At 71.3% G+C, this 113,767-nt stretch carries 104 protein-coding genes and 2 pseudogenes (1 of these 106 cut by a window edge); 54 read left to right on the top strand and 52 right to left on the bottom strand.

Features of this window, described 5'->3' with window-relative positions:
- Together OTB20_RS24405 and OTB20_RS24400 are read right to left on the bottom strand one after the other, a co-directional pair.
- A protein-coding gene (locus OTB20_RS24405) for an ECF subfamily RNA polymerase sigma factor, BldN family (RefSeq protein WP_267820614.1) crosses the window boundary here: on the bottom strand, window positions 1-588 show its 5' portion. The gene continues 231 nt to the left of window position 1, outside the view; only the first 588 of its 819 coding nucleotides appear in the window; its start codon is at window positions 586-588; the stop codon falls past the left edge of the window.
- A gap of 362 nt (window positions 589-950) precedes the next feature.
- The gene (locus OTB20_RS24400; protein WP_267820610.1) at window positions 951-1,997 is read right to left on the bottom strand and encodes an HAD family hydrolase; all 1,047 of its coding nucleotides are present in this window, start codon (window positions 1,995-1,997) and stop codon (window positions 951-953) included.
- A gap of 116 nt (window positions 1,998-2,113) precedes the next feature.
- On the opposite strand from OTB20_RS24400, the gene OTB20_RS24395 reads away from it, so the two are divergent.
- The 6 genes from OTB20_RS24395 (at window position 2,114) to hemB (ending at window position 9,184) form a co-directional block, all read left to right on the top strand.
- Window positions 2,114-2,392 (top strand): glutaredoxin family protein, encoded by a 279-nt coding sequence (locus OTB20_RS24395; RefSeq protein WP_267820608.1) that lies wholly within the window; start codon window positions 2,114-2,116, stop codon window positions 2,390-2,392.
- 273 nt (window positions 2,393-2,665) lie between these two features.
- A complete protein-coding gene (locus tag OTB20_RS24390) occupies window positions 2,666-3,484 on the top strand; it encodes a redox-sensing transcriptional repressor Rex (RefSeq protein WP_267820606.1) in 819 nt (272 codons plus the stop codon).
- The gene (locus tag OTB20_RS24385; protein ID WP_267820604.1) at window positions 3,481-5,211 is read left to right on the top strand and encodes a glutamyl-tRNA reductase; all 1,731 of its coding nucleotides are present in this window, start codon (window positions 3,481-3,483) and stop codon (window positions 5,209-5,211) included. The genes OTB20_RS24390 and OTB20_RS24385 overlap by 4 nt, the downstream gene beginning before the upstream one ends.
- Entirely contained in the window at window positions 5,208-6,176 is a 969-nt protein-coding gene (hemC, locus tag OTB20_RS24380; RefSeq protein WP_267820603.1) for a hydroxymethylbilane synthase, read from the top strand. Before OTB20_RS24385 ends, hemC begins: the two co-directional genes overlap by 4 nt.
- Window positions 6,173-7,840, top strand: coding sequence for a bifunctional uroporphyrinogen-III C-methyltransferase/uroporphyrinogen-III synthase (locus tag OTB20_RS24375; RefSeq protein WP_267820601.1), 1,668 nt, complete (start codon window positions 6,173-6,175; stop codon window positions 7,838-7,840). The genes hemC and OTB20_RS24375 overlap by 4 nt, the downstream gene beginning before the upstream one ends.
- A gap of 342 nt (window positions 7,841-8,182) precedes the next feature.
- Window positions 8,183-9,184, top strand: a complete 1,002-nt coding sequence (hemB, locus tag OTB20_RS24370) for a porphobilinogen synthase (RefSeq protein WP_267820599.1) — start codon at window positions 8,183-8,185, stop codon at window positions 9,182-9,184.
- A gap of 49 nt (window positions 9,185-9,233) precedes the next feature.
- On the opposite strand, the gene OTB20_RS24365 is transcribed toward hemB, so the two are convergent.
- From OTB20_RS24365 to OTB20_RS24330, 8 genes are read right to left on the bottom strand one after another with little or no spacing between them, the layout of a single operon-like run.
- Window positions 9,234-9,548: a hypothetical protein gene (locus OTB20_RS24365; RefSeq protein WP_267820597.1), complete on the bottom strand. Its 315-nt coding sequence runs from the start codon at window positions 9,546-9,548 to the stop codon at window positions 9,234-9,236.
- On the bottom strand, window positions 9,545-10,147 hold the full coding sequence (locus OTB20_RS24360; RefSeq protein WP_267820595.1) for a serine O-acetyltransferase: 603 nt from the start codon (window positions 10,145-10,147) through the stop codon (window positions 9,545-9,547). Before OTB20_RS24360 ends, OTB20_RS24365 begins: the two co-directional genes overlap by 4 nt.
- Window positions 10,148-10,161: 14 nt before the next feature.
- Complete coding sequence (locus OTB20_RS24355; protein WP_267820593.1) at window positions 10,162-11,106, bottom strand: isopenicillin N synthase family dioxygenase; 945 nt, start codon at window positions 11,104-11,106, stop codon at window positions 10,162-10,164.
- Between the two features lie 30 nt (window positions 11,107-11,136).
- Window positions 11,137-11,853: a class I SAM-dependent methyltransferase gene (locus tag OTB20_RS24350; RefSeq protein ID WP_267820591.1), complete on the bottom strand. Its 717-nt coding sequence runs from the start codon at window positions 11,851-11,853 to the stop codon at window positions 11,137-11,139.
- Entirely contained in the window at window positions 11,837-12,931 is a 1,095-nt protein-coding gene (locus tag OTB20_RS24345) for a pyridoxal-phosphate dependent enzyme (RefSeq protein WP_267820589.1), read from the bottom strand. Before OTB20_RS24345 ends, OTB20_RS24350 begins: the two co-directional genes overlap by 17 nt.
- Window positions 12,928-13,905, bottom strand: a complete 978-nt coding sequence (locus tag OTB20_RS24340; RefSeq protein WP_267820587.1) for a formylglycine-generating enzyme family protein — start codon at window positions 13,903-13,905, stop codon at window positions 12,928-12,930. Before OTB20_RS24340 ends, OTB20_RS24345 begins: the two co-directional genes overlap by 4 nt.
- Window positions 13,902-14,549: a GTP cyclohydrolase II gene (locus OTB20_RS24335; protein WP_267820585.1), complete on the bottom strand. Its 648-nt coding sequence runs from the start codon at window positions 14,547-14,549 to the stop codon at window positions 13,902-13,904. The genes OTB20_RS24340 and OTB20_RS24335 overlap by 4 nt, the downstream gene beginning before the upstream one ends.
- Window positions 14,546-16,414 carry a WD40 repeat domain-containing protein gene (locus OTB20_RS24330; RefSeq protein ID WP_267820583.1) on the bottom strand — a complete coding sequence of 623 codons (1,869 nt, stop codon included), beginning with the start codon at window positions 16,412-16,414 and terminating at the stop codon, window positions 14,546-14,548. The genes OTB20_RS24335 and OTB20_RS24330 overlap by 4 nt, the downstream gene beginning before the upstream one ends.
- Before the next feature lie 399 nt (window positions 16,415-16,813).
- On the opposite strand from OTB20_RS24330, the gene OTB20_RS24325 reads away from it, so the two are divergent.
- From OTB20_RS24325 to OTB20_RS24310, 4 genes are all read left to right on the top strand, one after another.
- Window positions 16,814-20,194, top strand: a complete 3,381-nt coding sequence (locus OTB20_RS24325; protein WP_267820581.1) for an ATP-grasp domain-containing protein — start codon at window positions 16,814-16,816, stop codon at window positions 20,192-20,194.
- Window positions 20,191-20,796, top strand: a complete 606-nt coding sequence (locus OTB20_RS24320) for an NADPH-dependent FMN reductase (RefSeq protein WP_267820579.1) — start codon at window positions 20,191-20,193, stop codon at window positions 20,794-20,796. The genes OTB20_RS24325 and OTB20_RS24320 overlap by 4 nt, the downstream gene beginning before the upstream one ends.
- Before the next feature lie 150 nt (window positions 20,797-20,946).
- Complete coding sequence (locus OTB20_RS24315) at window positions 20,947-22,284, top strand: ATP-grasp domain-containing protein (protein ID WP_267820577.1); 1,338 nt, start codon at window positions 20,947-20,949, stop codon at window positions 22,282-22,284.
- 46 nt (window positions 22,285-22,330) lie between these two features.
- Window positions 22,331-23,521, top strand: a complete 1,191-nt coding sequence (locus tag OTB20_RS24310) for an MFS transporter (protein WP_267820576.1) — start codon at window positions 22,331-22,333, stop codon at window positions 23,519-23,521.
- 78 nt (window positions 23,522-23,599) lie between these two features.
- On the opposite strand, the gene OTB20_RS24305 is transcribed toward OTB20_RS24310, so the two are convergent.
- Window positions 23,600-24,778, bottom strand: a complete 1,179-nt coding sequence (locus OTB20_RS24305) for an IS701 family transposase (RefSeq protein ID WP_420716479.1) — start codon at window positions 24,776-24,778, stop codon at window positions 23,600-23,602.
- 344 nt (window positions 24,779-25,122) lie between these two features.
- On the opposite strand from OTB20_RS24305, the gene OTB20_RS24300 reads away from it, so the two are divergent.
- On the top strand, window positions 25,123-28,236 hold the full coding sequence (locus tag OTB20_RS24300; protein WP_267820572.1) for an AfsR/SARP family transcriptional regulator: 3,114 nt from the start codon (window positions 25,123-25,125) through the stop codon (window positions 28,234-28,236).
- Between the two features lie 88 nt (window positions 28,237-28,324).
- Here OTB20_RS24300 and OTB20_RS24295 read toward each other — a convergent pair whose 3' ends face one another.
- The 8 genes from OTB20_RS24295 to OTB20_RS24260 form a co-directional block, all read right to left on the bottom strand.
- Window positions 28,325-28,480: a hypothetical protein gene (locus OTB20_RS24295; protein WP_267820570.1), complete on the bottom strand. Its 156-nt coding sequence runs from the start codon at window positions 28,478-28,480 to the stop codon at window positions 28,325-28,327.
- Between the two features lie 199 nt (window positions 28,481-28,679).
- A complete protein-coding gene (locus tag OTB20_RS24290) occupies window positions 28,680-30,293 on the bottom strand; it encodes an FAD-dependent oxidoreductase (protein ID WP_267820568.1) in 1,614 nt (537 codons plus the stop codon).
- 16 nt (window positions 30,294-30,309) lie between these two features.
- Window positions 30,310-31,134, bottom strand: coding sequence for an arylamine N-acetyltransferase family protein (locus tag OTB20_RS24285; protein ID WP_267820566.1), 825 nt, complete (start codon window positions 31,132-31,134; stop codon window positions 30,310-30,312).
- Between the two features lie 36 nt (window positions 31,135-31,170).
- Entirely contained in the window at window positions 31,171-32,208 is a 1,038-nt protein-coding gene (locus OTB20_RS24280; protein ID WP_267820564.1) for a 3-oxoacyl-ACP synthase III family protein, read from the bottom strand.
- A 128-nt stretch (window positions 32,209-32,336) separates the two neighbouring features.
- Window positions 32,337-34,241, bottom strand: a complete 1,905-nt coding sequence (locus OTB20_RS24275; RefSeq protein ID WP_267820562.1) for an anthranilate synthase family protein — start codon at window positions 34,239-34,241, stop codon at window positions 32,337-32,339.
- Window positions 34,238-34,861 carry an isochorismatase family protein gene (locus tag OTB20_RS24270; RefSeq protein WP_267757251.1) on the bottom strand — a complete coding sequence of 208 codons (624 nt, stop codon included), beginning with the start codon at window positions 34,859-34,861 and terminating at the stop codon, window positions 34,238-34,240. Before OTB20_RS24270 ends, OTB20_RS24275 begins: the two co-directional genes overlap by 4 nt.
- A 67-nt stretch (window positions 34,862-34,928) precedes the next feature.
- Window positions 34,929-35,699, bottom strand: coding sequence for a 2,3-dihydro-2,3-dihydroxybenzoate dehydrogenase (locus tag OTB20_RS24265; RefSeq protein WP_267757250.1), 771 nt, complete (start codon window positions 35,697-35,699; stop codon window positions 34,929-34,931).
- Between the two features lie 19 nt (window positions 35,700-35,718).
- On the bottom strand, window positions 35,719-36,891 hold the full coding sequence (locus OTB20_RS24260) for a 3-deoxy-7-phosphoheptulonate synthase (RefSeq protein ID WP_267820560.1): 1,173 nt from the start codon (window positions 36,889-36,891) through the stop codon (window positions 35,719-35,721).
- 209 nt (window positions 36,892-37,100) lie between these two features.
- On the opposite strand from OTB20_RS24260, the gene OTB20_RS24255 reads away from it, so the two are divergent.
- From OTB20_RS24255 to OTB20_RS24215, 9 genes are all read left to right on the top strand, one after another.
- Complete coding sequence (locus tag OTB20_RS24255) at window positions 37,101-38,093, top strand: NADPH:quinone reductase (protein WP_267820558.1); 993 nt, start codon at window positions 37,101-37,103, stop codon at window positions 38,091-38,093.
- 156 nt (window positions 38,094-38,249) lie between these two features.
- Window positions 38,250-38,792 (top strand): SRPBCC family protein, encoded by a 543-nt coding sequence (locus OTB20_RS24250; protein ID WP_267757247.1) that lies wholly within the window; start codon window positions 38,250-38,252, stop codon window positions 38,790-38,792.
- 109 nt (window positions 38,793-38,901) lie between these two features.
- On the top strand, window positions 38,902-40,467 hold the full coding sequence (locus OTB20_RS24245) for an AMP-binding protein (protein WP_267820556.1): 1,566 nt from the start codon (window positions 38,902-38,904) through the stop codon (window positions 40,465-40,467).
- Window positions 40,468-40,619: 152 nt separating this feature from the next.
- Window positions 40,620-42,608 carry an FAD/NAD(P)-binding protein gene (locus OTB20_RS24240; RefSeq protein ID WP_267820555.1) on the top strand — a complete coding sequence of 663 codons (1,989 nt, stop codon included), beginning with the start codon at window positions 40,620-40,622 and terminating at the stop codon, window positions 42,606-42,608.
- Window positions 42,605-44,059: a 3-carboxy-cis,cis-muconate cycloisomerase gene (gene pcaB / locus OTB20_RS24235; RefSeq protein WP_267820554.1), complete on the top strand. Its 1,455-nt coding sequence runs from the start codon at window positions 42,605-42,607 to the stop codon at window positions 44,057-44,059. Before OTB20_RS24240 ends, pcaB begins: the two co-directional genes overlap by 4 nt.
- Window positions 44,060-44,084: 25 nt before the next feature.
- Window positions 44,085-45,494, top strand: coding sequence for an MFS transporter (locus OTB20_RS24230; protein ID WP_267820553.1), 1,410 nt, complete (start codon window positions 44,085-44,087; stop codon window positions 45,492-45,494).
- Window positions 45,487-47,760, top strand: coding sequence for a molybdopterin oxidoreductase family protein (locus OTB20_RS24225; RefSeq protein ID WP_267820550.1), 2,274 nt, complete (start codon window positions 45,487-45,489; stop codon window positions 47,758-47,760). Before OTB20_RS24230 ends, OTB20_RS24225 begins: the two co-directional genes overlap by 8 nt.
- On the top strand, window positions 47,757-49,190 hold the full coding sequence (locus tag OTB20_RS24220; RefSeq protein WP_267820549.1) for an FAD-dependent oxidoreductase: 1,434 nt from the start codon (window positions 47,757-47,759) through the stop codon (window positions 49,188-49,190). Before OTB20_RS24225 ends, OTB20_RS24220 begins: the two co-directional genes overlap by 4 nt.
- 37 nt (window positions 49,191-49,227) lie before the next feature.
- Window positions 49,228-50,439: an NAD(P)/FAD-dependent oxidoreductase gene (locus tag OTB20_RS24215; protein ID WP_267820548.1), complete on the top strand. Its 1,212-nt coding sequence runs from the start codon at window positions 49,228-49,230 to the stop codon at window positions 50,437-50,439.
- Between the two features lie 297 nt (window positions 50,440-50,736).
- On the opposite strand, the gene OTB20_RS24210 is transcribed toward OTB20_RS24215, so the two are convergent.
- The 10 genes and pseudogenes from OTB20_RS24210 to aroC all read right to left on the bottom strand — a co-directional run bounded on the left by OTB20_RS24210 (window position 50,737) and on the right by aroC (window position 61,259).
- Window positions 50,737-52,191, bottom strand: a complete 1,455-nt coding sequence (locus OTB20_RS24210; protein ID WP_267757239.1) for an MFS transporter — start codon at window positions 52,189-52,191, stop codon at window positions 50,737-50,739.
- Window positions 52,192-52,306: 115 nt separating this feature from the next.
- Window positions 52,307-53,887: an AMP-binding protein gene (locus OTB20_RS24205; RefSeq protein ID WP_267820547.1), complete on the bottom strand. Its 1,581-nt coding sequence runs from the start codon at window positions 53,885-53,887 to the stop codon at window positions 52,307-52,309.
- Between the two features lie 166 nt (window positions 53,888-54,053).
- Window positions 54,054-54,701 carry an NAD(P)H-dependent oxidoreductase gene (locus OTB20_RS24200; protein WP_267757237.1) on the bottom strand — a complete coding sequence of 216 codons (648 nt, stop codon included), beginning with the start codon at window positions 54,699-54,701 and terminating at the stop codon, window positions 54,054-54,056.
- A gap of 27 nt (window positions 54,702-54,728) precedes the next feature.
- Window positions 54,729-55,124, bottom strand: a complete 396-nt coding sequence (locus OTB20_RS24195) for a YybH family protein (protein WP_267757236.1) — start codon at window positions 55,122-55,124, stop codon at window positions 54,729-54,731.
- Window positions 55,125-55,235: 111 nt separating this feature from the next.
- On the bottom strand, window positions 55,236-56,039 hold the full coding sequence (locus OTB20_RS24190; protein ID WP_267820545.1) for an arylamine N-acetyltransferase family protein: 804 nt from the start codon (window positions 56,037-56,039) through the stop codon (window positions 55,236-55,238).
- A complete protein-coding gene (locus tag OTB20_RS24185; RefSeq protein ID WP_267820543.1) occupies window positions 56,039-56,650 on the bottom strand; it encodes a flavodoxin family protein in 612 nt (203 codons plus the stop codon). Before OTB20_RS24185 ends, OTB20_RS24190 begins: the two co-directional genes overlap by 1 nt.
- Window positions 56,651-56,873: 223 nt before the next feature.
- Window positions 56,874-58,169, bottom strand: coding sequence for an MFS transporter (locus OTB20_RS24180; protein WP_267820541.1), 1,296 nt, complete (start codon window positions 58,167-58,169; stop codon window positions 56,874-56,876).
- Window positions 58,170-58,213: 44 nt separating this feature from the next.
- A complete protein-coding gene (locus tag OTB20_RS24175; RefSeq protein WP_267757232.1) occupies window positions 58,214-58,795 on the bottom strand; it encodes an NADPH-dependent FMN reductase in 582 nt (193 codons plus the stop codon).
- Between the two features lie 126 nt (window positions 58,796-58,921).
- Window positions 58,922-60,042: pseudogene (locus tag OTB20_RS42860) on the bottom strand (dihydrofolate reductase family protein).
- Between the two features lie 32 nt (window positions 60,043-60,074).
- Window positions 60,075-61,259 (bottom strand): chorismate synthase, encoded by a 1,185-nt coding sequence (gene aroC / locus OTB20_RS24165; RefSeq protein ID WP_267820540.1) that lies wholly within the window; start codon window positions 61,257-61,259, stop codon window positions 60,075-60,077.
- 253 nt (window positions 61,260-61,512) lie between these two features.
- Between aroC and OTB20_RS24160 the strand changes: the two genes are divergently transcribed.
- Complete coding sequence (locus tag OTB20_RS24160) at window positions 61,513-63,036, top strand: FAD-binding oxidoreductase (protein ID WP_267820539.1); 1,524 nt, start codon at window positions 61,513-61,515, stop codon at window positions 63,034-63,036.
- A 613-nt stretch (window positions 63,037-63,649) separates the two neighbouring features.
- On the opposite strand, the gene rph is transcribed toward OTB20_RS24160, so the two are convergent.
- Window positions 63,650-66,232, bottom strand: a complete 2,583-nt coding sequence (gene rph / locus OTB20_RS24155) for a rifamycin-inactivating phosphotransferase (protein ID WP_267820537.1) — start codon at window positions 66,230-66,232, stop codon at window positions 63,650-63,652.
- A gap of 571 nt (window positions 66,233-66,803) precedes the next feature.
- Here rph and OTB20_RS24150 point away from each other — a divergent pair.
- Complete coding sequence (locus OTB20_RS24150; protein ID WP_267757228.1) at window positions 66,804-67,073, top strand: DUF1876 domain-containing protein; 270 nt, start codon at window positions 66,804-66,806, stop codon at window positions 67,071-67,073.
- A 92-nt stretch (window positions 67,074-67,165) separates the two neighbouring features.
- On the opposite strand, the pseudogene OTB20_RS24145 reads toward OTB20_RS24150, so the two are convergent.
- Window positions 67,166-67,353, bottom strand: a pseudogene (locus OTB20_RS24145) (ABC transporter permease); the annotation flags it as partial.
- Window positions 67,354-67,364: 11 nt separating this feature from the next.
- Here OTB20_RS24145 and OTB20_RS24140 point away from each other — a divergent pair.
- Window positions 67,365-67,604, top strand: coding sequence for a hypothetical protein (locus tag OTB20_RS24140; RefSeq protein ID WP_267820629.1), 240 nt, complete (start codon window positions 67,365-67,367; stop codon window positions 67,602-67,604).
- Here OTB20_RS24140 and OTB20_RS24135 read toward each other — a convergent pair.
- Window positions 67,582-67,827, bottom strand: a complete 246-nt coding sequence (locus OTB20_RS24135; protein ID WP_267820535.1) for a DUF397 domain-containing protein — start codon at window positions 67,825-67,827, stop codon at window positions 67,582-67,584. The two genes, OTB20_RS24140 and OTB20_RS24135, sit on opposite strands and share 23 nt — an antisense overlap.
- Window positions 67,824-68,609, bottom strand: a complete 786-nt coding sequence (locus OTB20_RS24130) for a helix-turn-helix domain-containing protein (RefSeq protein WP_267820534.1) — start codon at window positions 68,607-68,609, stop codon at window positions 67,824-67,826. Before OTB20_RS24130 ends, OTB20_RS24135 begins: the two co-directional genes overlap by 4 nt.
- A gap of 152 nt (window positions 68,610-68,761) precedes the next feature.
- Here OTB20_RS24130 and OTB20_RS24125 point away from each other — a divergent pair, with 152 nt between their 5' ends.
- A complete protein-coding gene (locus OTB20_RS24125; RefSeq protein WP_267820532.1) occupies window positions 68,762-69,157 on the top strand; it encodes an ATP-binding protein in 396 nt (131 codons plus the stop codon).
- A gap of 35 nt (window positions 69,158-69,192) precedes the next feature.
- On the opposite strand, the gene OTB20_RS24120 is transcribed toward OTB20_RS24125, so the two are convergent.
- The 4 genes from OTB20_RS24120 to OTB20_RS24105 all read right to left on the bottom strand — a co-directional run bounded on the left by OTB20_RS24120 (window position 69,193) and on the right by OTB20_RS24105 (window position 71,339).
- Window positions 69,193-69,696, bottom strand: coding sequence for a hypothetical protein (locus tag OTB20_RS24120; RefSeq protein WP_267820531.1), 504 nt, complete (start codon window positions 69,694-69,696; stop codon window positions 69,193-69,195).
- A complete protein-coding gene (locus OTB20_RS42495) occupies window positions 69,693-69,854 on the bottom strand; it encodes a sigma factor-like helix-turn-helix DNA-binding protein (RefSeq protein ID WP_324290413.1) in 162 nt (53 codons plus the stop codon). Before OTB20_RS42495 ends, OTB20_RS24120 begins: the two co-directional genes overlap by 4 nt.
- A gap of 358 nt (window positions 69,855-70,212) precedes the next feature.
- Window positions 70,213-70,431, bottom strand: coding sequence for a hypothetical protein (locus tag OTB20_RS24110; protein WP_267820529.1), 219 nt, complete (start codon window positions 70,429-70,431; stop codon window positions 70,213-70,215).
- Window positions 70,432-70,541: 110 nt separating this feature from the next.
- Window positions 70,542-71,339, bottom strand: a complete 798-nt coding sequence (locus OTB20_RS24105; RefSeq protein ID WP_267820627.1) for a VOC family protein — start codon at window positions 71,337-71,339, stop codon at window positions 70,542-70,544.
- Window positions 71,340-71,555: 216 nt separating this feature from the next.
- Here OTB20_RS24105 and OTB20_RS24100 point away from each other — a divergent pair, with 216 nt between their 5' ends.
- Window positions 71,556-73,283, top strand: coding sequence for an FG-GAP-like repeat-containing protein (locus OTB20_RS24100; protein WP_267820527.1), 1,728 nt, complete (start codon window positions 71,556-71,558; stop codon window positions 73,281-73,283).
- 70 nt (window positions 73,284-73,353) lie between these two features.
- On the opposite strand, the gene argS is transcribed toward OTB20_RS24100, so the two are convergent.
- Complete coding sequence (argS, locus tag OTB20_RS24095; protein WP_267820525.1) at window positions 73,354-75,147, bottom strand: arginine--tRNA ligase; 1,794 nt, start codon at window positions 75,145-75,147, stop codon at window positions 73,354-73,356.
- Between the two features lie 180 nt (window positions 75,148-75,327).
- On the opposite strand from argS, the gene lysS reads away from it, so the two are divergent.
- Window positions 75,328-77,088 carry a lysine--tRNA ligase gene (gene lysS / locus OTB20_RS24090; RefSeq protein WP_267820523.1) on the top strand — a complete coding sequence of 587 codons (1,761 nt, stop codon included), beginning with the start codon at window positions 75,328-75,330 and terminating at the stop codon, window positions 77,086-77,088.
- An 87-nt stretch (window positions 77,089-77,175) separates the two neighbouring features.
- On the opposite strand, the gene OTB20_RS24085 is transcribed toward lysS, so the two are convergent.
- The 3 genes from OTB20_RS24085 to OTB20_RS24075 all read right to left on the bottom strand — a co-directional run bounded on the left by OTB20_RS24085 (window position 77,176) and on the right by OTB20_RS24075 (window position 80,502).
- On the bottom strand, window positions 77,176-78,603 hold the full coding sequence (locus OTB20_RS24085; protein WP_267820521.1) for a DUF2637 domain-containing protein: 1,428 nt from the start codon (window positions 78,601-78,603) through the stop codon (window positions 77,176-77,178).
- Between the two features lie 122 nt (window positions 78,604-78,725).
- Entirely contained in the window at window positions 78,726-79,511 is a 786-nt protein-coding gene (locus OTB20_RS24080) for a DUF3558 family protein (protein ID WP_267820519.1), read from the bottom strand.
- Window positions 79,512-79,659: 148 nt separating this feature from the next.
- Window positions 79,660-80,502: a DUF3558 domain-containing protein gene (locus OTB20_RS24075; RefSeq protein ID WP_267820517.1), complete on the bottom strand. Its 843-nt coding sequence runs from the start codon at window positions 80,500-80,502 to the stop codon at window positions 79,660-79,662.
- A 171-nt stretch (window positions 80,503-80,673) separates the two neighbouring features.
- Between OTB20_RS24075 and OTB20_RS24070 the strand changes: the two genes are divergently transcribed.
- From OTB20_RS24070 to OTB20_RS24060, 3 genes are all read left to right on the top strand, one after another.
- Window positions 80,674-81,867, top strand: coding sequence for an RtcB family protein (locus tag OTB20_RS24070; RefSeq protein ID WP_267820515.1), 1,194 nt, complete (start codon window positions 80,674-80,676; stop codon window positions 81,865-81,867).
- Between the two features lie 340 nt (window positions 81,868-82,207).
- Complete coding sequence (locus OTB20_RS24065) at window positions 82,208-83,164, top strand: hypothetical protein (protein WP_267820513.1); 957 nt, start codon at window positions 82,208-82,210, stop codon at window positions 83,162-83,164.
- 41 nt (window positions 83,165-83,205) lie between these two features.
- On the top strand, window positions 83,206-83,937 hold the full coding sequence (locus OTB20_RS24060; protein WP_267820511.1) for a polysaccharide deacetylase family protein: 732 nt from the start codon (window positions 83,206-83,208) through the stop codon (window positions 83,935-83,937).
- A gap of 11 nt (window positions 83,938-83,948) precedes the next feature.
- Here the strand turns inward: OTB20_RS24060 and OTB20_RS24055 are convergent, their stop codons facing one another.
- Complete coding sequence (locus OTB20_RS24055) at window positions 83,949-84,710, bottom strand: SDR family NAD(P)-dependent oxidoreductase (RefSeq protein ID WP_267820509.1); 762 nt, start codon at window positions 84,708-84,710, stop codon at window positions 83,949-83,951.
- Window positions 84,711-84,810: 100 nt separating this feature from the next.
- A complete protein-coding gene (locus tag OTB20_RS24050; RefSeq protein WP_267820507.1) occupies window positions 84,811-85,146 on the bottom strand; it encodes a YnfA family protein in 336 nt (111 codons plus the stop codon).
- A 105-nt stretch (window positions 85,147-85,251) separates the two neighbouring features.
- On the opposite strand from OTB20_RS24050, the gene OTB20_RS24045 reads away from it, so the two are divergent.
- Complete coding sequence (locus OTB20_RS24045) at window positions 85,252-85,758, top strand: hypothetical protein (RefSeq protein ID WP_267757210.1); 507 nt, start codon at window positions 85,252-85,254, stop codon at window positions 85,756-85,758.
- A gap of 116 nt (window positions 85,759-85,874) precedes the next feature.
- On the opposite strand, the gene OTB20_RS24040 is transcribed toward OTB20_RS24045, so the two are convergent.
- Window positions 85,875-86,615 carry a Mut7-C RNAse domain-containing protein gene (locus tag OTB20_RS24040; protein WP_267757209.1) on the bottom strand — a complete coding sequence of 247 codons (741 nt, stop codon included), beginning with the start codon at window positions 86,613-86,615 and terminating at the stop codon, window positions 85,875-85,877.
- 155 nt (window positions 86,616-86,770) lie between these two features.
- The gene (locus tag OTB20_RS24035) at window positions 86,771-87,208 is read right to left on the bottom strand and encodes a hypothetical protein (protein ID WP_008738524.1); all 438 of its coding nucleotides are present in this window, start codon (window positions 87,206-87,208) and stop codon (window positions 86,771-86,773) included.
- 292 nt (window positions 87,209-87,500) lie between these two features.
- Between OTB20_RS24035 and hemL the strand changes: the two genes are divergently transcribed.
- The 7 genes from hemL to ccsB all read left to right on the top strand — a co-directional run bounded on the left by hemL (window position 87,501) and on the right by ccsB (window position 95,584).
- Window positions 87,501-88,823, top strand: coding sequence for a glutamate-1-semialdehyde 2,1-aminomutase (hemL, locus tag OTB20_RS24030; RefSeq protein ID WP_267820505.1), 1,323 nt, complete (start codon window positions 87,501-87,503; stop codon window positions 88,821-88,823).
- Between the two features lie 65 nt (window positions 88,824-88,888).
- Window positions 88,889-89,587 (top strand): histidine phosphatase family protein, encoded by a 699-nt coding sequence (locus tag OTB20_RS24025; protein WP_267820625.1) that lies wholly within the window; start codon window positions 88,889-88,891, stop codon window positions 89,585-89,587.
- 339 nt (window positions 89,588-89,926) lie between these two features.
- Entirely contained in the window at window positions 89,927-91,165 is a 1,239-nt protein-coding gene (locus OTB20_RS24020) for a hypothetical protein (RefSeq protein WP_267820623.1), read from the top strand.
- 89 nt (window positions 91,166-91,254) lie between these two features.
- The gene (locus tag OTB20_RS24015; protein WP_267820503.1) at window positions 91,255-91,890 is read left to right on the top strand and encodes a TlpA family protein disulfide reductase; all 636 of its coding nucleotides are present in this window, start codon (window positions 91,255-91,257) and stop codon (window positions 91,888-91,890) included.
- 4 nt (window positions 91,891-91,894) lie between these two features.
- Window positions 91,895-92,689, top strand: a complete 795-nt coding sequence (locus OTB20_RS24010; protein ID WP_420716477.1) for a cytochrome c biogenesis CcdA family protein — start codon at window positions 91,895-91,897, stop codon at window positions 92,687-92,689.
- Between the two features lie 13 nt (window positions 92,690-92,702).
- Window positions 92,703-94,505: a cytochrome c biogenesis protein ResB gene (gene resB, locus OTB20_RS24005; RefSeq protein WP_267820502.1), complete on the top strand. Its 1,803-nt coding sequence runs from the start codon at window positions 92,703-92,705 to the stop codon at window positions 94,503-94,505.
- Window positions 94,505-95,584 carry a c-type cytochrome biogenesis protein CcsB gene (gene ccsB, locus OTB20_RS24000; RefSeq protein WP_267820500.1) on the top strand — a complete coding sequence of 360 codons (1,080 nt, stop codon included), beginning with the start codon at window positions 94,505-94,507 and terminating at the stop codon, window positions 95,582-95,584. The genes resB and ccsB overlap by 1 nt, the downstream gene beginning before the upstream one ends.
- 79 nt (window positions 95,585-95,663) lie before the next feature.
- Here the strand turns inward: ccsB and OTB20_RS23995 are convergent, their stop codons facing one another.
- Complete coding sequence (locus tag OTB20_RS23995; RefSeq protein WP_267820620.1) at window positions 95,664-96,071, bottom strand: MarR family winged helix-turn-helix transcriptional regulator; 408 nt, start codon at window positions 96,069-96,071, stop codon at window positions 95,664-95,666.
- 170 nt (window positions 96,072-96,241) lie between these two features.
- Between OTB20_RS23995 and OTB20_RS23990 the strand changes: the two genes are divergently transcribed.
- Window positions 96,242-96,613: a cupin domain-containing protein gene (locus tag OTB20_RS23990; RefSeq protein ID WP_267820499.1), complete on the top strand. Its 372-nt coding sequence runs from the start codon at window positions 96,242-96,244 to the stop codon at window positions 96,611-96,613.
- A 41-nt stretch (window positions 96,614-96,654) separates the two neighbouring features.
- Here the strand turns inward: OTB20_RS23990 and OTB20_RS23985 are convergent, their stop codons facing one another.
- Window positions 96,655-96,963 carry a PLD nuclease N-terminal domain-containing protein gene (locus OTB20_RS23985; RefSeq protein WP_267820497.1) on the bottom strand — a complete coding sequence of 103 codons (309 nt, stop codon included), beginning with the start codon at window positions 96,961-96,963 and terminating at the stop codon, window positions 96,655-96,657.
- Between the two features lie 117 nt (window positions 96,964-97,080).
- On the opposite strand from OTB20_RS23985, the gene OTB20_RS23980 reads away from it, so the two are divergent.
- The 4 genes from OTB20_RS23980 (at window position 97,081) to OTB20_RS23965 (ending at window position 101,476) form a co-directional block, all read left to right on the top strand.
- Window positions 97,081-98,538 carry a menaquinone biosynthesis decarboxylase gene (locus OTB20_RS23980; RefSeq protein ID WP_267820495.1) on the top strand — a complete coding sequence of 486 codons (1,458 nt, stop codon included), beginning with the start codon at window positions 97,081-97,083 and terminating at the stop codon, window positions 98,536-98,538.
- Window positions 98,535-99,002, top strand: a complete 468-nt coding sequence (locus OTB20_RS23975) for a hypothetical protein (protein ID WP_267820494.1) — start codon at window positions 98,535-98,537, stop codon at window positions 99,000-99,002. Before OTB20_RS23980 ends, OTB20_RS23975 begins: the two co-directional genes overlap by 4 nt.
- A complete protein-coding gene (gene mqnP, locus OTB20_RS23970; RefSeq protein WP_267820493.1) occupies window positions 98,999-99,922 on the top strand; it encodes a menaquinone biosynthesis prenyltransferase MqnP in 924 nt (307 codons plus the stop codon). Before OTB20_RS23975 ends, mqnP begins: the two co-directional genes overlap by 4 nt.
- 99 nt (window positions 99,923-100,021) lie before the next feature.
- Window positions 100,022-101,476 carry a hypothetical protein gene (locus OTB20_RS23965; protein WP_267820492.1) on the top strand — a complete coding sequence of 485 codons (1,455 nt, stop codon included), beginning with the start codon at window positions 100,022-100,024 and terminating at the stop codon, window positions 101,474-101,476.
- 54 nt (window positions 101,477-101,530) lie between these two features.
- Here OTB20_RS23965 and OTB20_RS23960 read toward each other — a convergent pair whose 3' ends face one another.
- Complete coding sequence (locus OTB20_RS23960; RefSeq protein WP_267820490.1) at window positions 101,531-102,166, bottom strand: rhomboid family intramembrane serine protease; 636 nt, start codon at window positions 102,164-102,166, stop codon at window positions 101,531-101,533.
- Window positions 102,167-102,258: 92 nt separating this feature from the next.
- On the opposite strand from OTB20_RS23960, the gene OTB20_RS23955 reads away from it, so the two are divergent.
- The gene (locus OTB20_RS23955) at window positions 102,259-102,963 is read left to right on the top strand and encodes a UbiX family flavin prenyltransferase (protein ID WP_267820489.1); all 705 of its coding nucleotides are present in this window, start codon (window positions 102,259-102,261) and stop codon (window positions 102,961-102,963) included.
- Here OTB20_RS23955 and OTB20_RS23950 read toward each other — a convergent pair.
- Window positions 102,960-103,094, bottom strand: a complete 135-nt coding sequence (locus OTB20_RS23950) for a hypothetical protein (RefSeq protein ID WP_267757972.1) — start codon at window positions 103,092-103,094, stop codon at window positions 102,960-102,962. The genes OTB20_RS23955 and OTB20_RS23950 overlap by 4 nt on opposite strands.
- 131 nt (window positions 103,095-103,225) lie before the next feature.
- Between OTB20_RS23950 and OTB20_RS23945 the strand changes: the two genes are divergently transcribed.
- From OTB20_RS23945 to OTB20_RS23925, 6 genes are all read left to right on the top strand, one after another.
- Complete coding sequence (locus OTB20_RS23945; protein WP_267757973.1) at window positions 103,226-103,681, top strand: Lrp/AsnC family transcriptional regulator; 456 nt, start codon at window positions 103,226-103,228, stop codon at window positions 103,679-103,681.
- Window positions 103,682-103,759: 78 nt separating this feature from the next.
- Window positions 103,760-104,923 (top strand): aminofutalosine synthase MqnE, encoded by a 1,164-nt coding sequence (mqnE, locus tag OTB20_RS23940; protein WP_267820486.1) that lies wholly within the window; start codon window positions 103,760-103,762, stop codon window positions 104,921-104,923.
- Between the two features lie 82 nt (window positions 104,924-105,005).
- A complete protein-coding gene (locus OTB20_RS23935; protein WP_267820485.1) occupies window positions 105,006-105,530 on the top strand; it encodes a GNAT family N-acetyltransferase in 525 nt (174 codons plus the stop codon).
- 161 nt (window positions 105,531-105,691) lie between these two features.
- Window positions 105,692-105,964: a DUF4229 domain-containing protein gene (locus OTB20_RS23930; protein ID WP_324289361.1), complete on the top strand. Its 273-nt coding sequence runs from the start codon at window positions 105,692-105,694 to the stop codon at window positions 105,962-105,964.
- A 247-nt stretch (window positions 105,965-106,211) separates the two neighbouring features.
- Window positions 106,212-106,295: a putative leader peptide gene (locus tag OTB20_RS42490; RefSeq protein ID WP_420716478.1), complete on the top strand. Its 84-nt coding sequence runs from the start codon at window positions 106,212-106,214 to the stop codon at window positions 106,293-106,295.
- Between the two features lie 104 nt (window positions 106,296-106,399).
- The gene (locus tag OTB20_RS23925) at window positions 106,400-107,767 is read left to right on the top strand and encodes a dicarboxylate/amino acid:cation symporter (RefSeq protein ID WP_267820483.1); all 1,368 of its coding nucleotides are present in this window, start codon (window positions 106,400-106,402) and stop codon (window positions 107,765-107,767) included.
- Window positions 107,768-107,863: 96 nt separating this feature from the next.
- On the opposite strand, the gene arsM is transcribed toward OTB20_RS23925, so the two are convergent.
- Window positions 107,864-108,682: an arsenite methyltransferase gene (gene arsM, locus OTB20_RS23920; RefSeq protein ID WP_267820481.1), complete on the bottom strand. Its 819-nt coding sequence runs from the start codon at window positions 108,680-108,682 to the stop codon at window positions 107,864-107,866.
- 104 nt (window positions 108,683-108,786) lie between these two features.
- Between arsM and OTB20_RS23915 the strand changes: the two genes are divergently transcribed.
- From OTB20_RS23915 to OTB20_RS23905, 3 genes are read left to right on the top strand one after another with little or no spacing between them, the layout of a single operon-like run.
- Window positions 108,787-109,188: an ArsR/SmtB family transcription factor gene (locus OTB20_RS23915; protein WP_267820480.1), complete on the top strand. Its 402-nt coding sequence runs from the start codon at window positions 108,787-108,789 to the stop codon at window positions 109,186-109,188.
- Window positions 109,185-110,312, top strand: coding sequence for an ACR3 family arsenite efflux transporter (gene arsB, locus OTB20_RS23910; RefSeq protein WP_324290410.1), 1,128 nt, complete (start codon window positions 109,185-109,187; stop codon window positions 110,310-110,312). The genes OTB20_RS23915 and arsB overlap by 4 nt, the downstream gene beginning before the upstream one ends.
- The gene (locus tag OTB20_RS23905; RefSeq protein WP_267820478.1) at window positions 110,305-110,727 is read left to right on the top strand and encodes an arsenate reductase ArsC; all 423 of its coding nucleotides are present in this window, start codon (window positions 110,305-110,307) and stop codon (window positions 110,725-110,727) included. Before arsB ends, OTB20_RS23905 begins: the two co-directional genes overlap by 8 nt.
- A 23-nt stretch (window positions 110,728-110,750) precedes the next feature.
- On the opposite strand, the gene OTB20_RS23900 is transcribed toward OTB20_RS23905, so the two are convergent.
- Together OTB20_RS23900 and OTB20_RS23895 are read right to left on the bottom strand one after the other, a co-directional pair.
- The gene (locus OTB20_RS23900) at window positions 110,751-110,945 is read right to left on the bottom strand and encodes a DUF397 domain-containing protein (protein ID WP_267820476.1); all 195 of its coding nucleotides are present in this window, start codon (window positions 110,943-110,945) and stop codon (window positions 110,751-110,753) included.
- Window positions 110,942-111,799: a helix-turn-helix domain-containing protein gene (locus tag OTB20_RS23895; protein WP_267820474.1), complete on the bottom strand. Its 858-nt coding sequence runs from the start codon at window positions 111,797-111,799 to the stop codon at window positions 110,942-110,944. Before OTB20_RS23895 ends, OTB20_RS23900 begins: the two co-directional genes overlap by 4 nt.
- Window positions 111,800-111,953: 154 nt before the next feature.
- Here OTB20_RS23895 and OTB20_RS23890 point away from each other — a divergent pair, with 154 nt between their 5' ends.
- On the top strand, window positions 111,954-112,400 hold the full coding sequence (locus tag OTB20_RS23890; protein ID WP_267820473.1) for an ATP-binding protein: 447 nt from the start codon (window positions 111,954-111,956) through the stop codon (window positions 112,398-112,400).
- A 326-nt stretch (window positions 112,401-112,726) separates the two neighbouring features.
- Window positions 112,727-113,629, top strand: coding sequence for a helix-turn-helix domain-containing protein (locus OTB20_RS23885; protein WP_267820472.1), 903 nt, complete (start codon window positions 112,727-112,729; stop codon window positions 113,627-113,629).
- The last annotated feature ends 138 nt before the right edge of the window (window positions 113,630-113,767 follow it).

The following is a 113,767-nucleotide window of genomic DNA, read 5'->3' as shown; positions in this document are numbered from 1 at the left end:
CACCTCGTTGGCGTCGAGCATTTCGCCTGTGGTGACTTCCAGGCGGAAGCGGCTCGACTTGAAGTGGTCGGCGACCAGGTTGCGGGCGATCGTCACGAGCCAGGCGCCGAAGTCGCGGCCCTGCCAGGTGAAGGTGGAGATACGGCGCAGCGCACGCAGGAAGGTCTCGCTGGTGAGATCCTCCGCGGTCGCCTTGCCGCCGACGCGGTAGTAGATGTAGCGGTAGACGGTGTCGCTGTACTGGTCGTACAGGCGACCGAAGGCGTCGGCCTCGCCGGCCTGGGCACGTTCGACCAGGTCCATCATGCGGGCCTGGTCGCTGTCCGCGGTGGGTCGGCGGGCGGCGGGCGCGGTGGTTCCGGCGGCGGCGCCGCCGGTGGACGCGCCGCCGGTACGTCCGCGTCTGCCCACCGTCGCCCCGCCGTCGGTCAGGGCATAGCAAGGGGCGGCCGGGCCGAGTCCGGCGGGGACCGCGGTGGCGAATGCGGGGACGGCGTACGCGGTGGGGACGAAGCCGCGCAGGCGGTCGACGACCGTTGCGCGCAGCGTAGCCAGGCCCGAGGCGTCAACCCCGACAGGTGGGTACACGGGACTCCCAGAGGCAGAGCTTCCATCACGTGCAGTGCGGGACCGTTCACCCGTCGTAGCGACAGATGGCGGTGGCATGCGTTTGAGGAGAATAACGCTTCGTACAGGCGGCGCTACACCCAGTTGCTCAAATCACCGGTTACGACACTTCTGTTGCGTGTCGAGGGCATATTCAGGCACGGATGGTGATCGATTCTTGATCACTTGGATGCGCGGAATGCCTGCTTCCACGGTGGCTGACGACCGAGTGGGGCAGCGCGGAGTGCCGCGCCGGGAGCGCGGGTAGAGGTGAGCGAATGCCCCGGGCCGGGGGAGGGCGGCGGGCCCGGTGGGGCGAGAGGCCGGTCAGGGCCCCGTGGCGGCTACTTGCGGCGGCGGTGCAGGGCGATCGCGGCGGCCGCGCCGCCCGCGATCGCGCCGACGCCGGCGGCGGCCGGGACGCCGACCTTCACGGCCTTGCGGCCGGTCCGATAGTCGCGCAGGCGCCAGTCATTGGTGCGGGCATGCTTGCGCAGTTTTGTGTCGGGATTGATCGCGTACGGATGTCCGACCAGCGACAGCATCGGAATGTCGTTGTGCGAATCGCTGTACGCGGCGCAGCGCGCGAGGTCCAGCCCCTCGGCGGCGGCCAGGGCGCGGACCGCCTCCGCCTTGGCGGGCCCGTGGAGCGGCTCGCCCACCAGCCGGCCGGTGTAGACGCCGTCCACGGACTCGGCGACGGTGCCGAGGGCTCCGGTGAGGCCGAGCCGGCGGGCGATGATCGTGGCGGTTTCGACGGGGGCGGCCGTGACGAGCCAGACCTTCTGGCCGGCGTCGAGGTGGGCCTGGGCCAGGGCGCGGGTACCCGGCCAGATCCGCACCGCCATGTACTCGTCGTAGATCTCCTCGCCGATGGACATCAGCTCGGAGACCTTGTGTCCCTTGACGATGGACAGCGCGCTGTCGCGGGCGTCCTGCATGTGGTCCGGATCCTCGACCCCGGCGAGCCGGAACCAGGCCTGCTGCCAGGCGAAGCGGGCGAGCTCGCGGCGGCGGAAGAACTCCCGCTTGTAGAGGCCGCGGCCGAAGTGGAAGATCGCGGCGCCCTGCATGACGGTGTTGTCGAGGTCGAAGAAGGCGGCGGCCAGGTCGTCGCCGGCGACGGGGAACTCGGGCTCGGCGGGCTCCTGCGGGGCCTCTGCCTCCGCCTCTGCCTCCGCCGCGCGTTCCGCTTCCGTCGTGTCCGGGAAGCCGGTCCCGTCGAGGGGTTCGTCGGCCACCGCGGTCTTGCGGGCGGCCTCGGCCGAGGCCTCGCCTGCCAGCACGCTCCGCGCGGTGGCGGAGCGCCTACGAGGGGTGAGCCATCCCAATACGGCACGCGTCCCGAAGGGACTCCTACCGGGGTGGTGGTCGGGCGACGGGCGGGGCATGACGCGAGCATAGCCACTGTGTTCGGGAGTTCCCGAACCGGTGGGAATCAGGGGTGTGAACTCTTCGGTGCGTCCGGCCAGGGCCGGTAGGCGTGCGCGCGCGGGAGAATGGGTGCATGAGTCCTTTGCTGCGCCGTGCCGAAAAGAAGCGTCCGGAGGAGCGGTTGGTCACGCTCATCGGGAAGCCGGGGTGCCATCTCTGTGATGACGCCCAGGAAGTGGTCGAGGCGGTCTGCGCCGAGACGGGTGCACAGTGGGAGAAGAAGGACATTTCGCAGGACGAGGAGTTGTACCGCCTGCACTGGGAGCAGATTCCGGTCGTACTGGTGGACGGAGAGCAGCACACCTTCTGGAGGGTGAACCCTGATCGGCTCCGACGGGCATTGCGGGCTTGAGCCGTCGGGCGGTTGCGATCGTGGGCGATTTATGGGATCTCGGGGGCGTATTGGTGAGGAGTGTGTGCAGTTTTGCCCCCTTCGGGAATTGAACGGGTTCGGCGTGTCGCCCGTTCCCGGCCCGTGCGCCCGAGGCGCGTGACCCCGGTCACTTTGCTCGGACAAAGCGGACACAATCTTTGTGCACGCGTTCACAAAGGCATAGCCTGCATTCGACGGGGTGGTCCTGGGACAAGTGGCCACCTGCAGCCCCGCTCATCCCGCAGGAGCATCGTGGCAACTGGCCGAACTCACCGACCGGCGACCCGCAGCCGAGGTATTCCCGAGGCCACTGTCGCCCGGCTTCCGCTGTACTTGCGCGCCCTCACCGCGCTCTCCGAGCGCTCGGTACCCACGGTGTCCTCCGAGGAGCTGGCCGCGGCCGCCGGAGTGAACTCCGCGAAGCTCCGCAAGGACTTCTCCTACCTCGGCTCCTACGGGACGCGCGGTGTCGGGTACGACGTGGAGTACCTCGTCTACCAGATCTCCCGCGAGCTCGGGCTGACCCAGGACTGGCCGGTCGTCATCGTCGGCATCGGTAACCTCGGCGCCGCGCTGGCCAACTACGGCGGCTTCGCGTCCCGCGGTTTCCGCGTGGCCGCGCTCATCGACGCCGACCCGGCCATGGCCGGCAAGCCCGTCGCCGGCATGCCCGTACAGCACACCGATGAACTCGAGAAGATCATCGCGGAGAACGGCGTCTCGATCGGGGTCATCGCGACCCCGGCGGGGGCGGCGCAGCAGGTGAGCGAGCGGCTGATCGCCGCCGGGGTCACCTCCATCCTGAACTTCGCGCCGACGGTGCTCTCCGTGCCCGAGGGCGTCGACGTGCGCAAGGTCGACCTGTCGATCGAGCTGCAGATCCTTGCCTTCCACGAGCAGCGCAAGGCCGGTGAGGAAGCGGCCGCCGCCGCTGCCGCCGGTGGCGCCGCCGCGGGCACCGGCACCGGGGCGGCCCCGGCCGCCGCCGTCGTGCCGCCCGCCGGGCGGGCCGCCGCCGTCGCACGCAAGGGCGGACCCGACGGGGACGTCCCGGCGGTGATGCCGGCATGAGTCTGCTCGTCGTAGGGCTGAGCCATCGCAGTGCGCCCGTGAGCGTGCTGGAGCGTGCCTCGCTGCCCGCCGATGCCAAGGCCAAACTGCTGCACGACACGCTGGCCGCGGAGCCGGCGGCGGAGGCGGCGGTGCTCGCCACCTGCAACCGGATCGAGCTGTACGCGGACGTGGACAAGTTCCACGCGGGCGTGGCCGAGCTGTCGACGCTGCTCGCCCAGCACAGCGGGGTGGCTCTGGAGGAGCTCACTCCCTATCTCTACGTGCACTACGAGGACCGGGCCGTCCACCACCTCTTCTCGGTGGCGTGCGGGCTGGACTCGATGGTCGTCGGCGAGGGGCAGATCCTCGGGCAGATCAAGGACGCGCTGGCGCTGGGGCAGGAGCTCCACACCGCCGGCCGTCTGATCAACGACCTCTTCCAGCAGGCGCTGCGCGTCGGCAAGCGGGCGCACTCCGAGACCGGCATCGACCGGGCCGGGCAGTCGCTGGTGACCTTCGGGCTGGAGCAGCTGGCCGTACACGTGCCGGTGGCCGAGTGGGCCGAGGGGAAGCGGGCGCTCGTCATCGGGGCCGGGTCGATGTCCTCGCTGGCGGCGGCGACGCTGGCGCGGGTCGGCATCGCCGAGGTCGTGGTGGCGAACCGGACCGCCGAGCGGGCGGAGCGGTTGGCCGAGATTCTGGTTGCCTCGGGCACCGGAGTGACGGCTTCGGCCGTTCCGATGTCCCGCGTCGCCGATGAGCTGACGCGTGTGGACGTCGTCGTGTCCTGCACCGGGGCGACCGGGCTCGTACTGACCGGGGACGAGGTGGCCGCGGCCATGGAGGCGGGCTCCGCGGGGGCCGTCCCCTACCTGCCCACCCCCTGGGACCCCGCGTCGGCCCCCGCGCCCCGAGCGCGGGCCGATTCGACACCCCCGGGGCTGAACGCCGAGCTGGTGGCGCGGTTGGCCGCTGCCTCCGCCGACGGGCGCAGGCTCACCGATGCCGGGGCCGTGCGGACCAAGGTGGTCGTCGAGGAGCGCGACGGGTGTCCCGTCGGGCTCGAGGCGCCGGCTTCCGATCCGGGGCGTACCGCCGGTGGGCGGGCCGCGCTGGCCGGGGTGGACGCCGGTTCGCTGGAGCTGCACGGGACCTGGGCCGACCAGGGCGAGGCCACCGCGCAGCGGCAGCAGCCGCGCAAGGGTGCCCCTAGCCGGGTGGACCAGCAGCCCGTACGGCTCGCACTGCTCGACCTGGCCATGCCGCGCGACATCGACGCCGCCGTGCACCGGATCCCCGGGGTACGGCTCGTGGACATCGAGTCGCTCGCCGAGGCGAGCGCCGACGCGCCCATGGCCGCCGACGTCGACGCCGTGCGCGCGATAGTCGCCGCGGAAGTGGCCGCCTTCGGCGCCGCCCAGCGTGCCGCGCACATCACGCCCACCGTGGTCGCCCTGCGCGCCATGGCCGCCGAGGTGGTCGCCATGGAAGTGGCGCGACTGGACGGACGGGTCCCCGATCTCGACGAGCGGCAGCGGGCCGAGGTCACCCAGACCGTGCGCCGCGTCGTCGACAAGCTCCTCCACGCGCCGACCGTGCGCGTCAAGCAGCTCGCGAGCGAGCCCGGCGGCGCCGGGTACGCCGAGGCGCTGCGCGAACTCTTCGATCTCGACCCGCAGACGGTGGCCTCCGTCAGCCGGGCCGACGAGGATGACAAGAACCACGACTCAGGACGGGCATCATGAATCCACGTCTCGACCAGCCGTTGCGGCTCGGCACGCGGCGCAGCAAGCTGGCCATGTCCCAGTCCGGGCATGTCGCCGAGGCGGTACGGGCGATCACCGGCCGGCCCGTCGAGCTCGTGGAGATCACGACCTACGGCGACGTCTCCCGCGAGAGCCTCTCGCAGATCGGCGGCACGGGAGTCTTCGTCACCGCCCTGCGCGACGCCCTCGTACGCGGTGAGGTCGACTTCGCCGTGCACTCGCTGAAGGACCTGCCCACCGCGCAGCCCGACGAGCTCGTCATCGCGGCCATGCCGCAGCGCGAGGACCCCCGTGACGCGCTCGTCGCCCGCGACGGCCTGACCTTCGAGCAGCTGCCCGACGGCGCCCGCATCGGTACCGGCTCGCCGCGGCGCAGGTCGCTGCTGCACGCGTACGCCAAGTCGCTGGGCAAGGTCATCGAGACCGTCGCCATCCGCGGCAACGTCGACACCCGGATCGGCTTCGTGCGGGACGGTGAGCTCGACGGCGTCGTACTCGCCGCGGCCGGGCTCAACCGGATCGGGCGGGGCGACGAGGCCACCGACCTGATCTCCGTCGACAACGTGCTGCCCGCACCCGGCCAGGGTGCCCTGGCCGTGGAGTGCCTCGCGTCCGACACGGACCTGATCTCCGCGCTCGCCGAGCTCGACGACCCGTACACCCGGGCCGCCGTGACCGCCGAACGCGCCCTGCTCGCCGCCCTGGAGGCCGGCTGCAGCGCTCCCGTGGGTGCGCTCGCCGACCTGTTGGCCGACGGCCAGACTGTCAATGAGATGCGCCTGCGGGGAGTCGTGGGAACCCTCGACGGTTCCACGCTGGTGCAGCTGTCCACCACCGGTCCCGTGCCCCAGTCGTACGACGAGGCCATGGCGCTCGGCCGCGAACTCGCGGACGAGATGCTGGCCAAGGGCGCGGCCGGTCTGATGGGGGAGCGGTCGCTTTGAACCCCACAAGCCCAACCACCTCCGCATTCGCGGCCGTCGCCGTCCAAGGGCACGTCACCTTCCTCGGTGCCGGCCCGGGCGACCCGGGACTGCTGACGCTTCGCGCCGTGGAGGCCCTGGGCGCCGCGGACGTACTGATCGCGGAGCCCGAGGTGCTCGAGGTCGTACGGGCGCATGCGCGCGCGGGGGTGGACACGCCGCAGCTGACGATTGCTGACGAGAAGTCAGCAGCCGCCGGGGTCCCGGTGATCCGAGATGCCGCCAATCTTGTCATGGAGGCCGCGCGCTCCGGCAGGCGGGTCGTCCGTGCCGTCACCGGGGACCCCGGACTCGACGGGAACGCGGCCGAGGAGATGCTCGCCTGCGCCACCGGAGGCATCCCCTTCGAGGTCGTCCCCGGTGTCGCCACCGCCGTCGGCGTACCCGCGTACGCCGGTGTTCCGCTGACCGGCAAGCAGGGTGCGGACGTCCGGTTCGTGGACGCGCGCAACGCCTCCGCGCGCTGCTGGAGCGAGGCGGGCGCCAGCGATGGCATCCTCGTCGTCTCCACGACGCTGGAGACCGTCTCGGCGGCCGCCAACGAGCTGATCAGTGCCGGGCGCAAGCCCGACACCCCGCTCACCGTGACCGTGGCCGGCACCACCACGCGCCAGCGCACCTGGAGCGCGACCCTCGGGACCATCGCGCAGGTGTTCAAGCAGGGCAAGATCCTTCCGTCGCCGGAGGGCGCGCGCCCCGTCATAGCCGTGGTCGGGGAGCACTGCGCCGCCGCGCGCCGTGAGGAACTGTCCTGGTTCGAGTCGAAGCCGCTGTTCGGCTGGCGCGTGCTCGTACCGCGGACCAAGGAGCAGGCCGCCTCGCTCTCCGACCAACTGCGCTCGTACGGCGCGGTGCCGCACGAGGTGCCGACCATCGCCGTCGAGCCGCCGCGGACCCCGCAGCAGATGGAGCGGGCGGTCAAGGGGCTCGTCACCGGCCGGTACGAGTGGATCGCCTTCACCTCGGTGAACGCGGTCAAGGCCGTGCGCGAGAAGTTCGAGGAGTACGGGCTCGATGCCCGCGCCTTCGCGGGCATCAAGGTCGCCGCCGTGGGCGAGCAGACCGCCGCCGCGCTCGTGGAGTTCGGTGTCAAGCCCGACCTGGTGCCCAGCGGTGAGCAGTCCGCCGCCGGGCTGCTCGAGGACTGGCCGCCGTACGACCCGGTCTTCGACCCGATCGACCGCGTCTTCCTGCCGCGCGCCGACATCGCCACCGAGACCCTGGTCGCCGGGCTGATCGAGCTCGGGTGGGAGGTCGACGACGTCACGGCCTACCGGACCGTGCGGGCGTCGCCGCCGCCGCAGGACACCCGCGAGGCGATCAAGGGCGGCGGCTTCGACGCCGTGCTCTTCACCTCGTCGAGCACCGTGCGCAACCTGGTGGGCATCGCCGGCAAGCCGCACAACGTCACCGTCATCGCGTGCATCGGCCCGGCCACGGCGAAGACGGCCGAGGAGCACGGGCTCCGGGTCGACGTGCTGTCGCCGGAGCCGAGCGTGGGCAAGCTGGCGGAGGCCCTGGCGGAGTTCGGGGCCGCGCGCCGCGAGGCCGCGAAGGAGGCCGGGGAGAACGTGTACCGGCCGAGCGAGCGGCGTCCGGGGGCGCGCAGGCGTCGTACGACCTGAGGGTCGGCGGGATGAGCAGGCAGGCCAGGGGCCCGGACGCATAGCGTCCGGGCCCCTGGCCGTGTCGGGCGGGCCGGCGTCCGGAATTCGGTTGTGCCCGCCGGACGGTCCGGTGACGATCGGCGCCGGAAACCGGGCGGGTGGGCCCGGTGGGGCCCGGGTTCGAGGACGACCACCGTGTTTGCGCCCATGGGAAGTGGTCCTGGCGCAAGCGTGGGGGCGACCGCCGGCGGTCGCACGGCCGGGCCATGGGGGGAGGGCGCCCCGGTGCGCCGGAACACTGGCGGTGGCGGCCTAGGCTGGGGCCCGACTGTTCTCGATGCTCGAAGAGGCGACTTGAAGATGAGCGCGTACGGATCCTTCCCCGGCTCGCGGCCCCGCCGGCTGCGCACCACCCCGGCGATGCGGCGGATGGTCGCGGAGAACCGGCTGCACCCCTCGGACCTGATCCTCCCGGCGTTCGTACGGGAGGGCATCAGCGAGCCGATCGCCATCTCGGCGATGCCGGGCGTGGTCCAGCACACCCGGGACACGCTGCGGAAGGCCGCCGTCGAGGCGGTCGAGGCGGGCGTCGCCGGGATCATGCTGTTCGGTGTCCCGGCCGACGAGAACAAGGACGCGCGGGGGACGGCGGGCACCGAGCCCGACGGGATCCTGCAGGTCGCGATCCGTGACGTGAAGGCGGAGGTCGGGGACGACCTGGTCATCATGTCCGACCTGTGCCTCGACGAGTACACGGACCACGGCCACTGCGGGGTCCTGGACGAGCACGGTCGCGTGGACAACGACGCGACGCTGGAGCGCTACGCGGAGATGGCGCAGGTCCAGGCCGACGCGGGTGTCCACGTGGTCGGGCCGAGCGGGATGATGGACGGCCAGGTCGGCGTGGTCCGCGACGCGCTGGACGAGACCGGGCACGAGGACGTGTCGATCCTGGCCTACACGGCGAAGTACACCTCCGCCTTCTACGGTCCCTTCCGCGAGGCCGTCGGTTCCTCGCTCCAGGGCGACCGCAAGACGTACCAGCAGGACCCGGCGAACGGCCGGGAGTCGCTGCGCGAGCTCGCCCTCGACCTCGAGGAGGGCGCGGACATGGTGATGGTCAAGCCGGCCGGCCCCTACCTCGACATCCTGTACCGGGTCGCGCAGGCCGTGGACGTCCCAGTGGCCGCCTACCAGATCAGCGGCGAGTTCGCGATGATCGAGGCGGCTGCGGAGAAGGGCTGGATCGAGCGCGAGCGGGCCATCCTGGAGACCCTCCTCGGCATCAAGAGGGCGGGCGCGGACACGATCCTGACGTACTGGGCGACCGAGGTCGCCGGCTGGCTGCGCGAGACCCGCTGACCGGCGCCGCCCCGCGGTCACGGGGCGGCCGCCGGCCGCGGGGCGGGCCTCAGGCGCGGCGGTTGACCGCCGAGAGCAGGGCCTGGGCCGAGGCCAGGCCGGCGGTGTCGCGCTCCGTCGCCGCCAGGCTGTAGGTGATCTCGGCGAGCAGGACCGAGAGGCGGCCGTCGTTGACCCGGGTCAGCGGCTCGGAACCCTCCCACGTGGCCTCGCGCACGGCGTTCTCGGTGAGACAGCCGAGGGGGGTGGAGGCGGTCAGCAGCCGGTCGGTGATGCTGCGTTCCAGGTCGGTGGGGACCCAGGCACCGCTGTCGAGGTCCTTGACGAGGTCGAGGGTGTGCCGGCGGAGGGCGGTCGGGGTCATGGGGAGCCGTACTTTCTTGTCGTGTTGCTCGTCGTGGAGAGTGCCCGGATCGTTGGGATCCGGCTCGTTCTGCCGGGGGCCGGGACGTCCTTGAGGATCAGGGAGTGGGCGCGTATCCGGCTGCCGTCGGCGATGGTGACCGGGCCGAGGACGGAGGCGCCGACGCCGATGAGGACGTCGTTGCCGACGACGGGGTGGCGGCGCGCGTCGGCCCTGCCCGTGTGGGACCAGCCGCGCGATCCGAGGGTGACCCCGTGGTACAGCGTCACGTCGTCGCCGACCCGGGCGGTTTCGCCGATGACGACGCCGAAGCCGTGGTCGATGAAGGCCCGGCGGCCGATCCGCGCGCCGGGGTGGATCTCCATCCCGGAGAGCAGCCGGCCGAGGAGCGTGAGCAGGCCGGCGGCCAGCCGGTGCCCGCGTACGTGGAGCCGGTGCGCCACCCGGTGGAGGGTCAGCCCGTGCCAGGGGGCGTGCAGCAGGGCGTCGCGCCGGCGCGGGCGGGAGGGGTCGCGGGCGACGACCGCGTCCAGGTCCTCGCGGATCTGCCGGAGGAGGGGGATCCGTGAGGGGTCGGTGGGGGCCGTGGACCCGCTCACGGTGCGGAAGCCGCTCACGGCCGGGCCGCCGGTGCCCGCTGGGAGTCCAGCCGGTTGATCCGGTACATCGTGCGCTGGAACAGGTCCTGGGCGGTCAGCGCCGGGTAGCGCTCCGGTTCCCGGTCCCCGGGGTGGCCGCGGAGCGCGGAGAGGACGGTCCACGGAGTGGGATGGCAGAACTGCACGATGGACAGCCGGCCGCCGCTCTGGCCCGGTGCGGCGACGACCCGGTGGACGGCGGCCCGGGCGAGGCCGCCGGTGAGCCGTTCCAGGACCATGCCGACGTTGAGCACCGCGTACCCCTCGGGCACCTCGACCGGGGTCCAGGCACCGTCGATGAGTACGTCGAGTCCGGCGGCGGTGGCCCGGGGCAGGGCGGTGATCAGGTCGAAGTCCTGGTGCTCCACCATCCAGACGTGGTCGTCGGAGGGTGCCTGTTCCATCGGCGGGTACCAGGTGGCCCGGTTGACGACGGGGCCGTCCTCTAGCATCTCCTCGAAGTAGCCGGGGGCCGCGCCGAGCGCCCCGGCTATCCGGCGCAGGACGTCGAGCTGGAACCGGGCCATCCGGGCGTGGAGTTCACCGAGGGTGGCGCCGATCCCCGGGACCAGGTGGTCGGGGAAGCAGGGCTGGGGGTACCGCGCGGGGTAGCGCTCCCGCAGCGGGTGGGCGTCGGGCAGCGGGGCACCCCAGTGGAACAGCTCCTTCCAGTCGGGGGTGCGGCCCTTCTCGCCCTGTTCGACGAGGGGCGGGAGGTACCCGGACTGGCCGTTGGAGCCGGGCACCCCGCAGGCGGCCTTGACGTCCGCGGGCAGCTCGAAGAACGTGCCGAGCAGGCCGTACGCCTCGTCGAGCAGGGTGTCCGGCACGGTGTTGCGGACCAGGAAGAATCCGTCGCGCAGGGCGGCGCGGACGTGCTGGTCGCCGCCGCTGGTGCCGAGTGCGATCTCCTTGAGCATCGCCGGGTCTCCTCTCTCCTCCCGCGCCGCTCAGACCGCGGCGAAGGACAGGGTCAGGTACTTGAGCCGGTGGCCCTCGTACTCGAAGTGACGGTCGATCTCCAGGCGGCCGGTGGCGCGGAACCCGCACGCTTCGTAGAGCTCGGTCACGAGGTCCTCGGTGAGCCACCAGTTCAGGCGCCCGTCCGCGAGCGGGTGCGGGGTGATCTCCCCGTCGGGGCTGAGGAAGACGCTCACCACCCACACGCCGCCCGGCCGCAGCATCTTGCGGCCGTGCTCCACCCAGCCGGCCCAGTCCTCGCGGCGCTGGTGGTGCAGGCAGCCGTTGTCGACGAGCAGGTCGAGGCCCTCGGCCTCGAAGCCGAGGAAGTCGCCCTGGTGGAAGCGGGTCGAGCCGTGCGCGACTTGCGGGGTGTCCCAGACGTCGAGCAGGTCGAGGCCGGTGACGTCGGCGTCCAGCCATTCGGCGAGGGAGGCCGTCTGCAGGCCGCGGCCGCAGCCGATGTCCAGGACCCGGGCCGGGCCGGCGCCCGGCTCCGTCTTGTCGGTGGGGGCGGCCGCGATCGTGAAGTGCGTGACGCGGTCGTTGGTGACCGCGCCCGACCAGGAGTCCCGGTTGTCCTTGTACCACTGCTTGAAGGAGTCGCGGACGATCTCGCGGTAGCCGCAGTAGTTGCGCTCCGCCGCCTCCGCGTCCGCGGCGCTGTGGCCGGTCACTCCTGCGCGCGTGTCAGTTTCCTGCGGCATGCTCCCACTCCTCGATTGTTCCGCGGCTTGCGACGACCGCGACTGCGTTGCGCCCTGACGGGCCTTGGTCGACTTCCGCGGAGGCCGTGAGCCAGGCGCCCGCGCCGCTGCCGGAGACGGAGATCCCGTGCTCGCGGCGCAGGTGGCGCATGGCGTCGAGGGCCTGCGGATAGGCGACGGTGGTGTAGCTGAAGTAGCCCTCCGGGAACGCGGAGAGCAGGGGCTGGCGGATACCGTGGCCCAGCCCTCCCGTACCGCTCATCCGGCGGGCGCCGTCGGGGGCGCGCTCGTCGCCGTACACGGCTTCCGAAGGGAAGACGGCGACGGGGCGGCAGTGCGGCCAGGCGCCGGCCATGGCCAGCGCGGTGCCGGCCAGGCTGCTGCCGGTGCCGACGCCCGCGGCCAGGACGACCGGTTCGATGCCGTAGCCGGAGAGCTGGCCGATGATTTCCGCGCCCGTGTGCTCGCGGTGCATGGCGGCGCTCTCGGCCGCGCAGTGCTGGAGCAGCAGGTGGCGGTCCTCGCGTTCGGCGACGCGGACGGCTTCGTCCATCGAGCCGAGGAAGCCGGTGCCCTCGCGGCCGACGGTGACCCGGGCGCCCTGTCGGCGCAGAGCGGTTTGCAGTCGCTCGGAGACGCCGTAGGGGACCACCAGGTGCAGGTCCAGGCCGAGGTGTCCGCACATCTCGGCCAGGGCGATGGCGAGGCTGCCGCCCGAGTACTCGGTCAGGCGCAGCTCGGGGGTGCCGGCCGAGGCCACGGCTCCGCACAACAGGGCGTATGCGGTACGGGACTTGACCGAGCCGGCGGCGTTGGAGGCCTCCGCCTTGAGCCAGACGCGGCCCCGTCCGGCCCGGCTGGGGACCGGGACGAGCGGGGTGTCGCCGATGCCGTGGCGCAGTGCGGCCAGTGCCGGCAGCAGCCGGTGTGCCTCGGCCTCCAGCGGTGCGAAGGGCTTGTCGAGGTCGGCCCGGGCGGGGGCCCGGTCGGCCAGGACGCGGCTGATGTCCTCGAAGCCCGGGGCGACGGCGGGCACCGCCCCTGGGCGGACGGTGGCCGTCATGACGGTGGTCGTCATACGGGGCGCTCGCTGGTGGCCAGGCGGAACCCGACGGGGTACAGCGGTCCGGGGAAGGCTCCGTGGCGGCGCCGGGTGCGGGTCAGGTCGCCGAAGCGGGAGAAGGATCCGCCGCGGGCGATCCGGTAGGTGCCCATCGTCTCCACCAGGTGGTCGGCGACGTAGGGGCCGTCCGGGTAGGGGGTGTAGTCGTCGGCGGTGAACTCCTCGACGTTGCCGCCCATGTCGTGGGCGCCGTACGGGGAGCGGCCGGCCGGGAAGGCGCCGACGGGGGTGGTCGTGTGCACGCCGGACTCGCGGGTGTTGGCCGCCTCCGGGTCGAAGCCGCCCGGCCAGGGGTAGGGCAGGCCGTCGGGGCCCTTGGCGGCGTGCTCCCACTCGGCTTCGGCCGGCAGGCGCCACGGGTGTCCGGTGCGGCCGCTGAGCCAGGCGGCGTAGGCGTCGGCGTGCTGCGGGTCGATGCCGGCGACGGGGTGGTTGGCGCGGTCCCAGGGGTAGGCGCCCAGGTACCAGGTGGTGGGGCGCTCCTCCAGGCCGGTGTCGGCGAGGAACTCGCGGTACTCGCCGTTGGTCACCGGGTAGGTGGCGATCCAGAAGTCGGCGAGGTCCACGGTGTGCTCGGGGCACTCCTTGAGGATCCAGGACTCCTCCACGCCCACGTGTGCCCAGGCGTTGGTGACGTAACCGGCCTCGTGCTCGGGCAGCCCGATGCGGACGGTGCCGCCGGGTACGTAGGACGTGGCCGGTCCCGCTCCGGTGGCGGGGGAGGGGATGCGGGGGTCGCCGATGAGGCCGAGGACCGTACCGGCGGCGAGGCGGTCGGCCGCCGGCAGCTCCGGGTTCTCGACGGCGGCGGCGAGCTCCTCGGGGGTGGTGCCGGGCAGCTGCGGGGGGTGCACCCGGCCGGGGTCGGCGAGGTCGGTGTGTTGCTGGAAGTGCGGGGACGTGTCCAGGTCTTCGAGTTTCAGTGTCATGCCGCGACCTCCTGAAGCAGCGCGAGGGTGTGGCCGCCGAGTTCGGCCTTGGCGGACAGGTAGCGGGCGTTCTCCGAGGTGAGGTGCACGCCGGTGGGGACGACCCCGGTGATCTCGATGCCGTGCGCACGCAACTCCCGTACCTTGTCCGGGTTGTTGGTGAGCAGGCGGATCCGGGTCAGGCCGAGGACGTGCAGCATCGCGGCGGCGGCCGTGTAGTCGCGTTCGTCGTCGCCGCGGCCGATCATGCGGTTCGCGGCGAAGGTGTCGTAGTCCTGCGACTGGAGGACGTAGGTGTCGAGCTTGTTGTAGAGGCCGATGCCGCGGCCTTCCTGGCGCAGGTACAGGACGGCGCCGCCATGGTCGCCGATGTGGCTCAAGGCCTCGTCGAGCTGGGGGCCGCAGTCGCAGCGGGCCGAGCCGAGGACGTCCCCGGTCAGGCATTCGCTGTGCAGCCGCACCAGCGGCGCCTCGGTCTCCTGGGGGCCGACCGGTACGACGATCGCGAAGTGCTCGCCGGGGTCGGGCAGGTGGTGGAAGGTGATGAGTTCGGCGCTGCGGTCCCGTACCCGCGAGAGCGTGACGGGAACGCGGGCCCGGACCGTCGCCGGGACGGCTTGAGGGTCGCCGGTCGAGGGCTTCATGCGGCCACCTGCTTCCGGTCCGCGCTCAGCGCGATGTCGTCGATGTGGAGGGAGTGCTCGATGCGGGCGGCGCCTTCGGCGTCCGCGCCGACGATGACGATCCGGCCGTCCCAGCCGGCGACGGCGACGCGGCCGTCGGCGAGCTGGAGCATGCAGGACAGGCCCTGCGTGAACTCGGCGAGGACGCGGCCGGAGGCGAGGGTGCCCGCCGAGTCGGCCCAGTCGACCTGCCAGGAGTAGAGGTGGAAGTCGTACGAGCCGGCGAGGACCGTCGGCCGTCGGGTGTCGCCCAGCAGCGCCACGCACTTGACGGACTCGTCGGAGCCGAGCAGCGTCTGCAGCGACTCGGTGCGCCGGCCGCCATCCTCGGTACGCAGGACCAGGCCGACCTTGACGGTGTGGTCGCGGGAGGCGCTGGCGACGGCGGAGTCGTGCGGGCCGTGCAGGCCGGCCACCGCGTTGACGAGGTTGCCGTGCTCCCACAGCTTGGTGCGGCCGCGCAGGCCACCGGCCTCGATGGTGCGGTCGGTGGCGGCGGAGAGGAAACCGCCTTCCGGCAGCGCGGCAAGGGACTTCACCGAACCGCCGTGGGCCTCGATGCGCTCCTCGAGCCGGAGGGTGACCGGGTCCAGGACGAGGAACTCGCCGTTGTAGGTGCCGGCGACGAGCCGGCCCCCGTCGACGGTGAGGGAGGGGATCGGCGCGCCGAGGCGCTCGCTGTACGTGCGGGCGCCGTCGTAGCGGATGACCTGGCCGGAGTAGGTGCCGGCGTAGATCGTGTCGCCGTCGGTGGCGAGGGACAGGATCGGGCCGTCGGTCAGCTCGATCGAGGTGGCCCGCGACTGCGTGCCGTCCTCGATGCGTACGGCGAAGACGGTGCCGCAGTCCCCGCCGACGAGCAGCTCGTCGCCGCGGGCGGCCAGGGCGTTGGGGCCGTGGGTGGCGCGGTCGGGGCCGGACAGCTCGCCGGCGCTCCCCATGTCGTACAGGTGCGGGGCGTTGCGGAAGGACCCGGCGGCGACCAGGCCCTGTGCGGCTGAGACGGAGCGCGGCCACACCCGGAGGTCGGCGACGGTGTGCAGCCGTTCGCCGGACCGGTCGAACCAGTGCAGGGAGCCGTCGTAGGCGCCGACGACGAAGGCGGAGTCGTCCTCGGCCCAGTCGACGGCGCGGGCGGCGGAAGTGGAGACCTCGACGGTCAGTACGAGGTCCAGCTCGCGGCTGAGCAGGTCGACGGAACCGTCGTCGCGGGCCACGGCGAGGAGGTCGCCGGCCCGGGACCAGGCGCAGCCCTCGATCGAGGAGTCGTAGTGGCGCTTGCGCGGCACGAAGGAGCCGGACGCGGGGTCGCTGACGGCGACCAGGCCGTCCTCGCCGACGGTGGCGGCCAGGCCTTCGGCGCTGACGGAGACCATCATGCAGTGGGCCTCGTGCGAGCCGACCTCGGTGAGGAAGGTGCCGTCGAGGACGGACCACATGGTGGCGCGGCCGTCCTCGGAGACGCAGATCAGCCGCTCGCCGTCGGGCAGCCAGGCGACCGAGTTGATGTCGTCGGTGTGCCGGGCCAGGACGTTGACCAGGGTGGCCTGGCCTTCCAGGGGGACGCGCCAGATGCCGACCGTCTTGTCGGCCGAGGCCGTCGCGAGGAGGGTCGGATCGGCGGGGTTCCAGGCCGAGGAGTTGACGAGCCGGCGGTGCCGGAGGGTCGCCGTCTCGGTGGGCCGCGCGGGGTCGCACGTATTCCAGACGATCACCGTTCCGTCGTAGGAACAGGTAGCGAGGCGGGAACCGTCCGGACTGAAGGCCACGTGGGTGATCGGGGCCGAATGTCCGGTACCGGATTTCGGAATGGAGATGGTACGCACGCTGGCTCTGTCCTTTCTTCAGGTACCTGGGAAGGCCGTGTCAGCGAGGTGTGTGTCCAGTTTTCTGATCTGCAGGCTAGAGGGGCCGGAAAAACTCGGCAACGCGTGGTACTGCAATGTGGGAAGTTGTCGAACCTGACATATTCGCGTTCTTCTGATTGACAGATCGACCCAGGTCAGAAGGTGTGGCAGCGGGATCCGGGCGGGAACGAAACGGGAACGAACCGGTAATGGTCCGGGAAGATGTGATGGAGTGAGCGGCGGTATTCCCTTACGGCTTGCCCCGAACTCCGGTCCCCCTTGATGCTGCGGTATAAGAAGAGGACTCAAGGGGCTGAGCACATGCATGTTGTTCTGCTGGAGACGTCATACGTCAGAGGATTTGATGTCGTTGCGGAGATGGCCGACGACGGGGTCGAGGTCAGCTTCGTCACGGCACGCCTGGACGCTTACCGCGCCAATCCCGGCTTCGACCTCATCGAACGGGCCGCGCGGGTGGTGGAGGTGCCGGACCTGGCCGACTGCCAGGACCTGACCGCCCTGCTGCGCGGCAGGCTCGGCCCCACCCCCGTCGACGGCGTGATCTGCCGCGACGACACCCTCCCGTACGCCGCGGCGCAGTTCGCCCGTGACCTGGGCCTGCCCCACGAGTCGCTGGAGGCGGCGCGGCTGCTCGGCGACAAGTCGGCCGTACGGGAACGACTCGGGAAGGCCGGTATCGGCAGCCTGCGCTGGCGCCGGGCGGTCACCGAGGAGGAGGGCCTGGCCGCGGTCGACGAGATCGGGCTGCCCTGCGTGGTCAAGCCGGCGGTCGGCGGCCGCTACTCGGTCGGGGTCACCGTGGCCTGGACCCGGGAGCAGGCCGCCGAGGCGCTGACCGGGCTGCTCGGCGCCCCCGTCCCGGCCGGGCGGCACGGCGACGAGCGGTCGGCCCTGGTCGAGGAGTACGCCGTCGGCCGCCACATCAGCGCCGAACTGCTGGTCCAGGACGGGCGTACGGTTCTGCTCGGCTTCGGCGAGCGCATCGCGACGGCGCCCGGCACGACGGCCGAGCTGGGCGGGCACTTCCCGGCCCGTTTCGAAGGCATGGGCGCGGCACGGCGGTTCGTCCTGGACGCGGTCGAGGCACTGGGAATCCGGGCGAGCGCGCTCCACGTGGAGCTGCTGATGACGCCGACGGGACCCGAGCTGATCGAGGTGAACGGCCGGATCGCCGGGCACGTGGTGGTCCGGCAGATGGCGCTGGCACTGGACCGGTCCATCAGCCGGGACCTGGTGGCGCTCGCCACCGGCAAGCCGGTCGAGGACGCGGCGCCGCCGGTGGCGACCGTGGCCCTGCAGGCGCTGTGGAGCCGGGCCGAGGGCATCGTGCACGGTACGGTTCCCGCCCTGGCGGAGCTGCCCGTCGGGGTGATCGACTGCGAGGTGACCGCCGGCCCGGGTGACCGGGTGCCGGCGCTGGTCACCAACCACGACCGGTACGGGTACCTGATGGTGCGCGGCGCCGACCAGGCGTCGGCCGTACGGGTCGCCGCGGAGGCGGCGGACCGGGTGCGGGAGTCGCTGCGTGTCGAGCCGGTCGCCTCCGGTGGCGGGGCGGAGCGGGATTCCGCGGGTGGCGAGCACGTGGTCCTGCTGTTGGGCGGGGACGACCCGGTCGACCGGATCGTGGCCGCGGCGGGAGCGGTGACCGGGCGGCTGACGGTGCTGCGGCGCGACGAGCTCACCTTCGACGCGGTGCGGACGGCGTTCCTGGCGGCGCACGACCGCCACCCGGTGGCCGGGGTCCTGTCCTGGTCGGGTGAGTACGAGCGCGAGGCGCGGAAGCTGCGCGCACTGGCCGCCGCCGATGGCGCCCGCCCGCTCGGCGCAGGCGGGCCGGATTTCGGCGAACGTGATGAACACGGCGCGCACGGCGCGGAGTTCGGCGATGAGTTCCTTGAGGAGCTCGCCTTCGTCAGCGACCCCGTGCACACCGTGCTGGCCGTCGCCGGTGGCGGGCGGGTGGACGTACTCGCCGCGATCGACGAGAGCTGCGACCAGGCCGCCGACGACTCCGGGAGCGAGCGCCGCCTGGTCGCCGGCCCGGTGCCCGCGGGGCTCCTCGCCCGGGCCGAGGCCGCCGTACGCGCCGCCGGGACCGAAGGGCCCGTCCGGGTCGTGTTCGGGGCGCGGGGCGCGGATCCGCTGGTGGTGTCCGGCTTCGACCGGGAGGTCCTCGACCTCTACGACGCCGCCCACCGGCGGAGTCTGGTGACGGCGGTGGCCGAGAGCGCCCTGGGCCGGCCCGTCCGCGCGGACCTGCCCGACGGTGCACGGGTCGCCATCCAGCGCCACGTCCCCTCGGAACCCGGCCGTTTCCGCATCGTCGCCGCGACCGGCGTCGAAGACCTGTACGACTGGCCCGAGTTGGCGCAGGCACGGACTCCGCTGCGCCCGGGCGTCATCCACACCGGACCGGTCCCGCGGCTGGAGTACACCGTGGCGGGGCCGAGCACCGCGCACGCCGAGCAGGCGGCCGCCCGGATCGAGCGCTCGCTGACGTGGAAGACCGAACCGGCCGACCGGACGCACGTCCTGGTGCTGGACCGGATCGGCCCCCGGGTGTGGACCCGCGACGACGGCACGCCGCTGCTGGACCCGGACCGCTTCCGGGTCAGCGTCCTGAGCTCGTCCGCCGACGGCGCCGCCGCGGGCACGGCCGACTTCGCCTCGCGGACGGACGTGTTCGACCAGGATTCCGTACGGGTCCTGGCGGGCGCGGTGCACGCGCTGCACCCGGTGGACCGGGTCGCCACCGTCTCCGAACGTCTGCTGGAGCCGGCCGCCGAACTGCGGACCCTGTTCGGGACGTCCGGCAGCGACCCGGCCACGGCCCGCAAGTTCGTGGACAAGGCGGTGATGAAGCGCATCGCCCGCCGGGCCGGTATCCGCACCGCGGACGGACACCTCGTCCACACCCCCGAGGACGTCGTCGACCTCTTCGAACGGCACGGCAGGGTCGTGGTCAAGCCGCGCGACGGATCCGGTTCGTACGGGGTGTCGGTGCTCACCGACGCCGCGCAGGTCGAGCGGTGGGTTCGCGAGGAGTTCAGCCCCGGAAGCCACCTGTGCGAGGGGTTCGTGGCCGGCGACATGTGCCACATCGACGCCGTCGTCTACGACGGTGACGTGATCTGGGACGTGTCCCGCTACGAGACCGACACCCTGGCGGTCTCCCGCCAGGTACCGCTGTCCTCCATCACGGTCGCCGACCCCGCCGTGCGCGCGGCCGCCCGCGAACTGCTCGGCCAGGTCATCGACGCCTGGCACGTCAGTGCCGGGGTGCTGCACCTGGAGGCGTTCGTGGACGAGTCCGGGGCCTTCACCTTCTGCGAAGTGGCCGGACGTCCGGGCGGTGCGGGCATCGGGCAGGCGTTCCGGGCTACCACCGGCGTCGACCTCGCCCACGCCAAGATCCTCACCGACGTGGGCATGGATCCGAGGAGCGGGCGCATCGAGCCGGTGGGCGCGTACGCGGGCTGGACCGTGCACTTCACGACGGGCGGCGTGCTGCTGGACTTCGACGACTCGGCGGTGGCGCGGGACGCGTACTTCCGATCCGTCCCCTACCGGATCGGGGACGTGGTTCCCATCCCGAAGTTCTCGGGAACCGGAGCCAGTACCTACGTCTTCGCCTCGGACTCGCACGCCGAGGTCAAACGGCTGGTCGCCCTGGCCGAGCGCGAGGTGCGCCTGGTACTCGGGCCGCCGGCGGGATCCGCGAGGGCCGGCCAGTGATCCTCGGAATCCTCGGCAGCGCCGCCCGGGGCTCGGTTTCGCGCCGGGTCCTGGAGCTGGCCGCCACTCGCATCCGGGCGACCGGAACGGCGTACGAACTCCTCGACCTGAGCGTGGAGTTCACCGATCGGCACCGGATCGACGACTACGAGAACCCGCCGCCGGGCAGCCAGACCGCCAGGCTCCGGGCCCGGATCGCCGAGTCGAGCGGAGTCGTCCTGGCCACGCCGGTCTACCACGGTTCGTACAGCGGACTGCTCAAGAGCGCCCTTGACCACCTCACCGGCCAGTCGCTGGCCGACCGGCCCGTGGGGCTGATCTCCGCGGGCGGCGGGCCGCGCGGCGCGGGGACCGCCTGCGACCAGATGCGGTCGGTGGTCCGGGCGCTCGGCGGCTGGGCCGTACCCACCCATGTGGCCTCCACCGGAGGGGACTTCGCCCCCGGGCTGCCGCTGGAGGGGCTGCACGAGCGGATGGACGACCTGGTGGCCGAACTGCTCTCGTTCCGCTCCACCCGCCGCGTCTCGTCCGTCCCGGCGCACGACCCCCGGTGGGCGCCGGAGCACCTGTCGTGCTGCTCGCCCACCCTCATCTGCCACTGAAGCTCCAGAAGTGCCCCCAGTACCGCAAGTGCTCCAGCTGCTCCAAGTGCTCCAAGTGTTCTGAGTGTTCTGAGCGCCCTTGGTGCCCCTAGTGCCCTTGGCGCCCGCAGTCTCCGAAGCCCCGAAGCCCGTCACCAGAAAGGACGCGCCATGACCTCACGCACCGCCCGCCCGTCCGCCGAGGCCACCGATCAGCCGCACCTGCTGCTGATCTCAGGCATCGGCGGCCACGCGCCCGCCCCGGCGCTCGACTCCCTCTCCCGCGTCAGCACGACGGTCTCCGTCGTCCACCTCTCGGCCTGGGGCGACCCGGAGCCGGTGCGCGCCGACTGGGCCGCGCGGGGGCTGGGCGGGGAGTTCCTGACCGCGGCCGACCTCGACGGGGCCGTCACCGCCGGCCTCGCCCTGCACGGGCGGCGCCCGCTCGAGGGGATCGTCACGTACTCGGAGCTGCTGCTGCGCCCGCAGGCCGAACTCGCCGAGCGCCTGGGGCTGCCGGGGAACTCCCCGGAGGCGGTGACCATCGCCCAGTCCAAGTTCCGGCAGCGGCAGGTCTTCGCCGAACACGGGGTTCCCTCACCGAAGTTCGCGGAACTGCGCGGGGAAGGGGACCTGGGAGAGGCGGCCCGGCGGATCGGTTTCCCGGCCGTCTTCAAGCCCTCGCTGGGCGCGGGCAGCCAGAGCGTGCGGCTGGTGCACACCTACGAGGAGCTGCTCGCGGCCTACCGGGACGGCCGGGCCGCGGTGTCGGCGTTCCTGCAGAGCGAAGACGTCTTCCTACTGGAGGAGCGGCTGGAGCTGGAGGCAGAGGGGGAGACCGGCTGGGCGGCGTACTGCAGCGTGGAATCGCTGCTCGCCGCCGGGGAGCGCCACCACCTGGTCGTCTCCGACCGGCTGGCGCTGCACCACGGCTACGCCGAGGAGGGTTCGTCGATGCCGTCGAGGCTGGACGCCGCCACCCAGGCGGCCGCCGTCGAGTGCGCGGACCGGGCGATCGTCGCGATCGGGCTGACCACCGGGGCCGTGCACACGGAGATCGCGCTGACCCCGCAGGGGCCGCGCGTGATCGAGGTCAATGCCCGGGCGGGCGGACCGATGCCGATCCTGTTCGAGGTCTCCGCGGGCTACGACTACGCCGCGCAGATCGGCCGCAGCGCGCTGGGGCTCGCACCGGACTCGGAACCGGACTTCGGCCGGGCCGCGCTGATGCGGATGGTGCCGATCCCGGCAGGGGAGTGGCGGGTGGTCGCGCAGACCCCGAAGGAGGAGCTGCTGGCGGCCTTCCCCGAACTGGTCTACGTGGCACCGCGGTTCGGGCCCGGCCAGCAGGTGAGCCGGAACCGGACGCTGCACCTGGCGACCTTCATGCTCGGCGCGCCGACGCCGGAGGAGGCCCGGGAACGGGCCTGCCGGATCGAGCGGGCCCTCGGCATCGAACTCGTGGAGGCCGCACAGCCGCCCGCGACGAGCACGGCCACGGCGGCCTGAGCCGGGCGGCCGCAACCCCCTCACCCACGACGTTGGGATCGCTCTCATGAAGAAACGCTTCTATGCCACCGGGCTCGCGGACGCCGTCGGGCTCGGCATGTACCTCTCCCTGTCCGTCCTCTTCTTCGACAAGGCCGTCCACCTGCCCAACGCCCAGATCGGGCTGGTGCTCGGCGTCGCGGGCATCACTTCGCTGCTGGGCGCCATGCCCATCGCGCGGGCCGCCGAGCGCTTCGGTACCCGCACGATGCTGACCCTCCTGTACCTGGTGCGCGCCGCCGCCTTCCTGGCGCTGTCCGTGTCCACCACGTTCGTAGCCGCTCTGCTCGCCTCGGCCGTGGCCGGGCTGCTGAGCCGGGGCATCAGTCCGCTCATCGAGTCGGGACTGATCGCCCGGGCCGGCAACGAGGAGGCGGTCGGGTCGCTCGCCCGGCTCCGGTCGCTGCGCAACGCGGGCATGGCAGCCGGTGCACTGCCTTCCGGCGCGGCCATCGCGATCGGCGAGGCCTGGGCCTACCAGGCGGTGCTGGCGCTCTCCGCCGTCCTGTTCCTCGTGTGCGCCGCCGTCTGCCGCACCTTCGACGACAGCGGGCACACCGCGCAGGGCGGGGTCTCGCGCGCCAGCGTCCTACGCGACCGGGCCTTCCTCCGGATCACCGCCCTGTACGGGGCCCTGACCATGTCGGCGCTCGTCCTCGGACTCGGCGTCCCGCTGTGGGTGGTCCAGGAGACCCAGGCTCCCGCTTGGACGGTCACCCTCGTCCAGGTCCTCAACACCGCCCTCGTCGTCGCCTTGCAGGTCCGTATCAGCAAGGGCTCGGAGGACTTCGGCGCCGCCCGAAGGATGATGCGCCGCGGCGGACTGCTGTCGGCGCTGGCCGCGCTCTTCGTACCGCTGACGGCGTTCGGCGGCGCGGCCACGGACCTGGCCCTGGTGGTCGCGGCCGCACTGCTGTTCTCCGTCGGGGAGATGTACGTCATCGCCGGCACCACCGGCGCCGCCCTGCTGCACATCCCCGAGGGCCGCAAGCCCGCCTACCTCGCCGCCTTCAACCTCGGATTCGCCGTCACCACCGTGGTGGGGCCGCCGCTCATCACCGCTTCCGTCGGCTTGGCCGGCTGGGGCTGGCTGGGCTGGGGGGTCTACTTCACCGCCGTGGGCCTGGTCGCAATGCGGGTACCGGCTCCCCCGCAGGCTGACGCCAAGGCGACGCACACCATCGGAGCCGCCGCGTGAGGCGGGGCGAGGCGGCATGGGGGCGGGCCCCGAACAGCCCCCTCTGCGCGGCGCACCGGCACCCTCGTACGACACGCCTCAGCCTGCCTGCGGCTGCTGCCGGTTCCCGGACGGAGTGCCGGACGAAGCCGCCGCCCGATTGCGCGATGCGGCGTGGCCGGCGCCGATCGCGACGGTGTGGGCGGCCGACGCGAGAGTGAGGTGGCGGTGCCAGCCCTGGAAGGAGCGGCCGGCGAAGTCGCGCAGGCCGGCCTGCTCACCGGTGGCGGCGCTGTCGAGGGCCGTCCGGTGGGTGAGCTTGGCCATCCGGGTCAGCCCGTCGAGCGAGGTGCTGGTGAGGTCCGTGAGCCAGAAATCGCTCGGCGGGCCGCTGGGGTTGGTCCACTCGCCCATCAGCAGCCACTGCTGGGGCCCGGAGGCCGACCGGCGGGCCTGCGGCAGCTCGACGCGTATGCCCGCGACCAGGCTGTTGCGGACGACCGGTGTGCCGGTGGCGGCGTCCAGCCATTCGACGGGCCGGCGCAGTCCGCGGATGTGCTGGAGCATGTCGGCTACCGGGATGGGGCCCGCTCCGTATCCGGGCATGGCTGTGTCGGCCACCCGCAGCTGGTCCATGGGACGCAGCCGGGCGATGACGGGTACGCCAGCGGCGTGGAAGCGGCTGAGCATGGCGCTGCTGACGAAGTCACGGGAGGGGATGACCACCGGGCGGGCCTCGACATCCCAGTCGAGCACCTCCAGGGCGGCCGCCGCGGCGCTCTCGCCCGGGGACTTCTCCTCCACCCAGTCGGGGATGTTGGCCTGGCGGCGCTTGTCCTCGTCCTGGAGCCAGGAGGAGGAGAGGGACAGGCTCCAGTTCACGGGGGCGCTCATCGCCTCCGAGGCCATCCACAGGCCGAAGGAGTGCTGGCCGTGGACGGAATGCCCCAGCTCGGGGACGAACCGGCGGTCGATGCCCACCGACCGCTCGCCGGCCTTCTGGATCGGCATGGACTGGATGACCCAGGCCTTCGGCCGGACCATGCGCTCCACGTACTGGGCAAGGGCCGCACGCATCGGAGACCAGTCCCAGGTGGACTCGCTGATGAAGTGGTGCAACGACTGCTCGGTGCCCACCCCGCCGACGACTCCCGCCAGATTGCGTATGGACTTGCGTCCTTCCGCGGACAGCAGGCCGCGCAGGTACTGCTCGCCGCGGGCACGCTGGTCGCTGCGGCGCAGCGAAGCGAAGAGCGCCGGGCCGAGCTCCGAGACCAAGGCTTCCGTCATCCGGGCCCGATGCTCCGCCATGGTGGAGGGGCTCGCCGCGGGCGGGGCAGTCGGTGGAGCCGACTGCGCCGAGGGCGTGGTGATCTGCGCTTGATAGGCGCTGTGCGCGGTGGCCGGCCGAGTGCCGGAATGGTTTGCCGCACGGCGAACAGTCCGGTGTCCGCTGCCGAGTCCGAATGTTTTCATCTCTGCTCCCGAGTCCGAGTCAGGTGGTCACTCTCGGCTTCGGTGTTCCTGGTTCGTTCCCGATCCGGTACCTCGGGCTGGTACCGGCGGGGAATCTAGGAATAATGGTGTGGACCAGGGCGTATTGAGGGACGGACAAGGTCGGCATGTCGAATTTGTTGGGGAGCGATGTTCGGTTCAACATCCTGGGACCGCTGGAGGGGTGGGCGGGAGAAGCAAGAATCAGACTTAGCGGACAAATTCATGAGAGAGTCCTGGTTACTCTCTTGCTCGAACCGGGAGGCGTCGTCCCCGTTGTCCGCCTTGTCGAGGCGGTCTGGGACGAGGAACCGCCGGTAACCGCTTCTCATCAGGTGCGCAAAGCCGTCGCGGACCTTCGGCGCCGGATTCCTGACGGCGGGCGACTGATCATCACCGACGGTCCCGGGTACCGGGCGGAGGTGGGCGCCAGCCAGCTCGACCTGCACGAGTTCCTGGCGCACATCCAGGAGGCCCGGCAGTCCGCCGCCGCGGGCCGCACCCGGGAAGCGGCGGACAGCCTGCGCGCGGCCCTGGCGGTATGGCGCGGCCCGGTGCTGTCGGGAGCCGGCGGCTCGGTGGTGCAGTCGGCGGCCGCGGTGCTGGAGGAGCGTCGGCTGGCAGCGGCCGAGCAGCTCGCCGAAATGCGCCTGGCGCTGGGTGAGGCCGGGGAGGTCATCGGGGACCTGCGGACCCTCATCGCGCAGCACCCGTTGCGCGAGACGCTGCGCGGCCAGCTGATGCTGGCCCTGTACCGATCGGGGCGCCAGGCGGACGCCCTGGCGGAGTACGGACAGGTCCGCGAGCTGCTCGTCGAGGAACTCGGCATCGACCCGAGCGTGCAGCTCACCAAGATGTACGAGAGCATCCTGCGCGCCTCTCCGGAACTGACCGGCCCGGACGCCGTGTCGGTGCGGTTCGCCCATGCCGAGGTCCAGCCGGGGGCGCAGGCCGCGGACGCGGAGGGGGAGGTGGACGCCGACGGCACCGGCCGGGTGACCGGGGCGGCCCGGGACCGCGGGGCGTCCGCGCCCTGCACCCTTCCGCCCGGCCTTTCCGACTTCACCGGCCGCGAGCGCGAGCTGGCCGCGGTCATCGAGGCCTGCCGCCGCGAGGCGGGCGACGGTCAGCGCGTCGTGGCGATCGACGGCATGGGCGGGGCCGGCAAGACCTCGCTGGCGGTGCGCGCGGCGCACCAGCTGGCGGACCAGTACCCGGACGGCCAGCTCCACGTCGACCTGCGCGGATTCACGCCGGGTGAGGAGCCGATCGGTCCGTGTACCACCATCAGCGGCCTGCTGCGAGTGCTCGGCGTGCCTGCCGACAGCATCCCGGATGACGAGCAGGGCCGGATCGGGCTGTGGCGCGCCACCTTGACGGGCCGGCGCTTGCTGCTCCTGCTCGACAATGCCTTCGACGCCGGTCAGGTGCTGCCCCTGCTGCCGTCCTCGTCGGAGTCGCTGATGCTGGTCACCAGCCGGGGCCGGCTCCTCGACCTCGACGGCGCGCAGTGGATCTCCCTCGGTGTGATGCCGCCCGAGGAGAGCCGCGCGATGCTCACCGAAGTGCTCGGTGACGACCGCGCCTCCAAGGAGCCCGAGGCCGCGGCCGAACTGGCCGAGCTCTGTGGCCATCTGCCGCTGGCGCTGCGCCTGGCGGTGGCCCGTCTGCGCAACCGCCCCCGGTGGACCGTCCGCTATCTGGTGGACCGGCTGGACGACGAGACGCGCCGGCTGGACGAGCTCAGTGCGGGCGAGCGCAGTGTGGCGGCGACCCTGAACCTGTCGTACCGGGCGATGGAGGAGGAACTGCAGACAGCCTTCTGCCGCCTGGGTCTTCATCCAGGTGTGGAGGTCGATGTCTACTCGGTCGCGGTGCTGCTGGAGACGGGGATTCGCGATGCGGAGGACATGCTTGAGGACCTCCTCGACATGCACCTGCTGGTGCAGAACGAGCCGGGACTGTACGCCTTCCACGACTTGGTGCGGACCTACGCGCTCTCGCTCGGGGACGGAAGACAGGGCGAAACGGGCCGTGAGGCCGCCGGACGACTACTCGTCTACTACGCGGCGGCCACTGAGGCCGCGTGCGAGCTGCTGTTCCCCACCCGACGCAAGATGGATCTCGCTCTGCTGAGGTTCGAGTGTGCTCTTCCTTCGATGCGCCACGAGGACCGGACGTTGGAATGGTTCGACAGGGAGTCTGCGGGCATTCAGACCCTGCTGGCCCAAGTCGCCGAAGAGGGGGCCCCCGAGCAGGTGTTCGTCCTGGCTCGGAACGCTTCCTTCCATCTCAACATCCGTGGTCGGCACTCCGAGTTCGAAGCGGTCTGCAGGGCCGGTCTGGTGGCGACGCGGAGCATGGGCGACTACCAGCTCATCTCCCGGACCCTCAACAACCTCGGGGTGGCCCGCTGGAAGCTCGGCCGGTTCGCCGAGGCGGTGGAGGCGGCGGAGGAGGCGCTCGACTGGACCCTGAAGTCCGGCGATGTGGCGGACCAGGAAGCCAATCTGGGACTGCTCGGGCTCGTCCACTACGCGTTGGGAAACCTGGAGCGGTCGTACGACTACATCATGGAGGCCTCCAAGGTGGCCGAGGGGCGGGGTGGCAACCGGCTGCAGCATCAGGGGCTGGAGGACTTGAACACGCTGGTCTCGGTGTGCACCTCGCTCGGCCGCCACGAAGAGGCGGCCGACTCCGCTCGGCGTGCGATCGAGCGGTGCCGGGAAATCCATGCCCCGGACGAGGAGCTCGTCTCGTGGACGGGTCTGGCCTTGGCGCAGTGCGGCATGGGTGAGTTCGAGGAGGCCGCGGTGAGTCTGACGCGTGCACTGTCCCTGGCGAGCCCCTCGCGCGGCCCGGAGAACCGCCTGCTGGCATTCGCTGTTGCGGCGGACGTGTACGACCGGCTCGGTGACGAGCAGAAGGCGCAGGAGTACGAAGCCCGGGCCCTGGAACTGATCACCCCGGCGACCCCGCCGCAGCGCCATTCCAGGGCGGCGAACTTCCTGGCGTTCACGCACAGCCGCCATGGCCGGCCCGAAGAGGCGATGCGGCTGCACGAGCGGGCCCTGGTCTTTGCGGAGAACGCGGGGTACCGGATCGAGGTGGCCCATGCTCTGAACGGGATGGCGTCGGCAGCCGAGCAGCTGGAGCGTCCGGTCGCGGACGAGTACCGAAAGCAGGCTGACGCGCACTTCGAGGCGATGGGAGTGCCGCCGCACGGCCGTCGGGTCGTCTGACCCTCCGTACCGCGCGGAGGCGCGCACGAAAACAGTGGTGCCCCCTCCGGATCCGGCCGGGGCACCACTGTCATGTGCGGGGAGCGGGTTACGGCTTCGGAGCCATCGGGCCGCGGTCGTCGGCCAGGACGGCGTACCCCGTGCCGGCCCCATCGGTCTGGTTGTCCACCTCGACGAAGACACCCAGGCCGAGGGCGAAGGTGACCGCGAGGAGTCCGACCAGACCAGCGAGCTTGCCGCGCATTTTGATCCCCTTGTGTTCGTCCGAGTTCCGTGTCGCTTTCGACATGACGGAGATTCGCAAGGGGGGTTCCCATCCTGTTCCTGCTCGGTTACCTCCGGACGGTAACCAACGGGAATGGGCTCGGGGAAGGGGTTTTGACGGTATCCACAGGTTAGATATTGGCCGGAAGGAGATGGCCGAATTTCTGTGAACTGCCATTTTAGAAAAGAGAAATGCGAAGCTCCGCTTCCAGTCGGCTGAGATCGCGTGAATGGCCGTGCGACACAATGTGACCGTCCGGCCGGATCAGGTAGAAACCTGCCGCCCGGCATCCGGTCTGCGCCGACGCGTCCTGGCGGCGCAGGTTGACCTGGCGCAACAGCGGCCACTTCGCCACCACGTGGCCCAGTTCCCGCTCCCATTCCCGGCTGCCGTCGGACACGGCCGCCAGGTGCCAGCGGTGCGGGTCCGCCCCGGGGCCCGAGATGCCGTAGGCCTGTGCCAGGCGCCGCGGGAACACCGCCCCGACCTCCAACGCGCCGGGCAGGGACCGCCGTACGCGGCAGCCGGTCCAGCCGGAGGGCTGCTGGCTGTCGCGGGTCACCGGATAGGACAGCCGGCGTCCGGCCATCACCGGAGCGTAGAACTCGGAGATGATCCCGGTCCGGTCCAGCAGCCGGAACGCCGCGTCGCGCGCCGCCACCGTCGCCTTGGCCTTGGCCACCCACGCCTTGGTCTGCAGGTCGGTGTCGCGCACGATCTGCCGGGTGACCTCGGACCGCTCCTCGCCGTAGGAGGCGAGCAGCGCGGAGGGGGACTCGCCCCGGATCACCGCGGCGAGCTTCCAGGCGAGGTTGTGCGCGTCCTGGAGGCCGTTGTTCATGCCCTGGCCGCCGGCCGGGCTGTGGACGTGGGCGGCGTCGCCGGCCAGGAAGACCCGGCCGCGCTGGAACTCGCTCGCACGCCGGGCATGGACCCGGAACACGGCCTTCCAGACCGCCTCCTCGATCCGTACCCCGCGGGGTCCGCGCTCGTCGATGACGGCCTGCATCATCGAGGCGTCGACCTCGCCGTCGCCCTGCGGCATGACCGACAGGAACCGGAAGATCCCGCCCGGGATGGGCACGATCACCAGCGCGCCGTTCGCCGACTGGTAGAAGTGGCACTCGTCCGGCGGCAGGTACCCCTCGATACGGGCATCCACCAGGGCGAAGGCCATCTCGTACGTGGATCCCTCGAAGCCGATGCCGAGCTGACCGCGGACCGCGCTGCCCGCGCCGTCGGCGCCGACGACGAACGGCACCCGCACCCGCTCCAGGCCCTCGGGCGTCTCCAGGACGGCCGTCACGCCGTCGGTGGCCTCGATCCGGCCGGAGTAGTCGACCCCGTCCAGGGCCAGCAGCCGGACACCGCGCTCGATCTTGCCGCCGAGCTCGTGCAGCCGCTTGGTCAGCAGCCGCTCGGTGACGTGCTGCGGAAGGGTGCGGCACGCCAGGTCGTCGGAGAAGCCGAAGGAGGCCAGCGGCCGCCGCTCGGAGAAATAGCTCAGTGTGTTGATCCGTACGGACTCCGTGTTGACCACGTCGCCCAGTCCGGTGTCCTCGAGGATGTCGAGGGCACGGGGCCAGACGGACAGGGCCTTGGGGGTCAGCATGGGTTCGGGGGCACGGTCGATCACCCGGACCCGGATGCCGCGCCGCAGCAGCTCGACGGCGGTCAGCAGGCCGGTGGGGCCCGCCCCGACGACCAGCACGTCCAGGTCGGACGGCCGGTCGGCGGATGCCGCTTCGCTCTCTCTCGTGGTCCGGATCTCGCCGGTGATCAGGTCAGCCATGGCCTCTGGGACTCTCTCAGTCGGTTCGGACGCCGGTGGTGGTGGAGTTCGCCGGCTCGGTGGGCAGCCGGTCGAGGCTGATGCCGAAGTGGGTCTTGTACGCGGCGATGACGTCTGCGTCATCGGTGAGGACGGTCTTGGAGCGCTGCTCGCCGTCCACGACGTTCAGGTGGTGGCCCTTGAGGGTCACCAGGCCGGTCTCGGTGCGGATCGAGCAGAACAGGGCCTGCATGAACGAGGAGTCGGGGGCGGTGCGGTACCACCACAGCGACGGGCCGTAGTCCTCGATGCGGACCGGAATGTCGACCACCTGGTACAGGGGGCGGCCGCCGAGCCACAGGTCCACGGTGCCGGGCCGGCCCTCGACGTCCTTGAACTGGAACTCGCCGTTCGGGTCGCTCTGCACCTCGCGGCTGGTGAAGTCCAGCGGGAAGCGGCTGTTGCGGCCGAAGCCGGTGTCGACGAGGTGGATCTCCTCGCCGATGGTCACCTTCAGCGCGAGGTGGCCGAGGAGCGGGCCGAGGCCCTCCGGGCGGTGCACACGGCCCGGAATGATCTCGACGTCGTAGCCGAGGGCTTCCAGGACGAAGCCGAGCGCGGGGTTGACCTCGTAGCAGCCGCCGCCGCGGTGCTCGCGGGCGATCTTGTCGACGGAGCGCTTGTCCATGTGGATCTCGCGGCCGGCGAGGTGGTAGTCGATGTTCTCGAACGGCACGGTCAGCACCGCGCGTTCGGTCAGGTGCTTGAGTCCGGCGGCGTCCGGCTGCGCGGGGCGGCTCGCGCCGATCCGGGTCAGGTAGGCGTCGACCGTGGCGTCGTCGATCACGGTTGCGTCCAGCATGGAATCTCCTTGAGGGGTGTCGGGGGGAGAGGTGGCCTACCAGCGGATGAGTGACAGGCCGAGGGCCATGCCGCCGCCGAAGCCGGCGAGCAGGACCAGGTCGCCGGCGGTCAGCCGGCCGGAGCGTGCAGCGCGGTCGAGGGTGATCGGCACGGAGGCCGAACCGGTGTTGCCGTACTCCTCGTACGTGGTCCACGTGGTCAGGGCGAGCGGCCGGTCGGCGCCCACCGCCAGCTCGGCGGAGAGGGTTTCCAGCATGCGGCCGTTGGCCTGGTGCGGAACGAAGTGCGCCAGGTCCGCCGGGGTGAGGTCGCGTTCCGCCAGGAAGGCGCGGATGGCGGGCGGGACGTTGTCGGCGACGAAGTCCCGGACGCCGCGGCCGTTCATGGTGAAGTACTGGAGTCCCGCGGCGAGGGTGTCGGGGGTGGTCGGGATGCGGCTGCCGCCGCCCGGGACCTCGATGAGGTGCCGGTCGGCCGCGTAGCTGGCGAGCCGGTTGGCGAGTACGCCGCGTTCCTGTCCGGCGGACGGGCCGAGGACGACGGCCCCCGCTCCGTCACCGAACAGGATCGTGGTGCGCCGGTCCTCGGGGTTGAGGATGCGGGAGTAGACGTCGGCTCCGATGACCAGGGCGTAGCCCTCGCCGGCGGTGGCCGCCAGCATGGTCTGCGCCGTGGTCAGGGCGAACAGGAAGCCCGTGCACACGCCGTTGACGTCGAAGGCGGCCGTGCCGTGGTCCGCGCCGAGTTCGCCGGCGACCACGGCCGCGGTCGGCGGCTGCGGCTGGTCGGGGGTGGAGGTGGCCACCACGATCAGGGACAACTGGTCGGCGCGGATGCCGGCGCTCTCGAGCGCCGCACGCCCCGCGATCACCGCGAGATCAGATGTCGCCTCATCGGGCTTGGCCCAACGGCGGTTGCGTATTCCTGTCTTGCCGAAGATCCAGTCGTGATCGACTCCGGCCGGAGCGCCGACTTCGTCGTTGGAGACGATGTGAGACGGTACGTACGAACCCGTGCCCAACACGCCCACCGAAACAGCACTCTGTGCACCGTGCATTCCCGTCGTGATCATTTCGTGCGACTCCTCAGCAGCGTGAAACTCATGGTTCCGTCCCGCGGAAGAGCCGACAACGGCGGCTGCGGGACCTTGTCAGGTAGAGCGGGGAGCGGAGCGGTCCGGGGCGGACCGCCCCGCCCGTGTCAGGCGGCGAGCATCCGTGCCGTCAGCGAGGCGAGCAGTTCCCCGGTGATTCGGGGGCCGCCCAGCGTCAGGACCGACTCCGCGTGGAACTGCATCGATGCGAAGTACGGGCCGCGCAGGGCGTGCACCTCGTCGGTCTCCGGGTCGCGGCTGATGTCCACGAGTCCGATGCCGGGGATGATGGCCGAGTCCACTGCGGAGCGGGCGGCGAAGGTGTTGTAGAAGCCGACCCGTTCCGGCCGGCCGAAGAAGTCGATCTCCTTCTGTACGCCCTGGTTCGGTTCGCTGCGGCGCACCAGCTCGAAGCCGAGGGTGGTGGACAGCACCTGGTGGCTCAGGCAGATCGCCAGGAACGGTCTGCGCTCGTCCAGCAGGGTCCGTACGGCCGTCCGCAGGTGGTCGATCTTCGGGTGGGAGCTGTCGCGCGGATCGCCGGGCCCGGGACCCATCACGACCAGGTCGTACCCGTCGAAGGAATACGCCTGGTCGAACCGCCGGACCGTCACGTCCAGTCCCAGGGAGACCAGTTGGCGGGCGATCATCGCGGTGAAGGTGTCCTCGGCGTCCACCACCAGCACGCGCCGTCCGGCCAGCGCCGGATCCACCGCCGCCCGGTCCCGCTCCTCCTTGAGCCAGTAGTCGGCGATCGTACGGTTGCGGTCCAGCAGGGCCGCGCGGACGTCGGGGTGGGACGCGAACCGGGCACGGGTGCCCTGCGATTCCAGGGCCGCGAGCAGCCCGGCGGCCTTCGCCTTGGTCTCGGCCACCTCCGACCAGGGGTCGGAGTGGCGTACGAGGGTGGCCCCGACGCCGATCTCGACCTCGCCGCCGGCGCCGATGTCGGCCGTACGGATCAGGATGGACGAGTCCAGCGCGTGCCCGCCCTGCTCGTCGTGTCCGATCAGCGCCAGCACGCCGCTGTAGTAGCCGCGGCCCTGCGGTTCGTACTCGGCGATGACCGCGGCCGCGCTCTCCAGCGGGCTGCCGGTGACGGTCGGCGCGAACAGCGTCTCCCGCAGGATCTCCTCCGGGGTGTGCCCGCTGCGGCCCTCGATGAAGTACTCGGTGTGGGCGAGACGGGCCATCTCCTTGAGGTACGGCCCGTCCACGCGGGCACCGCCCTCGCAGATCCGGGCCATCATCTTCAGTTCCTCGTCCACCACCATGTACAGCTCGTCCACTTCCTTGGCGTCGGCCAGGAAGTCCATCACCTCCGGCAGCGAGGGGCCGGCGGCCGGATAGCGGTAGGTGCCGCTGATCGGGTTCATGACTGCGGTGCCCTCGCGCAGGCTGACGTGGCGCTCGGGGCTGGCGCCCACGAGGGTGCGCTCGCCGGTGTGCACGACGAAGGTCCAGTACGCGCCCGACTCCCGCTCCAGCAGCCGGCGGAAGAGGGTCAGCGCGTGGCCGGTGGAGTACTCGCGGATGGCGGTGGACCATGAGCGCTTGATGACGAAGTTGGCGCCCTTGCCCTCGCCGATCTCGTCCGAGATCACCCGGCGCACGGTGTCCGCGTACTCCTCGTCGGAGATGTCGAACGCGCCGCCGTCGAGCTCGATCGGCAGGTCGGGGATCCGAGACAGCGCCTCGACCAGGGAGACGTGCTCCTGGCCGGTGACGGTCATGGCGACCAGCGGGGTGTCCTCCTCGGGGGCGGCGAAGCCCCGCTCGGCGATCTGCCGGTAGGGGACGAGCGCGAGCACCTCGTGCCGGGCGCCGCTGCCGGCCGCGGGCGCCGTGGCGGCCGTGGCGCCGGAGGCGCGCAGCTCCGCGAGGGTCGCCACGGTCGCGGTCTCGCCGACGATGACGTCGAGGATTCCGGGACCGGAGGCCTCCGGGCGGTAGAGGAGGGCGAACGGGGGTGGGTTGGGGCCGAGGATCCGGGCCAGCAGGGGCGAGCTCATCCGGCGATCTCCTTCGCGGTGGTGACGACCGCGCAGCGCTTGGCCGCGTAGTCGATGGCCAGCCGGTGTTCCTGCTCGCTGAAGTCGCCGATCGCGTCGGCGACCAGGAAGGTCTGGATGTCGTGGCTGAACGACTCGATGGCCGTGGTCAGCACGCCGACGTGGGCGTACACGCCGCAGATGACCAGCTGGTCGCGGCCGGCGGCCCGCATCCGCTCCAGCAGGTCGGTGTTGAAGAAGGCGCTGTAGCGCCACTTGGTGCAGACCCAGTCGCCGTCGGCGGGGGCGAGTGGCGGGACGACCTCCCGGTCCTCGGGGGTCGTACGCATCCCCGGGCCCCAGATGTCCGCCAGCAGTCCGCGCTGCTCCGGCGTCATGCCGCCCGGCTGGGCGGTGTACGCGACGGGTGCTCCGGCGGACTTGAAGTGCTCGCGCAGCAGCACGGCGTTGCCGGTCAGCTCCTCGCGCAGCCCTTCGGGGAACGGTGCCAGGAAGTAGCGCTGCATGTCGTGGACGAGCAGGACGGCCCGGTTCGCGTCGAACGACCACTGCGGTACGGACGGGGGGAGTTCTCCCGCGGTGGGGAGGGGATAGGGCTCGATGGTCGGTATGCCGGCCATGATGTTTCCTCTCGGTTCTCTTGTTCCTCAAAAGGGCTGCGCCGCAGGTGAGTTCACGCGCCGGGACTCACACGCCCAGCGTGGCTCCGCCGTCCACGGTGAGGACGTGCAGGGTGATGTGGGCGGCGCGGTCCGACAGCAGGAAGAGCACGGCTTCGGCGATGTCGGTGGTGCGGGCGAGCTTGCCCAGCGGGATGCCGCCCTTGAAGGACTCGGGGTTGCCCGCGATGGTCTTGGCGGGGCCCTGGTCGTCCTCCCACATGGAGGCGAGCATGGCCGTGTCGGTGGACCCGGGGGCGACGACGTTGCAGCGGATGTTGTGCTTGGCGACTTCCAGTCCGAGCGATTTGGTGAGCATCGTCGCGGCGGCCTTCGACGCCCCGTAGGCGGCCATTGAGGCACGCGGGGTGCCGGCGGCGTTCGAGGCGACGGTGACGATGGCGCCGCGGTTGCGCGGGATCATCCGGTTGACGGCGGTACGGGACAGCCTGAAGACACCGCTGACATTGACCTCGAAGGTCTGCAGCCAGTCCTCGTCGCTGAAGTCCTTGATCTCGCCCATGCGCAGGATGCCCGCGGTGTTGACGAGCATGTCCAGCGGGCCGAGTTCGCGTTCGACCTCATCGACGACGGCCTCCACCTGCGCGGTGACGGTGACGTCGGCCGGGTAGGCGTGGGCGTTCAGTCCGTCGGCGACCAGCTTTTCCACCGCCTCGTGCAGCCGGACGGCGTCGCGGTCGACGGCGGCCACCATCGCGCCCTCTTCGGCGATTCGGCGGGCCACGGCCAGACCTATGCCTCCCGCGGCTCCAGTGACTAGGGCGACCTTGTTGTCCATGTCCCAACTCCCGGCTTGTTCAGCTCCGCCACGACGACACCACGGCGTAGGCCTGGTGAGGGTTGAGGCGGGGATCGCAGAAACTCGTGTAGTTGTCGCCGACCGCGTCGATGCGGGCCGCGTCGGTCGTGCACTCGGTGACCTTGTCCGGAGTGGTCTCCAGGTGCAGGCCGCCCGCGACGCCGCCGCCGCGGACGACGACCTCCTGGAAGCCCTGCACCTCTTCGACGACGGTGTCGACGAGGCGGGTCTTGAGGCCACCGGGGGCGGAAACGGTGTTGCCGTGCATGGGATCGGTCAGCCAGATGACCGGGTGGCCGGCCTGGACGACCGCGTCCACGAGCGCGGGCAGTCGCTCGGCGACCAGGTCCGCGCCCATGCGGGCGATGAGGGTGAGGCGGCCGGGCTCGCGCCACGGGTCGAGGCGCCGGCACAGTTCGACGAGCTCCTCCGGGTCCATCGACGGGCCGACCTTGCAGGCCACGGGGTTGACGACGCCCGCCAGCATGTCCACGTGGGCGCCGTCGATCTGGCGGGTGCGCTCGCCGATCCACGGGAAGTGGGTCGAGGTGAGCAGCGGGCTGCCCTCCTCGTCCCAGCGCATCATGGGCAGTTCGTAGTCGAGGAGCAGGGCCTCGTGGCTGGTCCATACCGGCGGGCAGATGCCCGAACGGCGGGCCGGGTCGGTCCAGCCGAGGTGGGCCATGGCCTCCGCGGCGGCCTGGTAGCCGGTCAGCAGGCGGTGCGGGTCGGGGATGCGGTCGGCCAGGTTGGCCTCCGGACCGTTGACCATGTGGCCGCGGAAGACCGGGAGTTCGACACCGTCGACGACCTCGGTCGGGCGCGAGCGGGGCTTGCCGAACTGGCCGGCGAGGCGGCCGATCCGGACCACCGGCTTGTGCGTGACCATCTTCAGCGTGCCGGCGAGCAGGTCGAGGAGCGCCGACTTGCGGGCGATGTAGCCGCCGTCGCACTCCGACGGGTCCTCGGCGCAGTCGCCGGCCTGGACCACGAAGGCCTCGCCCGCCGCGACACGTGCGAGGTGGGAACGCAGGCGACGGACGTCTCCGGCGTTGACCAGCGCCGGACGGCGGGAAAGCTCGTCCTTCACCTTGGGCAGTTCCGGAAAATCGGACCAGTCGGGCTGCTGAAGGGCAGATTCACTTCTGACGGTAAGCGGGGCGGTAACCACGGGAAACTCCCAGTCGTGGGGCGGCAGGCTCAAAGGGCAGAATTGAGGGGCGGCGGAATACGGATACTCTGCTGGACTTGCGGAAGCGACCACGGGGAACCGGGCACTCCGTCAGGTGGCCGTGCAGGGGGCGCTATCTAGCCCGCGACACCTGACACACGCGCGGCGGCGGGTTTCCCGCGGCGGCCTCCCCGAACAGAATCCGGTTCATGCATGCCGCCTATATCGAACAGCTGGGTCCCGCGGAGGTCATCCGCTTCGGTGAGCTCCCCGTTCCGCAGCCGGGTCCGTCCGATGTCCTCGTCGCGGTGGACGTGGTCTCCGTCAACCACGTCGACACCTTCGTCCGCTCAGGTGCCTGGAGCACCCCTCTCGACTTCCCCTTCGTGATCGGCAGGGACCTCGTCGGTACGGTGCTGTCCGCCGGCCCCGCCGTCGCGCACCGCTTCGCGCCGGGTGACCGGGTCTGGTGCAACAGCCTCGGCCACGACGGCCGCCAGGGCGCCGCCGCCGAACAGGCCGTGGTCCCCGCCGACCGGCTCTACCCGCTGCCGGCGGGGGTGGAGCCCGAGGACGCGGTAGCCCTCGCGCACCCGGCCGTCACCGCCTATCTCGCCCTCTTCGACCAGGGCGAGATCACCGCCGGGGACACCGTGTTCGTCGCCGGCGCCGCCGGCAACGTCGGCAGCGCGCTGGTCACGATGGCCGCGCACGCCGGAGCCAGGGTGATCGCGACGTCCTCGCCGCGCGACTTCGCGTACGTACGCGGCCTGGGCGCGGCGGAGGTCATCGACTACAACGACCCCGACGTACCGGGTCGGATCCGCGAGCTCAGCCCGCACGGGGTGGACATCCACGTAGACACCTCGGGCCGCAACGACCTGGAGACGGCGGTGGACCTGCTGGCGAGCCGCGGCCGGATCGTGCTGCTCGCGGGGCTGCGCACCCGTCCCGTACTACCGGTGGGGCCGCTCTACCTCAAGGACTGTTCGGTGCGCGGCTTCGCCATCTCGCACGCCACCGCGGGCCGCCTGGCAGCGGCTGCCGCGCACGTCAACACGCTGACGGCGGCCGGACTGCTCCGGCCGCGCGGTACCCAGGTGCTGCCGTTGTCGGCGGCGGCCGAGGCGCACCGCCTGCTGGACGAGGGCAAGGTGACGGGAAAGCTCGTACTGCGCGCCGGGCCCGTATCCGGCGGGTGAAATTCCGTTTCTATGAAAACAGGCGGCGCCGCCGAATTGTTTTCGCGGCGCCGTTCCGGCGTGCCCGAATTCGACCGTATTTCTTTATGTCGAAGACCTGACGGACCCTGAGCAAGGCCGTTGGTTATCGAATTGGTGGCCGATAGCGTTCTGGCCATGACGAACTCCATCATTGACTCGACCCCGCTTTTCGAGATCCGTGCGGACATTCCCGTCGCGGCCACCGCACAGGAGATCTACGACGTGGTCAGCGACCTGACCCGCAGCGCCGAGTGGAGCCCGGAGTGCAAGGGCGGCGAGTGGATCTCCGGCGAGCCCTCCAGCGTCGGCGCGGTCTTCCGCGGAGAGAACCTGCGTGCCGAGGACGTCGTCGGCTGGGCACCGCTGATCCGCGGCACCTGGTACACGGAGGCCCGCATCACGGCGGCCGAGCCGGGCCGCACCTTCCGCTGGATGATGCTGACGCACGCCCAGGAGGACCAGGAGTCCATCTGGGGCTTCGACATCGAGCCGGCGCAGCAGGGCTCGGTCCTCGTGCACCACTTCCGGATGGGCCAGGCGACCGCCGGCATCCACAAGATCGTCGCCGACCTGGACGAGGTCGGGCGCAAGCAGTTCATCACCGACTGGACCGAGAAGCTCGAGCAGGACCTCGACGCCACCCTCGCCCGGATCCGCGACGTCGTCGAAGGCCGCTGAGCCCGTTCGCCGCACCCGTTCGCCGCACCCCGGCCGCCGGCGCAGACCGTTCCCGACCGGCCCGCCACTCCCCGCACGCCACCGAAGACACTCTTGAGAGAACGAGGCCATGCTTCTCCAGCGCATAGGAAACAAGGGCATCCGGCTGGGTACGCTCTTCGACCGAGCGGCCGACCGCACCCCCGCCGGCCTCGTGGTCCTGGACCACGACCTGGACATCGCCCCGCAGCTCGGGCGCCGTACCACCCTCACCGAACTCGCCGACCTGGTCGACGACTTCTCCTCCCGGCTGTGGGCGGTCGGGGTGCGCCCGAACCACCACGTCGTCGTGCACAAGTCCGATGGCTTCGACATCTCCCTGCTGGCCTGCGCGATCGCACGCATCGGCGCGATCCCGGCCCTGCTCTCCCCGAAGCTGGACGGCGAGACGGTGGCCGTGCTGGTCCGCCGCATCGACCAGCCCTTCCTGATCACCGACCAGGACAAGCTCGACCACAACCTGCCGGCCGAGATCTTCGACATCACGGCCAAGGTGCTGCTGACCACGGGCTCCTACGAAGGGGCCGTCGAACTGGGCGGCCTCGCGGGCGCCACCCGCGTCCCGGCCATTCCGATGCCGCCGGACCACCCGACCCTGATCACCCACACCTCGGGCACCACGGGCACTCCGAAGCTCGCCGTGCACACCGGCCATACCTTCGAGGCCCGCTACCGCCCGCAGGCCACCGTGTTCTCGGCCGTCGGCAAGCGCGAACCCGTCGCCCTGCACGTGTCGTTCGTGCACTCCCGGATGTTCACGGCCATGCCGATCTCGATCCTCCAGGGCCACACCCTGATCGTCCTCAAGGAGGACGACACGGAGACCGTCGGCGACATCTTCGCCCAGGTCCCGCCCGGCTTCATCGAGGCCCACCCCAACACCTTCCTGCACTGGGAGGCGCTGGCCGACGACCCGCGCGGCCCGCTCGCCAACGTCAAGTACTTCAGCTCGACCTTCGACGCGATCCACCCGCGCACGGTGAGCATCCTGCTCAACGCCACGAAGCGCCGTAACCCGCTCTTCGCCCAGGCCTACGGCCAGAGCGAGGTCGGCCCCATCGCGGCCCGCACCTACACCCGCAAGGGGGGCGCGGACTTCGACGGCCGCTGCGTCGGATCGCCGTTCCCCGGCATGACCGGTGTCCGCGTCGTCAGCCGCGACGGCAACCCCGTCTCCAAGACGAACCCCGGCTTCATCGAGATCAAGTCCGACGGCCGCATCATCACCTACCTCGACGAGCACGAGCGCTGGGAGAAGCAGGTCCACGACGGCTGGTGGCGCATGGGCGACCTGGGCTACCGCACCAAGTGGGGCTGCCTGCACCTCCTCGACCGCGAGGTCGACGAGATCCCCGGCATCGGCTCCACGCTGGAGATCGAGGACAAGCTCTTCACCCGGCTGCACGAGCTGATCGAGGTCATCATCATCCCCGGTGCCGACGGCGTCCCGGTCCCCGTGGTCTGCACCCGCGACGACAAGCCGCTCGACCTGATCGCGTGGAAGTCCGCGGTCATCGGCCTGCCGAAGCTGGCGGACCCGGTCCAGTGGCGCCTCGAGGACGTCCCGCAGACCTCCACGACCAAGATCAAGCGCCTCGAGCTCGCCCGTCTGGTCACCGCCGGTTCCCCGGCCTAGGCCCGACCCGACCTCCCGCCGGCTCCCGCCCCCACCGCCGGCTCCCTGCCCGTCCGTTCCGCGCAGGGCCTGACCACCGCCGCGCAGGCCCTGCCCGACCGCCGCAGGGGTCCCGTCCAGGCCGGGCAACCCCACAGCATCGGAGAAACAGCATGAGCAACTCATCCGTCGAGATATGCGTCGTCGGCGCCGGCCCCCGTGGCCTGTCCGTCGTAGAGCGCCTTGCCGCCAACGAACGCGAACGCCCCTCGCACGACTCGGTCGCCATCCACGTCGTGGACCCGTCGGCGCCCGGCGCCGGCAAGGTCTGGCGCTCGGGCCAGTCCCGCCACCTGCTGATGAACACCGTCGCCTGCCAGATCACCGTCTACACCGACGAGAGCTGCCAGATCGACGGCCCCATCGAGCCGGGCCCGAGTCTCTTCGAGTGGGCCAAGTCCCTCTCCGTGCTGGGCCAGTTCGACGACTACGACGAGGGCACCCTCGCCGAGGCCGCGGTCATGGGCCCGGACACCTACCCGACCCGCGCCTTCTACGGCAGCTACCTCGGCGAGTGCTTCCAGCGCGTCATCGTCGGCGCCCCCAAACACGTCACCGTCCACGTCCACGGGTCCCGCGCAGTCGCCCTCGCCGACACCCAGGGCATCCCCGGCGGCCCGCAGGGCGTCCGGCTGGAGGACGGCACCCGCCTGAACAACCTCGACGCCATCATCCTGGCGCAGGGCCACGTCCCGGCCCGCCTGACCCCCCGCGAGGCGCGCACCGCTTCCCTGGCGCGCATCCACTACCTGACGTACCTGACGCCGGGCAACCCGGCCGACGCCGACCTCGCGCAGGTCAAGCCCGGCCAGTCGGTGCTGCTGCGCGGTCTGGGCCTGAACTTCTTCGACTACATGTCGCTGTTCAGCCACGGCCGCGGCGGCACCTTCGTCCGCGACGAGAACGGCAAGCTCGCCTACCAGCCGTCCGGGCAGGAGCCCCGGCTGTACGCCTTCTCCCGGCGCGGCATCCCGTACCACGCCCGCGGCGACAACGAGAAGGGCGCATACGGCCGTTACCTCCCCAAGCTGCTGACCCCGGCCTACATCAAGGGCCTGCGCGAGCGCGCCGAGGACGGCGGGATGGTCACCTTCAACGCCGACCTGTGGCCCTTCATCTCCCTCGAGGTGGAGAGCGTCTACTACGGGTCCCTGCTGCAGGCCCGCGGCGGCGGCGCGGACCGCGAGGAGTTCACCGAGCGCTACTTGTCCCTCGCCGAGCCGGCCGAACGCATCGATCTGCTCACCGAGTTCGGCATCGAGGCGGCCGACCACTGGAGCTGGGAGCGGCTCTCCCTCCCGTACGGCGACACGAAGTTCGCCGACCGCGACGCCTTCCAGCAGTGGCTGATCGGCTACCTCGCGGCCGACGTCGTCGCCGCCCGCCAGGGCAACGTCAGCGGCCCGGTCAAGTCGGCCCTGGACGTCCTGCGCGACCTGCGCAACGAGGTCCGCCTCGCCGTCGACCACGGCGGTCTCGACGGGGACTCGCACCGCGACGACCTCGAGGGCTGGTACACCCCGCTCAACGGCTTCCTCTCCATCGGCCCGCCGGCCACCCGTATCGAGGAGATGATCGCCCTGATCGAGGCGGGCATCCTCACCCTCACCGGGCCTGGCACCCAGGTCCGCATCGACACCAACACCCAGAGCTACCTGGCCGAGTCCGCGACCGTGCCGGGCGCCACGATCAGGGCCCAGGTCCTCATCGAGGCCCGGCTTCCCGAGCCCGACCTGCGGCGCACCGCCGACCCGCTGCTCCAGCACCTGCTGGACACCGACCAGGCCAAGCCGTACGTCATCACCGGCGGCCAGGGCGGCTACCAGACCGGCGGCCTCGCGGTCACCGAGCGCCCCTACCGGCTCATCGACGCCCGCGGCGCCGCCCACCCGCGCCGCTTCGCCTACGGGGTGCCCACCGAGTCCGTGCACTGGGTGACGGCCGCCGGCATCCGCCCGGGCGTGGACTCGGTGACCCTCGGGGACTCCGACGCCATCGCCCGCGCCGTACTGGCCCTGCCGACCGTCGCGCACGCCCCGGCGGGCATCCACGCGGTGACCGACGACACCGCCGAGGGCGCACTGCCCGGCGTGGTCGTATGACCGAGGAGGACCTCCTCACCGACGCCGGCCTGCTCTCCCCCGTGCGGGCCGGTACCCCGGTCGAGGCGGCCGTCGGCGACCGGGCGTGGCTCCAGGCCATGCTCGACGCCGAGGCCGCCTTGGCCAGGGCTCAGGCGGGACTCGGCACCTTGCCGAAGACCGCCGCGGACACCATCACCGCCGCCGCCCGGGCCGAGGACTTCGACCTGAGGGCCCTCGCGCTCGCCGCGCGCGAGACCGCCAACCCGGTCGTCGGCCTGGTCCAGGCGCTCACGGCGGCGGTCCGCGAGAGCGACCCCGAAGCCGCTGATCACGTCCACCGGGGCTCCACCAGCCAGGACATCTTCGACACCGGCGCCATGCTGGTGGCCGCCCGGGCGCTGCGCCTGGTCCGGGCCGACCTGGCCCGGACCGCGCAGGCCCTGGCGGGCCTCGCGGCCACCCACCGCAACACCCTGATGGCCGGCCGCACCCTCGCCCTGCACGCCGTACCCACCACCTTCGGGCTCAAGGCCGCGGGCTGGCACCGGCTCGTCCTCGACGCCGACGCCCGCCTCGCCCGGGTCCTGCGGGAAGGCCTGCCGGTCTCGCTCGGCGGGGCCGCGGGCACCCTCGCCGGATACCTCGAATACGCCGACATCGACCGTCCGGACGTGGCGGCCGACGCCGAACACCCCTACCTCGACCGGCTCGTCGACGCCTTCGCCGCCGAGACCGGCCTCGCCCGCCCCGTACTGCCCTGGCACGCGCTGCGCACACCGATCGCCGATCTCGCCGCCGCGCTGGCCTTCACCGCCGGCGCCCTCGGCAAGATCGCGGTCGACGTGCAGTCGCTGACCCGGACCGAGGTGGGCGAGGTTACCGAGCCCACCGCGGCCGGGCGCGGTAGCTCCTCCGCGATGCCGCACAAGCGCAACCCGGTGCTCGCCACGCTGATCCGCTCGGCCGCCCTGCAGGTTCCGGTGCTCGCCGCCGGGCTGACGCAGTGCCTGATCGCGGAGGACGAGCGGTCCGCCGGCGTCTGGCACGCCGAGTGGCAACTGCTGCGCGAATGCCTGCGGCTGACCGGCGGCGCCGCCCACACGGCGGTGGAACTCGCCGAGGGGCTGGAGGTCCGGGCCGATCGGATGCGCGCGAACCTCGACCTCACCGGCGGCCAGGTGGTCTCCGAACGCATCGCCGCACGCCTCGCCCCACGCCTGGGCAAGGCCGCAGCGAAGCAACTGCTGACCGAGGCCTCGGCGGTGGCCGCCGACAGCGGGCAGCCGCTGAGCGCCGTGCTCGCCGGGATGTCCGGCGCCGGGCACGGGCTCGGCGCCGCCGACATCGCGCGGCTCTGCGACCCGGCCCGGTACAGCGGGGGCGCCGGCGCACTCGTCGACCGCGCGCTGGCCCACGTAGAACCGGCCGATGCAGAGCCGGCCGGCGCAGAGCCGACTCCGAATTCCTGACCGGACCCCACACAAGGAGGAACTGATGAATGCCGCGAGATCCGCCAAGGGCCGCTGGATCGAGGACTGGAACGCCGAGGACGAGCAGTACTGGGAGCAGGGCGGCAAGCAGATCGCCCGCCGCAACCTCTTCCTGTCCGTGGCCTCCGAGCACATCGGCTTCTCCATCTGGAGCATGTGGTCGGTGCTGGTGCTGTTCATGACGCCCGCGATCGGCCTGGGTTTCGCGCCGGACGAAAAGTTCCTCCTCGTCGTCACCCCCACCCTGGTCGGCGCCCTCCTGCGACCTTCGTACAGCTACGCGGTCACCCGCTTCGGCGGCCGCAACTGGACCGTCTTCGCGTCGGCCATCCTGCTCGTGCCGGCACTGCTGACCGTGTACTTCATCCAGCGCCCAGGCACCCCGCTGTGGGTGTTCCTGGTGATCAGCGCGCTCGGCGGGGTCGGCGGCGGCAACTTCGCCTCTTCGATGACCAACATCACCAGCTTCTTCCCCCGGCGCCACCAGGGCTGGGCGCTGGGCCTGAACGCCGGCGGCGGCAACCTCGGCGTCGCGGCCGTCCAGCTGCTGGGCCTCCTCGTCATCGCGACGGCCGGAGACACGCACCCGGCGTACATCGCGGCCTTCTACCTCCCGCTCATCGCGTTCGTCTCCCTGCTGTGCGCGGCGAAGATGGACAACATCGCCGCCGTACGGACCGACCCGGGCGCCCAGCGCGAGGCGCTCGGCCAGCGCGACACCTGGCTGATCTCGCTCCTCTACATCGGCACCTTCGGCTCGTTCATCGGCTACGGCTTCGCCTTCGGCCTGGTCCTGCAGACGCAGTTCGGCTCCACCCCGCTGCAGGCGGCCTCGTACACCTTCCTCGGCCCGCTGCTCGGCTCCTTCGCCCGTCCCACGGGCGGCTGGCTCGCCGACCGGTTCGGCGGCGCCCGGATCAGCCTCCTCACCTTCGCGGGCATGGCCGCCGGGACCGGCGTGCTGCTCATCGCGTCGGCGCAGCACTCGCTGCCGGTGTTCATCGGGGGCTTCACCGTCCTGTTCGTCCTCAGCGGCATCGGCAACGGCTCCACCTACAAGCTGATCCCCGCGGCCTTCAACCGCCAGGCCGAGGCCGGCATCGTGGCCGGCCACGACGCCACCAAGGCCTTCGCCGCGGCCCGCCGGCTGTCCGGCGCCGCCATCGGCATCTCGGGTGCGATCGGCGCCCTCGGCGGCGTCGCCATCAACCTCGCCTTCCGCGGCGCCTACGGCGGCGGCTCGGGCAGCGGTACCCCCGCCTTCCTGTCCTTCATCGGCTACTACGCCGTCTGCGCGGCGGTGACCTGGACCGTGTACCTGCGCCGTGAGCGGGCCGCCGGTGCCACCGCCAGCGCCTCGCGCGCAACGGCGCACACCGCCGATGCCCGTCCGACGGAGAGCATCCATGCCTGACCGGACACAGCCCGAGGGCCTCCCGCCGCAGCAACAACCGCAGCAACAACCGCAGCCGCAGCCGCACCCGCAGCCGCACCCGCAGATCGATGCCGACGCCGGCCCCGCCGAGGTGCGGACCCACTGCCCCTACTGCGCCCTGCAGTGCGGCACGCTGCTCACCGCCGGCGACCGCGAAGGCAGGGCCGACGGGGCCTCGGTCCAGCCCGACCCGGACTTCCCCGTCAACAGCGGCGGCCTGTGCCAGAAGGGCTGGACCGCCCCCGCCCTGCTGACCACCCCCGACCGGATCCGGACCCCCATGGTCCGCGACGCGTCCGGGACCCTTCGCCCCACCGACTGGGACACCGCCCTGGACACCGTGGCCGCCTCCCTGGCCCGGATCCGCGCCGAGCACGGCCCCGACGCCGTGGGAGTCTTCGGCGGAGGCGGACTGACCAACGAAAAGGCCTACCTGCTCGGAAAGTTCGCCCGCCTCGCCCTCGGCACCAGCCAGATCGACTACAACGGCCGCTTCTGCATGTCCTCCGCCGCGGCCGCCGGCAACGCCGCCTTCGGACTGGACCGCGGACTGCCCTTCCCCGTCACCGACCTCGGCTCCGCCGACACCGTCCTGCTCGCCGGGGCCAACCCCGCCGAGACGATGCCCCCGCTGATGCGGCACCTCACCGCCGCCCAGCTGATCGTCATCGACCCGCGCCGCACCCCCACCGCGGCGCGCGCGGCCCTCCACCTCCAGCCGCGCCCCGGCACCGATCTGGCCCTCGCCCTCGGCCTGTTCCACATCCTCGTCGTCGACGGCCACACCGACCTCGGCTACGTCGACCGGCGCACCACCGGCTTCGACGCCGCGTGGAAGCGCGCCGCCTCCTGGTGGCCCGAGCGCGTCGAGAAGGTCACCGGCGTCCCCGTCAGCGACCAGCGCGAGGCCGTCCGGATGCTCGCCGCCGCCGACCGCGCCTACATCCTCACCGGCCGCGGCGCCGAACAGCACAGCAAGGGCACCGACACCGTCGCGGCCTTCATCAACCTGGCCCTCGCCCTGGGCCTGCCCGGCCGCGAAGGCGGCGGCTACGGCTGCCTCACCGGCCAGGGCAACGGCCAGGGCGGCCGCGAACACGGCCAGAAGGCCGACCAGCTCCCCGGATACCGGATGATCACCGACCCGGCGGCCCGCGCCCACGTGGCCGGCGTCTGGGGCGCCGACCCCGACGACCTGCCCGGTCCCGGCCGCAGCGCCTACGAACTCCTCGACGCCCTCGGCACCGAAACCGGCCCCCGGGCCCTGCTCGTCTTCGGCGCCAACCCCGTGGTCTCCGCCCCGCGCGCCGCCCACGTCGGCAGGCGCCTGGCGAGCCTGGACCTGCTGGTCGTCGCCGACTTCGTGCCCTCCGAGACCGCCCGCATGGCCGACGTGGTCCTCCCCGTCACCCAGTGGGCCGAGGAGGAAGGCACCCTCACCAACCTCGAAGGCCGCGTCCTGCGCCGGCGCCGACTGCTCTCCCCGCCGCCCGGAGCCCGCTCCGACCTCGCCGTACTGCGAGGCCTGGCCACCCGGCTGGGCGACCTCCCCGAGCGCTACCCGGACGAACCCCGCCTGGTGTTCGAAGAGTTGCGCCGCGCCTCGCAGGGCGGTCCCGCCGACTACTCCGGGATCAGCTACGAACGCCTCGACGCGGGGGAGGCCCTGCACTGGCCCTGCCCGCAGACCTCCGACGCCGAAGGCGACCACCCGGGCACCCCGCGGCTCTTCCTCGACCGGTTCGCCCACCCCGACGGCCGGGCCCGCTTCGCCGACGTGGACCACCGCCCGCCCGCGGAGGAGGTGCACACCGAGCATCCGCTCTACGCCACCACCGGCCGGGTCCTCGCCCAGTACCAGTCCGGGGCCCAGACCCGCCGGGTACCCCAGCTGATCGCCGCCGCCCCCGAGGCGCACGTCGAAGTCCACCCCGACACGGCCGCCCGAGCCGGCCTCACCGACGGCGGCCACGCCAGGGTCAGTTCGGCCCGCGGCGCCACCCTCGCCCGGGTGCGGCTCGACCCGACCCTGCGCACCGACACCGTGTTCCTGCCCTTCCACTTCGGGGGCGCCGGCCGGGCCAACCTGCTCACCAACGACGCCCTCGACCCGCGCAGCCGGATGCCCGAGTTCAAGGTCTGCGCCGTCCGCATCGAGCCCGTGGAGCTGGAGTTCCCCGAGGCCGACCCGGAAGACGCCGACGAAGACATCGAGATCCCACTCCTCCAGGACGCCCTCTCATGACCGCGACCACGCCCGCAGCCCCCCTCCTCGTCATCGGCAACGGCCCGGCCGCCCACCAACTCCTGGACCGAATACGCCACTTCGGGTGCCAGGACCCCGTCACCGTGCTCGGCGCCGAGGACACCCCCGCCTACCACCGGGCGCTGCTCACCTCCGCCCTCGACGGCAGCCTCCCGGCCGAGGCCATGGAGCTGCCGCCGCCGCCCGGCGACACCACGATCCACACCGGCGCGTGCGCCGTCCGCATCGACCGCGCCCGCCGCCTCGTGCACACCGCCGACGGAGGCGTCTTCCCGTACTCCCGGCTGGTCCTGGCCACCGGAGCCGCCCCGCTGATTCCCGGCCTGCCCGGCCTGCGCACCCCGGACGGCGAGCCCGCCGCCGGGGTCGCCGTCCTGCGCACCCTCGCCGACTGCGCCCGTCTCACCGACCCGGCCGAGATGGCCGCCCGTGCCCCCGTGACCATCCTGGGCGCCGGTTCCCTGGGCGTCGAAGCGGCCTTCGCACTGGCCCTGAAGGACCGGCCGGTCACCCTCGTGCACCCCGGGCCCTGGCCCATGGACCACCTCCTGGACCGGACCGCCGGCACCCTCGTCTGCGACCGGCTCGCCGCCGCCGGGGTCGAGGTCGTCACGGGCACGCCCGCCGCCTCGTACGCCCCGGGCACCCTGACCCTCGCCGACGGCCGCGCTCTGGCCGCCGGCACCCTGCTGCTGTGCACCGGTGTGCTGCCCGAGACCGGGCTGGCCCGGGCCGCGGGGCTGGGCGTGCGCACCGGCATCGTCGTCGACGACCGGCTGGGCACCGACGACCCGCTGATCCACGCCATCGGCGACTGTGCCGAGCACCGCGGCAACCGCGGCGGCTCCCTGGCCTCCGGCTGGGCCCAGGCCGAGGCGCTGGCCCGCCACCTCGCCACCGGAGCCCGGGGCGTGGCCGCCGCCCGCCGCGTGCTGCGGCCCCGCATCGCGGGCCCCGGCCTCGTCGTGCTCGGCATTCCGGGCAGCGTCCCCGCCGACGAGACGATCACCCTCAACGACCCGGCGAACGGCCGCTACGCCCGCCTGGAACTCACCGGCGAACGCATCAGCTCCGGCGTCCTCATCGGCTTCGACCGGGCCATCGCCACCACGACCGAGCTGTACGTCCACGACCTGCCCGTCCCGCGCGACAGGCTGAGCCTGCTCCTGGGCCGCGCCGCCCGTGTCGCGAGGAAGGGCCCCGTCGAGCTCTGCCCCGACTCGGTCGTCTGCCTCTGCAACAACGTCACCCATCAGGACCTCACCGACGCATGGCACGCCGGCGCCCGCAAGGTCACCGACCTCGCCACCGCCACCCGGGCCACCACCGGCTGCGGCGGCTGCACCCGCCAGGTGGAGTCGATCTGCACTGCCCTGGCCTCCACCAAGGCTGCCGCGACCGGCAGTTGACCCGGCGCGGTGGTCCTCATCCCGTAAAGGACACCGCATGACCCCCCGCACTCTCGTCGTCATCGGACACGGCATGACCGGCCAACGCCTCGTGGAGGAGCTCCGCTCCCGCGACCGGGACGGAACCTGGCGGGTGGTGGTCCTCGGCGAGGAGAGACACCCCGCCTACGACCGGGTCAAGCTCTCGTCCGCCCTGGACGGCACGACCCCGGCCGAGCTGAGCCTCGTGGATCCCGCCCTGTTCGACGACGCCCTGGTGGAGTTCCGACACTCCGCCAGGGCCGTCGGCGTTGACCGCGAGGCCCGTACCGTCGCCCTGGCCGACGGCGGCCACCTCGCCTACGACGCCCTCGTACTCGCCACCGGATCGGTGCCCTTCGTCCCGCCGGTGCCCGGCCGCGAGCTGCCCGGGGCCTGTGTCTACCGCACCCTCGACGACCTCGACGCCATCCGTGAGGCCGCCGCCCGCACCACGACAGGTGTGGTGATCGGCGGCGGTCTCCTCGGCCTGGAGGCCGCCAACGGCCTGCGGCTGCTGGGGCTGACCCCGCACGTCGTGGAGATGGCTCCGCGGCTGATGCCCGTCCAGGTCGACGAGGGCGGCGGCCGCGTGCTCGACCGGCTCGTCCGCCGGCTCGGCGTCACCACCCACCTCGGCGCCGCGACCAGCCACATAGAGGCCGGTCCGGACGGGAACGTGGCCCGCCTGGTCTTCGCGGACGGTACGTCCATCGAGACCGGCCTGGTCGTCTTCTCCGCCGGTGTCCGCCCCCAGGACTCCCTGGCCGGCCCGGCCGGCCTGCCGCGCGGTGAGCGCGGCGGCTTCCTCGTCGACGACCACTGCCGTACGGAGGATCCGTACATCTGGGCCATCGGCGAGTGCGCGGCCGTCGAAGGGCGCTGCTACGGCCTGGTCGCCCCCGGCTACCGGATGGCCGAAGCCGTCGCCGGGCAGCTGCTCGACGACGGCCCGACCCGCTTCCCGGGCGCCGACATGTCCACCAAGCTCAAGCTGATGGGCGTGGACGTCGCCTCCTTCGGCGACGCCCACGCGCAGACCCCGGGCGCGCTGGAATTCGTACGGGAATCCGCGGGCGGCGACGTCTACGCCAAGCTCGTCCTCGACTCCGAGGGGGAGAGCCTGCTCGGCGGAATCCTCGCCGGCGACGCGGCGGCCTACCCGCTGCTGCGCTCCCTGCTGGGCCGCGAACTCCCGGACTCCGCCGACTCCTTGCTGGCCTCCGTATAACCGGGTCGGGCCGAACCGCCGCCGCTCCGCCTTTCCCCCAGGGGGTGTCCCGAACGCCGGGGCACCCCTTTCCGGCGTCCGGGCCCGGGGCACGAGGGCCCGGCTCGACTCCACGACGGAGCAACGCAGCAACGGAGCAACGGAGCAACGGAGCAACGGAGCAACGGAGCAACGGAGCAACGGAGCAACGCAGCAACGCAGCAAGGGAACAACGCCACGGCGCGACAACGGCGAGAGCCCCTACCCGGCGGGGTAGGGGCTCTCGCCGTGCTGTGCGTCGAAGGTGAACCCGAGGGATCAGACTCCGGCGGACTCCGGCTGGCGCTCGGCGGCCGGCTCGGCCTGCGCCTGCGGCTCGGGCTTCTTCAGGCCCAGGGCGATCACCGCGACGATGGCGATGCCGACGGCGGCGATGTAGACCGCCGTGCGCAGGCCGTCGGTGGTGGCGGCGCGCAGGGCGTCACCGGTCTGGCCCTCCAGACCGGAGTTGGCGATGGCGACCAGGACGGCGAGGCCGACGGCGCCACCGATCTGCTGGGTGGTGGAGGCGACACCGGAGGCGATGCCCTGGTCCTGGGGGGCGACGCCGATCGCGGCGGCACCGAACATCAGGGTGTAGCCGGCGCCCTGGCCCAGGCCCATGATGAGCAGGCCGGGGACGAGGGCCCAGTACGAGGCGTCGGTCGCCATGGTCAGGCCGACGATGGCGGTGCCGACGACACCGATGATCATGGCGCCGATCATGATGGCGCGGATGCCGTGCTTGGTGGCGAGGCCACCCGCGGTCTGGGCGCCGATGGCGATGGCGACCATCGGAACGAGGAAGGCGAGGCCGGTCTCCAGCGGGCTGTAGCCGTGGACGCCCTGGAAGTAGACCGTGAGGAAGTACAGCAGGGTGCCGAAGCTGGCCATGTAGAAGAAGGTCACGCCGACGGCGGTGGTGAGGTTGCGGTTGCCGAAGAGGCTCAGCGGCAGCAGCGGGTCGTCGGACTTCTTCTCGATGATGAAGAACGCGACGAGCAGGACGATGCCGAGGGCGAGCGCGCCGAGGACGACCGGGGCGGTCCAGCCGGACTCCGGACCCTGGACCAGGGCGAAGACGATCGAGGTGATGCCGACGGTGGAGGTCAGCGCACCCAGCAGGTCGAAGCTGCGGCTGCTGTTGCGGGCGGCGTCGGGCTGGATGAGCGGGAAGGCGAGCAGCGCGGCGATGCCGGCCAGCGGCACGTTGACGTAGAAGACGGACTCCCAGCCGAGGGACTCGGTGAGCACGCCGCCGAGCAGCGAGCCGACGATCATGCCGCTACCGCCGGCGGTGCCCCAGACGGCGAAGGCGCGGTTGCGCTCCTTGCCCTCCGCGAAGCTGGTGGAGACCAGGGTGAGGGTGGCCGGGAAGAGGAAGGCGCCGCCGATGCCCTGGATGGCGCGGGCGGCGATCAGCACCTCGGGGGAGCCGGCGAGTCCGCCGAGCAGCGAGGAGCCGGCGTAGAGGGCGAGTCCGAGGACGAACATGCGGCGCGGGCCGAAGAGGTCGCAGGCGCGGCCGCCGAGGAGGAGGAATCCGCCGAAGGCGACGGCGTAGGCGCTGACGACCCACTGGAGGTTCTGGGCGGAGAATCCGAGACCGGAGCCGATGTCGGGCAGGGCCACGTAGACGATGTTGTAGTCGATGGAGATGATCAGCTGGGCGAAGGCCAGCAGGGCCAGGATGAGGCCGAGGCGCTTGCGCTTGCCCTCTGTTTGGGTGGACATGGTGTACGGCTCCCGGGTCGGGTCGGGGGATGTGGGCGTTCAGGGGTTCGTGCGGGTTCGTGCGGGTTCGTGCGGAGTGGTTCAGGGGATGCGCGCCGAGCGGCGGCGCGCGGGCTCAGGAGGCCAGTTCGTGCGTCACCTGGTCGGCCAGCCGGCGGGCCAGCTCAAGGCGCTTGATCTTGGCGGTGGCGGTGCGCGGCAGCTCGGCCAGCTTCATCTGGATGGGGTCGGCCATGTCCGACTGGTCGGCGATGGCGCGGCTCCAGCGGGCCAGGTCCAGCGGTGCGTCGCCCTTGGTGCAGACGACCGGCACCGGCTCCTGGCGGGGGCCCGGCACGATGACGAGCTCGGTGAGCTCGGGCAGCCGGTGCAGGACGGTGTCCTCGACTTCGAGGGTGGAGTGGATGGTCGGGATCTGGTCGACCTCGCGGTCGAGCAGGTGCAGGCAGCCCCACTTGGTGCGGTAGCCGACGTCGCCGCCGCGCCACCACTCGCCGTCGACCTGCTTGTCGAAGCGGTCGGCCTCGCCGTAGTAGGTCAGGGCGCGGCCCGCGGTCGCCACGTCGATGTAGCCGGGGTTCTCGCGGGAGGGCTTCTTGCCGTTGCGGGCGACCAGGCGGTACTTGGTGATGCCCGGGGTCGAGTAGCCCTGGCAGCGGCCGTCGGCCTTCATGACGGTGGTGCGGGTGTACGGGCGGGCCACCAGCGGGCCGCACTCGCTCTGGCCGTAGACCTGGAGGAAGACCGGGTTCGTCCGCTCCGAGGCGCGCAGGAACTTGTCCATCGTGCCGGGGTGGATGGCGTCGAAGGTGGAGTTGTAGAAGCGGACGGTCTTGAACGGCTTGCGGGGGTCGTCCAGGATCGACTCGCACTCCAGGAAGGAGTTGGGGTGCGTCTCGAAGACGCCGGGACGGTACTTGACCATCGCGTCGGCGACCTTGGCGGGCTCGGCGTCGTCCAGGAACACCATCGGCTTGTTGCGCTTCATCATCGCGGCGATGCCGGGGTACATGCGCGAGTGCACGTAGGAGACGTGCATCAGGATGGGTTCGCGCTGGCGCAGGAGGCTGACGACCTTGTCCTGCCAGCGGTAGCGCGAGCCGATGGAGCGGGCCGAGTGCACCACGAGCTTCGGGATTCCGGTGGTTCCCGAGGTGTGGGTCATGATCGCGTGCGAGTCGGGGTGCAGCGTCACCGGCGTGCGCTCGGGGGCGCCGGCCAGGTCGGCGAGCGTGATGGCGCCCTCGACCGGTTCGGTGACGGAGATGACCCGCGCGGTGAGCTCGGTGAGCGCAGACGCGGCGAGCGAGCCGGTCAGCTTGGCGGCGTCCGTCAGGAGGGTGGGGGAGGGCAGCCGCTGCAGCAGCGCGTTGATGGTCTCCCCGTCGAGGTGCGCGGAGAGCATCACCGGGACGGCACCGATGCGGGACGTCGCGCAGGCGAACAGCGTGATGTCGAAGTTGTTGGTCTTGTGGATGACGACGTGGTCGCTGGGCCGGACACCGGTGGCCCAGAGACGATTCGCCATCTCGGCTATCAGGTCGGCGAACGTGGCGACCGTCAGGACCTGTCCGACCTCGGGGAGGGCGTCCATGGTGCGGTCGAGCGTGATGGTGTTGGCGCCGAACTGGGCGGCAGCCTCCTCGGCGATGAGGCCGAGATAGAGCGGCGTCTTGTTCTTCGGAATCCGGAGCATGGATTCAAGTTCGCATCCGGGATCCGCAGGCCCAATAGCAGACGTTTGACTCTGTCAGCTCGGTGAAATCAAGTCACCGATCGTGGCGAGAATTGGCTGCAACGTACAGGAAAAAGCCCGTAGTGGGAGTCCCCACTACGGGCTTTTTCCTGCGCGTTGGCGCGTCCTACTTCTTGAGTCCCTGCTTGATCGCCGCGGCGATCTCCATCGTGCGCACGGTCTGGTAGCCGATGGCGGCGAGGTTGTCGTCGGTCACGTTCTGCGCGAGCTGGCCGGGCACGGCCTGCAGGCCGGACGTGGCACTCACGCCGTACGGGTTCCCGTTGCTCGGCGCGAGCAGGATCGGGTCGGTGACGCCCGGCGGCACGATGATCGCGCCCCAGTGGTAGAAGACGTTCGACAGCGACAGGATGGTCGACTCCTGGCCGCCGTGCTGGGTGCCCGTCGAGGTGAACGAGGACATGGCCTTGTTCTTCAGGCCCGCGCGGGCGTGCAGTTCGAAGGTCTGGTCGATGAAGTGCTTGAGCGGGCCGGCCATCGCGCCGTAGCGGCCGGGGGTGCCCCAGATGACGGCGTCGGCCCAGTCCAGGTCGTCGATCGTGGCGATCTCCACCTCACGGCTGCTGCCGCCGGTGTGCTCCTCGTACGCCTCGGTCCACGCGGTGTAGTTGGGCGCGAGCGTGCTCTCCTGGATCTCGGCGACGCGGCGCAGGCGGACCTGCGCGCCGGCCTTCTCCGCGGCTTCGGCGGCGGCCACGGCGAGCTTGTGGATGTTTCCGGTGGCCGAGTAATAGACAATCGCGACGTTGGTCATCGGCTATTCAATCTCTCTTTGAGGGAATCAGGGATTGACGGTCTCGCGGTCAATGCCCGGAGGGTTGTCGATCGCATAGCGCCATGCGCCGTCCGCACCGCGGCGCACCACGTCCGTGGCCGTGCCTTCGTGGAGTACGGAAGTGCCGTCCGGCGCGACGCCCTTGATCAGATAGTCACACAACAGCAGTGCGAGATCGCCGTACTCGTAGCAGTGGCGCACCGACAGTTTCATCGGGATGCCGAGGGCCATGAAGCTGCTGGTCGCCGCGCGCCGGCCGTCGCCGGAGACGACGTTCCCGGGGGTGAGCACGCGCACCGCGCCGGGCTCGAAGAGGCGGTCGATCGCCTCCAGGTCGCGGGCGTTGAAAGCGTGCAGGAACGCGTTGGGAAGCTCGGCCGGTGCGGTGACAAGCGTGGTCATGTTCTCTCCTGAGGGATGGCAAGGAGGTGCCCGGTGGGGGGTGCGGAGGGGACGGAAAGGCGCGCGAGAGGGTGCGGGGGGAGTGCGAGGGGGGCACGGAAGAGCGCGGGACTACTCGACGGCGACGCCGGGCGACCCTTCGGGGCGCACCGGCTCGTCGGGCAGGCGGTTCAGCACCAGCCCGAAGTACTTGTGGTAGGCCTCGAACACCTCCACGTCATCGGAGAGGTGCTCCTCGATGAACTCGCCGTGGACGCGCTTCGTCAGCGTGCGGCCCTTCAGCGTGACCCGGCCCTCGACCGTCGGCAGCGAGCAGAACACGTCCTGCATGAACGGCGAGTCGGGGCAGGTGCGGAACCACCACAGCGAAGGCCGGAACTCGCCCAGCTCGCGCGCCCGTCCGTCCACCCGGTACATCGGTTCGCCGTCCATCACCAGGTCGAACTCGCCCTGGTGCTCGGGCCCGAAGGCGTATGCGCCATGCGGGTCGAACTGCACCACCTCGGTCCCCAGCAGCAGCGGGCGCCGCGGGTTGCGCCGGAAGCCCACGTCCACCAGGTACGCCGACCCGTCCAGGGTCACCCGCAGCATCAGGTGGCCCAGCGGAGCGCCGAGTCCGCCCGCGCGGTGCACGCGCGCCGAGATGATCTCCACCTGGTAGCCGAGAGCCGTCAGCAGCATTCCGAAGGCCGGGTTCACCTCGTAGCAGGCACCGCCCCGCCCCTGATGGACGATCTTGTCCACGACCTGCTCGTCCAGGTGGATGTCCTGGTCCAGGTGGTAGTCGAGGTTCTCGAACGGGACGGACAGCACGTGCCGTTCCGTCAGCTCGGCCAGCGTTGCCAGGTCCGTCCGCGCGGGGCGCGAGAAGCCGATCCGCGCCAGGTACGCCGACACCATCACATCGTTGATCATCAGTGGTCCAGCGTCTTCATCACGGACGCGACCTCGAGGGTGCGGCGGGCCTGGAAGGCCGCGGCCTCCAGGTTCTCCTCCGGCACCTGGCCCGGGTTGGCGCCGACCACGGCGGAAGCCCCGTACGGGTTGCCGTTCTTCGGCTTGTACAGCACCGGGTCGACCGAACCGGTGGAGACGATGACCGAACCCCAGTGGGTGATCGCGTTGTGCAGGGCGAGGATCGCGGAGACCTGGCCGCCGTGGGCCGCCGAGCCGGCCGCGAAGGCGGAGACCGCCTTGTTCAGCAGCTTGCCCTCGATCGACAGCTTCGACGTGGAGTTGATGAAGTGCATCAGCTGCGGGGCCGCGAGACCGAAGTGCACCGGGGTGCCCAGCAGAATGCCGTCCGCCCACTCCAGGTCCGCCAGCGTCGCCACGGGGATGTCCTTGGTGGCGTCCTGGTGGCCGGCGGAGCCTTCGCGGCCCGCCGCCTCACCGTTCGGAGCGATCTCGGCTATGCGAAGCAGCCGGACCTCGGCGCCCGCCTTCGCGGCGCCGTCGGCGGCCGCCTCGGCGAGCTTGAAGGTGGAGCCGGTGGACGAGTAGTAGATGACAGCGATGTTCGTCATGGCGTACGGAACTCCCTTTCGACCGCCCCCGCTCGTATCCGGTCTGCGTCTGCCGGGGCTCTGGGTCGATCCTGTTCCGTGCGCCGCGCCCTGCCGAGGCGGGCGGCCCCAGTCCGTCAGGTCCGCGCGGGCGTCCGTCGGATCCGCGCGGAAGTCCGTCAGGTCCGCGGCGCGGACATCAGCCGGAGGCCGTCCGGACGTCGACCGGAGGCCGCCCAGGACGTCAGCCGCGGGCCGCCCGGCGCCGGCGGCGGCCCGTCGTCACCAGCAGCAGCACACAGCCGCCGAGCATGGCCGACATGAACAGGCCCACGCCCCTGACCTCGCCGAACGCCAGGGGGATCTGTGCGCCCACCCCACCGCCGATGTTGAGCGTGAAACCGTACAAGGCGGTCGCCATGACCCCGTTGGCCGTGCCCGCGGCCGCGCCGATCTCCTGCACGACGGCAGGACCGATCGCGGCCACACCCAGCATGAACACGAACAGCGCCCCGGCGAGCCCGGCGGCCGTACCGCCGAACAGCCCGGCGCCGCAGATCCCGGCCGCCGCCACGGCGAAGGCCCCGGCCCCGCGGGGCCGCGCGGGGATGCGGCCCAGCAGCGGAGCCACGAGGACGCCCAGCACCAGGGCGGGGATCGCCGTGGCGCGCAGGGTCAGCATCGCCTGGCCGTCACCGACCAGCTCGGCCGGACCGTAGAGCTGCACGCTCGTGTAGACGGCCGTCATGGTGCTGGAGCAGGTGAAGCCGACGATGTACATCGGCAGCAGGCCCGCCCACAGCGTCCTGCGGCCGGCGCCCGCCCGGGAGGCGGCGTCCACGCCCTCGCTCGGATCGACCGGATCGAGCACCCGGCGCAGGATCAGGGCCCCCGCCAGCAGCAGCGGCGCCGTCACCCAGAACGTGCCCCGCCAGCCGACGACGGCGGCCAGCAACTGCGACTCCACCTGACCGGCGACGATCGTGCCCGCCATGCAGGCGGACACGATCGTCAGAGCGGTCGGCAACTTGGAGGCCGGTACGTGCGCGTTCAGGTACGCGTACACCAGCGGGACGTACACACCGGCGAACAGGCCCTGCCCGGCCCGCAGGGCCAGCCCCGCGTCGAACGACTCGGCCAGCGGCACGCACGCGGTCACCGCGGCCAGCGCGCTCACGCCGGCCACGAGCACCGCCCGGGTGCCGAATCGCCGGGCCAACGCCCCGCTGAACAGCGAGGTGATCGCGTACGTGGCCGCGTACGCGGAGGTCGCCCACGTGGCCGACGCCTGGTCCACCCCCCAGGCCCGCCCGATGTCCGGCAGCAGCGGGATGGCCACGTACAGCTGGCCCACCACGAGCATCCCCAGCAGGGATATGGCCGCCACCACGGGAACCACGGACGGCCCCGCCGCCGGGGCGGGGCCCGCCGTACCGCGGGAAGCGGCCGGAGCGCGGCCGGTGGACCGGTCGGCGACTCGGTCGGCGACTCGGCCGGAGGACCGGTGGGCGAACTGCGGAAAGGCCGTTCGGTGACTCATCGTTGCTCCAGGGTTGCGGCGCACCCCGGGAGGGGGTGCGACGGTTAGCCGCCGTAGGGGCCGACGGCCTTCTTGGCCTTCAGCGCGGTGCCCCACCACTCGATCGAGTCGAGGAGGGTCTTGGCCGCGGCGTCCGCCTGGGTCGGGTCGATCAGGTTGCCCTGCTCGTCGAACTGGCCCCACGGGCCGTGGAAACCGACGGTGTCGCGGACGGTGACCATGTGGCACTCCGCGAAGATCTGGCGCAGCTGCTCGACGGCGCGCATACCGCCCGCGAGACCGCCGTAGCCGACGAAGCCGACCGGCTTGGCCTGCCACTCCGTGGTGTGCCAGTCGATCAGGGTCTTCAGCGAGGCCGGGAACGAGTGGTTGTACTCCGGGGTGACCACGACGAACGCGTCGGCTGCGGCCAGCCGCGGGGAGACGCCGGCCAGTATGGCCTTGACCTCGTCCGACGGCGCCTGCGACAGCTGGTTGGGCAGGTCGTGCTCGATCAGGTCGATCACGTCGATGGTGAGGTTCTCGCGCTGGCCGGCGACACCGGTGAACCAGTTCGCGATGATCGGGCCGAAGCGGCCCTCACGGACACTGGCGATGATGACGGCGACGCGGAGCTGCTCGGACATGGAAATACCTCCGGAAGTGTGCGGCGGTGCCCCGGCCGTACCGGTGACGGACGGCGCGGTCCCGCGCGGTTAGACCCCACCTTTTACAGAGCCCTCCAAAAGATCAACTCCGGATGGGCGAGTACGTCAGCTTTGCCCCGAACCCGGTCCCAGCAGGTGGACATTGACCTGCCGGGCGGCCTTCTCGAGCCCTGCCAGTTCCACCACCTCGATGCCGGCCGCACGCAGCTCGGCCACGCCGGAGCAGGCCGCCACGAACAGCTCCGGCTCCCGCCAGGCGATGACCACCCGCCGCACCCCGGCCGCGATGACCAGGCGCGCACACGGATCGGGCCGCGAACGCCGCTCCGAGCACGGCTCCAGCGTCGAGTAGAGCGTCGCCGACCGCAGCCGGGCATCGCCCGGCGCGAGCTTGGCCAGCGCCGACTCCTCCGCGTGCACGGTCGCGTCGCCCTCGCGGCTGTACCCGTACGCCAGCTCCGTCCCGCCGCCGTCCACGAGCACCGCGCCGACCGAGTACGCACCCGGGCTGGGCGGGCACTTGCGCGACAGGGCGATCGCCCGCCGCATCCACTCCTCGTCCGACAAGTACAACGGCGTCACAGCGCACGCTCCTTCGGCGCGTAGCGCAGTACGACGGCGTCGCCCGCCACCCGCGCGTCCAGCAGTCTCATCCGGGCAGCGGGCCCGCCCGGGAACTCGCCACCGCCCACCAGCCGCGGCGAGCCCTCCTGGCCCACCAGCAGCGGAGCCACGGCGATCTGCAGCTCGTCGGCCAGGTCCAGGGCGAGCAACTGCGTGTGCACGGACGTACCGCCCTCCACCATCAACCGCTCCACACCCCGGCGGCCGAGCTCCTCCAGCACCCGGGCCCAGTCCAGCTCGGGCCCCACACCGATCACTTCCGCCAGCCCGTGGAGCGCCTCGCGCAGCGGCTCCACACTCGCGTCCACGGTGAACACCGCCTTCGCGCCGCCGCAGTGCCAAAACCGCAGCCCGGGATCGAGCCAGGACGACGCCGTGACGGTGACCTTGAGCGGATCGGCCGGCAGGCCCCGTCCGACGCGCTTCGCGCGCCGTCCCGGATCACCCACCAGCAGCCGCGGATTGTCCTTGCGTACCGTGCTCGCGCCGATCAGCAGCGCGTCGCAGGACGCGCGTACGGCGTCCACCCGGTCGAAGTCCTCGGGCGAGGACAGCATCAGCCGGTCGGGGCTCGCGTCGTCGAGCCGCCCGTCCACGCTCATCGCGGCCGACAGCAGGACGTACGGCCTGCCGCTCACCGGATCCGCAGGTGGTCGAGGTACGACCGGAGGTTGCGCCGGGTCTCGGGGACCGAGTCCCCGCCGAACTTCTCCACCACCGCGTCGGCCAGCACCAGCGCCACCATCGCCTCGGCCACGATCCCCGCGGCCGGCACGGCACACACGTCGGACCGCTGGTGGTGCGCGGCGGCCGCCTCACCGGTCGCCACGTCGACGGTCGCGAGCGCGTTGGGCACCGTGGCGATGGGCTTCATCGCGGCCCGTACGCGCAGCAGTTCGCCGGTGGTCAGCCCGCCCTCGGTACCGCCGGAGTGCCCGGACGTCCGCTTGATCCCCTCCGGGGAGGCGACCATCTCGTCGTGCGCCCGGGACCCGGGCACCCGGGCCAGCTCGAAGCCGTCGCCGACCTCCACGCCCTTGATCGCCTGGATCCCCATCAGCGCAGCGGCCAGACGGGAGTCGAGCCGGCGGTCCCAGTGGACGTGCGAGCCGAGTCCCACGGGGACCCCGTACGCCAGCACCTCCACCACGCCACCGAGCGTGTCGCCGTCCTTGTGGGCCTGGTCGATCTCGGCGGCCATCGCACGGGAAGCATCCGCGTCCAGGCAGCGCACCGGGTCGGCATCGAGCTTCTCCACATCACCGGGGACCGGGTAGACCCCGTACGGGGCCTTGGCCGTGCCCAGCTCCACGACGTGCGAAACGATCTCGATCCCGGCGACCTCGGCCAGGAAGGACCGCGCGACGGCGCCGAGCGCGACCCGCGCGGCGGTCTCCCGGGCGCTGGCGCGCTCCAGGATCGGCCGGGCCTCGTCGAAGCCGTACTTCTGCATCCCGGCGAGGTCGGCGTGGCCCGGCCGCGGCCGGGTCAGCGGCGCGTTCCGGCCCGTCTCCTTCAGCTCGGAGGGATCCACGGGATCGGCCGACATGACCTTCTCCCACTTCGGCCACTCCGTGTTGCCGATCATCACGGCGATCGGCGAACCCAGCGAGGAACCGTGCCTCACCCCGGCGAGCAAGCTCACCTGGTCCTGCTCGAACTTCATCCGGGCGCCGCGGCCGTAGCCGAGCCGCCTTCGTGCCAGGTGCTCGCCCAGGAGCCCGGTGGTGACCGGAACGCCGGCGGGAAGACCCTCCAGCGTCGCCACCAGCGCCGGTCCGTGCGACTCTCCCGCGGTCAGCCAACGCAACGTGCCCATGTCGGACGATCACCCCTGCTCATTGATCTGGAGCGTCACCATAGGCACCGCCCGGCGGCCGCCCGACGGGCCGCGCGACGACTCCGTCAGCTCGCCGCGGCCCGAGCCCCGTGCCGTTTGTGACGGACTACGGCCCGGCCCGTCCCGCGATCCGGTGCCCCTCACCGAAGCTGCGAGGACTCAACGACCTTGTCCGTCCTGCACGCCAGGACGCCCTTGTCCTGTACGCAGGACGGAACGGAGCGTGGTCCACGTGCTCAGCAGGCGCTCGCTCATCCGCGCAGGAGCCGGTGTCGGTGCCGCTGCCGCACTGACCGCCGGCACGGGTGGCCTGGTGGTCGCCCAGGCCGCCGCCGTCATCCCCTGGAACACCCTGCAGAGCCGGCTGACCGGCCGGCTCGTCCTGCCGTCCGACGCGGCGTACGACACGGCCAAGCAGCTCCAGCTGGCCCAGTTCGACGCGATCCACCCGCAGGCCATCGCCTACTGCACCAGCGAGGCCGACGTGGCCGCGTGCGTACGCTTCGCCCAGGACTACGAGCTCGCCCCCGCGGTGCGCAGCGGCGGCCACAGCCAGGCCGGTTACTCGACCACCCCGGGTCTGGTCATCGACGTCTCGCAGCTCAACAGCGTCCGCCCCGGCGACACCGTGCACCTGGGACCCGGCAGCCAGGGCGTCGACGTCCTCAACACGCTCGCCCCCTACGGCATCCAGGTGGCGTCCGGCACCTGCGCCACCGTCGCCGTGGGCGGCTGGCTGCAGGGCGGCGGACTGGGCTTCGCGGCCCGCAAGTTCGGCATGGGCGCCGACCGGCTGGTCTCCGCCCGCGTCGTACTGGCCAACGGCCGCACCGTACGCGCCTCGCAGGACGAGCACCCCGACCTGTACTGGGCCCTGCGCGGCGGTGGCGGCGGCAACTTCGGCGTCGTCACCGACTTCGAGGTGCGGCCAGTCCGGATCCCCACCCTCACCACCTACAACCTGAACTTCGGCTGGGCGGACGCCGTCCAGGTGATCCTGGCCTGGCAGGACTGGATCGCCACCGCGCCGCGGGAGCTCTCCTCGGAGCTGCTGTTCCTGCTCTCCACCGACGCGCCCGCGGGCACCGAGCCGTACGTCGTCCTCACCGGCGGCTACGCCGGCCCGAAGGCCGACTGCGACCGGGTCCTCGACCAGCTCGTCGCCGCCGTCGGCCGCCCCAGCGCCACCCGGGAGGTCGTCGAGCGGCCGTACCAGCAGGCGATGATGAACGTCTTCGGCTGCGGCACCAAGACCGTCACCGAGTGCCACCGGGTCGGCTACTCGCCCGACGCGCAGCTTCCCCGCGACAACTACTCGACCGGTCGCAACATGTTCTTCTCCCAGGGATGGACCCGGACCGCCGCCGAAGCGGCCCTCGGCGCCTTCACGGCCGATGCCCGCCCCGGCCAGTTCCGCTTCATGGGCCTCTTCGCCTATGCCGGGAAGATCAACGACGTCGCACCGACCGCCACCGCCTTCGTCCACCGCGACACGCTCTTCAACGCCGGCTACACGGTGGGCCTCACCCGCCCGGACCTCAGCCAGGACGACAAGGACCGCGGCCAGGCATGGGTGGACAACGGCTTCACCACGATGGACCCGTACTCGATGCACCGGTCGTACCAGAACTACATGGACCCGGCCCTGACCAACTGGCGCCAGGCCTACTACGGCCAGAACTACACGCGGCTCCGGACGGTCAAGCGCGCCTACGACCCCAACCGCTTCTTCCGCTTCGCGCAGGGCATCGAGTGACGGGGGACCGGGTGACCGGGTGACCGGGTGACCCGCTGACTGACTGGCCGGTTGATCGGCTGGCCCTTTGACCGGCTGGCCCTTTGACCGGCCGGCCCTTTGACCGGCCGACGCTCCCGGGGTGGGAACACGTGGGCTGCGGGTTGGGGTCTGGCTGCGTCGGGCTCCGGGGGGAGCCCGGGTGTCCAGTGTCATTCCGTGCCGGGCCGGTCCCTCAAGGGCGCTCCCTGCGGTCGCGTCGCTTCGCGATGGCCTTCGGCCACCCTTGACCGACCGGCCCGTCCCGGAACAACACAAGACTCCCGGGTTCCCCCCGGGGGATGGCCGGGGGAAGTGAGGGGGAGGAGCGGGCACGTCGGCGAAGCAGGGGCCGTTTCCGGTCGCGTGTACGGCACCCGGGCGGTTCCGACACCTTTCCCGTGACCTTGGGGCGCAGCAGATCGCTACGCAGTTGCGCTCGGCTCAGCGGCCGACCACCGGTTGTGGCTGGGCATGGGCCGCCGAGGACCGTTCTCGTTTCGCTCGGCTCAGCGGGGGACCACCGGTTGTGGCTGGGCATGGGCCGCCCGCGACCGTCGCCCATCCCGTCCGGCTCGGTGGGTGGGGGTGGGGGTCAAGGCAGGATCTCGATGTAGCCGTCGGTTCCGTGGACGCGGATGCGTTGCCCGTCCTGGATCAGGCGGGTGGCCTGCTCTACGCCCACCACGGCGGGCAGGCCGTACTCCCGGGCGATCACCGCGCCATGGGTCATCAGGCCGCCCACCTCCGTCACCAGGCCCGTGATTCCCACGAACAGGGGGGACCAGCTGGGGTCCGTGAAGGTCGTGACCAGGATGTCGCCCGCTTCGAGATCGGCTTCCGCCAGATCGAGGATGACGCGGGCCCGGCCCTCGACGGTCCCGGCGGAGACCGGTACGCCGAGCAGGGAGCCGGGTGGCACGTCGTCGCGCCGGTACGTCCCGGTGACGCTCTCGCCGTCCGAGGTGAGCACCCGGGGCGGGGTGAGCGCGTGGTACGACCGGAACGCTTCCTTGCGCTGCAGGATGAGCAGGGTGTCCACCTCGTGCGAGCGCGCGACGTCGTGGAGTTCTTGGAACGTGAGGTAGAAGGCGTCCTCCCGCTCCGGGAGGACGCCGGCCTCCACGAGGCGCTCGGCTTCCGCCAGCAGGGCCTGCTTGTAGACGAAGTAGCGGCTGACGATGCCGTACTTCGGGTACTCCCGGTATCCGATGAAGGTCCTGACCCGGTCGATCATCCGCTTCGTCTCGTCGGCCTTCCGGGGGCCGTCCGGCAGGGCGCGCAACCGCGCGAGCACGTCCTGTTCCTTCTGCAGGGCCTTCTGCCGGCCTTGTTCGAAGCGCTGCGCTGCGGCGCCCGGTGCGAAGTTCCGTACGTTGTCGAGGATCACGGGTACGAGCGTGGCGGGGCGCTCGCGCCAACGGGGCCTCGTGATGTCGATCTCGCCCACACAGCGCATGCCGTACCGGTCGAGGTAGGCCTCCACGGCGTCGCGCGCCTCGGCCCCGCCCGCGAGCTTCGGCAGTTCGTCGAGGAAGCCGTCGTCCTTGACGCCCTGCAGGAACGCCACCACCTCGGGATGCGGGCGGATCGCGTCCGCTACGTCGAGCAGCGCGAGTCCCATCTCGGACGTGATGTTGTCGGGGGCGGACAGGGTGAGCGTGTCGGCCGCGTTCTTCTCGCCCAGCCACTCCAGCAGCTTGTCGTTGAGCCACCAGGTGGACTCCATGCCCGCCATGATCGCCTGGATGCTCAGCGGATCACTGAGGACCTGCTTGTGCTCCTCGAAGGCCTCCAGCAGGAAGTCGAAGAGCGCGGGTCCGGTCTTCGAACGGATGTCGCGCTCCAGGGCGGCGATGGAGGCCCGGCTGCGTTCGATCAGTGCGGTGACGACGGCCGGATCGGTCTCGATCGGGGTGGGCGCGGCCGCCGGGCCGGCGGGAGCCGGGTCTGGGAGGGAAGGGATGAAGCCGTCATGGTCGAGGACGGTTTCCAGGGCGTCCCTGATCAGCGGGTCACCCTTCTCCATGGCGTCCAGGATCGCGGCGCGGGCCGTGGGCGCGGCGAGGCGCCGGGTGACGTCGACGAAAAGCCTGCCGCCGGCCTCGTGCATCGCCACCATGGCGGTCAGCTGCCACATGGAGAACCCCAGGGGCTTCATGGGGTCGGTCATCATCTGCCCGTGGCCGACGGACACGTAGACGTGGTTCTCCCCGTCCCCGCTCGCGGGAATGGGGAACAGCGTCGTGATCGGCCGGCTCTGAACGATCCGGAAGTCGTCGTCGACCAGGCACCATTCGATGTCCTGCGGGCACCCGAAGTGCCCTTCGATCCGCCGCCCGAGCTCCACGAGCCGCAGGACCTGCGCATCCGTCAGCGCGGGCAGCTCCTGCCGCCGCGGATCGATCGCCACCTCCTGCGTACCCCCCGCCGGCAGGGCGAGGACGGCACGCTCTTTGGCGGCGATCGCTTTGGCGACGACTTCACCGTCGCGCACCTTGAAGACGTCCGGGTTCACGAGGCCGGAGACCAGGGCCTCGCCGAGGCCGAAGCCGGCGTCCACGGTGGAGACCTTCCGGTTGCCGGTGACGGGGTCGGCCGTGAACAGGATCCCGGACGCATCCGGGAAGACCATCCGCTGCACGACGACGGCCATGTGGACCGTCCGGTGGTCGATGCCGTTCCGCTGCCGATAGGTCACGGCCCGCTCGGTGAACAGCGACGCCCAACATCGGCTGACGTGCCGCAGGACCGCCGCCGCCCCCACGACGTTGAGGTACGTGTCCTGCTGCCCGGCGAAGGAGGCCGTGGGCAGATCCTCTGCCGTCGCGCTGGACCGGACCGCGTACGCCGTCTCTTCGTCGAGCGCACGAGTGATCGCCGCTGCCAGATCTCCGGGAATGGCAATCCCCTCAATGGTCCGCCGAATCTCCGCACTGAGCGCACGGACACCCTCCCGGTCATCGGCGGCCACCCGCGCCAACCGATCGAGCTGACCACCGATCGAAGACTCCCGCGCCATGACCCGCCGGAAGGCATCCGTCGTCACACAAAAGCCCTCGGGCACGCGAATCCCTTCGATCCGCGACAGCCCACCCAGGTGCGCACCCTTACCCCCGACGGCCGGGACCTGCGCCGCATCGACGTCTCGAAGATCCAACACGTACTGATCAGTCACTGCGACATCCCTTTGTCGACGGCCAAGATCGGCAATTCTGCGCCGCCCCCCGCCCCTTGCGGCAAGCCCCCCCACCCCGCTATAAATTGAGAGAGGCAAGGAGAGAACTCTCCTTGCCTTTGTCATTTCCTCCACGCACAGGGCCGCACCAGGGCACCATAAAAGGCCCCATCAAGGCTCCCCATCAAGGCCGCGAGCCCCAGCACACCTGGAGACGACCCAGTCGTCCTCCCACTCCGAGAACTGATCGTTTGCACCTCACGGACCCGCACCGGCCAAGCCTGGACGTCTGGGGCCACAGACGGTGGTCGGCCGCTGAGCCGAGCGCGACTGTGTAGCGATCGGCTGCGCCCCAAGGTCACGCGAAAGGTGTAGCGCCCGCCCACCGGCTGCGCAGGCGGCCGAAGACGCCTCCTGCTTCGCCGACGTGCCCGCTCCTCACCCCTCCACCTCCCGGGATCCCCCCGACCCCTGACGAAGCCGAGCCCCCACCCCACCCCCCGCCGCGCGCTGCCCGCCCCCCGGGAGCACCCTGGAAGCAGGGTGAACCGAACCCTGGAGGTGATGGATCATGTCCACACTCGTCGGGTGGCATGTGGATCTCGAATTCACCGAGGAAGGCCACCGCACCAGTGCGGCGGCCCTGGTCAGACTCGGAGACGGCTCCGAGATCAGGGCGCACGGCTACGCCATGCGCCACCCCTCGGACCCGGAGCAGTTGCGGGTCGGGGAAGAGATCGCGGGTGCGCGTGCGCTGATGGACATCGCGTCCCAGATGCTGCAGAAGGCCCACACGGAGATCGACGCGGCAACGGGCAGGCACTCGTACCCCCTGCACTGACGCACCGCGGCGCACTACGGCGCACCACGGCCGAGGCCCACCCACTGCGGCCCGTCCACCCCCACGGACGGGCCGCACCGGGGTCGGCTCACCTACCGCGTCCGCCGTTCGAAGACGACGGCCGCCAGGGCCACGGACACCACACCGATGCCACGCACCACGCCAGGGCCACCCAGGGGGCGTCGCCCGCCGGCTGGGCCAGGAGCAGGGCTCGGAGGGATTCGATCACCGGGGTCAGCGGCTGGTGGTCGGCGAAGCCGTGGAGCCAGCCCGGCATGGAACGAGGCCACCATGGCCGCGGACATGATGGACGCCATCGTGAAGTCCGGGGTCTCACCGGACCAGGTGGTGGGCCAGTACGTACGCATGCTGCGGCTGCTGACCGACCCGGAGAGCCACCCGGCGGTGACGCGGCTGCTGGAGTCCTCGGCGTTCACCGGCTCGGACGAGCCGGACTTCCAGTTCCGCTTCGGCCTGGGCCGCCTGCTGGACGGCCTGGCCGAACTGATCAGCGAGCGGTCCACTCCGTAAGGGCGGCCCAGGCGGCGGGGGCGAGGCCCAGGACCGGCCCGTCGGTGACCTTGCTGTCGCGGACGTGGACCTGGGTCGCGCAGGCGGCGACCTCGACGCAGGCGGCGACCTCGTCGGTGCTGTACGAGGACTTCCGCCAGGCGACGGCCACTTCCAGGCAGGCGCCGCCTTCGCTGCCGCTGTAGCTGGACTTGAACCACTGCAGTGCGGTCGTGGCGCTCATGTCTCTCCTAGCAGGCGGTCCAACAGGCCCCGCGTCTGCTCGGTGTTGAGGGCCTGGGTCCGCAGCATTGCATACTTGCGCGCCAGGATGCTGACCTCATCCGGGGCCGAGACGAGCTGGCTGCCTCGCTGGGTTTCGGTGTAGCCAAGGTGCTGGTGATCTGGGGTTTCCAAGAGGATGAACGGACCGTCTAGACCGGCATGAGAGGTCCGCCCCAGCGGCATCACCTGCAAGGTTACGTCCGGCAGACCGGCGCACGCGCGCAGGTGCCGGAGCTGCTCCGCGTACACCGCGTCGCCGCCGAGCCGATCGCGGAGTACCGCTTCCCAGACGACGAAGCTCAGGGTCGGCGGAGTGGGGCGGCGCAGGATCTCCTGGCGGGCGATCCGCGAGGCGGTCAGCGCCTCGACCTCCGCCTCCGGATGAGCCGGGACGCGGCACCCGAACACGGCCCGGGCGTAGCTCTCCGTCTGGAGCAGACCCGGCACGACCTGGTTGTCGAACCAGGAGATGGCGATCGCGGTGTACTCCAGGTCCATGTACTCCTCCGCCCACGGGGGCGTCGCGTCGACCTCCGGCATCCCGTGTGCGGCGACCGTCAGCAACCCCGGCAGCCCCAGGTGCCGATCCATCAGCTCCGCGACATTCGGCATCAGCGCCCGCCGCCCCTGCTCGATCGAGGCGATGGTCTCCGCGTCCAGGCGGACCAGCTCTCCGAGCTGCTTCTGCGTCAGGTTCTTGGCGGTTCGGGCCGCGGCCACCTGCGTGCCGACCATCTTCATGGTCGTCGCGTTCGGCCTTGCTCGTTTCCTCGGTGGCATGACTGCGAACTCCCCACCCCTGCACGTGGACTACCCCACGCCGACCCGTACTCATCCATGAGTACGGGTCGGCGCTCAGCCACACGCTAGTCACTGCGCGCGACGATGGTCCCGTGAATCCGCATACTCAAGCAGCCCTCCTGATCGAGCGGCTCTACCTGCGCAATCCCCAGTCCGTTGCGGCTGCGCGCCAGTTCACACGTGACACCTTGCACGTGTGGGGGAGGTCCGACCGGGACGGAGACGTGTCGCTCTGCGTGAGCGAGCTGGCGACCAACGCCCTGCGCTACGGCGTCCCGCGCGGCCGGGGGTACCTGCTGCGGCTGCTCGCCTTCGACGACACGGTCCGGATCGAGGTCCACGACAGCGGACCCGGACTCTCGCGCATGGCGGAACGGCCGCCCGGCAGGGGCCTGCTGCTCGTGGACGCCCTCGCCGACGCCCGGGGCGTACTGCCCCGGGCGCCGGGCAAAGTCGTCTGGTGCGAGTTCCGGGGGGCCGGTCGCTAGCTTCGGGACACCTGGGCGCTCGACGTTCCGGGGGGTCAATGCCGGGTCGGCTGCGGCGGGTTGTGGTCGTGTGGGCGGCCGGCTCCGCCGACCCGGGGCGGCACACCGGCCGACAGGCGGATCATCGCCTGCCGTAGTTCGCGTTCCGCGCCCACCGGGACGATCGCGGCCCGCCCCGGAACCCTTACACCGCCCGTCAGGGCGACGCGGGTGGAGCCGCCGGGCTCCGGGGCGGCTGCCATGCCGATGATCAGGAAGCGGCTCTGGAGCCAGCACCAGCCGGGGCGCAGGACTCCGCGGAAGTGGGCGCGCAGGCCGTACTTGCTGCGGGCCAGGGCCTCCACCCGATCACCCGTCACCCGCAGCACGCGCATGCTTCGCATGTCCGGCTGGAAGCGGCCGAACTCGCCCTCCAGGTCCGACATCACCGCCCACACCGCCTCCAGGTGGGCGGGCAGGACGCTTTCCACGACCTTGGCGCCCGGGATGCCCGCCGCCATGATGCGGAGCCGGCCGACCTGATCCACTTCGTACGTCATGAGGTCCACGCCTTTCGGAAGCTCGAACGGGCCCGGTGCAGCCGGGACTTGGCCGTGCCGGGCGGAACGCCGAGCAGGGTCGCGGTGGATTCCTCGTCCAGGCCCTCGACGTCACGGAGTACGAGGACGGCCCGGTGGGCCGGGGAGAGGCGCGCCAGGACGTCCCTGATGTCGGTGGCGAGCTGCGGGTCGCCCCGGCCGGGTACGTCGGCCGGCTCGGCCGGCCGGTCGCGGCCCGCGCGCCGGGCGGTGCGGACGGCTTCGTGGACGGCGATGGTCCGGACCCAGCCGTACAGCGTCTGCGGGTCACGCAGCGAGCGCAGCGACCGGAGACGGCGAGCAGGGCCTCCTGGGTGGCGTCCGGACCGTCCGCGAGGGCGATCGGGGTACAGATCCGCGCGATGTACGGGGTCAGGTGGTCGAGGAGGTCGTGCAGCGCCAGGGTGTTGCCGCCGAGGGCCGCACGGGCGAGGGCGACCCCGCGGTCGCGGGCGGCCGGGGTGAGGGGGCCGCCGCTCACCGGCCGCGCGCCAGCCGGGCGGCCCGGCGGACGGCGGGGGAGCCCGGGCGGCGGGAGTGGGCGAGGACGGTGGCGGCGCCGGTGAGGGTGAGCGCGGCGAGCGGCAGGACGACGGGCGGGCCGAAGGACACCGCGGTGCCGCGTACGGCCAGGGACAGCGCCTGCTCGTCGGGGGCGGGCCAGGTCGCGCCGGTGGCCCAGTAGAGGTGGACCATTCCGTCGGCGGCGAGCGGCGCGGCGACCGCGGCCCCGGAGTGCGGAGGAGGGGGCCCACAGGCGAAACGTTCCCTGTGGGCCCCGTCACACGGCGGCAGGTCACCACCCGTCAGGCGGGCTGCTCCGGGGAGCCGGCCGTGATGATGGCGAAGGGGGCGCCCTGGGGGTCGGCGAGGACGGCCATGCGGCCGGCCACCATGTCGAAGGACGGCATCAGGACCGAGGCGCCCGCGCGGACCGCGGCGGCCTCCACCTCGTCCACGCTGTCGGCGTGGAAGTAGGGGAGCCAGTTCGGCGGGGTGCCCGCGGGGAGGTTCTTCATGTCCATCATCCCGGCCACCGCGCGGCCGTTGACCTTGAACTCCGTGTAGCCGCCCGCGTCCGGCATCTCGGAGACGGCCGTGGTGACCGGCAGGACCGAGGTGTAGAACTCGACCGCGGCGGGGACGTCGCCCGTGCTCAGCTCGTTCCAGATGAGGGCGCCGTGCTCGTTGACGATGCCCGCGCCGTCGAAGGTACCGGCCTGCCAGAGGCCGAAGGCGGCGCCGGTCGGGTCGGCGAGGACGGCCATCCGGCCGAGGTCCATGACGTCCATCGGGCCGACGAGGGCGGTGCCGTGCGCGTCGGTGGCGGACTTGAGGGTGGCGTCGATGGCGTCCGTGGCCAGGTACGTGGTCCACACGGTCGGCGGCATCGGGTCGGGGACCGTGCCGTCCGGGTTCATCGCCTTCATGATCCCGGCGACCGGCTTGCCCTTGAGGGTGCAGACGGAGTATCCGCCGGTCTCGGGCGGGCCGATCTCGCCCTGCCAGCCGAAGAGTTCGGTGTAGAAGTCGAGGGCGGCCTGCTGGTCGGGGACCATCAGGTCGATCCAGCACGGGGTGCCGGGCTTGTAGGGGCCGTTCATATCGGGCACGGGGCGCTCCGGGGGCGGGCGTAGGGGAAGGACGGGCCGTCCCCTACCCGGGCATACAGGGCTGAACCGGGCCGTACGGGTGACGAGGCGCCCCCGCCCCACGCCCCGGCCCCGGCCCCGCGTCCGGCCGGGGGACGGCGAACGGTGATCATGAGGGCGCCCGGTGGGGAGCTCCGCCGGTCGTCACACCGAAAGAAGGCTGGGGAATTGAAGAGATCCGTACGGATGCTCGTGTCCGTGGCGGCGGCCGTCGCGGCCCTCGGCGCCACCCTCGGCACCGTTCTGGTCGCGGCACCCTCCGCCCGGGCCGCCCAGGCCGCGATACCGGCGCAGAGCGAGATCCGGGTGGTGTCCTGGAACATCTGCGGAGAGGCCGGCGGCAGCCGCGGGGGCGTGGGCTACTGCCCGTACCGCGACGAGCCCGTCGCGAAGATCGACGAGGTCAAGAAGGCCGTGGACGAGCGGCGCGCCAACGTGGTGATGCTGCAGGAGGTCTGCGGCGGCGCACCCGGCAGCCACATGGCCCTGCTGCAGGAGCGGCTCGGCAGTGAATGGTCCATCCGGCACGCCAAGGGCGCGCGCCCCGACGGCCGTACCGACTGCCGGGCGGGACTGGCCGGCGAGCTCGGCATCCTGCTGGCCGTCAAGGGCACCGTCACCGCCTCCTGGGCAGAGAACACGCTGCCCGACTCACCGGCCGACGATCAGACCCTCGCGGCGCTGTGCGTGGTGGTGGAGGGCTGGAGCACCACACCCTGCACCACGCACATCATCCCCGGTGACGCGAGCCGCGCCGCCGAACAGATCAAGAACGTCAAGACGTTCGTCGACGCGCACGCCCCCGGCGGCTCCGTCCTGGGCGGGGACTTCAACCGCAACGCCGGTGCGGCCGAGATGGCGCCCCTGACGAGCGCGTACGACAGCTGCATCGACGGGTACACCTACCACGGCTGGGACACGGCCGCGGGCGTGCACACCTGGCACAAGCTCGACCACCTCTTCACCACGAAGGCGGTCGGCGCGAGCCGCTTCGCCTCCTGCGCCATCGACTCGGCGCGGATGGACACCACCCCGAACACGCCGACCAGTGGCCCTCCGAGCGGGGTCTCCGACCACGCCCCCGTCACGGCCGTGCTCCGCGGCGCGCCGACGACCGGTGACCTGAGCGGTGACGGCAAGTCCGACCTGGTCGCCGTCGACGACGCGGGCAGGCTCCGCCTCTACGCCGGCCTCGGCAACGGCTCCGTCACCGGCGGCCCCACCGTCATCGGCAGCGGCGGCTGGGCCGGCGCCTCGGTCTCCCACCGGGGCGACTGGACCGGCAACGGCACCGAGGACCTTCTCGCACGCGTCGGCGGCGAACTGCGCGTCTACCCGAACCGCGGCGACGGCACCCTGGCCTCCCCGGTGCGGATCGGCACCGGCTTCCCGGCCGACTCCCAAGTGGCCGGCGTAGGCGACGCCACCGGCGACGGCTACCCGGACGTGATCGCCACCATCGGCGACACCCTGTGGCTGTACGCGGGCGACCCGGCCGCCAACCCCGGCGTGAAGCCCGGCGTGCAGATCGGCCTGCGGGGCTGGTCCCCGATGAGCCTGAGCGCGGCGGGCGACACCGACCACGACGGCCGAGTCGACCTGTTCGCGCGCGACGCGAACGACGAGAAGCTGTGGCTCTACCGGGGCCACGGCGACGGCACCTTCGGCGAGCGCACCGAGTACGGGCACGGCTACGGGACCGGCAACCGGCCGCTGCTGGCGGGCGCGGGCGACGCGGACGGCAACGGGGTCGCCGACCTGTGGGCGACCACGAACGAGGGCACCGGCACGCTGATGTTCTACGCGGGCGAGACCAACGGCGCGGGCGACCCGGTGGACGGGACCCGCACCACGGTCGGGTCGAGCGGCTGGAACACGATCCGCGCGATCGGCTAGCGGACGCGGCACGGCGAAGGGGCCGTGGGGAGCGCGCCGGGCGGGCTCCCCACGGCCCCTTCCGTGTGCGTCAGAGCTTCTCGGGGGTGCGGATGCCGAGGAGGGACATGCCCTTGGTGAGGGTGCGGGCCGTCAGGTCGCACAGGAACAGGCGGTTCTCGCCGACGACGAGCTCGGGCTCGGGCTTCACGACCGGGCACTGCTCGTAGAACGTCGCGAACAGCGAGGACAGTTGGTAGAGGTACGCGGCGACCTTGTGCGGGGCGTGGTCCGCGGCCGCTTCGGCGAGCAGCTCGCCGAACTGGTCCAGGTGCAGGCCCAGCGCGCGCTCGGCCGGGGCAAGCTCCAGCTCCGGGTGTGCGGCCGGCTTGCGGTCACCCGTCTCGGCCGCCTTGCGCAGGATCGAGCCGATGCGGGCGTACGCGTACTGGAGGTACACGGACGTGTCACCGGTCAGCGAGACCATCTGGTCCAGGTCGAACTTGTAGTCGCGCGCGGCCGAGGTCGACAGGTCCGCGTACTTCACGGCGCCGATGCCGACGTACTTGCCGTTCTCGACGATCTCCGCCTCGGTCAGACCGATCTTCTCCGCCTTCTCGCGCACCACGGCCGTCGCCCGGTCCACCGCCTCGTCCAGCAGGTCCACCAGCCGGACCGTCTCGCCCTCACGGGTCTTGAACGGCTTGCCGTCCTTGCCCAGCACGGTACCGAAGGCCAGCTGGACGGCCTTCGTGTCCTCGTTCAGCCAGCCGGCGCGGCGGGCCGTCTCGAAGACCATCTTGAAGTGCAGGGACTGCCTCGCGTCCACCACGTAGAGAAGGGTCGTGGCGCCCAGCTCGCCCACGCGGTCGCGGATCGCCGAGAGGTCGGTCGCGGCGTAGCCGAAGCCGCCGTCGGACTTCTGGACGATCAGCGGGGTCGGGTTGCCGTCCGGGCCCTTGACGTCGTCGAAGAAGACGCAGAGCGCGCCGTTGGAACGGACGGCGACGCCCGACTCCTCCAGCAGCTTGCAGGTCTCCACGAGCATGTCGTTGTAGCCGGACTCGCCGACGACGTCGGGGTCCTGGATGTCCATGTCCAGCTTGTTGAAGACGGAGTAGAAGTAGATCTTCGACTCGTCCACGAACCGCTGCCACAGCGCCAGCGTCTCGGGCTCGCCGGCCTGCAGCTCCACCACCCGGGCGCGGGCACGCGTCTTGAATTCCTCGTCGGAGTCGAAGAGCCCGCGCGAGGCCTTGTACAGCCGGTTCAGGTTGGACATGGCCTCCTCGCCGGAGACCTCCGCGCCGTCCGCGCCCTCACCGGACGTGTGGTCCAGCTCGTGCGGGTGCTCCAGCAGGTACTGGATGAGCATGCCGAACTGGGTGCCCCAGTCGCCGATGTGGTGGCGACGGACCACCTTCTCGCCCGTGAACTCCAGGATCTCCACCATCGCGGCGCCGATCACGGCGGACCGCAGGTGGCCGACGTGCATCTCCTTGGCCACGTTCGGCTGCGCGTAGTCGATCACCGTCGTACCCGGCTGCGCCGCGAGCGGCACGCCGAGGCGGTCGTCGGCGGCGCGCCCGGCCAGGGTCTCGATGATCGCCCGGTCGGTGATGGTGATGTTGAGGAAGCCGGGTCCGGAGACCTCGATCTCCTTGATCAGGTCACCGGTGTCGATGCCCTCGACCACGGTCGTCGCCAGCTCGCGCGGGTTGGCCTTGGCCTTCTTCGCGAGCGCCAGGATGCCGTTGGCCTGGAAGTCGGCCCGGTCGCTTCGTCGCAGCAGCGGGTCGCTCGCACCGGCATCCGGCAGGGCGGAGGCGAGTGCGTCGGCGACGCGCTGGTTGACGGAGGAAGCGAGGGAAGGGACCGAGGCCATGAGCTGCCGTTCCTGTGAGGTCGTGCCTGAGCTTGCACTTGGGTGTTCCGACAAACACCGAGTATCCCACGGGAGGGCTGTCCGCATTCCGGGATATCCCCGCGCCGGGCGCAACCCCGGAGCGCCCTCTTCCGTCTGGGAGAATGGCTGAAGCCAGCATTCGAGATAGAAGGACGTGTCGTGGCTCAGAGCGCCGAGAGCAGCACCGAGACCGACTGGGTCTCCCGTTTCGCGGACGAGGTCATCGCCGAGGCGGAGCGCCGAGCCCCGGGCGCGAAAACACCACTCGCTACCGCTCCGGTCATCGTCGTCGCATCCGGACTCTCCCCCTCCGGCCCGATCCACCTGGGCAACCTCCGCGAGGTCATGACCCCGCACCTGGTCGCGGACGAGATCCGCCGCCGGGGCTTCGAGGTCCGGCACCTGATCTCGTGGGACGACTACGACCGCTACCGCAAGGTGCCGGCCGGCGTCCCCGGCATCGACGAGTCGTGGGCCCAGCACATCGGGCGCCCGCTGACCGCCGTGCCCGCCCCGGCCGGATCGGCGTACCCGAACTGGGCCGAGCACTTCAAGGCCGTCTTCGTCGAGGCCATGGCCGAGATGGGCGTCGACTACGACCCCATCAGCCAGACCGAGCAGTACACCAGCGGCGTCTACCGCGAGCAGGTGCTGTTCGCGATGAAGCACCGCGCCGACATCGACGCCATCCTCGACCAGTACCGCACCAAGCAGAAGCCGGGCGGCAAGAAGCCGCAGCAGAAGCAGGTCGACGACGCCGAGCTGGAGGCCGCCGAGGGTTCGGGCGCCGCCGCCGAGGACGACGGCAGCGTCGGCGAGGGCGGGTACTTCCCGTACAAGCCGTACTGCGGCCAGTGCGGCAAGGACTTCACCAAGGTCACGTCCTACGACGACGTGACGACCGAGCTGACCTACGTCTGCACCAAGGACGAGTTCACCGAGACGGTCAAGCTCAGCGAGTTCAACCGCGGCAAGCTGGTCTGGAAGGTCGACTGGCCGATGCGCTGGGCCTACGAGGGCGTGATCTTCGAGCCGTCCGGCGTCGACCACTCCTCGCCCGGCTCGTCCTTCCAGGTCGGCGGCCAGATCGTGGGCCTCTTCGGCGGCGAGCAGCCGATCGGACCGATGTACGCGTTCGTCGGCATCAGCGGCATGGCCAAGATGTCCTCCAGCAAGGGCGGGGTGCCCACCCCGGCCGACGCGCTGAAGATCATGGAGCCGCAGCTGCTGCGCTGGCTCTACGCCCGCCGCCGCCCCAACCAGTCCTTCAAGATCGCCTTCGACCAGGAGATCCAGCGGCTCTACGACGAGTGGGACAAGCTGGAGGCGAAGGTCGCCGACGGTTCCGTGCTGCCCGCCGACGCCGCCGCCCACGCGCGTGCCGTACGCGTCGCCTCGCACGAACTGCCGCGCACCCCGCGGCCGATGGCGTACCGGACGCTCGCCTCGGTGGTGGACGTCACCGCCGGACACGACGAGCAGACCCTGCGCATCCTGAGCGACCTGGAACCCGACCGGCCGCTGACCTCGCTGGACGAGGTACGACCGCGCCTGGACCGCGCCGAGAACTGGATCACCACCCAGGTTCCCGCCGACCAGCGGACGCTGGTGCGCGAGGAGCCCGACGTAGAGCTCCTGTCGTCCCTGGACGACGAGGGCCGCGAGTCACTGCGCCGGCTCGTTGACGGACTCGACTCGCACTGGTCGCTCGACGGGCTCACCACCCTCGTCTACGGCGTGCCGAAGGTGATGGCCGGACTGGAGCCGGACGCCAAGCCGACGCCGGAGCTCAAGGTCGCGCAGCGGACGTTCTTCGCGCTGCTGTACCGGCTGCTCGTCACCCGGGAGACCGGGCCGCGCCTGCCCACGCTGCTGCTCGCGGTAGGGGCCGAGCGGGTGCGCAAGCTGCTGGCCGTCTGAGGTTCCGCCCCTCGAGGGCGTGCGAAGGGCCCGTACCCCTGGGGGTGCGGGCCCTTTCGTTTCTCGCCGTACGCGTACGCGTACGGGCTAAGCGATGTGCTCGCTCTCCAGGTCGCGCTGGTAGCGCTGCTTCAGCTCCGGCATCAGGCGGCGGATCATCGACGCGCTGCGCGGGTGCACGATTCCGTGCCGGTCCGAGAGGTGTATGTCCACCTGCTCCGGAGTCGGGAAGCCGGAGAACTCGTCGATGTAGGCGCGGAAGACCTCGTACGCCGCCTCCGCGAACTTCACGTCGTCGATGTTCGGCTCGGCCTCGTGCCCGGCCGCGGGTTCCGGGAGGGCACCCTCCTGGCGGGGGCCCGGGATCGGCAGCTCCTGCTGCTGCTCCGGGCCGGTCGGGGGCATGACCGGGGTCGGCTCCAGGCCCTCGACGTACTGCGGGTTGTAGCCGCCCTCGTACGTGGCCTGCGGCGCGAGCGGGCCCGCGAACCAGGCGCTGTTGTGCGCGGCCGGCATGGCGGTCGGGTCCACCACGAAGGGGGCGGAGTCGGGGTGGCCCTGCGGGGCCGCTTCGCCGCCCGGCCCCTCCGCGGACTGGGGCTCGGCCCCTGCCGCCTGGTGGGGCTGCTGGGCGTCGGCCGCGACGGGAGCGCCGGCCGCGACGGGAGCGGGGGCGGTGCCGGGAGCGGGGGCGGTGCCGACAGCGGTGGCAGCGCCGGGGAGGGCCGGGGCCGCCTGGAGTGCGCCCGCGGTGTCCGACAGGGCGTGGGCCGCACCCGCCGGGAGGGCCGGAGCGGACGGCTCCGGGGCCGGGGGCAGCAGGAGCGGGTCGATGCCCGCCGCCGCCAGGCCCTCGGGGGCCGTCTGGGACAGGGGGACACCGATACGGGCGAGGCGCAGCGGCATCAGGGCTCCGACGGGAGCCTTGCGGCGCCAGGCGCGGCCGTAGCGGGCCTGGAGGCGGGCCTGGTAGATCAGCCGGTCCTGCTCCATGCCGACGGCCTGCTCGTAGGAGCGCAGCTCCCACAGTTTCATCCGGCGCCACAGCTTGAAGGTGGGCAGCGGGGAGAGCAGCCAGCGCGTGAGCCGGACGCCCTCCATGTGCCGGTCGGCGGTGATGTCCGCGATCCGGCCCACCGCGTGGCGGGCGGCTTCCACGGTGACCACGAAGAGGATCGGGATCACGGCGTGCATGCCGACGCCCAGCGGGTCCGGCCAAGCCGCGGCCCCGTTGAACGCGATCGTCGCGATCGTCAGCAGCCACGCCGTCTGGCGCAGCAACGGGAACGGGATCCGGATCCACGTCAGCAGCAGGTCCAGCGCGAGCAGGACACAGATACCCATGTCGATGCCGATCGGGAAGACCAGCGAGAAGCTGCCGAAGCCCTTCTTCAAGGCCAGGGCGCGCACGGCGGAGTACGAACCCGCGAATCCGATCCCCGCGATGACGACGGCTCCGGCGACCACCACACCGATCAATATCCGGTGCGTACGAGTCAGCTGCATCGCGGCCACCCGCGATCCCCTCCCCTTGTCGAGCTACGGCAGGGCACAGCGTACGCGCGTACGGGAAAGGGGACGTCGGCGGTCCGGACCCGGGGCTTCCAGAGGCCGGACCGCCGACGGCTCACTACGCCCTAGGAGTTCGAAGGCGAGGGCTGCGGCGACGGCGTCCCGGACTGCTCCGGCTGCTTCGCCTGGTTGGCGGCCTCGACCGAGGCCACGGTCTCCTTCGTCGCCGCGATGGCGCTCTCGAGCAGCTTCGCCTGGTCCGGAGCGTCCGCGCCCTCGTAGGCCGTGCCGTTGTAGTCGAGGGTGATGACGACGTTGTGCGTGCGGGCGATGACCGTCGTGTTGAAGAACTCGCCGTCCTTCTTGGTGGTGAAGGTGATGGAGGTGGCCTGGTCGCCGATGCCGCCGGCCTCCTCGGGCTTCACGTTCTCCGCGCCCTCGATGACCTTCGCCTTCTCGACCTGCTTGGCGTACTCGTCCTCGGCGCGCTTGCTGCCGGTGCCGACCGAGGCGAGCGAGTCGAAGCGGACCAGGGAGATCGAGAGCCAGCGGTACTGCGAGCCCTTCAGGCCGGCCTCGTCCAGGCCGTTCCAGGTGCAGGTGGCGCGGCTGGTGACGTCGTTCGACTTGGCGGCGGTGCCGTTGGCGTCCTTCGCCTTCGGGACGATCGCCTCGATCGTCTTCGCGGCGACCACCTTGCACGGCTCCGGCAGCGTGGAGTAGACGGCCTTCTCCAGCGGCGCCTTGGAGGGCTTGGAGCTCGGCTGGGCGGACGAGGACGCCCCGGACTTCTTGCCGCTGCCCGAGCCCGAGTCCTTGCCCGAGTCGGACGAGCAGCCGGCGACCGTGAGGATCACCGGAACGGCTGCGCAGGCGAGGACGCGGGTGAGGCGCGAGGCTGATCGGTGCATGATTCCTTCAGACGTTGTGGGTCTTCGTGCGGGCTCGGTTGGGCCCCTCTTACGGGCGCGGGACCCCGGCAACGGTAGCCCGACCCGGCGCCCGGCTGCTGTGCGCGCCGTCACGATGGGCCCGCGCGCCCCTCTGGGGCGGGGCCGGCTACTCGTTGAACCGCTCCACGAGGGCCTGCGCCAACTGCCGTGCCCTGTCCTGGGTTTCACCGCTGGGCGGCACCGTGCCGGGCGGTGCGGGCTGGACGCTGTACTCCACGGTGACGATGACATTCGAGGTACGGAACACAATGCGGACGGTGCGCGCCTGGGCGGCGGTGGCGCCGGCCGTGCCGAGCTTGTCCTCGAGGAAGGCCTCGTTGCCGAGCTCTTCGAGGACGCGGGAGCCCAGCTCGGGCGGGGCGGAGGGGCTGCCGCTCGATGCACCGGGGGTCGCGCCCGCACCCGTAGCCGCCGCACTGGTGCTCGGCGTCGGCGTCGGGCTGGGCGCCGTGGACCCGGATCCGGACGGTGTCGGGCTCGCCGACGGCACCGGGGCGGGCAGGTGGGCTTTGGTGAGCTGGCCGAGGTAGACCTGCCGCGCCTTGTCGTCGTCGCTGGTGGTGGCCCGGTCGTAGGAGACCACGCGCTCGAAGCCCACCGACAGCAGCCGGGTCTCGGTCGGCGTCTGCGCGGTCCAGCGGCAGCCGACGCGCCGGTCGGCGTCGTACGAGGCGTCCGCGACCCCGGCGTACTGCGCTTCGAGGGCTTCGGGGGTGAGGGCCTCGGCGGCCGGGAGCATCGCCTTGACCTTCTTGGCGTCGGCGGCCTTGCAGGGCATGGGCAGGCTGCGGTATTTGCCGGGCTGGGCGGGCGCACCGGGCTTCGTGCCGGGCTTCGAGTCGCTGGGGGTTCCGGATCCGCCGTCGTCGGTGCAGGCGGTGAGGCCGACCGTGAGGGCGGCGAGCATCACGATGCCTGGCAGGACTCCACGTACCGACTTGCGCTGCACGTTCCACCGGCTCCCTTCGGGAAAATGCGTTGCCGCGGCTGGGGCGCGGATGGACACAATGTCTATCGCACACGCTGGTGCCGGCGCCGGTCTCATGTCGTATTTGAGGCTATAAGCGAGGCTTTTCGTGTATGGAGACTTTTCTGCGGTTAACGGGGTGTTGAGGCCAAAATGTCGTATGTAGAGGTGCCCGGGGCGAAGGTCCCGATCCGGATGTGGACCGACCCGGCGTCGGTCGACGACAGCGCGATGCGCCAGCTGCACAACACGGCGGGCCTCCCGTGGATCAAGGGCCTGGCCGTCATGCCGGACGTGCACTACGGCAAGGGCGCGACGGTCGGCTCGGTCATCGCCATGAAGGACGCGGTCTGCCCCGCGGCGGTCGGCGTGGACATCGGCTGCGGCATGTCGGCGGTGAAGACCTCCCTGACGGCGAACGACCTGCCCGGGGACCTGTCGGGACTGCGCTCGCAGATCGAGCGGGCGATCCCGGTGGGCGCGGGAATGCACCGGGAGGCGGTGGACCCGGGGCGGTTGTACGGGTTCTCGGTGGAGGGGTACGAGGACTTGTGGAAGCGGTTCGACTACCTCGCGGACGCGGTGAAGTTCCGTCATGGCCGCGCCCTGAGGCAATTGGGCACATTGGGAAGTGGAAATCACTTTTGGGAACTTTGCGTGGACATGTCCGATTCGGTATGGATCATGTTGCACTCGGGCTCCCGGAACATCGGGAACGAGCTGGCCGACTTCCACATCGGAGTGGCCCGCGGGCTCTCCCACAACCAGGGGCTGGTCGACCGTGATCTTGCCGTTTTCCTCGCGGCCACGCCCGAGATGCGGGCCTACCGGGACGACCTCTTCTGGGCGCAGGAGTACGCCAGGTACAACCGGGCCGCGATGATGAGCCTGTCCAAGGAACTGATCCGCAAGGAGTTCCGCAAGGCGAAAGTGTCCTTCGAGCCGGAGATCAGCTGCCACCACAACTACGTGGCGGAGGAGCGGTATGACGGCATGGACCTGCTGGTCACCCGTAAGGGCGCGATCCGCGCGGGCAGCGGGGACTACGGGATCATCCCCGGCTCCATGGGTACCGGCTCGTACATCGTGAAGGGGCTCGGCAACGAGAAGTCCTTCAACTCGGCCTCGCACGGCGCGGGCCGGAAGATGAGCCGGACGGCGGCGAAGAGGCGCTTCTCGGCGAAGGACCTGGCGGAGCAGACCAAGGGTGTGGAATGCCGCAAGGACTCGGGCGTCGTGGACGAGATCCCGGCCGCCTACAAGTCGATCGAGCAGGTCATCGACCAGCAGACCGACTTGGTGGAAGTCGTGGCGAAGCTCAAGCAGGTCATCTGCATCAAGGGCTGAGGCCTGGGTGTGGTGGTGGGGGACGCTCGAAGGCCCGGCCGGTGTCGGGACGGGGCAATCGCGCGTCCCGGGACTTCGGTCCCGGCCGCGGGCGTTCGTGGTCCGGCGCCTTCGCGTGCCGGCGTGGCCAGGGGTGCGCGGTGCGCGCGGGGGTGTCCTCGTGGTGGGCCCCGGCGGGGTGCTGCGCGGCGGGGATGTGGTCTGATCTGGGCAAATCTGGTGGGTGTGTTCCGTTGAGGGGAGCCGGTGTGGTGGGTTTCGGGGCTGGAGGACGGCGGATGCGGGTGACGGGGCTCGGGGTGGCGGCCGTATTCGTCGTGGCCGGTGCGGGGTGTTCGGGGTGGCGGACGCCGAAAAGGTGTTCAACACCTACGGGTGGGCGAACTCGATAGCCGAGGGGAGGGCCGATTTCGCGGCGATCTCCAAGCTGCAGACCGGGGCGCTGCTGGAGCAGAGCAGGGCGCGCCACGAGCGGAAGAACGCGCACGCCATCGTCAGGGACGGGGACATCGACTTCACCCGGTCGGTCTTCGTGATCCCGACGGTTCGGGAGCAGCCGGGGTATCCGCGCTCGTTCGTCGTGTTCAGCAAGGACGATGGCCAGGTGGAGGACCGCGCCACCGCCGTGCACTACTTCGTGCAGGCCGCGGCCGGTGGGCCCTGGAAGGCCGCCGCCACCTCCTGGGTGAACGGGGACCCGGTCGTGCAAGGCGCTGTCACGCCCCGGGAGCATCCGTACGAGCAGCACAACGTCGAGGTGCGGGAGAAGGAGATCGCGGCTCCGGTCACGGGCGTGGCCGGAGCGGGCGTGCTGTCGGCGCGGGCCGGTACCGACCGCAAGGCCTGCGGACGGTACGCGGACTACATGAGCTTCACGGCGCCGCAGGGCGAGCCGAAGAGCGAGCACTTCGTGCCGGGCGGCCTCACGAGCGGGGTGGTCGACCGCTACAACGAGCGGGACAAGCAGGTCGAGGGGAAGGTTCGGCACGAGTTCGGCTACAAGGCCGCGGGCGGGGAACTGCCGGTCGTGCGGCTGGCGTCCGGTGCCTCGCTGGTGACGTGTACGTACGTGGTGACGGAGCGACTGGCCGCGAAGCAGGGGACGGCCTGGTTCTTCTTCACGTCGGACACTGACTCGGACCGGTTGCTGGGAGGCGGGTCGAAGCACTGGCGGGCCGTGGAGCGGCGGTGGGCGGTGACGGCCGTCATCGAGGTTCCCGAGCAGGGGCCGGCCGATGTGGTGGCCGTCAACTCGCGTGGCGCGGAACTGCTTTCGGCTCGCAGAATTCCCGAGTAGGGGATTGACGGGCTGAGTTGGTCTAGACCAAGGTGTGCGGCATGTGGAGATCTCGCGTGGTTCTTGCCGCGCTCGCGTCGTTGTCGCTCGCTCTCGGGGTCGTGGGGACCGCCGGTGCCGTTGGGGGCGAGGAGGCCGGGCAGGCCGCCGGGAGTCCGGGCGCCGCCTCGGGGCGGAAGGCCGGGCTGCCGCCCGTCGTATCGCACGTGCCGACCGACGAGAAGGTCGTGTTCATCACCATCGACGACGGCTGGGTGCACGACCCGGCCGTCGCGCAGACCCTCGTGGACCGGCGGATCCCCGCGTCGCTGTTCCTGCTGCCGGGGGCGACCTCGTACGACACCCAGTACTTCACCGGCCTCCTCGAGCAGGGGCGGGTGAGCGTGGAGAACCACACGGTCAACCACCCCGACCTGACCACCCTCGACGCCGCGGGCAAGGACGCCGAGGTGTGCGGGGCCGGGGAGCGGCTCGCCGCGGCCTTCGGGCGGGAGCCGAAGCTGCTGCGGCCGCCGTACGGGGCCGTCAACGACGATGTGCGGCTGGCCGCCAAGGCGTGCGGGGTGAAGGCGCTGATCACGTGGACGTACGACTTCACGACGTGGAGCGAGACGCCCGCGACTCCGCAGCTCAAGTCCGGTGACATCGTGCTGCTGCACTTCACGCCGACGCTCGGCGCCGACCTGCGGCGGGCCCTGGACGCGGCGAAGGCCTCCGGGCTGAAGCCGGCGGCCCTGATGCCTCACCTGAAGAGTGCCGGGCTGGTCCCGTAAGGGGTGCGGGGCTACAGCTCGCGGTGGAGCTTGGTGTTCGAGGCCTGGGCGCGGGGGCGGACCACCAGGAGGTCGATGTTGACGTGGCTGGGGCGGGTCACCGCCCAGGTGATGGTGTCGGCCACGTCGTCGGCGGAGAGGGGCTCGGCCACTCCCGCGTACACCTGAGCGGCCCGGTCGGTGTCGCCGCGGAAGCGGGTCTTCGCGAACTCCTCGGTCTTGACCAGGCCGGGCGCGATCTCGATGACGCGGACGGGCTGCCCGACGATCTCCAGCCGGAGCGTCTCCGCGAGGACGCGGGCGCCGTTCTTCGCCGCGACGTACCCGGCGCCGCCCTCGTAGGTGGCGTGGCCGGCGGTGGAGGAGAGGACGACCACGGTTCCGTCGCCGGAGGCGGTGATCGCCGGGAGCAGGGCCTGGGTGACGTTGAGCGCTCCGATGACGTTGGTCTCGTACATCGTGCGCCAGTCGGCGGGGTCGCCGGTGGCGACGGGCTCGGCTCCGATGGCGCCGCCCGCGTTGTTGACGAGTACGTCGCAGCGCTCGAGGGAGGCGGCGAGCGCGTCGACGGCCGCCCGGTCGGTGACGTCCAGGGGGTGTGCGGTCGCCTCGTGGCCGGCGGCCCGGATCTCCTCGGCGAGGGCCTCGATACGGTCCTTGCGGCGGGCGGTGAGGACGACGTGGTAGCCGGCCGCGGCGAGCTGGCGGGCGGTGGCCGCGCCGATGCCGCTGCTCGCGCCGGTGACTACGGCGGTTCGGGTGGCCGTGCTCATGTGCGGGCTCCTCGTGCGTTGGCTCGTGTGGTGGCTCGTGCGGTGGCTCGTGTGTTCGTACGGGCGGTTCTCCGCCAGCATAGGCCGGGCGGGGTGGTGGTCACCGGCCGCGCGGGGCGTACATGATCACGGCCATGCCGGCGAGGCAGACGAGGGCGCCCGCGATGTCCCACCGGTCGGGCCGGTAGCCGTCGGCGACCACGCCCCACAGGAGGGATCCGGCGACGAAGACCCCGCCGTAGGCGGCGAGGACGCGGGCGAAGTCGCCGGCGGGCTGGAGGGTGGCGACGAAGCCGTAGAGGCCCAGCGCGATGACTCCCACGCCGATCCAGGCCCAGCCCTTGTGCTCGCGGACGCCTTGCCAGACGAGCCAGGCGCCGCCGATCTCCAGGAGTGCGGCGAGGGCGAAGAGGGCGGCGGAGCGGGCGATGAGCATGGCCGGAACCCTATGCGGAGCGAATGAGCGACCGGGGTCGAAGGGCTCGCCCTCGTTCGTGTGATGGTCCGACCATCGGGTGGGCGAGAGGGCTAGCGTCCGCGCGTGGAGGTGGTCGCGGTGCGCCGAGGTGCCGTACGGAGTGTGGTGATGGCCGGGCTGCTGGTGCTGCTCGGCGGTGGTGCGGGGAGCGGCGGCGCCTGGGCCGGTGCCCGCGGCGGAGCCGGGCCGGAGGCGGATGTGGCCTACCACGGTCGGGTCGCCCTGGACGGGGCCCGGCTGCGGATCCTGCTGGTACCGGAGAACGAGGGCCCGTCCGCCCTGCCGAACGCGACCGTACGGCTGCGCCTGTCGGCCGACCTCGCGGACCGGCAGGAACTGGCGGAGGGCTGCGCACGGGCCGGGCTGCGCGAGGTGGTGTGCGAGACCGGGGAACTGCCGCTGCACGGGCGGGGTCGGCACATCGGACTGGCGCTGAGGCTGAAGGAGCGGGCTCCGGAGGTCGTGGTGCGGGTCGACACGTGGTGGAACGGCGGCGCGACCGACCGGAACCACATCAACAACGAGCACGTGGTGCTGGCCCTGGACACGGGGGACACGTACGCGTTCTGACGGGTCGCGCGTCCTGACGCGTACGCGCTCACGTGCGTACGCGTCCCGATCCGTGCGGGCTCTCCCGCGTACGCGTCCCGGTCGGTGCACGCCGCGCCGCTCTCCCGCGTGCGCGGCTACGGGGTGCCGACGCCGCCGAACTCGGCCACGGCCTCGTCGACGATCTGCTCGAGCCGGGCGTGGTGGGCGCCGCGCCAGTAGACGCGCTCGCAGTCGGCGCACTGGGCGAAGACCTCGTACGAGCGCTGCGTGCCGTTCTCCAGCCGGTCGCCGACGCTGTCCTTGTCGGCCTCGCGCAGGGTGCCGTTGCACGCGGTGCAGCGGGTCCACGGGGCGAGGGCCGGGGCGAACCGGCCCAGGATGTCGCGGAGCTGCTCGTCGGGGTTGACGCTGTAGACGTACGCGCCGGCGAACAGCTCGCGGCGGCGCAGCAGTCCGCGGTCACGGGACAGCAGGACGCGCTGCTCGGCGGCGGAGCGGCTGGCCAGGGCCGGGTCGCCGATGTCCTCGTTCTCGTACGCCGCGTCCACGCCCAGCAGCCGCATCCGGCGGGCGAGGGTGCCGAGGTGGACGTCGAGGAGGAAGCGCAGCGGCGCGGCGCCGGGGAGGCGCTGGGGGCGGTCGACGGCGAACACCTCCACGGATTCGTCGGCCCGCGGCACGTGGGCGAGGGGTGCTTCGGCGCCGTCGACGAGGATCCGGCCGACTTCGGTGAGCGGGACGCCGACCGATTCGACGACGTGGCCGAGGCTGGAGACGCCGTCGGTCGCGGTCGGTACGCGCGCCCCGCGGCGCGCGGGCGCGGCGAACACGTGCAGTTCGGGGGCGAGGGTGAGCTCAATGCCGGGTCCGTTCACGGGGCCAGCATGCCATTGCCCGGCGGGGCCGGCGGGGGATTTACAGGTAGGCCACGGCCGCCGGTTCCGGGTGGCGGCCCACACGGTGGGCCGTGCCGGAGGGAGGCCGATCAGGCGTCCCGGCGCCGGGGTGTGCCGGAGCCGGCACGTCCCGCCTAGGGCCAGACCAGGCAGTACGGCTGGTGGCCCGCCTCGTGGAGGCGATGGCTGAAATCTTGCCATTCGTGGAGGAGCTGGTAGACGTTGAAGGCGTCGCGGGGGCCGCCGCGGTCGGGGACCGTGGACCAGATGAAGGCGGCGGCGCCCACCGATTCCTCGCCGATGCCGCGCAGCGGGTCGACGACCGTCATCGGGAGTTTCACGACGGCGTAGTCGGGGTGGAGGACGACCAGTTCCAGCGGGGGCACCTTGTGCAGGGGTATGCCCTCGATGCCGGTCAGGACCATCGCCGCGACCGTTTCCGGCTTGATCTTGGTGAACATGCCGCCCATGCCGAGCTCGTCGCCGCCCAGCTCCTCCGGCCGCATCGTCACCGGTACGCGCGCGGCCGTGGCCCCGTCGGGTGCGCCGAAGTACTTGTACGTCACGCCCATGCCGCGGCCCCTGGGGAGGCCGTCGGGGTCCTGTGTGGGGCCCGGTACGTGTTCTGCCGCGTCCGTGGCGCGGCGGCGGTGCTTGCCACGGCGACGTTCGCGGGCGCGCTGGGGGTCCAGGCCGTCCGTGCCCTCGCCCGGTCCACCACCGCGTTGCATATCTCCACCCGACTGGTCTTGCCTGCCCCGGCCCCGTGACCCCCGCCACGCAGCCTGATCATCATGGCAGTGACCTCCCCCGGGGCGGCGCGGTGAAACGCCCGTCCGCAAGTCAGTCGCGGCCTCTGAGACCATGGCTGGTGTGAGCTACCCGTACCCGTATGAAGCCAAAGTCTCGCAGACTCTCTTTGACCGCGCGTCCCTCGTGACGCCTGGCGGCGTGAACTCTCCTGTGCGCGCCTTCCGCGCCGTGGGCGGAACGCCCAGGTTCATGGTGTCCGGTACCGGTCCGTACCTGACCGATGCCGACGGGCGCGAGTACGTCGATCTTGTCTGCTCGTGGGGGCCGATGATTCTCGGCCACGCCCACCCGGCCGTGGTGGAGGCCATCCAGGCCGCAGTCACCCGCGGCACCTCCTTCGGTACCCCCGGTGAGGGGGAGGTCGCGCTCGCCGAGGAGATCGTCGCGCGCATCGCTCCCGTGGAGCAGGTCCGCCTGGTGTCCTCGGGCACCGAGGCGACCATGTCCGCGATCCGCCTCGCCCGCGGGTTCACCGGTCGCGCCAAGATCGTGAAGTTCGCCGGCTGCTACCACGGGCACGTGGACGCGCTGCTGGCCGCCGCCGGCTCCGGGCTCGCGACCTTCGCGCTGCCGGACACCCCCGGTGTGACGGGTGCGCAGGCCGGGGACACGATCGTGCTCCCCTACAACGACCTCGAGGCGGTCCGTGCCGCCTTCGCCGCGCATCCCGGCGAGATCGCCTGTGTGATCACCGAGGCCGCGCCCGGCAACATGGGCGTCGTGACCCCGGGGGAGGGCTTCAACCAGGGGCTCGCCGACCTGTGCCGGGCGAACGGCGCCCTGTACATCTCCGACGAGGTCATGACGGGTTTCCGTACCTCGCGCGCCGGCTGGTACGGCGTGGACGGGGTCGCGCCCGACCTGATGACCTTCGGCAAGGTCATGGGCGGCGGCTTCCCGGCCGCGGCGTTCGGCGGCCGGGCGGACGTCATGGGCCACCTCGCGCCCGTCGGGCCGGTCTACCAGGCGGGCACGCTGTCGGGTAACCCGATCGCGACGGCGGCCGGTCTCGCGCAGCTGCGGCTGCTGGACGAGGCGGCGTACGAGAAGGTCGACGCGGTGTCGAGCCAGATCCAGGGGCTGGTCACCGAGGCGCTCACCAAGGAGGGCGTCGCGCACCGGCTGCAGACGGCCTCCAACATGTTCTCGGTGTTCTTCACCGAGGGCGAGGTCCGCAACTACGACGACGCGAAGAAGCAGGAGGCGTTCCGCTTCAACGGCTTCTTCCACTCGATGCTGGCGCAGGGCGTGTACCTGCCGCCGTCGGCGTTCGAGTCGTGGTTCGTGTCCACTTCCCACGACGACAAGGCGATCGAGCGCATCGCGGCCGCGCTGCCGGCCGCCGCCCGAGCCGCAGCGGAGGCCACCGCGTGAGCACCGAAGACAGCGCCGGCATCACGGGCCCCGACATCACGGCCGCGGAGATCGCGATCCCCGAGATCTCCGGCGCCGCCGACACCGGCACCCCCGACATCACCGTCGTCCACGTGGTGCGCCACGGCGAGGTGCACAACCCGGACGGTGTCCTTTACGGCCGCCGCGGCGGCTACCACCTCTCCGAGCTGGGCCGGAAGATGGCGGACCGGGTCGCGGAGCACCTGGAGAACCGGGACGTGACCTACGTCGTGGCCTCCCCGCTGGAGCGGGCCCAGGAGACGGCGGCGCCGATCGCGAAGGCGCACGGGCTGGACCTGGCGACCGACGGCCGGCTGCTCGAGGCGGGCAACGTCTTCGAGGGCAAGACCTTCGGGGTCGGCGACGGCGCCCTGCGCAGGCCCGAGAACTGGAAGCACCTGACGAACCCGTTCAAGCCGTCCTGGGGCGAGCCGTACGTCGAGCAGGTCGTGCGGATGATGAGCGCGATCGAGACCGCCCGTGACGCGGCCCGCGGCCACGAGGCGGTGGCGGTCAGCCATCAGCTGCCGATCTGGATCGTACGGAGCTTCGCGGAGAAGCGGCGGCTGTGGCACGACCCGCGCCGCCGCCAGTGCACGCTGGCCTCGCTGACCTCGTTCACGTACCAGGGCGACAAGCTGGTGTCGGTGGGCTACAGCGAGCCGGCCCGGGACCTGGTCCCGGCGCACCTGCTCGCCGGGGCGAAGCCGGTGAAGGGCAAGTCCAAGGCGTTCGGGGCCTAACCGCGGGGCTTAATCGCGGGGCCTGCTCGCGGGCCTCGGCCGTCGGGCGCGGTCCCGGCCTCGGCCGCCGGGCGCGGTCCCGGGGTGTGATGCGATACGCGTGTACGGGGTCGGTCCGACGGGGCCGGCCCCGTCGTCATGGGCGCAGTTCCGTAGCGGTGGGCACAGGTGGGCAGCCGTGGGCGCGGCCCCGCCTGCCCAGTCCGCCGCCGGCTCACACGGCCCACAGGGTGTCCCTTTGTTCAAGGTTCAGCCTAATTTCACACAAGTGGCTTGAAGTTACCGTGTCGCCTCTGGACTTCGCTGGAATGTCCGTTTGTATGACTATCCATGAGCTATATGCGCGACTTCAGCAGAAGGGGAGCGCTCGGACTCGGACTTGGCGCGGCGGCTGCGGCCGGCGTCGCCGGCTGCAGCGTCGGCGGGCCGTCCGGGTCGGGCAACCCGGGACCGGTCAACCCGTCGGGCGATACGCCCACCGCCCCCACCGGACCGGCGGTCAAGCCCATCGGCGACGGATCCACCGCCGACACCGGGCCGCAGCCGCACCAGCCGGCTGCCCCCGAACCCCTCCAGCCGGGCGAGACCCCGCCCCAGTTCGTGGTGTTCAGCTGGGACGGGGCGGGCGAGATCGGCAACGGCCTCTTCCCCCGCTTCCTCAAGCTCGCCAAGGACCACGGCGCGGCGATGACCTTCTTCCTCTCCGGGATCTACCTCCTCCCCGAGTCGAAGAAGGACCTCTACCGGCCGCCGAAGAACCCGGTCGGCGCGTCCGACATCGGCTACCTCAAGGACGAGAACGTCCGCAACACCCTCAAGTACGTGCGTGAGGCGTGGCTGGACGGCCATGAAATAGGGACACATTTCAACGGGCACTTCTGCGGCGGCTCCGGCTCGGTCGGCAAGTGGAGCCCCGAGGACTGGCAGAGCGAGATCGACCAGGCCGTGTCCTTCGTCACCAACTGGCGCACCAACACCGGGTGGACCGACCTCGAGCCGCTGCCCTTCGACTACCGCAAGGAGCTGGTCGGCGCCCGCACCCCGTGCCTGCTCGGTCAGGACAGCCTGCTGGCGACCGCCCAGAAGCTGGGCTGGCGCTACGACTCCAGCTCGCCCGGCGGCCTCCAGCAGTGGCCGGTCAAGCGCGGGGGCCTGTGGGACCTGCCGCTGCAGTCGCTCCCGTTCCCCGGGCACTCCTTCGAGGTGCTGTCGATGGACTACAACATCCTCGCGAACCAGTCCAAGAACACCACCAAGGGCGTCCCGTCCAACTACCCGGCCTGGCGCACCCAGGCCATCGCCTCCTACCTCGGCGGCTTCAAGCGGGCCTACGAGAGCAACCGCGCGCCCCTCTTCATCGGCAACCACTTCGAGGAGTGGAACGGCGGCATCTACATGGACGCCGTCGAGGAGGCGCTCAAGGGCATGGCGGACAAAAAGGACGTACGCCTCGTGTCCTTCCGGCAGTTCGCCGACTGGCTGGACGTCCAGGATCCCAAGGTGCTGGCCAAGCTGCGCACGCTCGGCCCCGGCCAGGAGCCGACCGGTGGCTGGGCCACGTATCTCGCGGCGGTCTGACCGGCCGCCGGTCAGTACCTGACCAGCGGCTTAACACACCCCCCGGGGGGCGCGGAAGATCCGCAAACCGCACATGCGAAACTTTTCACATGAGCCTTAGCCGCGCCCCCCGCCGCAGCCGCTCGACCAGCGGCCGCGCCATCCTGCTGACCGCGGTGACCCTCGCAGGCGCCGTCACCCTCACGGCATGCGGCGATGGTGACGGCGGCAGCAAATCCTCCGGTTCCGCCGGAGGCAACTACGTGACGGGCTCCAGCGGCATCTCCACCGTCGCCAAGGCGGGCCGCACCGCGGCCCCCAAGCTCGACGGCGAGACGGTGGACGGCAAGACCCTGGACACCACCGCCCTCAAGGGCAAGGTCGTCGTCCTCAACGTCTGGGGCTCCTGGTGCCCGCCGTGCCGGGCCGAGGCCCCGAACTTCGCGAAGGTCGCCAAGGAGATGGAGGCGGCCGGGCAGCCCGTCGCCTTCGTCGGCATCAACACCCGCGACAACGCCAAGCAGAGCGCGGCCTCCTTCGAAGAGACCTACGGGATCACCTACCCGAGCCTCTTCGATCCGGACGGCAAGCTGATGCTCCGCTTCCCCAAGGACGCGCTCAACCCGAACGCCATCCCCTCCACGCTCGTCCTCGACAAGGACGGCAAGATCGCCGCCCGCACCCTCGCCGCGGTCAGCGAGAAGAAGCTGCGCGCGATGATCGACCCGATCCTCGCGGAGAAGTGACCTCGTGGTCACCGAGCTCCCGGGACTCTCCGGAGTCGTCCTCGCCGCCGAATCGACCGGCGTCAACACGACCGTCCTGAGCGGCGCCCTGCTGCTGGCCCTGCCGATCGCACTGCTGGCCGGGCTGGTCTCCTTCTTCTCGCCCTGCGTGCTGCCGCTGGTCCCCGGCTACCTCTCCTACGTGACCGGAGTCGGCGGAGCCGACCTCGCCGAGGCCAGGCGCGGCCGGATGCTGGCCGGCGCGAGCCTGTTCGTCCTCGGCTTCACGGCCGTGTTCACCTCGACCGGCGCCCTGTTCGGCTACTTCGGGCGGACCCTCGACGCCAACAAGGGGATCATCTCCCAGGTGCTCGGCGGACTGGTGATCCTGCTCGGCCTGTTCTTCATGGGCGCGATCCCCGGTCTGACGATGCGGGAGTTCCGCTTCCACAAGAAGCCGGCGGTCGGCCTGGTCGGCGCGCCCGTGCTCGGAGTGCTTTTCGGCCTCGGCTGGACCCCGTGCATGGGCCCGACCCTCGCCGCCGTCGGCACCCTCTCCCTCGACCAGGCCACCGCGGGCCGCGGAGCGCTGCTGACCGTGGTCTTCTGTCTGGGACTGGGGCTGCCCTTCATCGCCACCGCGCTCGCCTTCCGCAAGGCGCTCGGCGCGTTCGGCTGGGTGAAGAAGCACTACGCGTGGGTGATGCGGATCGGCGGCGGCATGCTGATCCTGACCGGTCTGCTGCTCGTCACAGGATTGTGGAGCAGCATCGTCAGCGACATGCAGAGCTGGACCAGCGGCTTCACGGTGGGGATCTGAGGACTACACGGACATGAGTACGACCGACAAGGCGTCCACCGAGGCGCCGCACGATGCCCCGGAGCCCCCGGATTCCGCTTCGGCTGTGGCCTCCGCCGAGGCTTCCGCGGAGGCCACGGCCGACGCCACCTCGGAAGCGGCCGCCGGCGCGCAGCTGTCCACCGCCCCCCTGGAGGACGCCCCCGGCGGCCCCGTGGGCATCGGTGTGTTCGGCTGGGCCCGCTGGTTCTGGCGGCAGCTCACCTCCATGCGGGTGGCGCTGATCCTGCTCTTCCTGCTGTCGCTGGCGTCCATCCCGGGCTCGCTGATCCCGCAGAACCAGGTCGACCTGATGAAGGTCGCCGCCTGGAAGAGCGAGCACTCCTCCTGGGTGACGGTCGCCGAGAAGCTCCAGCTCTTCGACGTCTACAGCTCGGTGTGGTTCTCCGCGATCTACCTGCTGCTGTTCATCTCGCTGATCGGCTGCATCCTGCCGCGCTCCTGGCAGTTCGTCGGCCAGCTCACCGGCCGTCCGCCGGCCGCCCCCAGGCGGCTGGACCGGATGCCCGCGTACACGACGTGGGCCACGGACACCTCCCCGGACGAGGTGCTCTCCCACGCGCGCGGCCTGCTCGGCCGCCGCCGCTTCCGTACGGAGGCCGGCAGGGGATCGGTCTCGGCGGAGAAGGGCTATCTGCGCGAGGCCGGGAACCTGATGTTCCACGTGGCGCTGATCGTCATGCTGATCGCCTTCGCCTGGGGCCAGTACTTCAAGTCCGAGGGCGGCAAGCTCGTCCTGCGCGGCCAGGGCTTCTCGAACACCCTGACCCAGTACGACGACTTCAAGTCGGGCAGCCTCTTCGACTCCGACGAGCTGCCGCCCTTCTCCTTCACCCTGGACAAGTTCGACGCGACGTACGAGCGGACGGGCCCGCAGAAGGGCACCCCGCGCGACTTCAAGGCGTACGTCACCTTCAGCAACGGCGCGCACGGCAAGCCGGAGAAGCGCGAGATCCAGGTCAACAAGCCGCTGGAGGTGGACGGCTCCAAGGTCTACCTGCTCGGCCACGGCTACGCGCCGGTCATCTCGGTGACCGACCCCACCGGCAAGGTGATCTACAAGGACGCCGTGCCGATGCTGCCGCAGGACGGCAATCTGACGTCCACCGGCGCCGTCAAGGTGACCGACGGCTACAAGGACAGGGACGGGAAGCCGACGCAGCTCGGCTTCTCCGCGATGTTCGTGCCGACCTTCGCGGGGGCCGGCCAGGGCACGATGTTCTCGCAGTTCCCCGAACTGGACTTCCCGGCGCTCGCGCTGAACGCGTGGCGCGGCAGCCTCGGGGTGGACTCGGGCCTGCCGCAGAACGTGTACCAGCTGGACACGTCCAAGATGGAGCAGTTCAAGACCGAGGACGGCAAGCCGCTCTCGAAGCGGATGCTGCCCGGGGAGAGCATGGAACTGCCCGGCGGCCAGGGCACCGTGAAGTTCGAGGGCATCGAGCGCTGGGCGACCTTCTCGATCACCCACCAGCCCGGCAGCGGCCTCGCCCTCGCGGGCGCCGTCGCCGCCATCGCGGGGCTCGCGGGCTCCCTCTTCATCCAGCGCCGCCGGATCTGGGTGCGCGCGTTCCGCGGGAAGGACGGGGTGACCGTCGTCGAGATGGCGAGCCTCGGCCGCAGCGAGTCCGCCAAGCTTCCGGAGGAGCTGGCGGCGCTGGCCGGCGCGCTCCACCAGCAGGCGCCCACGGCGGCGCCCGCTCCTGCCCCAGGTGTCGAAGACGCCGAAGCCACCGAACCTGCCGAAGCCGAAGAAGTCGAAGGGGAGCGCGCCTGATGCAGCTCGCGACCGCAGCCAACGAAAGTCTGGCTCACCTCAGCAACAACCTGATCTACGCGTCCATGGCGGTCTACACCATCGCCTTCTTCGCCCACATCGCCGAGTGGATCTTCGGTAGCCGCAGCAAGGTGGCCCGTACGGCCGCCGCGCTCACCCAGTCCGGGACGCAGGCCGCGGCCCCCGCCGTTCAGGTGCGGGGCAGGGGGACCACGGCCGTCCTCGACAAGCCCCAGGTCGTCACGCGCAGCGCCGCCGGCACCCGCGACGTCCCGGACGGCCCCGGCGCGGCCGGCGGCACCGTCCAGGGCGACCTGTACGGGCGCATCGCGGTCTCGCTGACCACCCTCGGCTTCCTCCTCGCGGCGGGTGGGGTCGTCGCCCGCGCGATGTCGGTGCAGCGGGCCCCCTGGGGCAACATGTACGAGTTCTCGATCACCTTCTCCACGGTGGCCGTCGGCGCGTACCTGCTGCTCCTCGTGCTGAAGAAGAACGTCCGCTGGCTCGGTCTGTTCCTGGTCACCACGGTCCTGCTGGACCTGGGCATCGCCACCACGGTGCTCTACACCGACAGCGACCAGCTGGTCCCCGCCCTGAAGTCGTACTGGCTGCTGATCCACGTCTCCACCGCGATCATCTGCGGTGCGGTCTTCTACATCGGCGCGGCCGGCGCGGTCATGTACCTCTTCCGCGACAGCTACGAGGCGAAGCTCGCGCGCGGCGAGCAGCCCGGGAAGTTCGCCACCTCGGTCTGGGAGCGTTTCCCGTCGGCGGCCTCGCTCGACAAGTTCTCGTACCGCATCAACGCGGCCGTCTTCCCGCTGTGGACGTTCACGATCATCGCGGGCGCGATCTGGGCCGGCGACGCGTGGGGCCGCTACTGGGGCTGGGACCCCAAGGAGGTCTGGTCCTTCGTGACCTGGGTGGCGTACGCCTGCTACCTGCACGCCCGGGCGACGGCCGGCTGGAAGGGCCGCAAGGCCGCGTACCTCGCGCTCTTCGCGTTCGCCTGCTGGATCTGGAACTACTACGGCGTGAACATTCTGCTGACCGGCAAGCACTCGTACGCGGGCGTCTGATCCGCGGAGCGAACGGAGGGGCCGGGTAGCCGAAAGGCCGCCCGGCCCCTTCGGTGTTCCCGGGGCCGCGCGGCCCCGGTCACACGCCGGGGCGCAGCGGTGGGAGGGGGCCGTCCCCGTTCAGGGTGCGGACCAGGCGGCCGAGTTCGGTGCGCAGTGCGCCGAGGTCCACGCTGCCGCGGCCGAGTTCGGCCTCCAGACCGTGCAGGACCCGTCCGGCGGCCTCCAGGTGGCCGGTCGCGGCCTCCGTCAGGACCACGAGCTTGCGGCGGCCGCCCTCGGGGTGCGGCGTGCGGCGCAGGTATCCGCGCCGCTCCAGGTCGTCGACGAGCTGCCCGGCGGCCTGCTTGGTCACCCCGAGCCGCTCGGCGAGCTCGGTCGCGGTGGCGCCGGTGGCGCCCAGGGCCTGGAAGGCCATGCCGTGCAGGGGGCGCAGTCCGTCGGCGTGCCCGGCTTCTTCGAGGCGGCGGGTGAACTCGCCGATCATCAGCTGGAAGCCGAGGCCGAGCAGGAAGGTCAGCTCGATGCCCGCGTCGCTCTGGTGGTTGGTCACCGAAACATCGTGACACAGGCGAGTCAAGCTGCTTTACTCGAGGCGAGTAAAGCAGCTTTACTCACCTGCTCGTTCCAGTCGCCTTAGAAAGCGGAGGACCTGCCATGCGCGTCATCGACCCGTCTCCCGAGCACGTCGTCACCACCCCGAACGCGACCATGACCGGCTTCGCCTCCCCCGGCCGGGGCAGCGCCGAGCTGAGCACCTGGCACGCCGCCATCCCCGCCGGCATCACCGGTCCCGAACACGCCGTCAGCCGCGAGCAGGTCTGGACGGTCACCGCCGGAGCCCTGGACGTCACCTGCGACGGGGTCACCGAGCGGGTCGCGGCCGGCTCGGCCGTCGTCCTGCCCCCGGACGTCCTGCGCCGCGTCCACGCCCTGGCGGACACCGAGGTGTACGTCGCCATGCGCGCCGACGGCCTGGTCTCCGTCCCCGGCGCCGAAGGCTCCCGGCCCCTGCCCTGGGCGGTGTGAGCCCCGCCGGATCTCCGGCAGGGTGACGGCCGCGAAAGGACTCAGTCCTTGTCCTTCTCCTTGCCGCTCTCCTTGTCGTCCCGCTCCTCGCGCAGGGACTTCAGGAACTCCGGGTTGTCGTCGGGCGCCACCCACTGGCCGCGGCGCGGCCTGGACCGGCCGGCACCGGGCACCCGCTTCTTGCCCGCGAACAGCCACACCACCGGACCGACGATCGAGAAGAGCAGGATGATCAGGACCCAGACGACCTTGGGGAGGTGCTTGACCTCTTCTTCCGGCGTGTTCAGGCAGTCGATGAAGGTGTAGATGGTCAGCGCGATGATCAGCAGGAACGGCAGATAGCGCAGCACGGTGTGGGACCGACCCCCAGAAGAACGGTGCGGACCGGGCAGGTCCGCCGTGGACTCTTCCAGGGTAGAGGCCCCGCCGCGGTTCGGGCTCTGAGCGGGGATGCCACAATTGCCCCCATGGCTTACGACGATCTCCGCTCGCTGCTCCGGGCCCTTGAGCGGGAGGGCGACCTCAAGCGCATCAAGGCCGAAGTGGACCCGTACCTAGAGGTCGGGGAGATCGTCGACAGAGTGAACAAGGCGGGCGGACCCGCGCTGCTCTTCGAGAACGTCAAGGGCTCGGCGATGCCGCTGGCCATGAACGTCTTCGGGACCGACCGGCGACTGCTGAAGGCCCTCGGGCTGAAGTCGTACGCCGAGATCAGCGAGAAGATCGGCGGCCTGCTCAAGCCGGAGCTGCCGCAGGGCTTCATCGGCGTCCGCGAGGCCTTCGGCAAGCTCGGCTCGATGGTGCACGTGCCGCCGAAGAAGGTGAAGGGCGATTCCGCGCCCGTCCAGGAGGTCGTCCTCACCGGCGACGACGTGGACCTGGACCAGCTGCCGGCCCTCTTCACCTGGCCCAAGGACGGCGGGTCCTTCTTCAACCTCGGCCTGACGCACACCAAGCACCCGGAGACGGGCGTGCGCAACCTCGGCCTGTACCGCCTCCAGCGCCACGACAAGCGCACCATCGGCATGCACTGGCAGATCCACAAGGACAGCCGCAACCACTACGCGGTCGCCGCCGCGCGCGGTGAGCGGCTGCCGGTCGCGATCGCCTTCGGCTGCCCGCCGGCCGTGACGTACGCGTCGACCGCGCCGCTGCCGGGGGACATCGACGAGTACCTCTTCGCCGGGTTCGTGGCGGGCAAGCGGATCGAGATGGTGGACTGCAAGACGGTCCCGCTCCAGGTCCCGGCCCATGCCGAGGTGGTCATCGAGGGCTGGCTGGAGCCGGGGGAGACGCTGCCGGAGGGGCCGTTCGGCGACCACACCGGCTTCTACACCCCGCAGGAGCCCTTCCCCGCGCTGAAGATCGACTGCGTGACGATGCGGAAGCGTCCGCTGATCCAGTCGATCGTGGTCGGCCGGCCGCCGACGGAGGACGGCCCGCTGGGCCGCGCGACGGAGCGGTTCTTCCTGCCGCTCCTCAAGATCATCGTCCCGGACATCGTCGACTACCACCTCCCCGAGTCGGGCGGCTTCCACAACTGCGCGATCGTCTCGATCGACAAGAAGTACCCGAAGCACGCGCAGAAGGTCATGCACGCCATCTGGGGTGCGCACATGATGTCGCTGACCAAGCTGATCATCGTGGTGGACAAGGACTGCGACGTCCACGACCTCCACGAGGTCTCCTGGCGGGCCCTCGGCAACACCGACTACGCCCGCGACCTCACCGTGGTCGAGGGCCCCGTCGACCACCTGGACCACGCCTCCTACCAGCAGTTCTGGGGTGGCAAGGCGGGTATCGACGCCACGAAGAAGCTGCCGACGGAGGGTTACACCCGGGACGGCGGCTGGCCTGACATGGTCGAGTCCGACCCGGACACGGCGGCGCTGGTGGACCGGCGCTGGAAGGAGTACGGCCTGTGAGCCCCATCGGCATGGAGGGCCCGGCCCTCTTCATCGGCACCGACACCGTCTACGTGGCCCTGGTGCGCCCGCGCCTGGACCCGGCGGACCCGGGCGTCCGGGAGGCCGCCGCGGATGCGGGCGTCAGCCCAGAGGAGTTCGCGGGACCCGGGAACGTCTGGGCGCTGATGCTGGACGAGAACGGCGAGGGCGACGGGTTCGAGCTGCCCGGCGCGCGGGACACCGAGGCGGACGATTTCGCCGAGCAGCTCCAGCGCGCCCTGGCGGCGGCCGAGCCGTTCACCGCCGAGGCCGGGAACTTCCTGCGCCTGGACGCCCGCCCTTCCGGCGACGCCTGGCTGATCTCCGCCCACGTCACCCCGACGGAGGGGCACGACGCCGGCCCCCGGACCCTGGACCTCGGCACGCTCTCCACCGCGGAGCTGCTGGCCGACCTCGAAGACTTCCGGAGCACCCTCGTATGACATCCGCAGCCGAAGGAGTCCTCGGATCCGGGCCCGCGCCGCAGGCCACCGGCAAGGTCAAGGCCTTCCTGAGGCTCGTGATGATCGAGCACTCGGTCTTCGCGCTGCCCTTCGCCTACATCGCCGCGCTCACCGCCATGTTCACGCTCGACGAGCGGATGCACTGGGGCAAGCTGCTCCTCGTCACCATCTGCATGGTGGGGCTGCGGACCTTCGCGATGGCGGCCAACCGCATCATCGACCGGGAGATCGACGCACGGAACCCGCGGACCGCCGGGCGGGAGCTGGTCACGGGCGCCGTCTCGGTCCGCTCCGCCTGGACCGGGGCCGGAATCGCCCTCGCCGTGTTCCTCGGGGCGGCGGCGCTGCTGAACCCGCTCTGCCTGATGCTCGCGCCGATCGCCGTCGTACCGATGGTGGTGTACCCGTACGGGAAGCGGTTCACGAACTTCCCGCACGCCATCCTCGGCGTCGCCCAGGCGATGGGCCCGATCGGGGCCTGGATCGCGATCACCGGCGAATGGTCCTGGCACGCGGTGATCCTCGGCCTCGCGGTGGGCGTGTGGATCGGCGGCTTCGACCTGATCTTCGGCTGCCAGGACGTGGCCGCCGACCGCGCCGAGGGCGTCAAGTCCGTCCCGGCCCGCTTCGGCATCCCGGCCGCCCTGTGGGGCGCGCGCGGCGCGCACGTCGTCACCACGGCCCTGCTGGCCTGGTACGCCGTCGCGACGGACGCCGGCCCGCTGTTCTGGTTCGGCCTGCTGATCGTCGTAGGCGCCTTCCTCTACGAACACTCCATCGTCACGCCGCACGACCTCTCCCGCCTGAACCGCGCCTTCTTCCAGGTGAACGGCTTCATCGGCATGGCGCTCTTCGTGTGCGCCCTGGCGGACCTGATCGTCCGGGGGCTGTCGCTGTAGGTCGGAGCCCCGGCGGCAGCGGTGGCGGCAAGGGGCCGGCCTCCTGGCCGAATCGGCCACCGGCCGCCCTGCGCAAGGGCGTTGATAGTGTCCTGAGCCATGGGGAGAAACGCCTGGTCCGCCAGGCTCTGGGCTGGGGGCGCACTGCTGTGCGCGGGGCTCGCGTCATGGCGGCTGCTGTTGAGCGCGGGCATGTCGGTGTACCGGACGGACGTGATCGTGATCGGGGGCGTGGCCCTGGTGCTGGGCGCCGGGTGGGTGTGGTCGGGCTCCCGGCCGTTGCGCCTCGCGCCACCCCGGCAGATCGAGCCGGTGCCGCCGCCGCCCGCGCGGCTGCCGCGGCGGAGGTTGCGCCTCCTCATGCCGTGGCTGCTGGGCGTGGCCGTGATCCTGCCCGCCCTGGCCGTGGTGACCGAGCTGGCGCTCAGGCCGGACGGCGCGGACCTGAAACGGATCGCGGCGATACAGAAGGCCGGCGCCGAGGTGGCCGAGGGCAGGATCGTCTTCGCCCGTCGACTGGCGAAGGAAGATCCCAAGGTCCCGTACTACAGCGGTGACGTGACGGTCGAACTTGCCGGCAAAGGGTCCGTCGAGGTGGTGAACGGACACTTCGGGCGCCGGTGGGACTTGGATCAGGTGCACGAAATGGGCCGGACGATGAGGGAAGTCACCGGGCCTCCCGGCAAACCGGTTCAGGTGCTGTACGCCCCGACCCGGCCCGATCTCGGCGGTGTCGTCGACACGAAGGTCCACCTCGACCGGTACGAGGAGGCGGACTCCGTGCTCGCGCTCACCACGCCGAACCTCGTGCCCCAAATTGCCCTCGTTCCCGGAGCAATCCTGCTGATCGTCTGGATGGTGGCCACCTGGGGGCGGGCAGACCAGGCCGCCCGGAGGCTGCGCGCCGACGCGGCCGACGGGGAGGCGCTGCCCGCCGTGCGGGCGCGGATCACCGCGGCCCGGCGTACGGACCACACCTCGTTCGGGACCGTGAACGGCACGGTCCGCGTCACCTCGGACCGCAGACTGTGCTTCACGCTGGAGGACGGCTCCGAGGTACTGGCCGGCGGCGGGGACACGGCGCCCGACGGGCTCGCCCTGCTCGCGGCGCGTCTGAGGGAACGGCCGGGCTGGCTGTTGGGGGCCCGGAACTGGCGGTTCATCAGGGACGGGCAGCCGGTCGTCTTCGTCACGGACGAGGGGGAGGTGGCCTGGCTGACGATGGACCGGGAGGACTTCGAGCGGGTCCTCGCTTCCGCGCCCCCCGTGCGGCCCGACCCGCAGCGCCGTACGGCGCTCCTGCCCGCGCCCACCACCGTGGTGCCCAGGGCCCACTGGCCCTGGCTCGGCGGCCTGCTTCTCTCCTACGCGCTGGCGGTCCTCGTGCTGGCCGTCCCGATGTCCTGGGGCGCCGCGCTGGCGGCGTCCCTGCTCGCCGGGGCCGTGCCCCTGGCGGCCTGGGCGCTCCGGTCGCGGCTCTCGGCGGAGCACGACCGCAGGCCGGGCCGCTGGGAAATCCGCGAGACCCGGGACCCGGAGCTCGGCCCGGTGTGATCCGCCCGGCCGCCCGGTGAGTGCGGTGACCGGCGCCCCGTGCCGGGCACCGCACTAGACCGCCGCCACCTCAGGGCGCGGCCGGGTCAGCAGGGCCACGCTCGCGCCGGCCAGGAGGCCGAAGAGGTGGGCCTGCCAGCTGACCATCGAGTCCGTGGGGAGGGCTCCGGCCAGGAAGGTCGTGCCCCAGACGGCCGCGATGACGACGGCCACCGCGACGCCCAGCGGGCTGCGCTCCACGAAGCCGCGGATCAGCAGGTAGCCGAAGAGGCCGAAGATCAGGCCGGAGGCGCCCGCGGTGATGCTGTGGGGCGGGGAGATCAGCCAGACGGCGAACCCGTCGGCCAGGATGATCGCCGCGCAGACGGCCAGGAAGCGGCCGATGCCGCTCAGTGCGGTGACGAAGCCCAGCATCAGGAGCGGGACGGTGTTGGACGCCACGTGGCCGAAGCCGAAGTGGAGGAACGGCGCCAGGGGTATCGCGGTCAGGCTGTCGGCCTCCCGCGCGGTGATCCCGTAGGCGTCCAGGGCGTGGCCCGTGATGTGGTCGACGGCTTCGATCAGCCAGAGCAGGGCGACCCAGCCGAGCATCAGCTGCGCGGAGGCTTTGACGCGGCCGGTGCGGGTCCAGTCGCCCGCGCGCGCACCGCTCCCGCGCATCCCGCTTCCGCGCGTTCCGCTTCCGCTCATGACGCCCCGCCCCCGCTCCGCCGTGTCCACCCCTTGAACGTGCGGACACCTTAGCCAGTGCCCGTCCGCGGTGGCCGGATAGTCTCGGAGGTATGACTGAGGGCAAGCGCACCCCGTGGGTGGTCGGGGTTTCGGGGGCGTCCGGGACGCCGTACGCGGCCGCGGTGATCCGTGGGTTGCTGGCGGCGGGCGAGAGCGTGGACCTGGTGGTGAGCCGGGCCTCGCGCCTGACGCTGCTGGACGAGACGGGGATCGCCTTCCGCGACGCGCACTGGCGGGAGGATCTGGGGGAGTGGCTGGAGCGGGGGGCCGACGGCAAGCCCGCGACTTTCGCGCGCCCGGATCTGGACGGCGTGCGCCACTGGGGCGCCGGGGACCTGGCGGCCGGGCCGAGCAGCGGCTCGTATCCCGCTCTGGGGATGCTGATCGTGCCCGCGTCCACGGCCTGCGTGGCCGGGGTGGCGCTAGGGCTGTCGAAGGATCTGCTCCAGCGGGTCGCGAGCGTGACGCTCAAGGAGCGGCGCCGACTGGTGGTGGTGGTGCGGGAGACCCCGCTGAGCGGGCAGACGCTGAAGCATCTGGTGAGCCTGGACGAGGCGGGCGCCGTGGTGCTGCCCGCCTCTCCGGCGTTCTACGCGGGTGCGACGCACATCCAGGATCTGGTGGACTTCGTCGCGGGGCGGGTGCTCGACACGGCAGGGGTGCCGCACGGGCTGTACCGCAGGTGGGAGGGGGAGCTCGGAGGCTCCCGCCCTCCCGTTCCCGGGAGGGCCCGGGGGGCGAGCGGTGACGCTTAGCGCTTCTTGGGGCGCCCCGGCTTACGGGTCTTGTCAACGCGGTGTGCGGCGGCGGGCTGGTCGGTGCGGGATCGGTTGGCCAGCTCCTGAAGCTGTCGCATGTGCGCGTAGGCCATCTCGATCGTGTACACGGTGAACCACTCCTGAAGATTGTTCAGATCATCTTTGATCTGTTGAAAGATTCACAGGGTGTCGACCCTGTGCGCCTTTGATTCTATACGTAAACTTGAGGGAATGCCGAATAATGGAAGGCTCCAGGTATATGGACGCGGTGGACAAGCAGCTCATCCAGGCACTTCGTGAGAACGGACGTGCCTCGTACGCGGAGCTGGGCCGGCTCGTGGGCCTCTCCGGCCCCAGCGTCACCGACCGGATCAACCGGCTGGAGACGGCCGGAGTCATCATTGGCTACCGCGCGAACGTGGACGCGGCCTCGCTCGGCCTCGGCGTCACGGCACTGATCGGTATCTCGCTGTCCGACGCGGCGGACCACGAGGACGTGGCCCGCCGGCTGCGCGACCTCTCGGAGATCGAGGACTGCTGGTTCATCGCCGGCGACGACTCCTTCATGCTGAAGGCCCGGGCCAACGACGTGGACGGTCTGGAGAAGATCATCCGCAGGCTCTCGGGCACCAAGGGCGTCTCGCGCACGCGCACCACCATCGTTCTCTCCACCAAGTGGGAGAACCGGGTCGGGGGCCTGCCCGAGGAGGTCTGAGCGCGCTGAGAGTACGGTTGGGGCGCGGTTGCGGGGCACACGTACCGCGCGGACTTGAGGACAGAGGAGAGGACCGGCATGGACGCTGGGCTCAAGCGTGAGCTGGAGGAGAAGGTTCGCTCCGGCGAGCGGCTGACCCGGGAGGACGGCATCGCCCTCTACGAGTCGGACGATCTGGCCTGGCTCGGCGGCCTCGCCCACGAGGTGCGGATGCGCAAGAACGGCGACGTCGTCCACTTCAACGTCAACCGTCACCTCAACATGACGAACGTCTGCACGGCCTCGTGCGCGTACTGCTCGTTCCAGCGCAAGCCGGGCGAGAAGGACGCGTACACGATGCGCATCGAGGAAGCCGTTCGCCTGGCCAAGACCATGGAGAACGAGAACCTCACCGAGCTGCACATCGTCAACGGGCTGCACCCCAGCCTGCCGTGGCGGTACTACCCGCGTTCGCTCTCCGCGCTGAAGGAGGCGCTGCCGAACGTCTCGCTGAAGGCGTTCACGGCGACCGAGATCCACCACTTCGAGACGATCTCCGGGATGTCGGCCTCCGACATCCTCGACGAGCTGATCGAGGCCGGTCTGGAATCGCTCACCGGCGGCGGCGCCGAGATCTTCGACTGGGAGGTCCGTCAGCACATCGTCGACCACCGCACCCACTGGGAAGACTGGTCGCGCATCCACCGTCTGGCGCACTCCAAGGGCCTCAAGACCCCGGCGACGATGCTCTACGGGCACATCGAGGAGCCGCGCCACCGCGTGGACCACGTGCTGCGGCTGCGCGAACTGCAGGACGAGACCGGCGGTTTCCAGGTCTTCATCCCGCTGCGCTACCAGCACGACTTCGTGGACATGAAGGACGGCAAGGTACGCAACAAGCTCCAGGCGCGTACGACGATGGCGACGGGCGCCGAGGCGCTGAAGACCTTCGCGGTCTCCCGCCTGCTCTTCGACAACGTCCCGCACGTCAAGGTGTTCTGGGTGATGCACGGTGTGCAGACGGCGCAGCTCGCCCTCCTGCACGGTGCGGACGACATGGACGGCTCGGTCGTCGAGTACAAGATCACGCACGACGCGGACAACTACGGCACCCCGAACAAGCTGGGCCGCGAGGACCTGCTCGAGCTGATCCGTGAGGCCGGCTTCCGCCCGGTCGAGCGCAATACGCGCTACGAGATCATCCGCGAGTACCCCGGCCCGGACGCGGAGCTGCGCGAGTCGCCCCAGGCGATGCGGGTCTGACCTCCGGCAGCTGTGGCCCCGGTCCCCTTCGGGGGGCCGGGGCCCTTTGCCTACCAGGGCGGGTAATGGCTAATCTGACCTCATGACCCTTACCTTCACCTTCGATCCGGTCGTCGGCCCCGCCCTGGTCGAGGAGTTCGCCGAGCTCTGGACCGAGGTGTCCAACGCCGGCGGCTCGGTGGGCTTCGTACCGCCCGTCACCCTCGAGGACGTCCGCCCCGACCTGGACAAGCACCTCGCCGCGGCCGCCGACGGCCGCAGCCGGCTGCTCGTCGGCCGCGACCCCGCCGGGCGGGTGCGCGCCACGGCGGTCATCGCCCTCAATGAGCACCGGCTGCAGAAGCACTGGGTCTGGGTCTACACCGTCATGGTCGACCCCGCCCTCCACGGCCGGGGCGCCGGACGCGCGCTGATGGAGGCCGTCGCGGACGCGGCCCGCACGATGGAGGGCATCGAGGCGATCCGACTCGGCTGCCGCGGCGGCACGGGCCTGGAACGCTTCTACGAGTCCTGCGGCTACAAGGAGGTCGGCCGCGTCCCCGCCGCCATCCGCGTGGCCCCGGGCGACGACCGCGACGACATCACCCTGCTGCTGCCGCTGCACTGACCTGCGGGGCCCCGCCCACGCCCCGCACGGCGCGACCCCGGCGGGCCGGGGCCGGGGTCCGGCGTGCTTCACTGGACGGGCACGAGCCGACGTACGACCACGACGAGAGAGAAGGGGTCACCGTGTCCCTCAAGCCGAGCGCGACGATCCGCTACACCGCGATGCGCCTGGGGATCTTCGTCGGGTGCCTCGTCATCGTCGCCGGTCTGGTCAAGCTGGGCTGGGTGCCCTCCGGTCTGGGTGACGCCAACCCCGCCTGGGTCGTGCTGCTCGCCCTCGTGATCTCCGCGCCGCTCTCCTTCATCCTGCTGCGCAAGCAGCGCGACGAGATGTCCGTGGCCATCACCGGACGCGTCGCGGGCGCGAAGGACAAGCTCGCCGCGAACCGCAGCCAGGAAGACGTGGCCGACGACGCCACGCGCGTCAGCCAGTAGGACCGGCAGGGCCGGCAGGGCCCGCGAGGTCCACGCGACAGCAGTTAGCTTCATCACACACCGAAATGCCTCGGCACCGGGCTCGCCGCCCGTGACGCCGGGGCTTTCGGCGTTTCCGAGCCCTTTTCGGGGGGTGCGGGGGTCGGTGGCGCGGCGAGGGTCCCCGGGAGATCTCAAAGGCACCCTTTGAGATTCCCAAAGGTGAAGTGTTAGCGTGTTCAACATGTTGACGACAGCCGCGCACCAGATGACCCCGAGCGTCCCGCTCGTGGCGCGCCTGCACGTCGACCTCTGCCGCCGCGCGTCCGCGGCCTGTTGCCGCTGTCGCTGAGTCCCGCGACCAGCCCTGGCACAGCAGCGGTCCCACCCGCCCGGCTCTTCGTTTTTCCGGGTGCTGCCGCACCGCCCACCCCACACCGCAGAACCACCCGGAGAGTGTCCGTGTCCGCGTCACCGCAGACCCCTGCCGCCGAGGCCCCCACCAAGGCCCCCGCCAAGAAGTCCTCGTTCAAGTTCCCCTTCTGGGCCCAGATCGTCACCGGCCTCGTGCTCGGCGTTCTGCTCGGCTGGGTCTCCCGTAGCCAGGAGATCAGCTGGCTCGGCACCACGCTGGAGCAGGTCGGCGACATCTTCGTCCAGCTGCTGAAGCTGGCCGTCGCCCCGCTCGTCTTCTTCGCCATCCTGGTGTCGATCACCAACCTGCGGAAGGTGAACAACGCCGCGCGACTCGCCTCGCGCACGCTGCTCTGGTTCATGATCACGTCGCTGATCGCGGTGGCCATCGGCCTCGCCATCGGCCTGCTCACCAACCCGGGCTCCGGCACCGGCCTCACCCCGCAGGACGGCAAGCTGCCGAAGCGCCACGGGTCCTGGCTGGACTTCCTGACCGGCATCGTGCCGACCGACATCATCACGCCGTTCACCGAGCTGAACGTCCTGCAGATCGTCTTCCTCGCCGCCGTCGCCGGTATCGCCGCCCTTCAGCTCGGCAGCAAGGCGCAGCCGGTCCTGAACCTCGCCGAGTCCGTGCTGGAGCTGCTCCAGAAGGCCCTGTGGTGGGTCATCCGCCTCGCCCCGATCGGCACCGTCGGTCTGATCGGCACCGCGATCGCCACGTACGGCTGGGACCTGCTCGGCAAGTACGCCACCTTCACGGTGGACGTGTACGTCGGCTCCGCGCTCGTGATGTTCGGCGTCTACCCGCTGCTCCTGTGGAGCGTCGCCAAGGTCAACCCGCTGCAGTTCTTCAAGGGTGCCTGGCCCGCCATCCAGCTGGCCTTCGTCTCCCGTTCCTCGGTCGGCACGATGCCGCTCACCCAGAAGGTCACCGAGCGCCTCGGCGTCCCGAAGGAGTACGCCTCCTTCGCCGTCCCGTTCGGCGCGACGACCAAGATGGACGGCTGCGCCGCGATCTACCCGGCGCTCGCCGCGATCTTCATCGCGCAGATCTTCGACGTGCAGCTCGGCATCACCGACTACCTGCTGATCGCCTTCGTCTCGGTCGTCGGCTCCGCCGCGACGGCCGGTCTGACCGGCGCCACGGTCATGCTGACCCTGACCCTGTCCACCCTGGGTCTGCCGCTGGAGGGCGTGGGCCTGCTGATGGCGATCGACCCGATCCTGGACATGATGCGCACCGCCACCAACGTGGCGGGCCAGGCGCTGGTCCCGGTCATCGTCGCGGCCCGCGAGGGAATCCTGGACAAGGTCGCCTACGCGACCGCCTCCTCCTCCCCGCTGGACGAGTCGGCCCCGGCCGGCGCCGAGGGTACCGACCAGGCAAAGGTCCTCGTCTCCGCCTGAGGCCCCTGCCACCCGTTCCACCGCAGCCCCCCGCCCCCGTCCGGGCGGGGGGCTGCGGTGCGCCCGGGGCGTGGGGAGGTGAGGTCCCGGCGCGGTTCAGCCGCAGCAGGCGTCCGCAGAGCCGGCCGTCGCAGTGGCGGTGGAGGCTGCGACCTGCCCGGCGGGCTTGACCGCGCGGACGATGGCCGAGTGCATCCCGTCGGCGACCGCGTGGGTGGGGGTGATCTCGATGCCGGTGAATCCGGCGGCCTCCAGGCCGGTGCGGTATTCGGTGAAGGAGAGGGCTCCGGCGATGCAGCCGACGTGGTCGCCGCGCTCGGCGCGCCGGCCGGGGGTGAGGGTGTCGTCGGCGACGACGTCGGAGATGCCGATGCGGCCGCCGGGGACCAGGACGCGGAAGGTTTCGGCGAACACCGCCGGCTTGTCGGTGGACAGGTTGACCACGCAGTTGGAGATGACCACGTCGATCGTGGCGGCGGGCAGCGGGATGGCCTCGATGGTGCCCTTGAGGAACTCGACGTTGGTGGCGCCGGCCTTCTTCTGGTTGGCCAGGGCGAGCGCGAGCATCTCCTCGGTCATGTCGAGCCCGTACGCCTTCCCGGCCGGGCCGACGCGGCGGGCCGACAGCAGGACGTCGATGCCGCCGCCGGAGCCGAGGTCCAGGACGCGCTCGCCTTCGTGGAGGTCGGCGACGGCGGTGGGGTTGCCGCAGCCCAGCGAGGCGGCGACGGCCTCGGCGGGCAGTTCGTCGCGTTCGGCGGCGGCGTAGAGGGCTCTGCCGAAACTGTCGTCGACCTCGATGGCGGCGGGGCCGCAGCAGGCGGTGCCGCCCTCGGTGACCTGGACGGCTGCGGCGGCGTAGCGGCTGCGGACGGTCTCGCGCAGGGCGGCGTCGGCTGTGTGCTGCTCGCTCATGACCTTCACTCCAAGATGTCGGGGCCTGGCGGGACCGGACTGCTTGTTTCGATGTTCTTCGATTCAAGCTTGCGCCTTGGATCGAAAAACGTCAACATAGAAGCATGCCGAAACAAGAGCTCGTGGTGCTCGGCCAGGACGAGACCACCGGATGCTGCCCGACCCTGCTGACCGCGCCCATGGACGAGGAGCAGGCCGTCGAACTGGCCAAGGTCTTCAAGGCGCTGGGGGACCCGGTGCGGCTGCGACTGCTGTCGATGATCGCCTCGCGGGACGGCGGAGAGATCTGCGTCTGCGACCTGACTCCCGCCTTCGACCTGTCGCAGCCGACGATCTCCCACCACCTCAAGCTGCTCAAGCAGGCCGGACTGATCGCCTCGGAGCGGCGCGGAACCTGGGTGCACTACCGGCTGCTGCCCCAGGCCACCGACAAGCTGGCCGCCGTCCTCACCCGGCCCGCGGCCGAGCCGGCCGGGGCGACCGAGCCGGCCGGGGCGACCGCGTGAGCGCGGACAGTTCGACGACCGTGGGGGTCGCGGCCGGGCCCGTCGCGGCCCGGCTCTCGTTCCTCGACCGGTTCCTCGCCGTATGGATCATGACCGCGATGGCCGCCGGCCTCGGTCTCGGCCGCCTCGTCCCGGGCCTCGGTGACGCGCTGGCGAAGGTGACCGTCACCGGGGTCTCGCTGCCCATCGCGCTCGGGCTGCTCGTGATGATGTACCCGGTCCTGGCGAAGGTCCGCTACGACCGCCTCGACACCGTCACCCGCGACCGCCGCCTGCTCGTCCCCTCGCTGGTGCTGAACTGGGTGGTCGGCCCGGCGCTGATGTTCGCGCTCGCCTGGATCTTCCTGCCGGACCTGCCCGAGTACCGCACCGGCCTGATCATCGTCGGCCTCGCCCGCTGCATCGCCATGGTCGTCATCTGGAACGACCTCGCCCGCGGCGACCGCGAAGCCGCCGCCGTCCTGGTCGCCCTGAACTCCGTCTTCCAGGTGATCGCGTTCTCCGCGCTCGGCTGGTTCTACCTCTCCGTGCTGCCCGGCTGGCTCGGACTCGAGCAGACCGCGCTGAACGTGTCGGTGTGGGAGATCGCCCGCTCCGTACTGATCTTCCTCGGCATCCCGCTGCTGGCCGGGTTCCTCACCCGCCGTCTCGGCGAGAAGGCCAGGGGTCGTACCTGGTACGAGACGAAGCTGATCCCCCGGATCGGGCCCTTCGCCCTGTACGGACTGCTGTTCACCATCGTGGTGCTCTTCGCCCTACAGGGCGAGGCCATCACCTCCCGGCCCCTCGACGTCGCCCGGATCGCGGTCCCGCTGCTCGTGTACTTCGCGCTGATGTGGGCCGGTTCCATGGCCGTCGGCCGCGCGGTCGGCCTCGACTACCCGAAGGCCACCACGCTCGCGTTCACGGCGGCGGGCAACAACTTCGAGCTGGCCATCGCGGTCGCCATCGCCACCTTCGGCGCCACCTCGGGCCAGGCCCTCGCCGGAGTCGTCGGCCCCCTCATCGAGGTCCCCGTCCTCATCGGACTCGTCTACGTCGCCCTCGCCGCCCGCCGCTACTTCCCCCAGCCCGCACCGGCGCCCGACCAGGCCGTCGCCACGGAAGGCCCCGCCCGTGTCTGAGTCCAAGCCGTCCAAGCCGTCCGTGCTGTTCGTGTGCGTCCACAACGCCGGCCGTTCCCAGATGGCCGCCGCCTGGCTGACCCACCTGGCGGGAGACCGCGTCGAGGTCCGCTCGGCCGGCTCCGCCCCGGCCGACTCGGTGAATCCGGCCGCGGTCGAGGCCATGCGGGAGGCCGGGATCGACATGTCGGCCCAGACCCCGAAGATCCTCACCACCGACGCGGTCAGGGCATCCGACGTCGTCATCACCATGGGCTGCGGCGACACCTGCCCCGTCTTCCCCGGCAAGCGCTACCTCGACTGGAAACTCGCCGACCCGGCCGGACAGGGCATCGCCGCCGTCCGCCCGATCCGCGACGAGATCGAGTCGCGGATCCGCCACTTGCTCGCGGAGCTCCTGCCCGAGCGCCCCTGACTCCGACCGTCACCTGGCCTTGGCTACGCCGCCGTGGTGGCGTGCGCGAGGAAACCGGCCCAGGCGTGGGGCGCGAAGGCGAGGTGGGGCTGCCGGAGGTCCTTGGAGTCGCGGACGTGGACGGTGGCGGGGGTGGTTGCCACCTCGACGCAGTCGTTGCCGTCGCTGCTGCTGCTGTAGCTGCTCTTGAACCAGTCCAACTCGGCGTGGTGGATCATGTTTCTCCCAGCAGTTCCTCGATGAAGGCCCGCGACTCTCGGGGCGTGAGCGCCTGAGCTCGGATGATGCCATAGCGCAGTTCAAGGATTCGAAGCTGCTTCGGATCAGAGACCGGGCGTCCGTGGAACGCACCTTCCGCTCGGCCCGCTGCAGAGCCATCAGCGAACTTCAGCAGCTCGATCAGCCCCTCCATCCCGGCATGATCTTCGCGGATGGTCGGCATCACCTGGAACTCGATGTTCGGCAACTGGATTACCTCCAGAAGGTGTTCGAGCTGTCGGCGCAGCACCATTGTGCCTCCGATCGGACGGAGGAGCGTGACCTCTTCCTGGACGAAGCTGAGGGCAGGGGCGGGAGACCGTTGGAAGACGGACTGACGCGCCATGCGGCCGGACACCATCCGTTCCATCTCGTCCGGCGTATAGGCGGGTCGTGACGTCCGGAACAGCGCCCGCGCGTATTCCTCCGTCTGCAACAGGCCGTAGATGTTGTGGTTGTTGTACGTGCCGATCTCGACGGCCCGACCCTCCCTGTTCTTCAGGTCCCGGACCTTCTTCGGGTAGCGGACCTGTTCCATGTCCGCCTTCATCGAGGCGATCTTCCCGCCCGCCCGCAGCACCTCGTCCGCCCTGTCCAGGTACTCCGGCCGGGGGATCCGCTTGCCCGCTTCGACCTTGCGGACCAGGTCCTCGCCGTAGCCGATCTCCCGGCCGAAGTCGGACGCGCGGATGTCCGCCTCCTCCCGCCAGGCCCTGAGCTGGCGGCCGAGCGCGGCCAGGACCGCCACTCCCTGTTCGTCCTCGGGATCGACGTCCCAGCCCGCGTCTTCCGTACCGTCACTGTCCACGCTCATGCGGGCCCACCTCCGACGCACCGAATTCCTCAACGCTCTGTTCCCGGGACCCGGGCAGGACAGCCGGGACAGCTCCGGACAGCCCCCGGACAGAAGCCGGACGCAAGGGTGTTGTCGCTTCTCACGCTACGCACGGCCCGACACGCTCGGTTACGTGAACACCGAAATCCAGTACGCCGAGGGCCGCTTCACCGCCCGACTCGCCGCCACTGCGAGCGGCGCCCGCCAGGCCCGGCGGCTCGCCGTCGAGCAGTTCGCCGCCTGGGGACTTCCGTCGGAGGACCCGGCGCTCATCGTGGCCGAGCTGGCCGCCAACGCGGTGACCCACGGGCGGGTTCCCGGGCGGAGCTTCCGGATCGGACTCGCCCTTGCCGATGGCGTGCTGCGGATCGAGGTAACGGACACGCGGTGTGACCGGGTCCCGGGTATCCGCGACGCGGACGGGGGCGCGGAGGCCGGGCGGGGGCTGGTGTTGGTGGACGCGCTCGCCGACCGGTGGGGTGTGGAACGGGGGCTGCCGCCAAGCAAGGTGGTGTGGGCGGAGGTGACGCTCGGCGCCCGGGGCACGGGCAGCCGAGTCCCGGCGCGCCCCGACGTATAAAGACCAAAGAACCAAGAGAAATAGCCAACCAACCCAACCAACCAAGCCAAACCGGCCCGCGTCGCTCGGTCGGGTGAATTACGCCAACTGGGCTGGATTCCCACCCGGTTGGCTGGCATATGCTCGCCCCACACAACCTCAGACATGAGACGGCCCCCGGCGGGACTGCAATCCCGATCGAGGGCCTGACCAACCAGGAAGCAAAGACCTTCCCTATGGCTCCCAGCCAGCTTAGCGCGCCCTCGCGCGCATCGTCCCGTGTTCCCGCCGGGACCCCCCGATCCGGTGTCATCCACGTCAACACGTGGCACGCGACTCACTACACCGTGATCGGCAACCACCTCCTGCAGCACCGTGAGCTGTCGGCGACGGCCATCGGCATCGGGGCGCACATCCAGTCGCTGCCGGACGGTGCTCCCGTCGGCATCAAGGCGCTCGCCGAGCGGTTCCCGGAGGGGGAGGTCCGGATCGGTTCCGCCCTGCGGGAGCTGGAGCGGCACGGGTACTTGGCGCGACGGCGGGAACGGCTGGAATCCGGGCAGGTGGCGACCCGGACGTACTCGTACAACAAGCCGGGGGCCGTCGCCCCGGACACTCCGCCGCCACCGGACGACCCGCCCACCCCGCCGCCACCCGACCATGAGCCCGTGCCGGACCCGGAGCAGCGGCAGGACACGGCCCCGACTCCGGCCCCGACTCCGGAGTCGGGCACGGAGCCCGGCCCGGTGTCCGGTGCCGGTCAGGGCCCCCTGCCGGAGTCGCGGGAACCCGACGGCCCCGAGGCGGGCTCCGGCCCAGCCCCCGTAACCGCCCCCGAAACCGGTGCAGCCCCCGAGCCCGAGCCGCAGCAGCTGCACCCCGGGGCCGCGAGTCTGCTCGCCGGGCTGCGGCGGTACGACCCCCGGCTGCTGCTGGCCGAGCGCGACGTGGCACGGCTCGCGCCCGGGGTGTCCGCCTGGCTGGAGCGCGGGGCCGATGCCGAGGCCGTCGGGCAGGTCCTGTCCCAGAACCTGCCCGAGCCACTGCGCAATGCCGCCTCGGTCCTGGCGTACCGGCTGACCGCGCTGATCCCGCCGGATCTGCCACCGGCCCGGCCCGTCATCTCTCCCGTCGGCAGACGGCGGCCCGACCCGCTCCAGAACTGCGACGGCTGCGACCGAGCCTTCCGCGCCCCGCAGCCGGGTCGCTGTCGGCACTGCCCGCCGCCCGGGGAACGTGCGGCGGCCTGAGCGTCACAGCACTAGTGATCTGGTTTTGAGGTCTTGGCTCGCCTCGTGAGTCGTGTTCTGTTTCAGGTTTTGGGGTTCGCCTGACGTGGCTGGTCCTGGGTCGCTCTCCTGGATGGATGGGTGACACCAGGCTGGCGC

This window comes from Streptomyces sp. H27-H1, from assembly GCF_026627445.1.
In the GTDB taxonomy this organism is placed as follows: Bacteria; Actinomycetota; Actinomycetes; order Streptomycetales; family Streptomycetaceae; genus Streptomyces.
This window is presented reverse-complemented; position numbering and strand designations above follow the sequence as displayed.

Coding starts and splice junctions, on each gene's coding strand:
- OTB20_RS24400 (WP_267820610.1), bottom strand. CDS start 1,997: ATGCCCCGCCCGTCGCCCGACCACCACCCCGGTAGGAGTCCCTTCGGG.
- OTB20_RS24395 (WP_267820608.1), top strand. CDS start 2,114: ATGAGTCCTTTGCTGCGCCGTGCCGAAAAGAAGCGTCCGGAGGAGCGG.
- OTB20_RS24385 (WP_267820604.1), top strand. CDS start 3,481: ATGAGTCTGCTCGTCGTAGGGCTGAGCCATCGCAGTGCGCCCGTGAGC.
- hemC (WP_267820603.1), top strand. CDS start 5,208: ATGAATCCACGTCTCGACCAGCCGTTGCGGCTCGGCACGCGGCGCAGC.
- hemB (WP_267820599.1), top strand. CDS start 8,183: ATGAGCGCGTACGGATCCTTCCCCGGCTCGCGGCCCCGCCGGCTGCGC.
- OTB20_RS24365 (WP_267820597.1), bottom strand. CDS start 9,548: ATGACCCCGACCGCCCTCCGCCGGCACACCCTCGACCTCGTCAAGGAC.
- OTB20_RS24355 (WP_267820593.1), bottom strand. CDS start 11,106: ATGCTCAAGGAGATCGCACTCGGCACCAGCGGCGGCGACCAGCACGTC.
- OTB20_RS24350 (WP_267820591.1), bottom strand. CDS start 11,853: ATGCCGCAGGAAACTGACACGCGCGCAGGAGTGACCGGCCACAGCGCC.
- OTB20_RS24345 (WP_267820589.1), bottom strand. CDS start 12,931: ATGACGACCACCGTCATGACGGCCACCGTCCGCCCAGGGGCGGTGCCC.
- OTB20_RS24340 (WP_267820587.1), bottom strand. CDS start 13,905: ATGACACTGAAACTCGAAGACCTGGACACGTCCCCGCACTTCCAGCAA.
- OTB20_RS24335 (WP_267820585.1), bottom strand. CDS start 14,549: ATGAAGCCCTCGACCGGCGACCCTCAAGCCGTCCCGGCGACGGTCCGG.
- OTB20_RS24325 (WP_267820581.1), top strand. CDS start 16,814: ATGGCCGACGACGGGGTCGAGGTCAGCTTCGTCACGGCACGCCTGGAC.
- OTB20_RS24315 (WP_267820577.1), top strand. CDS start 20,947: ATGACCTCACGCACCGCCCGCCCGTCCGCCGAGGCCACCGATCAGCCG.
- OTB20_RS24310 (WP_267820576.1), top strand. CDS start 22,331: ATGAAGAAACGCTTCTATGCCACCGGGCTCGCGGACGCCGTCGGGCTC.
- OTB20_RS24300 (WP_267820572.1), top strand. CDS start 25,123: ATGTCGAATTTGTTGGGGAGCGATGTTCGGTTCAACATCCTGGGACCG.
- OTB20_RS24295 (WP_267820570.1), bottom strand. CDS start 28,480: ATGCGCGGCAAGCTCGCTGGTCTGGTCGGACTCCTCGCGGTCACCTTC.
- OTB20_RS24290 (WP_267820568.1), bottom strand. CDS start 30,293: ATGGCTGACCTGATCACCGGCGAGATCCGGACCACGAGAGAGAGCGAA.
- OTB20_RS24285 (WP_267820566.1), bottom strand. CDS start 31,134: ATGCTGGACGCAACCGTGATCGACGACGCCACGGTCGACGCCTACCTG.
- OTB20_RS24280 (WP_267820564.1), bottom strand. CDS start 32,208: ATGATCACGACGGGAATGCACGGTGCACAGAGTGCTGTTTCGGTGGGC.
- OTB20_RS24275 (WP_267820562.1), bottom strand. CDS start 34,241: ATGAGCTCGCCCCTGCTGGCCCGGATCCTCGGCCCCAACCCACCCCCG.
- OTB20_RS24270 (WP_267757251.1), bottom strand. CDS start 34,861: ATGGCCGGCATACCGACCATCGAGCCCTATCCCCTCCCCACCGCGGGA.
- OTB20_RS24265 (WP_267757250.1), bottom strand. CDS start 35,699: ATGGACAACAAGGTCGCCCTAGTCACTGGAGCCGCGGGAGGCATAGGT.
- OTB20_RS24255 (WP_267820558.1), top strand. CDS start 37,101: ATGCATGCCGCCTATATCGAACAGCTGGGTCCCGCGGAGGTCATCCGC.
- OTB20_RS24250 (WP_267757247.1), top strand. CDS start 38,250: ATGACGAACTCCATCATTGACTCGACCCCGCTTTTCGAGATCCGTGCG.
- OTB20_RS24245 (WP_267820556.1), top strand. CDS start 38,902: ATGCTTCTCCAGCGCATAGGAAACAAGGGCATCCGGCTGGGTACGCTC.
- OTB20_RS24240 (WP_267820555.1), top strand. CDS start 40,620: ATGAGCAACTCATCCGTCGAGATATGCGTCGTCGGCGCCGGCCCCCGT.
- pcaB (WP_267820554.1), top strand. CDS start 42,605: ATGACCGAGGAGGACCTCCTCACCGACGCCGGCCTGCTCTCCCCCGTG.
- OTB20_RS24230 (WP_267820553.1), top strand. CDS start 44,085: ATGAATGCCGCGAGATCCGCCAAGGGCCGCTGGATCGAGGACTGGAAC.
- OTB20_RS24225 (WP_267820550.1), top strand. CDS start 45,487: ATGCCTGACCGGACACAGCCCGAGGGCCTCCCGCCGCAGCAACAACCG.
- OTB20_RS24220 (WP_267820549.1), top strand. CDS start 47,757: ATGACCGCGACCACGCCCGCAGCCCCCCTCCTCGTCATCGGCAACGGC.
- OTB20_RS24215 (WP_267820548.1), top strand. CDS start 49,228: ATGACCCCCCGCACTCTCGTCGTCATCGGACACGGCATGACCGGCCAA.
- OTB20_RS24210 (WP_267757239.1), bottom strand. CDS start 52,191: ATGTCCACCCAAACAGAGGGCAAGCGCAAGCGCCTCGGCCTCATCCTG.
- OTB20_RS24205 (WP_267820547.1), bottom strand. CDS start 53,887: ATGCTCCGGATTCCGAAGAACAAGACGCCGCTCTATCTCGGCCTCATC.
- OTB20_RS24200 (WP_267757237.1), bottom strand. CDS start 54,701: ATGACCAACGTCGCGATTGTCTATTACTCGGCCACCGGAAACATCCAC.
- OTB20_RS24195 (WP_267757236.1), bottom strand. CDS start 55,124: ATGACCACGCTTGTCACCGCACCGGCCGAGCTTCCCAACGCGTTCCTG.
- OTB20_RS24190 (WP_267820545.1), bottom strand. CDS start 56,039: ATGATCAACGATGTGATGGTGTCGGCGTACCTGGCGCGGATCGGCTTC.
- OTB20_RS24185 (WP_267820543.1), bottom strand. CDS start 56,650: ATGACGAACATCGCTGTCATCTACTACTCGTCCACCGGCTCCACCTTC.
- OTB20_RS24180 (WP_267820541.1), bottom strand. CDS start 58,169: ATGAGTCACCGAACGGCCTTTCCGCAGTTCGCCCACCGGTCCTCCGGC.
- OTB20_RS24175 (WP_267757232.1), bottom strand. CDS start 58,795: ATGTCCGAGCAGCTCCGCGTCGCCGTCATCATCGCCAGTGTCCGTGAG.
- aroC (WP_267820540.1), bottom strand. CDS start 61,259: ATGGGCACGTTGCGTTGGCTGACCGCGGGAGAGTCGCACGGACCGGCG.
- OTB20_RS24150 (WP_267757228.1), top strand. CDS start 66,804: ATGTCCACACTCGTCGGGTGGCATGTGGATCTCGAATTCACCGAGGAA.
- OTB20_RS24140 (WP_267820629.1), top strand. CDS start 67,365: ATGGCCGCGGACATGATGGACGCCATCGTGAAGTCCGGGGTCTCACCG.
- OTB20_RS24135 (WP_267820535.1), bottom strand. CDS start 67,827: ATGAGCGCCACGACCGCACTGCAGTGGTTCAAGTCCAGCTACAGCGGC.
- OTB20_RS24130 (WP_267820534.1), bottom strand. CDS start 68,609: ATGAAGATGGTCGGCACGCAGGTGGCCGCGGCCCGAACCGCCAAGAAC.
- OTB20_RS24120 (WP_267820531.1), bottom strand. CDS start 69,696: ATGACGTACGAAGTGGATCAGGTCGGCCGGCTCCGCATCATGGCGGCG.
- OTB20_RS24110 (WP_267820529.1), bottom strand. CDS start 70,431: ATGGTCCACCTCTACTGGGCCACCGGCGCGACCTGGCCCGCCCCCGAC.
- OTB20_RS24105 (WP_267820627.1), bottom strand. CDS start 71,339: ATGAACGGCCCCTACAAGCCCGGCACCCCGTGCTGGATCGACCTGATG.
- argS (WP_267820525.1), bottom strand. CDS start 75,147: ATGGCCTCGGTCCCTTCCCTCGCTTCCTCCGTCAACCAGCGCGTCGCC.
- OTB20_RS24080 (WP_267820519.1), bottom strand. CDS start 79,511: ATGCACCGATCAGCCTCGCGCCTCACCCGCGTCCTCGCCTGCGCAGCC.
- OTB20_RS24070 (WP_267820515.1), top strand. CDS start 80,674: ATGTCGTATGTAGAGGTGCCCGGGGCGAAGGTCCCGATCCGGATGTGG.
- OTB20_RS24060 (WP_267820511.1), top strand. CDS start 83,206: ATGTGGAGATCTCGCGTGGTTCTTGCCGCGCTCGCGTCGTTGTCGCTC.
- OTB20_RS24055 (WP_267820509.1), bottom strand. CDS start 84,710: ATGAGCACGGCCACCCGAACCGCCGTAGTCACCGGCGCGAGCAGCGGC.
- OTB20_RS24050 (WP_267820507.1), bottom strand. CDS start 85,146: ATGCTCATCGCCCGCTCCGCCGCCCTCTTCGCCCTCGCCGCACTCCTG.
- OTB20_RS24035 (WP_008738524.1), bottom strand. CDS start 87,208: ATGGGCGTGACGTACAAGTACTTCGGCGCACCCGACGGGGCCACGGCC.
- hemL (WP_267820505.1), top strand. CDS start 87,501: ATGGCTGGTGTGAGCTACCCGTACCCGTATGAAGCCAAAGTCTCGCAG.
- OTB20_RS24020 (WP_267820623.1), top strand. CDS start 89,927: ATGCGCGACTTCAGCAGAAGGGGAGCGCTCGGACTCGGACTTGGCGCG.
- OTB20_RS24015 (WP_267820503.1), top strand. CDS start 91,255: ATGAGCCTTAGCCGCGCCCCCCGCCGCAGCCGCTCGACCAGCGGCCGC.
- resB (WP_267820502.1), top strand. CDS start 92,703: ATGAGTACGACCGACAAGGCGTCCACCGAGGCGCCGCACGATGCCCCG.
- ccsB (WP_267820500.1), top strand. CDS start 94,505: ATGCAGCTCGCGACCGCAGCCAACGAAAGTCTGGCTCACCTCAGCAAC.
- OTB20_RS23995 (WP_267820620.1), bottom strand. CDS start 96,071: ATGATCGGCGAGTTCACCCGCCGCCTCGAAGAAGCCGGGCACGCCGAC.
- OTB20_RS23990 (WP_267820499.1), top strand. CDS start 96,242: ATGCGCGTCATCGACCCGTCTCCCGAGCACGTCGTCACCACCCCGAAC.
- OTB20_RS23980 (WP_267820495.1), top strand. CDS start 97,081: ATGGCTTACGACGATCTCCGCTCGCTGCTCCGGGCCCTTGAGCGGGAG.
- mqnP (WP_267820493.1), top strand. CDS start 98,999: ATGACATCCGCAGCCGAAGGAGTCCTCGGATCCGGGCCCGCGCCGCAG.
- OTB20_RS23965 (WP_267820492.1), top strand. CDS start 100,022: ATGGGGAGAAACGCCTGGTCCGCCAGGCTCTGGGCTGGGGGCGCACTG.
- OTB20_RS23960 (WP_267820490.1), bottom strand. CDS start 102,166: ATGAGCGGAAGCGGAACGCGCGGAAGCGGGATGCGCGGGAGCGGTGCG.
- OTB20_RS23955 (WP_267820489.1), top strand. CDS start 102,259: ATGACTGAGGGCAAGCGCACCCCGTGGGTGGTCGGGGTTTCGGGGGCG.
- OTB20_RS23945 (WP_267757973.1), top strand. CDS start 103,226: ATGGACGCGGTGGACAAGCAGCTCATCCAGGCACTTCGTGAGAACGGA.
- mqnE (WP_267820486.1), top strand. CDS start 103,760: ATGGACGCTGGGCTCAAGCGTGAGCTGGAGGAGAAGGTTCGCTCCGGC.
- OTB20_RS23935 (WP_267820485.1), top strand. CDS start 105,006: ATGACCCTTACCTTCACCTTCGATCCGGTCGTCGGCCCCGCCCTGGTC.
- OTB20_RS23930 (WP_324289361.1), top strand. CDS start 105,692: ATGCGCCTGGGGATCTTCGTCGGGTGCCTCGTCATCGTCGCCGGTCTG.
- OTB20_RS42490 (WP_420716478.1), top strand. CDS start 106,212: ATGACCCCGAGCGTCCCGCTCGTGGCGCGCCTGCACGTCGACCTCTGC.
- arsM (WP_267820481.1), bottom strand. CDS start 108,682: ATGAGCGAGCAGCACACAGCCGACGCCGCCCTGCGCGAGACCGTCCGC.
- OTB20_RS23915 (WP_267820480.1), top strand. CDS start 108,787: ATGCCGAAACAAGAGCTCGTGGTGCTCGGCCAGGACGAGACCACCGGA.
- OTB20_RS23900 (WP_267820476.1), bottom strand. CDS start 110,945: ATGATCCACCACGCCGAGTTGGACTGGTTCAAGAGCAGCTACAGCAGC.
- OTB20_RS23895 (WP_267820474.1), bottom strand. CDS start 111,799: ATGAGCGTGGACAGTGACGGTACGGAAGACGCGGGCTGGGACGTCGAT.